The organism is Nocardia sp. NPDC058058 (genome assembly GCF_042885355.1).
Classification (GTDB): Bacteria; Actinomycetota; Actinomycetes; order Mycobacteriales; family Mycobacteriaceae; genus Nocardia.
This window is the reverse complement of record NZ_JBHVSA010000004.1, coordinates 1-115343: the sequence shown is the minus strand read 5'-3', so window position 1 is coordinate 115343 and position 115343 is coordinate 1. Positions and strand designations below refer to the sequence as shown.

Sequence of the window (115343 nt, the reverse complement as noted above, 5' to 3'; positions counted from 1 at the left end):
AACTCGGCGAATTCGCCGCCGTCGACCATGCGGGTGATGACATCGCGGACGTCGTAGGGCGTCCGGAGATCTACGGGGACGATGTCGTACAGCTCGTCCTGCGGTGCGATGGCGTCGACGGTGGGCCGAACCTCCCACGGCGTGGCGGTTTTCGGGCCGAGCGTGGCGATGATGTTGCGCACGATGCGCAGTGCGTCCTGATCGCTCTCGGCCAGATGATCGGTGACACCGGAAGTGCGCGAATGCAATTCGCCGCCGCCCAGCTCCTCGGCGGTGACCACCTCGCCGGTGGCGGCCTTCACCAGCGGCGGGCCGCCCAGGAAGATGGTGCCCTGATTGCGCACGATGACGGTCTCATCGCTCATGGCCGGGACGTACGCGCCGCCCGCGGTGCAGGAGCCCATGACCGCGGAGATCTGCGCGATCCCCTTGGCGCTCATATTCGCCTGGTTGTAGAAGATGCGGCCGAAATGCTCGCGATCCGGGAAGACCTCGTCCTGCTTGGGCAGGAACGCGCCACCGGAGTCGACCAGGTAGATGCACGGCAGATTGTTCTGCAACGCCACCTCCTGCGCCCGCAGATGCTTCTTGACCGTCATCGGGTAGTAGGTGCCGCCCTTTACCGTCGCGTCATTGGCGATGATCACGCATTCGCGACCCGAGACCCGGCCGATGCCGCCGATCACGCCCGCGCCCGGACATTCGTCGCCGTACAGCCCGGTGGCCGCCAGCGGAGACAGCTCCAGGAATGGCGAGCCGGGATCGAGCAGCTGATCCACCCGCTGTCGCGGTAGCAGTTTGCCGCGGGCCAGATGCCGCTCGCGGGCCTTGTCCGGTCCGCCCAGCGCGCTCACGGCCAAGCGCTCGCGCAGCTCTTCGACCAGCGCGTGATGCGCGGCCCGGTTCCCGGAGCGCACCTCCCCAGCCACCGTCATGACGTCATCCCTAAGGCTCGGTTAATCACCAATAACTCAAAAATAAGATAATCTTCACTAACTGAGTTGTCCAGAACCGCAGGAGGGAGCCACGGTGAACAGCACGGAAACCGTGCCCCCGGGACCGGCGCAGGCAGACGCGTCGACCCAGGCCGTGGCCGCCGCGGCGGTGCCGCTCACCCGGCGCGAACAGTTGAAGGCGCAGCGGCGCGAGCAATTGCTGGATGCCGGCGCACGACTGATCGCGGACCGCGGCTTCCTCGGTATGCGGCTGGACGATCTCGGCGCGGCGGCGGGCATCAGCGGCCCGGCGGTGTACCGCCACTTCCCCAATAAGGAAGCGCTGCTGGTGGAATTGCTGGTCGGCATCAGCCAGCGCCTGCTGGACGGCGGCCGCGCGGTGGCGACAGCCGCCACCTCCCCCGCCGAAGCACTGGACGCCCTCATCGACTTCCACCTCGACTTCGCCCTCGGCGAGCCCGAACTCATTCGCATCCAGGACCGCGACCTGGAGAACCTGCCCGAAGCCGCCCGACGCCAGGTTCGCCGCACCCAGCGCCAGTACGTCGAGGTCTGGGTCGCGGTCCTGCGCGAACTACACCCCGCCCTCCCCGAGGCCACGGCCCGCATGCAGGCGCACGCCACCTTCGGCCTGATCAACTCCACCCCGCACAGCGCTCCGGCGGTGACCGCGACTCGGGCTCGACCGGTCCTGCGCCGAATGGCACTGGCGGCACTGCTGGGCTAATCCGGTTGTGCCGCTTCGGGTCTGCGGGAAATCTCGGGAATCATGTTCACACGCCGCGGAGTTCGCGCTCGGCGGTGCGCAGCACCATGAGGAAGCCGCCCTTGATGGCGGGGAGGAAGAGGGCGGTGGCTAGGCCCGCGCAGACCGGGGTGGCTATCTCGAAGGTGGAGAACCAGCGGACTCGGGTGCCGCGGGCTACCTCTTCGAAGGCGATGAAGCCTTCCTGATGTCGTAGTGGGGGAACGGATTTCAGGAGTCGGTAGCGCATGATGCGGTGGGGTTCGTACTCGACGATTTCCTCGGTGAGGCGGATCAGCGGGGTGACGATGAGTCGGACTGCGCCGGCGCCGTGGCCGTTGGTGTCGCCGGGGCGGACCAGGGTTACCCGCCGGACCATGGGTACGCGCTGATAGTTGGTCGCATCGGTGAGCCAGTCGAAGACATCCGGGAGTGGAGCCCGGATCGTGCGCTGAACATCGACCGTGCGCATGCCGGCTCCATCCTGATCTCGCCCTAACCTCTGCGCAGCCTACGAGATGGGCCGCCGATCGTAGAACGAAACGCGTGCGAAACGCCGAATCGGATGAGCGCCTTGTGCTTTCGCCTGCAAGGACAGCCCTCCCGAACCCGGCAGGGCGGCAAAAGACCTGGTGACTACCATTACGGGCATGAATGTCGAGGAGCAGCGTGTGATCCGCCGCCGCCCGAAGAACCGGCGCGCCCAGATCGCCGCCACCTCGGCGGCCGCCTTCGGCTCACTCGGCTATCACGGGGTGAGCATGGAGGATATCGCCGCGCGGCTCGGAATCTCCTCGGCCGCACTGTATCGGCACTACCCGAGCAAGTACGCACTGTTCCGCGAGGAGTTGCTGCGACTGGGTCAGCTCACCGTCGACGCGACCACACCGCCGCAGGACAGCGCGGGCCTCGACCCGCAGGCACGCCTGTCCAGCGTGTTGGATCGGATCCTCGCCGAGACCATCGCCAATCGCGCCACCGTCACCCTGTTGCGCTGGGAGCAGCGGTACCTGGACGACACCGATCGGCAGACACTCTCGGATCAGTTCACCGCGGCTCTGAAGGTGCTGCGCGATCTCATCGGCGCGGTACGCCCGGAGCTGGACGAGCAGGATCGCGCCGTGCGGGCGGTGGCCATCTTCAGCGTGGTCAGCAGCATCGGCGACCATCACGCGGCGCTGCCGGTGAAAGCGCTGACCGCGCTGCTGCATTCGGCCTGCGACGCGCTCATCGCCGCCGAACTACCGCCGCCCGGCACCGATGCCAACCCGCCGCGGGCCACCGAGATCCCGCAGTCGTTCAAGCACGAACTGCTGTTGAAGAAGGCCGTCGAGCTCTTCCACCAGCGCGGATATCCCAATGTGAGCGTGGAGGACATCGCTTCCGCGGCCGATCTGTCCGCGGCCTCGGCGGTGTACCGGTACTACCGGAGCAAGGGTGATCTGCTGGCGGCGGCCTTCCGGCGCGCGGCCGATCGGGTGTCCGGGGCGATCGGCCCGGCGGTGTCGTCCTCGGCGACTCCGGCCGAGGCGCTGGGCAAACTCGTCGACCTCTATGTCGCGGGCTCGTTCGCCGAACGCGAGCTCACCTATGTGTATTACGCGGAATTCAGCCACGTCTCACCCGATGAGCGCACGATGCTGCGCAATGTGCAGCGGCTGATCGTGGCCGAATGGGTGCGGCTGCTGGTGGCGGTGCGCCCGGAACTCTCCGAGGGCGAGGCCAGAATCCTGGTGCACGCCGGGTTCGGATTGGTGGTCGATATGGGCCGGGTGTTCGGGGACGATCCGCGAATCTGCCCGCAGGAAAGGGTGATCCGATTGATGGAGGTCACCCTCTTCGGTGCGGCGCGGGCGTAGCCACGCCGCACCGGCGGGGTTCTACGCTGGGGTGAAGACGGACATGGGGGTGAACGGCGCGTAGTCGACCACGTGACCGGCCTCCCACTCCCACAACGAGATCGGATCCACGGCGACTCCGCTCTGCAGGATGAGGCGCCAACCGGCTTCCTCACGCTGCCAGATATCACCGTCGCGGTCCCAGTAGAGACCGACGGTCTGCGGCTCGACCGTAATGCTCCGGCTCATCGTGTTCCTCTCCGTGACCCCTGGCTGCTCAGTGGATTCCGTAACCGTCATCATTGGAAATCCCTTCGTTGCGCCCTATCGAAAAGTATTCGCTCCCACACTTCCGGGCCTGTTACGCGACGACTATGCCTTGCCTTCCGCACAAATATATTTGCCAAACATTCGCGAATGCAGGAAGTGAAGGGGGTGAGTCGAATTCGCGGCGGAATAACGCACAACTTTTCACAGCCGCTATCGACCCGGAATCACTGATCGACGTGCGGAATCGCGTTGAATCCGATCGGCCGCGATGTGCACAGCACGCAATAATGTGTCCGAATTATCCGGTTAGCCACCGCGACTCGCGCTCGAATCGGTCGACACACCGAGCGAACACCTACCGGAGGATGAGCCCGGGAAGCAGCGGGAAACCGCGCCGCTATTAGATACCAATCGGTTGCAAATGGCATGGATCGCGGGCCGAGCGGACCCCGGGAGCGCGAACTCCACAAAAGCGGGCGGCCCAACGCATTCGATGTCACCGGCCCCGCTATCGGATGCGCCGATATCACCGCACTGTATCGATCGACGGGAGCGGGACTACCGAAGCGAGGTAGCTGAGATACTCGGAATGCCTGGACGCCGCGATGTACCGGTCCGGCAGGGAGTGGTGGAACGGTACATCGCGGCGCTTATTCAGGTGGAATGTGGGGTCGCCAGGGCGTTGCGCGCTGGCGGCCTCACGACCTTTCCGGTCGCTACTGCGGCGGAAGGGTGTAGGAGGAGCCGGTGCCGAGCATCTTGGCCAGGGTGGCGAAGAGGTCGTTAACCATGCTGCCAGTGAACATTTGGGCTCCTAGACGACCGGGGTGGTCACCGGCGGGGTGGGCTGGGTGACCGAGGTGGACGAACCCGAGCCGACCAGGTGGGCGAAGGCCATGAGCAGGTCGGTGAAGCCGCTGCCACTGAGCATCTTCTGAATCCTTTCGAAAAGTGTTGGGAGAGCTACTGATCAGTGCGGGGTGTAGCTGGCGGTCGAGCCACCGCTCAGGAACTTGAGCAGGGTGGTCAGGATGCCGCCGATGTCGACGCCGCCGGTGGGATCGGTAGCAGGAGGAGTGGTCATGTGCTTCCTTTCTTCGTTCGCGGACAGACCCCCGAAGACTGTTCGCCTGGATCACCAGTGAATGCGCCGGGACCGCCGCACGGGGCGCGCTCGCGCCCCGAGTCCTTACTGCGGAGTTGTTGGGCCGCAGAGATTTTCGAACCGATTCAGTCGACCTCGGTGGCCATGGCGTCGGCCAGGGACTTGGGGCGCATATCGGTCCAGTGGGTTTCGACGTAGTCGAGGCAGGTACGACGTTGCGCCGGTCCGTGCGCGATGGTCCAGCCACCGGGGATGGCGGCGAAGATCGGCCACAGCGAATGCTGCGCCTCCTCGTTCACCAGTACGTAGAACTGCGCGTCGTCGTCATCGAAGGGATTGCTCATCGCGAAGTGCCTTTCTCACAAGGGATTCGAAGAGTGGTTCAGCACCCGGGCGATATCGGCCAGCGCCGCGGGTTCGGTCATGCGCCAGTGCGTGGCCTGCACCGCATGGGTGTGCAGCACGCCGTCGATGGCATCGGTCCAGGTGGACACGCCTTCCGTGCAGCTCGGATCATCAAGGGCGGCAGCGAAGTACCGCAGTTCACCCTTGAAGCGCTCGGGCCGGTACGCGCCGATGAGCGCGAGCGAGTCGACACCGGTGCGCACCATCCGGGTCAGCCGGTCCGTGCCCAGGGATGCGAACGGTTCGGGAAGTCCGGCCAGCTTCTGGGCCAGCTCCTCCGGATCCATATCACCGTCGCCCAGTTCGACCTGTCCGGCGAACAGACCGCCGAGCACCTCGGCGACCGGAATGCGTACCGGCCCGGTGGCTTCGGTGTCCCCGCCGAGCCAGCTGTCCAGAATGGCCAGCGTCGGCACCTCCTGTCCCAGCGCCTGGAGCTGCACCGCGACCGAATGCGCCAGCACACCGCCGAGCGACCAGCCGAGCAGGTGGTAGGGGCCCTCGGGCTGTACGGCGCGAATCTCCCGCACGTACCGCGCCGCCCATTCGTCGATGGAGGCCGGCAGCGGCACATCCGTGGCCAGGGTGGGCGATTGCAGACCGTAGATGGGCCGGTCCTCGTCCAGGTGTGCGGCCAGTCCGGCGAACGACCAGGAGATGCCGCCGACCGGGTGGATGCAGAACAGCGGTTCGCCGGATCCGCCGGTGCGCAGCGGCAGCAGCACCTGGAAGGCACTCTCGCCCAGACCGCCGGTGGCCCTTTCCAATTCGGCGACCAGGGCCGCCGGGGTGGAAGCGGAGAACAACCAGGTCACCGGAACACGCTCACCGACAGCGGCACTGAGCCGAGCCGCCAGTTGCACGGCAACCAGCGAGGTTCCGCCGAGCTCGAAGAAGTTGTCATCCAGGCCGATTCGCTCGGACTTCAGCACCTCGGCGAAGGCCGCGCAGACCTTGATCTCCAGCTCGGTTTCGGGCGACCGGAATTCGCGGCCGGTGAAGACCGGCTCCGGCAGTGCCCGGCGTTCCAGCTTGCCATTGGCGTTGAGCGGATATGCCTCGAGCACGATGACCTGGGCCGGAACCATGTAGGCGGGCAGGGCCTCCGCCGCCGTGGACCGCAGTCCGACGGGATCGATGACCGCGCCGGGCACCGGCACCGCGTACGCCACGAGCTGATCGCCCAGCGCCGTCGGCACCACCAGCACCACCACCTGACTCACCGCCGGATGCGCCAGCAGCGCCATCTCGATCTCGCCGAGCTCGATGCGCTGACCGCGGAACTTCACCTGGAAGTCGGTGCGGCCGATGTACTCCAGTGCTCCGGCGGCGTTCCAGCGCACCAGATCGCCGGTGCGGTACATGCGCGCGCCGACACCGAACGGGTTGGCCACGAACCGATCCGAGGTCAGATCCGGTCGGCGCTCATAACCGCGTGCCAACTGGTCGCCGGCCAGGTAGAGCTCGCCGGGCACCCCGGCGGGCACCGGACGCAGCCGCGCGTCCAGGACGTAGACCTGGGTGTTCCACTGCGGTAGGCCGATCGGAACCGAGCGGGTCTCGCCGCCGGTCGCCTTCCAGTAGGTGGTCGAGATCGCGGCCTCGGTCGGGCCGTACAGGTTGTGCACCTGCACCCCGGCGCCCAGCGCCAGTGTCGAGGTCACCGTCTCCGGCGGCAATGCCTCACCGATGACGAACACATCGCGCAGGGTCGTCAGCGAACCCGCCGGGGTGTGCGCGGCGAAGACCGTGAGCATGGAGGGCACGAAGTCCACCATCGTGACACGCTGGGCCGCGATGACATCCGCGATGTAGGCGGTGTCCAGGTGCCCGCCGGGCGCGGCGATGACCAGCGTCGCCCCGACCCGCATGGTCATGAAGATGCTCCACAGCGAGACGTCGAAGGTGGTCGCGGTCTTGAACAGATACGCGTCCGCCGGCGTCATCGGATATTCGGCGAGCATCCACTCGATCTGGTTGTGGATGGCCCAGTGCCCGGTGGCGACGCCCTTGGGCCTGCCGGTGGAACCCGAGGTGAAGATGATGTAGGCCAGGTTCTCATCGGTGATGGGGCGCAGCAGTTCCTCCGGCCGTACCGGTGCGGCCGAGAACCGGTCCAGCTCGAGCTCGTCCAGGTTCAGTACCGGAACGCCCGCGGGCGCGCACACCGCGTCGGCGGTGTTGGTGAGCAGGCAGACCGGCTGGGCGGTGTCGAAGATATTCGCGATGCGGTCGGCGGGATGGTCCGGATCCAGCGGTACGTACACCCCACCCGCCGACAGCACGGCGTAGAGCCCGACCACCAGATCCAGCGAGCGCCGAATCGCGACCGCCACAACGGATTCCGTGCCGACACCCTGGGCGATGAGCAACCGGGCCAGTCGATTGACCCGCTCGTCGAATTCGCGATAGGTGAGCTCGATGCCCTCGTAGACCACCGCGATCGCGTCCGGATGCGCGGCCACCGTCCGGCGGTAACCGGCGAGCAGCGGCTCGTCGACGATCTCATGTCGGGTTTCGTTACGGCCCAGCAGGATTCGATCCAGCTCGGCGCGCTCGAGAATATCGATATCACCGACCGGGCGGGTCGGATCCGCCACGATGGCGGCCAGCAGGCGACCGAGTCGCTCGGTGAACCCGACCGCGGTGCTCGCGTCGAACAGATCACCGGCGTATACGAGATTGCCCGCGATACCGGCGGGCGTGCCGTCCTGCTCGTACCCGTCGGACAGAATCCAGTGCAGATCCAGTGCCGCCATCACATTGTCGAAATCGACCTCGGAGACGGTCAGCCCCGGCAGATCGAGCCGGGTGCGCGCCAGATTCTGGAACGACAGGCCGACCTGGAAGAGCGGATTGCGCGAGGTCGATCGCACCGGGTTGAGGACCTCGACCAGACGCTCGAAGGGCACGTCGGCATGCGCGAACGCCTGGATATCGATCTCGCGCTGGCGGGTCAGCAGTTCGGTGAACGCGGCCGCGGCGTCCACCTCGGTGCGGAACACCAGCGTATTGCCGAACATGCCGACCAGATCGTCGAGCGCGGCCTCGCCGCGACCCGCGATCGGGGTGCCGATGGCGATATCGCCGGTGCCGGACAACCGGGCCAGCAGCAGTGCGATGGCGGTGTGCACCACCATGAACAGCGTCGCGCCCTGTGCGCGGGCGAGTTCGACCAGCGCACGGTGGGTTTCGGCGTCGATGAGCACCGGCGTCTTGCCGCCCTCGAGGGACTGCGATGCCGGACGCGGCCGATCGAACGGCAGATCCAGCTGATCGGGCAGTCCCGCCAGCGCCGACTTCCAATAGCCGACCTGGGTGGCGAACAGCGATTCCGGATCGCTTTCGTCGCCGAGCACCTCGCGCTGCCAGATGGCGTAATCGGCGTACTGCACGGGCAGCGCCGTCCAGCCCGGCTGGACACCGCGTGACCGGGCGGCGTAGGCGGTCATGAGATCCCGGGTCAGCGGGCCGACCGAGGAACCGTCGCCGGAGATGTGGTGCACGACCATGGCGAGCACGTAATCGTTTCCGGCGCCGTCGATATCGAGCAGCAGCACCCGGACCGGCACCTGCACGGTGACGTCGAAGGTGATACGGGCCAATTCGTCGAGCACGGCCTCGAGTTCGGCGCCGGGGACGACGCGCAGTTCGAGCTCCGGGGTCGCCTGCGCGGGGGCCAGGATCACCTGGGCGGGGCGCGCGGCGTCCGACTCCCCCGTCATCGGGTAGACGGTGCGCAGAATCTCGTGCCGGGCAATCAGATCCGCGATGGCGGTCCGCAGCGCGGGCACATCCAGCGCACCGGACAGCCGGACCGCGATGGGCACGTTGAAGGCGGCGGATTCGGTGTCGAACTGGTTCAGGAACCACATGCGCTGCTGGGCCGGGGAAAGCGGAATCGCCGCCGGGCGCGACCGGGCCACCAGGGCCCGGCGGTCACCCGCACCCGACTGCCGCGCGACATTCGCGGCCAGTTCGGCGACGGTGGACGCCTCGAAGAGCGCGCGCACCGGAATGCGGCTGTCCAGCGCCGCGCCGATCCGGGCGACGATCTGCGTTGCCAGCAGCGAGTTTCCGCCGAGGGCGAAGAAATCGTCATCCGCGCCGACGCGTTCGACGCCCAGCACATCGGTGAACACGCCCGCCACGATCTCCTCGATCGGCGTGGACGGTGCACGGAATGCCGTGGTCTCGAACTCGGGCTCGGGCAACGCCTTTCGATCCAGCTTGCCGTTGATGTTCAACGGCAGCGCGTCCAGCACCACGAACGCCGAGGGCACCATGTACGACGGCAGGGTCGCCGACAATGCCGACTTCACCTGAGCCACATCGACATTCGCGTCGGAGGAAACAAGGTAGGCGACCAGGCGGTCACCGGTGCGCTGATCCGACTTGGCCAGCACCGCGACCTGCGCGATCTCCGGCATCGTCAGCAGCGCAGCCTCGATCTCACCGAGCTCGATGCGGAAACCACGGATCTTCACCTGGAAGTCGGTACGACCCCGGTAGTCCAACTCGCCCTTGGCATTCCAGGCCACCAGGTCACCGGTGCGGTACATGCGCTCGCCCGCGCTGAACGGGTTGGCCACGAAGCGATCCGAGGTCAGATCCGCGCGGCCGAAGTAGCCGCGCGCCAGCTGCGCACCCGCCAGGTACAGCTCACCGGAGACCCCGACCGGCACCGGGCGCAGCCGTGCGTCCAGCACGTACACCCGGCTGTTCCATTCGGGCGCGCCGATGGACACCGCGGTCTGATCCGCATCGGTGACCCGGTGATTGGTGATCGAGACCGCCGCTTCGGTCGGGCCGTACAGGTTGAACAGCTCGGTGCGCGGACGCTCGGCCAGCACGCGCTGGGCCAGTGCGCCCGGCAGCGCCTCACCAATCGCCAGGATGCGCCACAGCGAATCCGGCAGACCATCCGCCAGCAGCGCGTCCAACATGGACGGCACCACATGCAGCGTGGTCACCCATTCACGAGCCATGAGCTCGTTCAGGTACGCCGGATCCTTATGCCCGTCCGCCTGGGCGATGACCAGGCGGCCACCGCACGCGACCGCGGACCAGAACTCCCACACCGAGAGATCGAAGGTCGCGGCGGTCTTGAGCAGCACCGCATCGGCCGGATCCAGACCGAATTCGGTGACCTTCCAGAGCAACTGGTTCACGACCGCCGCATGCGGCAGCGCCACACCCTTCGGGCGACCGGTCGAACCGGAGGTGAAAATAACGTACGCGGTGTTCGCGGCCGTCAACTCCCGCACCCGCTCGGCCTCGGTGATCGGCTGCTCCGAGTACCCGGACAGATCCAGCTCATCGATCCGCACCACCGATGCGGATTCATGTTCGAAACCGTCCCGTGTCGTGGTCAGAACCACTGCCGGAGCGGCAGTTTCGAGGATGTAACCGGTGCGATCGGCCGGCTGATCCGGATCGATCGGCACATACGCCGCACCGGACTTGGCCACCGCGTACATCGCCACGACCAGATCGGTGGAACGCCGAATGGCGAGCGCCACACGGTCTTCCGCACCGATGCCACGCGCGATGAGCTCACGCGCCAGCCGGTTCACCCGGGCATCGAGTTCGCCGTAGGTCAGCTCCTCGCGCCCGGTGGGCGTATCGGCGACGAGCGCGATCTCCTTCGGATCGCTCGCGACGCTGCGGTCCAGCAGGGTGGCCAGGGTCGCCTCGGTGTCGACCGCCTGCGCGGTGTCGTTCCAGGACTCCAGCATCAGGGCGCGTTCCTCGGGCGCCAGCAGTTCCAGCGCGCCGACCGGGAGCTCCGGGGTGGCGACCACCGCGGCCAGCAGCCGTTCGAAGCGCCGGGCGAATCCGGCGACCGTATCCGCGTCGAACAGCGCGGTCGCGTAGGTGAGCGAGACCGCGAGTCCGGCGGGCGCACCGTCCGCGTCATAGCGGTCGACGACCACCAGGTGCAGGTCGAACTGGGAGATGGCGGTCTCGAAATCGACCGCGCCGACCCGCAATCCGTCCAGTTCGAAGGTGGCGGTCTCGGTGTTGTTGAACGAGAAGCCGACCTGGAACAGCGGATGCCGGGCGGTGGAGCGCACCGGATTGAGCACCTCGACCAGGCGCTCGAACGGCACGTCGGCGTGCGAGAAGGCCGCCAGATCGCGGGCGCGGACCCGGTTCAGCAGGGTGCCGAACCCGCTCGCGGGATCGATCTCGGCGCGCAGCACCAGGGTGTTGACGAACATGCCGACCAGATCGTCGAGCGCGTCCTCACCGCGACCCGCGACCGGTGTGCCGACCGCGATATCGGCACTCCCGGACAACCGGGACAGCAGCAGCGCGAAGGCCGCGTGCACCACCATGAACAGCGTCGAGCCCTGGGCGCGGCCCAGTTCGGCGAGCCGGGCGTGCAGCCCGGCGTCGATGCCGAAATTGATCTCGTCGCCGACGGTGGAAGCCACCGCCGGACGCGGTCGATCGCCGGGCAACTCCAACTGATCCGGCAGCCCGGCCAGGGCCTCGGTCCAGAACCGCAGCTGCTGTGCCAGCAGCGATTGGGCATCGTCTTCGGAGCCGAGCCGATCCCGTTGCCAGAGCGCGTAATCCGCGTACTGCACCGGCAGTGGCTCCCACGCGGGCGCGGCGCCCGCGTGCCGGGCGGCGTAGGCGGCCATGACATCGCGGGCCAGCGGGGCCATGGAGGCGCCGTCGGCGGCGATATGGTGCAGCACCACGACCAGCACGTGCTCATCCACGGCATCCGAGGGCAGGTAGAGCCGGGCGCGCAGCGGTACCGCGGCGGTGACATCGAAGCCCTCGGAAACGAATTCGCTGACGACGGTGAGCAATTCGCTCGCCGCCACCGGAATCGGGCTGAGCCGCGGCCCGCGCGCCTCGGCGGCGGACAGGATCACCTGCACCGGACCGGATTCGGTGAGCGGGTACAGCGTGCGCAGCACCTCGTGCCGGGCCACCACATCGGCGAACGCGGCGTCGAGGGCGGCGATGTCCAGCTCACCGGTGAGCCGGATGGCGAGCGGCATATTGTAGGCCGCCGATTCACCGTCGAACCGGTTCAGGAACCACATGCGCCGCTGTGCCAGCGAAAGCGGCACCGGGCCCTGCTCGCGGCGCGACACGAGCTCCGGACCGGTCGCGACGATTTCGCCGGAGGTGCTGATGACAGCGGCCAATCCGGCCACGGTCGGATGCTCGAACACGGTGCGCATGGCCACCGCGACACCCAGGCGGGCGGACAGCCGGGCCGAAAGCTTCACCGCGCTCAGCGAATTGCCGCCGAGAGCGAAGAAATCGTCATCCAGTCCGACCGGATCGGCGGCGCCGAGCAGTTCGGCCATGACGGTCGCGATGGCTCGTTCGGCGACCGTGACCGGTGCGCGGAACTCCGCGGTGCGGAATACCGGTTCCGGCAGTGCCTTTCGATCCAGTTTGGCCGTCGGGGTGAGCGGAATGGCGTCGATCACCATGATGGCCGCAGGCACCATGTAGGCGATGAGCGAGCGGCCCGCGAAGGCGCGCAACGCTTCGGCGTCCACGGTGCGGCCCGGTGCGGGCACCACGTAGGACACCAGCGAGATATCGCCGGAACGACCGGTGTGGCCGATGGTGACCGCGAAATCGACGCTCTCATGGGTGGTGAGCACGGTGTCGATCTCGCCGAGTTCGATGCGCAGACCGCGCACCTTGACCTGATCGTCGGAGCGGCCCAGGTATTCGAGCACCGGGTAGCTGATGCCGCCGACCGAGCGCCGGACCCAGCGCACCAGATCACCGGTGCGGTACAGCCGCCCGCCGGGCTCGCCGAACGGATCGGCGATGAAGCGGTCCGCGGTGATATCGGCGCGGCCGTGATAGCCGCGCGCCAATCCCGGTCCGCGCAGATACATTTCGCCGACCGCGCCGTCCGGCACCGGGCTCAGCCGGGCATCCAGCACCACCGCGCCGAGACCGTGCGCGAGTCCGCCCAGCACCACACCGTCGCCCGGCCGCAGCGGCGAGCTCATATGCGTGGTGATGGTGACCTCGGTCGGCCCGTACGAGTTGTACAGATCGCGGCCGCCGCCCCAGCGTTCCACCAGTTCCGGACCGAAGCTCTCGCCGCCGACCGACAGGTGCCGCAGGCCCCGCAGCCGGTCCGGATCGAGGGTTTGCAGCACCGACGGGGTGATGAGCGCGTGGGTCACCCGCTCCCGATGGATGAGTTCGCTCATCTCCTCGCCGCCGAAGACGTCGGCGGGCGAGATGACCAGTGCCGCACCGACCGGCAGGGCCATCAGCAGTTCCATCAGCGAGGCGTCGAAGCTGGGCGAGGCCCGGTGCAGGACGCGGGCCGATGCGGAGGTCGGCGCGTGCTCCTGATGAATCGCCGCGACGCCCGGCAGACCGGCGTGGCTGACCACCACGCCCTTCGGGCGGCCGGTGGAACCGGAGGTGTACATCATCCAGGCGGCGTTGCCGATGCGCACCGGGCGCACCGGTTCGGTGTCCGCGATGGGCTTCGCGTCGAAGGCGAGCAGATCGCGGGACAGCGATTCGCCGTCGAGCACGATCCAGGTCGCCTGCGCCGGAAGCTGTTCCAGGTGCGCGGTGAGCGTCAGCCCGAGGGTGGCACCGGAATCGGCCAGCATGTAGGCGATGCGCTCGGCCGGATAGGTGGGGTCGACCGGCAGGAAGGCCGCGCCGGTCTTGGCGACCGCCCACAGCGCCACCACGGAATCGATGGAGCGGGGCACCGCGACGGCGACGAAATCCTCCGCGCCGACGCCGAAGCCGATGAGCAACCGGGCCAGCCGCGAGGAGCGCTCGTCCAGCTGTCCGTAGCTGAGCGTCTCACCGCTCGAAATCAGCGCCGTCGCTTCGGGATTCAGCTCGACCGCGGCCCGCATGAGCTCGGCGAGGGTGCGCGGCGGCAGCGCCCGCGGGCCGCGCCGGGCCAGCAGTTCGGCGCGCTCCACCGGAGCCAGCAGTTCGATCTCGCCGATGGTCACCGCCGGATCGGTGGTGACCGCGCCGAGCACCCGGCCGAAGCGGCGCAGCAGATCCGCCGCGGTCGCCTCGTCGTACAGGTCGGTGGCGTAGGTGACCTCGACGATCAGATGGCCGTCGTCATCGAGTTCATCGCCGATGGAGAAGGTGAGATCGAATTTGGCGACGGTGTCGTCGAATTCGACGTTCTCCAGCACCAGTCCGGGCACGCCGTGCGTATCGCCGTCCAGGTTCAGGTAGTTCAGTGTCACCGTGAACAGCGGATGCCGGGACCGGTTGGTTTCGATGCCGAGCTCGTTCACCACGCGCTCGAACGGCACCGTGGCATTGGCGAAGGCGGCCAGGTCCACGGTCCGGCTCTCGGCCAGCAGATCGGCGAAGGGGCGGTCCAGGGCCGGGCGGGTGCGCAGCGCCAGGGTGTTGACGAACATGCCGACCAGGTCGTCCAGGGCGGCCTCGCCGCGCCCGGCGACCGGGGTGCCGATCGCGATGTCCTCGGTGCCCGAGAGCCGAGCCAGCAGTACGGCCAGCGCGGCGTGATACACCATGAACGGAGTCGCGTTGTGCCGCTTGGCAACCGCGCGCACACGTTCGCCCACATCGCCGCCGATGCGACCGCGCACCACCGCACCCGCATAGGAGGAGACCGCCGGACGCGGCCGGTCGGTGCGCAGCGGGAGCTCGTCCGGCAGTCCGGTGAGCTGTTCGCGCCAGTACGAGAGTTCCGGTGCGGCTACCGTTTCCAGCACGCCGTGCTGCCACAGGGCGTAATCGGCGTACTGCACGGCCAGCGGTTCCCACCGCGGTGCGGACCCGGAGGTGCGCGCCAGATACGCCAGGATCACATCGCGCAGCAGCGGATCCATGGACGCGCCGTCACCGGCGATGTGGTGCAGCACCGCGACCAGCACGGTGCTGTGCTCGGATTCGCGCAGCAGCACCGCGCGCATCGGCAGTTCGGTGGTGATATCGAAACCGGTGGAACCGAATTCGTAGATGCGCGGCAGCACCGAACCCCGGACGAGTTCGACCGGCAACTCGATGGCGGTGCCCGCGGGCAGGATCACCTGGTGACCCTCGCCCTCGGCGTCCATCGGGTAGATGGTGCGCAGCACCTCGTGCCGGGTCATCACATCGGTGAGGGCGGCGCGCAATGCCGGAATGTCGAGATCGCCCATCAGCCGGATGGCGGCCGGGATGTTGTACGCGGCCGATTCCGGATCGAGGCGGTTCAGCAGCCAGATACGAGTCTGCGCCAGTGACAACGGGATTCGATCCGGACGCGGTGCCGCGGTCAGCGGCGGCAGGGTGCGGCCGCCGCCGGTGACCCGGGTGGCCAGTTCGGCAACGGTCGGGGCCTCGAAGATCTCACGCACGCCGATCTCGCAGCCGAAGGCCGCGTTGACGCGCGCCACCAGCCGCATGGCCAGCAGCGAGTTACCGCCCCGGTCGAAGAAATCGTCATCGGCGCCGATCGGATCACCGCCGAGCAGGTCGTGCAGCAGTCCGGCCAGCATCGACTCCGAGCCTTCCCGCGGTGCGCGGAAAGCGGTTGCCGCGGCGGTGAATTCGACCGGCGGCAGGGCCTTGCGGTCCAGTTTGCCGACGCTGGTGCGCGGCATATCGTCGAGCACCACCAGGTGCGCGGGCACCATATACGCGGGCAACTGCTCGCGGATGTGCGCCAGCACCGCGTCGGCGGAAAGACCCGGACCGGAGACGTAGCCGACCAGGGCATCGGTGCCGGCGGAGTCCTTGGCGAGCAGCACAGCGGCATTGGCGACACCGGCGGCCGTCAGCAGGGCCGCCTCGATCTCGCCGAGCTCGATGCGCTGACCGCGCAGCTTCACCTGGAAGTCGTTGCGGCCCAGGTAGACCAGATCACCGGAGCGGTTCCAGCGCACCAGATCGCCGGTGCGATACATGCGCGCACCGGGCACGCCGAACGGATCGGCGATGAAGCGTTCCGCGCTGAGCGCACCGCGGCCCTGGTAGCCGCGGGCCAGCTGATCACCGGCGAGGTACAGCTCGCCGATGACGCCGGTCGGCACCGGGCGCAACCGGGCGTCCAGCACATAGGCGCGGGTGTTCCAGTTGGGGCGGCCGATGGCGACCTCGTAATCCGGATCCGCGTCGGTGAATTCGTGGTAGATGGTCGAGACGGCGGCCTCGGTGGGTCCGTAGGCGTTGTGCACCGCACCGCCGACGTGCTCGCGCAGCGCGGCGAGCAGTTCGGCGGGCAGCGCCTCACCACCGGTGTGCAGATGCCGGAACGAACCCAGCGCGGACCCCTGACCCTCGGCGACCAGGGCGGCCAGCACGGACGGCACATGCTCGGCGATGGTGATGCCGTGCTCGCGCATCTTCCCGGCCAGATAGTCCAGGTCCAGGTGCCCGCCGGGCTTCAGCAGCACCAGCGGCGCACCCACCAGCGCGGGCAGGAAGCACTCCCACACCGAGACGTCGAAGGACAGCGGCGCGCGCTGCATGATGCGATCGGCGGCGGTGACGCCGTAGCGGTGTTCGAGCCAGTACAGCTGGTTGACGATGGCGTGGTGGCTGGTGGCCACACCCTTGGGCAGGCCGGTCGAGCCGGAGGTGAACAGCACGTACGCCAGGTTGTCCGGGCGCAGCGGCACGATCCGCTCGGCATCGGTGACGGGGGTGTCCGGGTAGTCGCTCAGATCCAGATCCGCGACGGCCACGGTGCGCACGCCGTCCAGCGCGGGCGGGAGCAGCTCGTCGACCGCCAGCACCAGGGTGGTTTCGGCGGTGCCGAGAATGTGCGCGAGGCGATCCGCCGGATGCGCCGGATCCACCGGCAGATAGGCCGCACCCGCCGCGACCACGGCGTACAGCGCGATGACCATATCGAATCCACGCTGCGCGGTGACGCCGACGATATCGTCCGGGCCGACGCCCTGGCCGATCAGCCAGCGCGCCAGGCGATTCGCGCGGACGGCCAGTTCGCCGTAGCTCAGGGTTTCATCCTCGAGCACCACTGCCGTCACCGCCGGATCGACGGCGGCGCGCCGGTCCAGCAGATCGGCGAGGGTTTCGCGCGGGATCATCCGCGCGGTGGCGTTGCGATCCGACAGCACCACGCCGCGCTCGGCCACCGACATGAGTTCCACATCGGCGGCGGTGGTGCGCGGATCGGCGAGCAGGGCGCGCAGCACCCGCTCGTAGCGGACCAGGAATTCACCGATGATGTTCTCGTCGAACAGATCTCGGGCGTAGTGCACATGCACGTCGAGTCCGGCGGGCACACCGTCGGCGAAATGCTCGTGCAGGGTCCAGTCCATATCGAACTGGATGGGCGGCACCCCGGCATCGAGTCCGGTGATGGACAGCCGCTGCAACCGGAACTCCGGCTCGGCGTGGTTCTGCAGCGTGAACGCGACCTGATAGATCGGCGAATGCGCCTGGGAGCGTGCCGGATTCAGCGCGTCGACGAGTGCTTCGAAGGGCAGCGCGGCGTGATCGAACGCCGCCAGATCGGTATCGCGCACCTGCGCCAGCACCTCACCCAGGGCAGCGCCGGGGCGAATCTCGGTGCGCAGCACCAGGGTGTTGACGAACATGCCGACCAGATCGTCCAGCTCCTGCTGGCCGCGACCCGCGACGGGGGTGCCGATGACGATATCGGCGCTTCCGGACAGCCGGGCCAGCAGCACGGCCAATGCGGTGTGCAGCACCATGAACGGGGTCACCCGGTGCTCCGCCGCGAATTCCACGATATCGGAATGCAATTCGGCGTCCAGGGTGCCGAGCAGCGCCGCGCCACGAGTGCTCGCCACGGCCGGGCGGGGACGGTCGGTGGGCAGTGTGAGCAGCTCGGGCGCGCCCGCCAGGCGGCGCCTCCAGTAGCGCAACTGCCGGGCCAGCACCGAGTGTTCATCGGTGACCGCTCCGAGCGCGGCGCGCTGCCAGAGCGCGTAATCCGCGTACTGCACCTGCGGCACAGCGAGATTCGGGACGGTATTGGCGCAGCGGGCCACGTACGCCTTGGCCAGATCCCGGGCCAGCGGTGCGAAGGACCAGCCGTCGGCGGCGATATGGTGCACCACGAACAGCAGGATGTGCGTCTGCGGGTGTTCATCGGCGAGCTCGAGCAGCCGCACCCGGATCGGCACCTCGACGGTGACGTCGAAAACGGTGGCGGACACCGATTCCACCAGTGCGGGGAGTTCGGCCGCGGCGATGGTCTCCGGTTCCAGCTCCACCAGATGCGTTCCGGCGGGCAGGATCAGCTGTGCGGCCTCGCCGTCGCGCTCGGGGTACAGGGTGCGCAGCGTCTCGTGCCGGTTGATCACATCGGCGATGGCGGCCTGTAGCGCGGGCACGTTCAGCGCACCGGTCAACCGCAGGGCGAAGGGGATGTTGTAGCCGCCGCCCTGTGCGTCGAAGCGGTTCAGGAACCACATCCGCTGCTGTGCGATGGACAGCGGGATGCGGCCCTCGCGCGGCTGCGAAACCAGCGGGGGCAGTGGCAGATTCGCGTCCGCCTCATTCGCGAGCGCGGTCACCCGGGCGGCGAGTTCGCGCACGGTGGCGGCATCGAAGACGGTGCGCACCGGCACCGGCGCGGTCATGGCCTTGGACAGGCGCGCCGCCAGCTGGGTGGCGATCAGCGAATTGCCGCCGAGGGCGAAGAAGTCATCGCCCGCGCCGACTCGTTCCGCACCGAGCAGATCGGCGAAGATCGCCGCGACCAGCGCCTCGACCTCGCCGTCCGGGGCCTCGAACGCGGCCGCGGTGATCTCGGGAGCGGGTAGGGCGTTGCGGTCCAGCTTGCCGTTGGCATTGAGCGGGAAGGACTCCAGCACCACCAGGGCCGACGGCACCATGTACGACGGCAGCGCCGCGGACAGGTGGGTGCGCAGGGCCGCCACGTCGACCGACCCGGCGGACGGGATCACATAGCCGACGAGCAGATCGCCGGTGCGCGTGTCCGAACGCAGCACCACCACCGCCTGGGCGACGGAGTCGTGCGCGGTGAGCGCCGCCTCGATCTCACCCAGTTCGATGCGCAGGCCGCGCAACTTGACCTGGAAGTCGGTGCGGCCCAGGTATTCCAGCTCACCGTCGGCCGTCCAGACCACCAGGTCACCGGTGCGATACATGCGCTCGCCGGGGGTGAACGGGTTGGCGACGAAGCGGTCCGCGGACAGATCCGGACGGCCCAGGTAGCCGCGGGCCAGCTGCTCGCCCGCGAGGTAGAGCTCACCCGCGATACCGGCGCCCACCGGGTGCAGGCGCGAATCCAGTACGTACACCCGGGTGTTCCACACCGGGCCGCCGATCGGCACGGTGACGGTGTCGGCGTCGGTCACCTCGTGATAGGTGACGTCGACGGCGGCTTCGGTGGGACCGTACAGATTGTGCAGCGCCGCACCGGTCAGCGCGCGCAGTCGCTGTGCGGTCGGGGCGGGCAGGGCTTCACCGGAGGCGAAAACCGTACGCAGCGAGGCACATTCGGCCACACCCGGCTCGGCGACGAACACCGAGAGCATGGACGGTACGAAATGCGCCGTGGTAACGCCCTCCTCGGCGATGATCCGGGTCAGGTAGGCGGGATCGCGATGACCCTCCGGCTTGGCCAGCGCCAGGCGGGCGCCGGTCAGCAACGGCCAGAAGAACTCCCAGACCGAGACGTCGAAGGTGGCCGGGGTCTTCTGCAGCACGACGTCATCGGCGGCCAGCCGGTACTCGGACTGCATCCACACCAGGCGGTTCACGATCGCCGAATGCGGCACCGCGACGCCCTTGGGGCGACCGGTCGAACCCGAGGTGAAGATGACATAGGCGATGTTGTCCGCGCGCAGCGGGCGGCGGCGCTCGGCATCGGCGATCGGATCGGCCGGGTAGCCGGACAGGTCCAGCAGGTCGATGCGCACCTGCGCGGTGTCGATGGACAGATCCGCACCCGAGGTCAGTACGGCGACGGGGTCGGCGGTGGCGAGAATGTATTCGATGCGCTCGGCGGGCTGATCCGGATCCAGCGGCACGTACGCGCCACCGGCGGTGAGCACGGCGTACATGCCGACGACCAGATCCAGCGAGCGGCGCATGCCCAGGGCGACAAAGGAATCGGGTCCGACACCGTGCGCGATGAGGTGCCGGGCCAGCCGGTTCACCCGTTCGGCGAATTCGCCGTAGGACAGACCTGTCCCGTCGAAGCTCACCGCGGTGCGCGGTTCCGAGCGCGCGGCCTGCGCCTCGAACAGCGAGACCAGGGTGGGGGCGACGCCCTCCAGCCACAGGTCGGCATCGGTGTCGTTCCAGCGGTGTAGCACCCGCGACCGCTCCGCGGCGTCCAACAGTTCCACATCGCCGATGCGAGCGGAGGGTTCGGCCGCGACCGCCGCCAGCATGAGCAGCAGGCGGCGTCCGAACGAATCCGCGTACTCGGCGTCGAAAAGGTCGGTGGCGTAGACGAGTTCGGCGCGCATCGTCTCCGAATCGGCGCCACCGCCGAGTGCGAGCTGGAGATCGAACTTCGCACCCTGCTGATCCATGCGGTATTCGGTGACGGCCAGACCCGGCAGTTCCAGGGCGGTGCCGCCCTGGTTCTGGAAGGACAGCATGACCTGGAACAGCGGATGGCGAGCCTGGGAGCGAGCCGGGTCGAGCGCCTCGACCAGGCGCTCGAACGGCACATCGGTATTCGCGAAGGCTTGCAGATCGCGCTCGCGCACCGACTTCAGCAGTTCGGTGAAGGTCGAGCCGGTGTCGACCCGGGCCCGCAGCACCAGGGTGTTGACGAACATGCCGACCAGCGCGTCCAGCGCCTGCTCACCGCGGCCGGCGACCGGAATGCCGACGGCGATGTCGTCGCTGCCGCTGAGCCGGGCCAGCAGTGCCGCGAAAGCGCTGTGCACCACCATGAACGGTGTGCTCCCGTGCGATCGCGCGACGCGATGCAGTGCGGTCACCAGATCCGCGGGCACCTCGAAGCGGTGCGTACCGGCCTGTCCCGAAGCCACCGGCGGGCGCGGGCGGGTGGAGAGCCGCAGCTCGTCCGGCAGCGCGGCGAGCGCATCGCTCCAGTAGTCGAGCTGACGCGCGAGGACGGACTCCGGATCGGCTTCCGATCCCAGTGCCGCACGCTGCCACAGCGCGAAGTCCGCGTACTGCACCGGCAGCGGATTCCACTGCGGCGCTTGCCCTTCGATTCGTGCCGCATAGGCGGCCATGACATCGCGGGCCAGCGGGCCGAGCGACCAGCCATCGCCCGAGATGTGATGCAGGACCACCACGAGCACGTGTTCGGCACCCGAGGGCAGGGTGAAAAGCGCTGCGCGCACCGGGATCTCGGATGTCACATCGAACGGCGTGCCGACGAGTCCGGCAATGCGCTGGGCCAGTTCGTCCTCGGTCACCGGGATCGGGGTGAGATCTCCGATCGACTGCCCGGGCGGCAGCACGACCTGAACACCGCTACCGCCTTCGGTGGCAGGGTAGACGGTCCGCAGCACCTCGTGCCGGTCGATCACATCGCCGACGGCCAGCCGCAGCGCCTCGGTGTCCAGCGCACCGAAACCCGAAGCGTCCGAACGCAACCGCACGGCCAGCGGAATATTGTCCACCGCCGATTCGGGATCGAATCGGTTCAGGAACCACATGCGCTGCTGCGCCAGCGAGAGCGGCAGCTCGGCCGGGCGCTCCCCCGCCACCAGCGGTGGGCGGTTGCTGCCCGCGCCCGCACGGGATTCCAGCAGCGCAGCCAGCGCGACGACGGTGGACGCCTCGAACAGATCGCGCACCGACAGCTCGGCGGTAACTGCGGCCGACAATCGGGCGGTCACCTGGGTGGCGAGCAGCGAATTGCCGCCGAGCCCGAAGAAATCGTCATCGAGACCGACCGAGCCCAGCGCGGGCTCGACGCCGAGCACCTCGGCGAAGGTGCCCGCCACGATCTCCTGGACAGGAGTCGCGGGCGCGCGGAACGCCTTGGCCTCGAACACCGGCGCGGGCAGCTGCCTGCGGTCCAGTTTGCCGGAGGCGTTGAGCGGCATGGCATCCAGCACCACGTACGCGGCCGGAACCATGTACCCGGGCAGCACATCCGCCAGCGCGGCACGCACCTGCTCCACTCGCACGCGATCGGCGGTGGCCGCCGAAACCGGCATAGCGTCAACGACGCCCGCACGAGTGGAGCTCACCTCGGTCGAGGCCGGTACGGCGGAATCCACGGGGACCAGGTAGGCGACGAGCTGGTCACCGAGGCGATCATCGGAGCGAACCACGACCACGGCCTGGGCGATGGAATCCTGTGCGGTGAGCGCGGATTCGATCTCACCCAGCTCGATGCGCAGACCACGCAGCTTCACCTGGAAATCGGTGCGACCGAGGTACTCGATCTCGCCTTCGGCATTCCACTTCACCAGATCGCCGGTGCGGTACATGCGCTCGGAGGTACCGAAGGGATTGGCCACGAACCGATCCGCGGACAGATCCGGGCGACCCAGGTACCCGCGGGCCAGCTGATCACCCGCGAGGTACAGCTCACCCGCGACACCGGGGGCCACCGGGTGCAGCCGTGCGTCCAGCACGTACAGCCGGGTGTTCCACACCGGGCGGCCGATCGGCACGGACAGGGTGTCGGTGTCGGCGATCTCGTGGAAGGTGACGTCGACGGCGGCTTCGGTGGGGCCGTACAGGTTGTGCAACCGGGCACCGGTCACCTCGCGCAAACGCTGCGCGGTCGAGGCGGGCAGTGCCTCACCGGAGGCGAATACCTGACGCAGCGCGGTACGTTCGGCCGTCGTCGGCTCGGCGACGAAGAGCGCGAGCATGGACGGCACGAAATGCGCCGTGGTGATGCCCTCTTCGGCGATCACCCGGGCGAGGTAGGCCGGATCGCGGTGGCCATCGGGCTTGGCGACGACCAGACGGGCGCCGGTCTGCAGGGGCCAGAAGAACTCCCACACCGACACGTCGAATGTCGCCGGAGTCTTCTGCAGCACAGCGTCATTCGCATCGATCGGATACTCCGACTGCATCCACAGCAGGCGGTTCACGATGGCACGATGCTCCACCGCGACACCCTTGGGGCGACCGGTCGAACCGGAGGTGAAAATGACGTAGGCGGGGTGCGACGGCAGCAGCGCGGTGCGGCGTTCCGCATCGACGATCGGCGTGCTCGGGTATCCGGTGAGATCGAGGGCGTCGACCGCCAGGACCGGGGTGAAGCGGCCGGCCCGGAAGTCATCGCGGCCGGTGGTCAGGATGACGACCGGGCGCGCCGTGTCCAGCACGTATTCGATGCGGTCGGCGGGCTGATCCGGATCGAGCGGGACGTAGGCCGCGCCGGACTCCAGCACCGCGTACATCGCGATGACGAGGTCCAGTGAGCGCCGAATGGCAAGGGCGACGGTGGTTTCCGGGCCGACGCCCTGGGCGATGAGATGGCGGGCCAGGCGGTGTACCCGGGTGGCGAGTTCGGCGTAGGACAGAGTTGTCCCGTCGAAGCTGAGCGCGGGTGCGTCCGCACTGGTCAGGGCCTGCGCCTCGAACAGCGAAACCAGGGTCGCCGCGGTGTTCTCGGGCAGCGCGAGCCGGAGTTCGACGGTGCTGGAGTTCCATTCGGAGAGCACCAGATCACGCTCGGCGGTGCGCAGCAGCTCGATATCGCCGATCGGCTCGCCGGTCTCGGCGATCGCGGCGTGCAGCACGCACAGCAGGCGGTCCGCCATGGCCGCGATCGTGTCGGCATCGAAAAGATCCGTGGCATAGGTGAATTCGGCGGCGAGGCCGTCGACACCGGGCACCTCGGAGAAGTTGAGCTGCAGGTCGACCTTGGCCGAGGCCACCTCCACCGGCAGCCCGGTGACGTCCAGACCGGGCACCTCGAAGGTGGTGCTGCCGGTGTTCTGGAACGACAGCATCACCTGGAACAGCGGGTGCCGGGCCTGCGACCGGGCCGGATCGAGCAGCTCCACGAGCCGCTCGAAGGGCAGTTCGGCGTGCTCGAACGCGGTCAGGTCGACGTCTTTGATCCGGGCCAGCAGCTCGGGGAAGGTGGTGGCGGAATCGACGGCGGTGCGCAGCACCAGGGTGTTGACGAACATGCCGACCGCGTCGTCCAGCACCGCCTCACCACGCCCCGCGACCGGGGTGCCGATGGCGAGGTCGTCCTGTCCGGACAGCCGCGCGAGCAGGGTGGCGAAGGCGGCGTGCACCACCATGAAGAGGCTGGCCCCGTGCCTGCGGGCCAGGCCGTTCAGCGCGTCCAGCAGTTCGGCGTCGATCGAGAAGCCGTGCACGTCACCGCGATACGAGGCGACGGCCGGGCGGGGGCGATCGACGGGCAGTTCCAGCTGATCCGGCAGGCCGGCCAGGGCGCCGGACCAGTACGTGGCCTGCTGGGCGATGATCGAATCCGGATCGTCCTCGGAGCCGAGCACCGTGCGCTGCCAGAGCGCGTAGTCGGCGTATTGCACCGGCAGCGGATTCCACTGCGGCGCAAGGCCTTCGGTGCGCGCGGTGTAGGCGGCCATGATGTCGCGGGCGAGCGGATGCACGGACCAGCCGTCACCGGCGATGTGGTGCACCACCAGCGCCATGACGTGCGTCGGCGTTTCGGCGTCGATCACCTGGAACAGCCGGGCGCGCAACGGAACTTCCACCGTCACGTCGAATCCGGCGAGCACCAGCTCACGGACGCGGGCGGGCAGTTCGGCCGCGGTGACCGATTCCGGTCCGAGGTCGGGCAGCCCCCGTCCGGCGGGCAGGATCACCTGCACGCCGTGCCCGGTCGCGGTCTCGGGGTAGATGGTGCGCAGCACCTCGTGCCGGTCCACCACATCGGCGACCGCGGTCAGCAGCGCGTCGACATCGAGTGCGCCGGTGAGCCGCACCGCGAGCGGAATATTGTCGACGACCGATTCGGTGTCGAAGCGGTTCAGGAACCACATGCGGCGCTGCGCCAGTGACAGCGGGATCTCGTCCGGGCGCGGACCCGCGACCAGCGCGGGCCGTGCACCCGCACCGGCGTGATCGCCGACATCGGCGGCCAGCGCGGTGACCGTGCTGTGCTCGAAGAGCGCGCGCAAGGGCACCCGGGTGTCCAGGGCCGCGCCGAGCCGAGCCACCAGGCGGGTGGCGATGAGCGAATTGCCGCCCAGTTCGAAGAAGTCGTCCCCGGCCCCGACCGGGGTTTCCAGCCCGAGCACCTCGCCGAAGATGCGGGCGACGATGCGCTCGGCCCGGGTCGCGGGAGCCTGGAAGGCGCGGGAGGTGAGCACGGGCGCGGGCAGCGCGCGGCGGTCGAGCTTGCCGGAAGCATTGAGCGGCAGCACGTCCAGCACCACGAAGGCGGCGGGCACCATATAGCCGGGCAGCCGCCGATCGAGGGCGATCTTCAGCAGATCGATCTCGACGCGGGCATCGGCCTCGGGTACCAGATAGGCGACCAGGCGGTCACCGGTGTTGTGGTCGGAACGCACCACGACCACCGCCTGTGCGATGGAATCCTGTGCGGTCAAGGCGGATTCGATCTCGCCGAGTTCGATGCGCAGACCGCGCAACTTCACCTGGAAATCGGTGCGGCCCAGGTATTCCAGCTCACCTTCGGGGGTCCACTTCACCAGGTCGCCGGTGCGGTACATGCGCTCGGACGCGCCGAACGGGTTGGCCACGAAGCGATCCGAGGTCAGATCGGGGCGAGCGGCGTACGCGGTGGCGAGCTGCGCCCCGGCGAGGTACAGCTCACCGGGAACACCGACGGGAACGGGATGCAAGCGCGCGTCCAAGACGAACAGACGGGTGTTGAACACCGGCGCGCCGATCGGCACCGACACCGCGTCGGCGTCGGTGACCTCGTGATGGGTGACGTCGACGGCGGCCTCGGTGGGGCCGTACAGATTGTGCAGCGCCGCACCGGTCAGTGCGCGCAGCTGCTGCGCGGTCGGCGCGGGCAACGCCTCACCGGAGGCGAAAACCATACGCAGCGAATCGCATTCGGCGGCGGTGGGCTCGGCGACGAACACCGCCAGCATGGACGGCACGAAATGCGCGACGGTGACACCCTGGGCGGCGATGATTTCGGCCAGATACGCCGGATCGCGATGCCCGTCCGGCCTGGCCACGATTAGTCGCGCACCGATCTGCATGGGCCAGAAGAACTCCCACACCGAGACATCGAATGTCGCGGGGGTCTTCTGCAGGACCACATCGGCGGCGGTCAAGCCGTACCGTGCCTGCATCCAGACCAGGCGGTTGACGATGGCGGCGTGCGAGACCGCGACACCCTTGGGGCGCCCGGTGGAACCGGAGGTGAAGATGATGTACGCGGTATTCGACGGCCGCGGCGAGGTGACCCGCTCGGCATCGGTCAGCGGGGCAGCGGAATAGCCGGACAGGTCGAGGTTATCGATGCGAACCTGCTGTGCCGCAACCTCTTCCAGGTCATAGCCGGAGGTCAGCACGCACACCGGGCGCGCGGTCTCGACGATGTAGCGGGTGCGCTCGGCCGGGTGATCCGGATCGAGTGGGACGTAGGCGCCGCCTGCGGTGATGACGGCGTACATGCCGATCACCAGGTCCAGGGAGCGGCGCATGCCGAGGGCCACTGATGATTCCGCGCCGACGCCCTGGGCCACCAGGTAGCGGGCCAGCCGGTGCACGCGGGCGGCGAACTCGGCGTAGGACAGGACTGTCCCCTCGAATTCGAGTGCGGGGGCGTCGGGGCTGGTCAGGGCGCGGGCCTCGAAGAGGGAGACGAGGGTCGCGGTGCTGTCGACGGGGGTGGCGGTGTCGTTCCAGCCGTGTAGAACCAACTCCCGCTCGGCGGTGTCGAGCAGGTCGATATCGCCGACGCGGACGCTCGGGTCGGCCGCCACCGCCGCCAGGACGCGGGTGAGGCGGGTGGTCAGGGCGGCCGCGGTGGCCGGGTCGAAGAGTTCGGTGGCGTAGCGGAGGCTGCCGGTGAGGGCGTCACCGGGGACGGTCGAACGCTCGTTGATGACGAGCTGGAGGTCGAACTTGGCGACCGCGTCGGGGAGTTCGACGGGGGTGACGGTCAGGCCCGGAAGCGTCAGATCCGTTGTCGTGCCGCGATCTTCGCCGAAGCTCAGCATGACCTGGAAGAGCGGATGCGCGCCGGTGGAGCGGTCCACCACCAGATCGTCGACCAGGCGCTCGAACGGCAGGTCGGCATTGGCGAAGGCGGCCAGATCGGTATCGCGGGCGCGGGTCAGCAGTTCGGTGAACGGCGCGGCGAGGTCGACCTCGGTGCGCAGCACCAGGGTGTTGACGAACATGCCGATGAGCGCGTCCAATTCGCGCTCGCCACGGCCGCCGACGGGCGTGCCGATGGCGATATCGGTGCTGCCCGCCAGGCGGGCCAGGGTGGCGGCGAAGGCGGCGTGCAGCACCATGAACAGGGTGGCCTGCCGGGTGGCGGCGAGGTCGCGCAGCGCGGCGAGGACGTCCGGGCCGAGCTCGAAATCGACCGCGCCACCGGTGTTCCGCGGCTGGGCGGGACGCGGGCGGTCGGTGGGCAGGGCCAGCTGGGCGGGCAATCCGGCGAGGGTGTCGCGCCAGAATTCCAGCTGCTGATGGGCCAGATCGCCCGGGGTGGCGTCCGAACCGAGCAGCGCGCGCTGCCACAGGCTGTAATCGGCGTACTGGACCGCCAGGGGTGCCCAGCCGGGGGCCTGTCCGGCCAGGCGGGCGGTGTACGCGCGCACCACATCACCGAGCAGGGGCGTCATGGACAGGGCATCGCCCGCGATGTGGTGCAGCACGATGACCAGCACGTACTCATCGGAGTCGAAGGGCGCGTCCGCGCCGCGATCCACCACGAGCAGGGCGATGCGCGAGGGGAGTTCGCGGACCACGTCGAACGGGGCCTCGGCGATGGCGGTGACCGCGACGACGATCTCCGATTCGAGCACCGGCACCGGGTTCAGGGTGAGACCGACGTCGGCGGGATCGAGGGTCTTCTGGTACGGACCGAACTCGGTGTCCGGGTAGTAGGTGCGCAGTGCGTCGTGCCGGGCCAGCAGGTCCAGCATGGCCTGCTCCAGCGCGGTCACATCGAGCCGGCCGGACAGGCGCAGCACGATCGGCAGGTTATAGCTGCTGGGGTGTTCCTGTTCGCTCTCCAGGCGATTGAGGAACCACAGGCGCTGCTGCGCGGAGGAGAGTGGCACGCGGTCCACGCGCGGCTGCGGGACGAGTGCGGGACGCCGTGCGGCACCGGCCAATTCGCCTACGGCGGCGGCGAAACCCGCCACGGTGCCCGCGTCGAACAGGGTGCGCACCGGAATGCGCACGCCCAGTTCGGCTCCGGCGCGGGCGGTGACCTGGGTGGCGTACAGCGAACTGCCGCCGAGGGCGAAGAAATCGTCGTCCAGGCCGATCCGGTCCAGACCCAGCACCTCGCCGAAGACGCGGGCGACCAGGCGCTGCGCGGCATCGACGGGGGCGCGGAAACGCTTGGCGGCCAAGGTCGGCACGGGCAGCGCGCCGCGATCCAGCTTGCCGCTGGTGCCGAGCGGGAACTCGGTGAGCTCCACGATGACGGTGGGCACCATGTAGGCGGGCAGCTGTGCGGTGAGGCCGGCGCGCAGCGTGTCGGTGTCGAGTTCGGTTCCGGCCGTGCGGATCACGTATCCGGCGAGGTAGTCGCCGGTATCGCCCGCGATCACCCGGACCGCTGCCTGCGCGACCTCGGGGGCGGTCAGCAGCGCGGTCTCGATCTCGGCGAGCTCGATGCGCTGGCCGCGGAACTTGACCTGGAAATCGATGCGGCCCAGATAGACCAGCTCACCGTCCTGAGTCCACTTCACCAGGTCGCCGGTGCGGTACATGCGCTCGCCGCCGGACCCGAAGGGGTTGGCGACGAAGCGATCCGAGGTGAGGTCGACGCGGCGGTGGTAGCCGCGCGCCAGCTGCACACCGGCCAGGTAGAGCTCACCGGGAACGCCGATGGGGGCGGGGCGCAGGCGCGAATCCAGGGCGTAGACCTGGGTGTTCCACTCCGGCTCGCCCATGGGGACCGCCTGCGGCTCATCGCCCACCGCGCGGTAGGTGACGGTGACCGCGGCCTCGGTGGGGCCGTACAGATTGTGCAGTTCGGCGTCGCAGACCGCGCGGAACGCGGTGACGGTCTCCGCCGGGAAGGCCTCACCGGCGACGAAAACCGCACGCAGGGAATCGAGTTCGCCCGATTCGGCATGGGTGGCGAAGACCGACAGCATGGACGGCACGAAGTCGGTGAGCGTGACGCCGTGCGCGGCGACGGTCTCGGCGAGGTAGCGGGCATCGCGATGCCCGTCCGGCGCGGCCAGCACCATGGTGGCCCCGGCGCGCAGCGGCAGGAAGTAGCCCCACAGCGAGACGTCGAAGGTGGAGACGGTCTTCTGCAGGTAGACGTCCTTGCGGCCGATACCGTATTCGGCCTGCATCCAGGCCATCTGGTTGGCGATGGCACGGTGGCTCACCGCGACGCCCTTGGGCTTGCCGGTGGAGCCGGAGGTGAACAGCACGTAGGCCGGGTGCTCGGGATGCAGCACCGCGCGGCGCTGCCGATCGGAGATCTTGGCGGCGGAGTACTCGGTGAGATCGAGCTCGTCCACCCGGTGCAGCGGGACGTCGATATGCGCGGGCAGCGCGAAACCGTCACCCGCGGTGGTCAATACGAGCTGCGGCTCGGCGGTGTCGAGAATGTGGCCGATTCGCTCGATCGGATGCGAGGGGTCGACGGGGACGTACGCGCCACCGGCGCGCAGCACCGCGTACATGGCGACGATGAGTTCCACCGAACGGCCCATGGCCAGCACGACCAGGGATTCGGGACCGACTCCGGCCTCGATGAGCAGGCGGGCCAGTCGATTGGCGCGCTCGTCGAGTTCGGCATAGGTCAGCTCGGTCGCGCCGAACACCAGGGCGCGCGCCGCGGGGGTGCGCTGCGCCTGGGCGTCGAAACCGGCGTGCAGGAACAGATCCGGGACCTTGTGGCCGGTGGCGTTCCAGGAATCCACGACGTAGTCGAGCTCACCGGCGTCGAGAAGTTCGATATCGCCGACCGCGCGCTCGGGCGCGGCGGTGGCGGCGGTGAGCAGGCGGATGAATTTGGCGGCGAACTCCGCGACGGTCGGCTCGTCGAACAGTTCTGTGGCGTAATTGAATTCGGCGCGATAGCCGTCGCCGTCCTCGGCAACGGTGAGCTGGAGATCGAATTTGGCGAAACCGGCGTCGAATTCGACGGTCTCGGTGTCCAGACCCGGGAGTTCGGGGGTGGCCACGCCCAGGTTCTGGAAGACCAGCGCCACCTGGAACAGCGGGTGGCGATTGCGGGCGCGGGCCGGATTGAGCACCTCGACCAGGCGCTCGAACGGCACATCGCGGTGCGCGAACGCGCGCAGATCCCGTTCCCGGGCAACCGAAATCAGGTCCGCGAAGGATCGGTCGCCGCGCACCTCGGTGCGCAGCACCAGCGTGTTGACGAACATGCCGACCAGATCGTCGAGGGCGCGTTCGCCGCGACCCGCGACGGCGGTGCCGATGGCGATATCGGTGGTGTTCGACAGACGCGCCAGCAGGGCGGCCAGCGCGGCGTGCATGACCATGAACGGGGTGGCCCGGGCCTGGGCGGCGAGGGTGTCGACGGCGGTGCGCAATTCGGCGTCGAGCGCGAACCCGACGCTCGCACCGCGATATCCGGAGACCGCCGGGCGCGGACGATCGGCGGGCAGATCCAATTGCGCGGGCAGCTCCGCGAGTTCCCGGGTCCAGAACGAGAGCTGGCGCGCGGCAAGCGATTCCGGATCGGCGTCATCGCCGAGCAGGCGCTGCTGCCACAGGGCGTAATCCGCGTACTGGATCTCGAGGGGAGCCCGGTCCGGCCGCTCCCCCGCACGGCGCGCGGTGTACGCCTCGACCAGATCGCGCACCAGCGGGGACATCGAGACGCCGTCGGCGGCGATATGGTGCACCACCAGCACCAGGGTGTGATCGGTGGCGTCGACGCGCAGCAGGCGCAGGCGCAGCGGAACCTGTGCCGCCACATCGAATCCGCGCTTCGCCTCGGCCTCGATGGCGGCGCGCAGGGCGGCGTCGGTGGTGTCGGCCGGGGTCAGCTCGGCGGCGATGGGGTGCCCGGGCGCGGTCGAGCCGAGCGGCGCCGCGTGCACCAGTTGGATCGGACCGGCGGGAGTCTGCGGGTAGGAGGTGCGCAGCACCTCGTGCCGGACGATCAGATCGGTGACCGCACCGGTCAGCGCGGCGGTGTCCAGTTCACCGCGCAGGCGCAGCGCGACGATCACATTGTCGACCGCCGCCGCGTCGAAACCGTCGGCGGGCGTGGCGGATTCGTCGTGCGCGAGACGATTCAGGAACCACATGCGCTGCTGGGCGGGTGAGAGCGGGACCAGGGCGGGCCGCTCCACCGCCGCCAGCACCGGGCGATCGGCGTCGAATTCGGCCGGGCCGATCAGTTCGGCGTCCGAATCCAGCTGTGCGGCCGGATCATCCGACAGCAGCGCCAGCGCGGCCACGGTCGGGCGCTCGAAGAAATCCCGCACGTCCAGGGTGATGCGCAACGCCTCCCCCACCCGGGCGATGGCCCGGGTGGCGATCAGCGAATTGCCGCCCAGGGCGAAGAAGTCGTCATCCGCGCCGATTCGGTCGGTACCGAGCAGATCCGCGAAAATGGCCGCCACCGCCAGTTCGGCGGTGGTCTCCGGCGCCCGGAATTCGACCGCGGCATCGGTGAATTCGGGCTCCGGCAGCGCGCGCCGATCCAGCTTGCCGTTCGGGTTGAGCGGGAATTCCGACAGCGCCATGAGTACGGCCGGAACCATGTACTCGGGCAGCCGATCCCGCGCGGCCGCCAGCACCGCGGCGGTGTCCAGCTCATCGGCGGTGGGCACCACGTAGCCGATCAGATGGTCGCCGGTGGCGGTGTGGTGCAGCAGCACCGCGGCCTGCGCCACCTGCTGATGGCTCAGCAGGGCGGCCTCGACCTCGCCGAGTTCGATACGCAGACCGCGCAGCTTCACCTGGAAATCGGTGCGGCCCAGGTATTCCAGCTCGTTCGGGCCACCGTCCACGGCGGGCTGCCAGCGCACCAGGTCACCGGTGCGGTACATGCGATCACCGGGCGCGCCTTCGGGATTGGCGACGAAGCGCTCGGCGGTCAGGCCGGTGCGCGCGACGTAGCCGCGGGCCAGCTGCACACCGGCCAGGTAGAGCTCACCGACCACGCCGGTCGGGACCGGGCGCAGATTCTCGTCCAGCACCAGCAGATCGGTGTCATCGGCGGCCGCGCCGATCGGCACCTGCACGGTGTCGGCGGCGGTCACCTCGTGCGCGGTCACGTCGACCGCGGCCTCGGTGGGGCCGTACAGATTGTGCAGCGTCGCACCGCTGACATCGCGGAATCCGGCCGCGGTGGCGGCGGGCAGCGCCTCACCGGAGGCGAAAACCGCACGCAGCGAATCGGATACGCCCTCGTGTGCGGCCTCGGCCACGAACACCGACAGCATGGACGGCACGAAATGCGCGACGGAGATGCCGTAGTCGGCGATGGTGCGCAGCAGATAGGCCGGATCGCGATGACCGTCCGGCTCCGCGATCACCAGGCGCGCACCGATCTGCAAGGGCCAGAAGAACTCCCACACCGAGACGTCGAAGGTGAAGGGGGTCTTCTGCAGCACCGCGTCATCGCCGTGCAGCCGGTACATGCGCTGCCGCCAGCGCAGGTTCGCCACGATGGCGCGATGCGAGACCGCGACGCCCTTGGGGCGGCCGGTGGAACCGGAGGTGAAGATGACGTAGGCGATATTGTCCGCCATCGCCTGCGGCACATCGGGATCCGCGATCGGGGACCGCGCCGTGTTCGCGGCGGTGCGCTCGGAATTCGGTGCGGTGCGCTCGAACTCGTCGATGCGCAACACCGGGACGGCGGTCTCGAAATCCGGTTCATCGGCCGTGGTGGTCAGCACCACGGCGGGATTCGCGACCGACAGCACGTACGACAGGCGCTCGGCCGGATGATCCGGGTCCAGCGGCACATATGCGCCACCGGCCTTGATGATCGCGTACATGCCGACCAGCAGTTCGAACGAACGCCGCACGGCCAGGCCGACCAACACATCCGGACCGACACCCGAGGCGATCAGGCGCCGCGCCAAAGTATCGGCGCGAGCGTCGAATTCGGCGTAGGTCAGGCTTTCGCCGCCGAATTGCAGCGCCACCGCGTCGGGCGTGCGGCGCACCTGCTCCTCGAACAGCGTCGCCAGGGTTTCGACCGGGGCCAGATGCGGGGTGAGCACGGCGGCCGCGGCCTCGATGGCGTCATCGAGCAGGTCGTCCAGGACGGCGGTGAGCGCGCCCTCCTCCCCCTCCATGAGCGCCGGCAATTGACCCGAGATGACGACCTGCACCAGGGCCTCGGGTTCCAGTGCGCCGCCCATGGCCTCGGCCAGCGCACCCAGTTCGGCCGCGAGCGGGCCGTAGGCGACGGTGAGCTCCCCGTGCCGGACCGCGATGCGGTCCGGGTCCAGGGCTGCCACCGTTTCGATCAGATTCGGCAGGTCCGCGGCGCCGTAGGCGCTGCGCAGCGCCGCATGGTTACCGAACCGGTTGAGGGCGACCGACTCCACACGAGACATCAGAGGTCTCCTTCTGACTGAACCAGCGCCTGCGCCGCGCCCGAAAGCGTGTGCAGGACTTGGGACAGGCCACCCGCACCGAGGGCGGCCAGGATGCCGGGCACCAAACCGGCGAGCGCGATATTCACCAGGGCCTCCGGCTTCGCCGCGGCGCCCATGGCCCGGGCGACGGCGGCGATCTTGGTGGCCAGATCGCGGTAGGTGACGCTGTGCGCGCCGTGCGTGACGGCGACAGCGTCGGGAGCGAGCTCGGCGGCGGCTGCGATGAGCGCCGGGAGTTCGGCCGCGGGCACCTCGGCGGGTGCCCGCTCCGCCCCGGCCGTCGCACGCGACGGCACCGGGGTGGACGCCGGACCGGAGTTGCCGCTGCGAGGCCGCTCCGATTCGGTACGAATATCGATGGCGCGCACCGTGATCGCCGGATTGTCGGCGATCGCGGTGAGCACGCCCAGCAGCCGCTCCGCCAGCAGGCGAATGGTGGCGGCGTCGAAAATATCGGTCGCGTAGGCGAATTGCATGCGCAATCCGGTGACGCGACCGCGCGGATCGTACTGCTCCAGCGCGGTGAGCTGGAGGTCGAACTTGGCCTCGGCCAGGCGCGGTTCCAGCACCTCGACATCCAGGCCCGGCAGGGCGACCGTGCCGGTGTTCATGTTCTGGTAGGTGAACATGACCTGGAACAGCGGGGTGTAGGCGGTGGAACGGGCGCGGCCGGACGCGGCCAGCACCGCCTCCACCACCCGCTCGAACGGGGCGTCGGCCTGGGCCAGGGCGGCCAGATCGCGGTCCCGGACCTGGCGCAGCAGATCGGTGAACGGCGCTCGGGTGTCCACCTCGGCGCGCAGCACCACGGTATTGACGAACATGCCGATCAGGTCGTCCAGGGCGCGTTCACCGCGACCGGCGACCGGGGTGCCGACGGCGATATCGCTCAGGCCCGACAGCTTCGACAGCAGTACCGCGAAAGCACCGTGCAGTACGCCGAACAGGGTGGCGTTGTGCTCGCGGGCCAGCGTGGACAGGCGGTCGATGAGTTCGGCGGCGATCTCGAAATCAACCGTGTCGCCACGCATTTCGCGGCGAGCCGGGCGCGGGCGATCGGTGGGCAGCGGGAGCTGCTCCGGCAGACCGGCCAATTCGGTGCGCCAGAAATCCAGCTGGGCATTGAGCAGGCTGTGCTCGTCGAGCTCGGCGCCGAGCACGGTGCGCTGCCAGTCGCTGTAATCGCCGTACTGAATGGCCAGCGGCGTCCAGGCCGGAGCCGTGCCGTCGAGGCGACTCGTGTACGCCGACACCAGGTCTCGCGCCATCGGTGCGACCGAGTAGCCGTCGGTGCTGATGTGGTGCATGACCACGACCAGCACATGATCGGTCGGCGATACCGACAGCAGCGCGATGCGCACCGGCGGCGCGATCGTGACATCGAAACCGGCGGAGACGATTTCGGCGATTCGATCGTCGATACCGTTGGCGGATACCGGAACCGGGGTCAGATCGAAGTGCACGTCATCCACCGCGAGCACCTGCTGCACCTCGCCGCTGTCCAGCTTGGGGTAGCGGGTGCGCAGCAATTCGTGCCGCCGCACCAGATCCCGCAGGGCCGCGGCCAGGGCCGCCCGGTCCAGGGTGCCGGTCAGCCGAATCGCGGCGGGCACGTTGTACGCGCCCGACTCCGGGTAGAGCTGGTTCACCACCCACATGCGCTGCTGTGCCAGCGACAGCGGGGCGGGTCCGGTAGCGGTCCGGCGGACCAGGGCGGGCCGGGTGTCCGACGGATCGATCGCGGCCAGCCGCTCGGCCAGCGCCAGCACGGTCGGGGCCTCGAACACCGCCGCCACCGGCACCCGCACACCCAGATCCGCGCCCAGGCGGGCCGCGAGCCGGGTCGCCATGAGCGAATTACCGCCCAGGGCGAAGAAATCGGCGTCGAGGCCGACTGCGGCACCGGACTCCGGGGTCGCGGCTACCTCGGCGGCAGCCGCATCGGTCGCGGCGAGGCCGATGACCTCGGTGAACGCGGCCGCCACCAGGCTCTCGATCCGCGACACCGGGGCGCGGTACGCGGCGGCGGTGAAGGCCGGCTCGGGCAGGCGCGCCCGGTCGACCTTGCCATTGGCATTGAGCGGCAACGCGTTCAGCACCACCAGGGCCGCGGGGACCATGTAGTGCGGCAGCTCGGCCGCGAGTCCGGCGCGCAACCCGGCCGCCACCTCGTCGTAGCGGGCCGGGTCGGCACCCGGCACGGCCGCATAGGCGACCAGCCTGGCTCCATTGCCACTGTCATCGCGGGCCACCGCCACGGCGGCGGTCACCCCGTCCTGTCGACGCAGCGCCGTTTCGACCTCACCGAGTTCGATGCGGAAGCCGCCGATCTTCACCTGGAAATCGGCGCGATCGACGTATTCCAGTGCGCCATCGGCACGGTGGCGCACGATATCGCCGGTGCGGTACAGGCGGCCCGCGCCGAACGGGTTGGCCACGAAGCGATCCGCGGTCAGGCCGGGACGGCCGTGATAGCCGCGCGCCAGCTGCGCACCGGACAGGTACAGCTCGCCCGGCACCCCGATCAGCACCGGCTGCAACCGCGAATCCAGCACGTACGCACCGCTGTTCCAGGCCGGAACACCGATCGGGACGACCTGGCCCGGCTGCTCCGACACCTCGAACGCGGTGATGGACACCGCGGCCTCGGTCGGGCCGTACAGGTTGAACAGGCGCGCCGAACCCGAGGCGTGCAGCCGCAGGAACTCGGCGGCGGTGGCGGTGGGCAGGGCCTCGCCGATGGCCAGCACCGTGCGCACCGAGGCCGGGAGGGGGCCGGTGGTGAGCAGCATGCCGAGCAGCGACGGGACCGGGTGCAGGACGGTGACGGCGTGGGCGTCCAGCAATTCGCGCAGGCGATCCGGATCGCGCTCGTCACCGGGGGCGGTGACGACCAGGCTGCCGCCGCTGGTGAGCGGTGACCAGAACTCCCACACCGAGAGATCGAAGGTGGCGGGCGTCTTGAGCAGTGCGCGATCCCGCGCACCCAGGGCGAAGGTGTCACCCAGCCAACGCAATTGGTTGGCGATGGCGGCGTGCGGGAGGGATACGCCCTTGGGCTTGCCGGTGGAGCCGGAGGTGAAGATCAGGTAGGCGGGGTTGTGCGCGCGCAGCGGACGCACCCGCTCACCGTCCACGATCGGCGCGGCCGAGTACGCGGTGGTGTCGAGGCGGTCCACCTCGTGCACCGGAACCACGGTCTCGAACGGGATGCCATCGGCGACCGTGGTGAGAACCGCTGCGGGAGCGGCGGTCTCGACGATGTACGCGATGCGATCGGCCGGGTGGTCCGGATCGATCGGCACGTACGCCGCACCGGACTTGACCACCGCGTACATGGCGATCACCAGCTCGACCGAGCGGCGCATGGCCAGTACCACCGTCTGCTCCGGACCGACGCCGTCGGCGATCAGGCGGCGGGCCAGCCGGTTCACCCGGGCGTCGAATTCGGCGTAGTCCAGGGCGGTTTCGCCGTCGGCGCTCAGCAGCGCGGCCGCGTTCGGTGTAGCCGCCACCTGGGCGTCGACCAGATCCACCAGGGTGACCGGAGCGACCGCGTTCGCGGTGGCATTCCACTCCGTGAGCACCCGTTCGCGCAGGTTCGCGCCGAGCAGATCGATCGAGCCGACAATGCTGTCCGGTTCGGCCGCAACGGTTTCCAGCACTCGCCGCAGGGCGGCGGCGAAGCGGAGCGCGGTGGCCTCGGTGAACAGATCGGTGGCATAGCCCAGGGTCAGTTCGACACCGGCGGGCACACCGGCGTCACCGTAGTGATCGACCGCGAACAGGTGCAGGTCGAACTGGGCGATCTCATTGTCGAAATCGACCTCCGAGACCGTCAGACCGGGCAGCTCCAAGGCCGCGCGCTCATGGTTCTGGAAGGAGAAGCCCACCTGGAACAGCGGATGCCGGGCGGTGGAGCGCTGCGGGTTGAGCACCTCCACCAGACGCTCGAACGGGACGTCGGCATTGCCGAAGGCGGCGATATCGGCGGTGCGCACCCGGCCCAGCAGGGCCGAGAACGGTTCCGCCGCATCGATTTCGGTGCGCAGCACCAGCGTGTTCACGAACATGCCGATGATGTCGTCCAGGGCGGCCTCGCCACGCCCGGCGATCGGGGTGCCGACGGTGATGTCGGCGGTGCCGGACAAGCGGGCCAGCAGCGCCGAGAACGCCGCGTGCACCACCATGAACAGGGTCGCGCCGTGGCGGCGGCCCACCTGGGTCAACTCGGCGTGCAACTGCGCGTCGACGCCGAACGCAATGCGCTGACCGCGCAGGCTCTGCCGCGCCGGGCGCGGGAAGTCTGCGGGCAGGTCCAGCTGATCCGGCAGCCCGGCGAGGGTTTCGCGCCAGAAGGTGAGCTGCTGTGCCGCAATCGATTCCGCGTCGCTCTCGGCACCGAGCAGGGCGCGCTGCCACAGGGCGTAATCGGCGTACTGCGCCGCCAGCGGTGACCACGCCGGCGCGGCACCGGCCAGGTGCGCGTCGTAGGCGTGCATGAGATCGCGCACGAACGGCACCAGCGAGGAACCATCGGCCGAAATATGGTGCAGCGCACCGGCGAACACGTATTCGGCGGCCGGTGCATCGGTGATCCGGAACAGCGCGAAGCGGACCGGGACAGCGGTGGTGACATCGAATTCCGCGCCGGTGAGCTCCAGCATGCGCTGCGGCAGTTCGGCTTCGGTGCACTCGATGACATCCAGCGGCTGAGCGGCCTGTTCGGCGGACAGTACGACCTGTACCGGTCCGGCGGCGGTCTCCGGATAGACGGTGCGCAATGTCTCGTGCCGCGCGACGAGTTCGGCCACGGCGGCGCGCATGACGGCGATATCCAGATCACCGCGCAGGCGCAGTGCCAGCGGAATCGTGTACGCGGTCGAGCTGCCGTCGAAGCGGTTCAGGAACCACATGCGCTGCTGCGCGGGCGACAGCGGCAGGTTCTCGGGCCGCTCCCCCGCCACCAGCGCGGGCCGCGAAAGCCCCTGCGGCGCAACCTCTACCCGGGCCGCCAGGGTGCCGACGGCCGATGCCTCGAACATGGCCCGCACACCCACGGTGGTGCCCAGCGCCTGCCCGATCCGCGCGACCGCCTTCGCGGCCAGCAGCGAACTGCCGCCCAGCTCGAAGAAGTCGTCGTCCACGCCGACGCGCTCACTGCCGAGCAGATCGGCGAACACACCCGCCACGATCTCCTCGACCGGAGTGGACGGAGCCCGGAACACCTTGGCCTCGAACACCGGCGCGGGCAGCGCCTTGCGATCCAGCTTGCCGGAGGCATTGAGCGGGAACGCGTCCAGCACCACGAACGCGGCCGGGACCATGTAGCCGGGCAGTGCCGCCGCGAGTGCGGAGCGGATCTGATCCAGCTGTACGCGATCGGCGGCGGCCGCCGAAACCTGTGCGCTGTCAACGGCACCCGCGCCACGAGTGTTCGCGGCGGTGTCCGCGATGCCTGTGCCCGCGGTCGCGGCGCTTTCCGGGGCGTTCGCGATATTCGCGACGGGGGCGGCGGAGATCGCGGGGACCAGATAGGCGACCAACTGGTCACCGAGACGGTCATCGGAGCGGACCACGACCACGGCCTGGGCGATGGAATCCTGTGCGGTGAGCGCGGATTCGATCTCACCCAGCTCGATGCGCAGGCCGCGCAGCTTCACCTGGAAATCGGTGCGGCCGAGGTATTCGATCTCGCCCTCGGCGTTCCACTTCACCAGGTCACCGGTGCGGTACATGCGCTCGGAAGCACCGAAGGGGTTGGCCACGAAGCGATCCGCGGACAGATCCGGGCGACCCAGGTAGCCACGGGCGAGCTGATCACCCGCGAGGTACAGCTCACCCGCGACACCCGGTGCGACCGGGTTCAGGCGGGCGTCGAGCACGTAGGTGCGGGTGTTCCACACCGGGCGGCCGATCGGCACCGACAGCGTGTCGGCGTCGACAACCTCGTGGTACGTGACGTCGACGGCGGCCTCGGTGGGGCCGTACAGGTTGTGCAGGCGCGCACCGGTCAGCTCGCGCAACTGCTGCGCGATGGTGACTGGCAGGGCTTCACCGGACGCGAACACCTGACGCAGGCGAACCCCTTCGTCATCCCGGCGTGCTTGTGGCCGGGATCCACCCTCCGCTGTGGATCCCGGCCAAGAACGCGCCGGGATGACGGGGGCAGTCTCGCCCAGCGCCGCCACGAACAGGGCCAGCATCGAAGGCACGAAATGCGCTGTGGTGATGCCCTCTTCGGCGATCACCCGGGCGAGGTAGGCCGGATCGCGGTGGCCGTCGGGCTTGGCGACGACCAGGCGCGCGCCGGTCTGCAAGGGCCAGAAAAACTCCCACACCGACACATCGAACGTGGCCGGAGTCTTCTGCAGCACAGCGTCATTCGCGTCGATCGGGTACTCGTGCTGCATCCACAGCAGACGGTTCACGATCGCACCGTGCTCCACCGCCACACCCTTGGGGCGACCGGTCGAACCGGAGGTGAAGATGACGTACGCGGTATGCGACGGGCTGATCGCCTGTCCGCGTTCGGCATCGGTGATCGGCGCGGCCGAGTACTCCGCGAGATCCAGGGTGTCGATCTCCAGCAGCAGGGCACCGCTGGCGGTGGCGACGGCATCGCGACCGGTGGTCAGGATGGCGGCCGGGCGAGCCGTATCCAGCACGTAGTCGATGCGGTCGGCGGGCTGATCCGGATCCAGCGGAACGTAGGCCGCACCGGCCTCGAGCACCGCGTACATGGCGATCACCAGGTCGACCGAGCGGCGAATCGCCAGGGCGACAGTCGCTTCCGCGCCGATGCCCTGGGCGATCAGGTGCCGGGCCAGGCGGTGCACCCGGGCGGCGAACTCCGCGTAAGACAGTTCCACGCGAGCCGGTGCCTGCTCGGGCATCGCCTCGAAGACGATGGCTCGCGCATCGGGGGTGGCCGCGGCCTGCGCCTCGAACAGCGATACGAGGTTGGCCTCGGCCCGCCCGGCCATGAGACCCGTTGCGTCTCCGGCGAATTCACCCGGGCTCACGGCGGCGTTGGCCCGAGCCTCGGTCAACGCGGGAGCGCCGGACCGATTGCCGGGCAGCACGGTGGTGATGTCGCGGGTGGTGGCGTTCCAGTCGGTGAGGACGCGGCGGCGTTCGTCGGCGCGGAGCAGGTCGATATCGCCGACGGCGATCATGCGGTCGGAGGCGACCGTGGCCAGCACCTGTTCGAAGCGGCGGGCCAGCAGGGCAATGCTGTCGGCGTCGAAAAGATCGGTGGCGTAGGTGATCTCGACGGCCATGCCGCCGGTGCGCCCTTCGGCGGCGAAGGTTTCGGTCACCGTGAACTGCAGGTCGAACTTGGCGATGCCCGCCTCGATCTGCGCGGGGTGCACGCGCAGACCGGGCAGTTCCAGGGTGGGCAGCGGGAAGTTCTGGAAGGTCAGCGCCACCTGGAAGAGCGGGTGCCGGTTCTGGGCGCGGGCGGGGGCCAGTGCCTCCACGACGCGTTCGAACGGGACATCGGTGTGCGACAGGGCCGCGATATCACCGGCGCGGACCTGACCGAGCAGGGTGTCGAATCCGGTGCGCGGATCGATCTCGGTGCGCAGCACCAGGGTGTTGACGAACATGCCGATCAGGCCGTCCAGCGCCTGTTCGCCGCGTCCGGCGACCGGGGTGCCGATGGCGATATCGGTCGCACCGGAGAGCCGGGACAGCAGCACCGCCAGCGCCGCGTGCACGGTGCTGAACATGGTGGTGTCCAGCTTCAGCGCCAGCGCGGCGAGATCACCGTGCAGGCCGGCGTCCACCGTGAAGTGGTGCGCGCCGCCGCGCTGGGTCGACACCGCCGGGCGCGGGCGATCGGCGGGCAGGTCGAGCTGTTCGGGCAGTCCGGCCAGCCGGGTGCGCCAGTAGTTCAGCTGGCGCGCGGCCTCGGACTCCGGATCGGTGTCCGCGCCGAGCACCTCGGCCTGCCACAGCGTGTAATCCGCGTACTGCACGGGCAGCGGCTGCCAGGCCGGGAGCTGACCGGTGTGGCGCGCGGTGTACGCCGCCATCAGATCCCGGGCCAGCGGGCCGAGCGAGAAACCGTCGGCGCTGATGTGGTGCAGCACCAGTGCCAGTACGTGTTCGGTGTCCGACAGCCGGAAAAGCTCGGCACGCACCGGGGTTTCGACGGTCAGGTCGAAGGCGTGGGTGGCGGCGGCGACCAGGCGGGCATCCAGTTCGGATTCCGCGAGCTGCTCCGCGACCACGGCCGGAACACTCTGTGCCGCAGGCAGAATCACCTGCTCCGGACCGTCCACACCATCGGGGTAGACGGTGCGCAGGATCTCGTGGCGCTCCACCAGATCGGCGAGCGCACCCGCCAGCGCGACCGCGTCGAGCTGTCCGGAGAACCGGATCACCAGCGGGATATTGTCCGATGCCGCACCGGGTCCGGCGGTCTCCTCGGCCGCCCAGTACCGGTTCAGGAACCACATGCGCTGCTGCGCCAGGGCCAGCGGCAACCGCGCCGGGCGCATGCGCGGCAGCAGCGGCGTGCGCGCACCCGCACCGGAGAGCTCGTGCGCGTACTCGGCCAGCGCTGCCACACTGCGGGTTTCGAACAGCGCGCGCACCGGGATCTCACAATCCAGCGCGGCGCCGATGCGGGCGACCGCACGCGCCGCCAGCAGCGAACTGCCGCCGAGCGCGAAGAAATCATCATCCACACCGGCCCGCTCGAGGCCGAGCAGTTCGGCGAACACACCGGCCACCGCGATCTCGGCGGGCGTGCCGGGCTCCCGGTACGCCGCACCCTCGAAAGTCGGGGCTGGCAGCGCGGCGCGATCCAGTTTTCCATTGACCGTCAGCGGAATTCGATCGATCACCACGATGGCGGAAGGCACCATATGCTCGGGCAAACGACGGGCGATCGCCTGCCGGAGCACGGCGGTGTCCACGGTCCGCTCGGCCACCACGTAGCCGACCAGGCGGTCCTCGGCGACGATATCGTCGTGCCGGACCACCACAGCCGCCTCGCGCACACCGCGCTCATCGAGCAGCGCGGCCTCGATCTCACCGAGTTCCACGCGGAATCCACGCAGGTTGACCTGCTGATCGGCGCGACCCAGGTATTCCAGCTCCCCGGTCGCGGTCCAGCGGGCCAGGTCGCCGGTGCGGTAGGCGGCGGTACCGGCGGGGCCGAACGGGTCCGCGACGAAGCGTCCCGCCGACAGCGCCGGGCGCGACAGATAGCCACGCGCGAGCTGCCCGCCGGAGACGTAGACCTCACCGGGCACACCCGGCGCAACCGGGCGCAGCCGCGAATCCAGTACGCGCACAACCAGGCCCGGCAGCGCACCGCCGATCACACTGGCCGAACCGGTGTCCGGGGTGATGGGGCGGTACGACACGTGCACCGTGGTCTCGGTGATGCCGTACATGTTCACCAGTGCCGGAGCCTGCGGATGCCGAGCGAACCAGTCGCGCAGCCGCTGCGGCTCCAGGGCCTCGCCGCCGAAGATCACCACGCGCAGCGCGAGATCATCGGCCTGCCGCTCCTGATCGGCGGCGATGAGCTGATAGAACGCCGACGGGGTCTGGTTGAGCACCGTAACCCGCTCGGCGGCAAGCAGTTCCCGGAACTGCTGCGGCGAACGCGAGGTGAAGTAGTCGACCACCACCACACTGCCGCCGGACAGCAGCGGACCCCACAGCTCCCACACCGAGAAGTCGAAGGCGTAGGAGTGGAACATGGTCCACACATCGGACGGGCCGAACGCGAAATGCCGGTGCGTATTGTCCAGCAGCCGAACCACATTGACGTGCGGGATGAGCACGCCCTTGGGGCGGCCGGTGGAACCGGAGGTGTAGATGACGTAGGCGGTGTTCGCCGGATTCAGCGCGGCACGGCGATCGGCGTCGGTGACCGGGGCGTCCGAATAGCCGGACAGATCAGCCGAATCCAGATCCAGCACCGGACCGCCGAACCAGCCCGCGGGCAGATTCGCGGCCGCGCTGGTGAGCGCGCACACCGGACGGGCGTCATCGAGCACGTACTCGATGCGGTCGGCCGGGTAGTTCGGATCGATGGGCAGGTAACCACCACCGGACTTGAGCACCGCGAGCAGCGCGACGACCAGTTCGGCGTTACGCGGAAGCGCAACGGCCACCAGCGATTCCGGACCGACACCGGCGGCGATGAGACGACGGGCCAGCCGGTTCGCGCGGGCATCGAGCTGGGCGTAGGTGAGGGTGGTGTCGCCCGAGCGGATGGCCGTGGCGAACGGATCGATCAGCGCGACGGCGGCGAAACGATCCGCCAGCGTTGCGGTTTCGGCGATATCCGCGCCGGTGGCGGACCACTCGTGCAGCACCAGCTCGCGCTCATCGGCGTCCAGGACCTCGATATCGCCGACCGGCAGCAGCTCGTCATTCGCGACCGCGGTGACCACGCGCTCGAAACGGCGAGCCAACGCCGCGATGCCCTCGGCATCGAAAATATCGGTGGCGTAGGTGAATACGGCGGCCAGGCCACCGTCGGCCTGCTCACCGACGGAGAGTTGCAGATCGAATTTCGCGGTGTGGGTGTCGATATCGAGCCGCGACACCTCCAGGCCCTCCAGTTCGAGGGCCGTGCCCGCGATGTTCTGGAAGTCCAGCACCACCTGGAACAGCGGGTGCAGACCCTGGGTACGCACCGGGTTCAGCGCCTCGACCAGCCGCTCGAACGGGACATCGGCGTGCGCGAAGGCGCGCAGATCGGCATCGCGGACGGCGGTCACCAACTCCGCGAACGAGTTTCGCGGCGCGACCTCGGTACGCAGGGCCAGGGTGTTGACGAACATGCCGACCAGGCCGTCCAGCGCCTGCTCACCGCGACCGGCGACCGGGGTGCCGATGGCGATATCCGACTGTCCGGACACCTTGGCCAGCAACGTGGCGAGCGCGGCGTGCACCACCATGAACAGCGAGGCGTTCGAACGCTCCGCGATCTCCCGCAGCCGCTCGTGCACTCCGGCATCGAGGGTGAACTCGTACCGCGCGCCATGCCCCGAGGCGCTGGCCGGACGCGGCCGAGCCAACGGCAGCGACAGCTCCGGAGCCAGTCCGGAGAGCTCCGCGCGCCAGAACGAGATCTGCTGCGCCAGCAGCGACTCCGGCACATCGGCATCCCCGAGCAGCTCCCGCTGCCACAGCGCGTAATCCGCGTACTGCACCGGCAGCGGAGCCCACAGCGGCACATCGCCGCGGCGGCGCGCGGCGTACGCGGCCATCAGATCGAAGGTCAGCGGCGCGACCGACAGACCGTCGGCGGCGATGTGATGCACCGCGAACACCAGCGTGTGCTCGGCCGCGGAGGTACGAAGCAGATTGAGGCGCAACGGAACCCGGGTGTCGACGGCGAACGGGGTGAGGGCCAGTTCGCGGATGCGGGCATCCAGATCGGCGGCGGCGACATCCTCGGTACGCAGGCCGACGGCCGCTTCGGCGAGTGCGAGCACCCGCTGGCGGCCGATGCCGTCGGTGGCGGGGTAGATGGTGCGCAGGGTTTCGTGGCGCTCGATGACATCGTGCAATGCCGCCGCGAGCGCCTCGCGGTCGAGGTCGCCGGACAGGCGAATCGCGGCGACCAGGTTGTCGGCCACCGAGGCGGTGTCGAAGCGGTTCAGGAACCACATGCGCTGCTGCGCGTAGGACAGCGGCACCGTGTCCGGGCGCTCGCCCGCGAGCAACGGCGGGCGACCGCCGGTACCCGCGAGATCGGCCAGGGCGGCGGCCAATTCGGCGACCGTGCGGGCGTCGAAGATGAGCCGCACCGGAACGCGGGCGTCCAGCGCCGCGCCGAGGCGGGCGGTCAGGCGGGTGGCGATGAGCGAATTGCCGCCCAGGTCGAAGAAGTCGTCGTCCGCGCCGATGGCGGCGCTGCCGCCGAGCACCTCGGTGAACGCGGCGGCCACCAGGCGCTCGGCCCAGGTGCCGAGCGCGCGGAATTCACGGGCCGCGAATTCCGGTGCGGGCAGCGCCCTGTGGTTGAGCTTGCCGTTCGGGGTCATCGGCAGTTCGGCGATGACCGTGTAGGCGGCGGGCACCATATGCGGGGCCAGGCGACCGGCCAGGCTCGCCCGCACCGTTTCGGTGCGCACGCCCGCGGCGGCGTCGGCGGGCACCAGGTAGGCGGCGAGCTGATCACCGCGCACCGGGTCGGTGTGCACCACCACGACGGCCTGGCGCACCTGCTCGTGCGCGGCCAGTGCGGATTCGATCTCACCGAGTTCGATGCGGTAACCCCGCACCTTCACCTGGGAGTCGTTGCGGCCCACGTAGACAACGGAACCGTCGACGGCCCAGCGCACCAGATCGCCGGTGCGGTACATGCGTTCGCCCGGCGCCCACGGGCAGGCCACGAAACGATTCGCGGTCAGCTCCGGACGGCCGTGGTAGCCGCGCGCCAATTGCGTTCCAGCCACATACAATTCGCCGATCGCGCCGACCGGAACGGGCGCCAGCGCGGCATCGAGCACCCATTCGCGCACACCGCGGATGGGGCGGCCCACGTGCACGGGCTCACCCGCGCGCAGCGGCTTGGACATATTCACGATGACCGTGGTCTCGGTCGGGCCGTAGGCGTCGACGATGGTCCGCCCGGCCTCGACCCAGCGGCGCACCAGTTCGGCCGGTACGGCCTCACCGCCGACCGCGACCGACTGCACATCGGGCAGATCCGCCGGATCCAGCGAGGCGGCGGCGGACGGCGTCATGGCCAGGTGCGTGACCCGTTGCACCCGAGCGAAATCCGCGAGCTCCTGGCCGACGGTCGCACCGGCCGGCGCGATCACCAGGGTGGCCCCGGAATTGACTGCCAGCAACAGTTCGGCAACCGAGATATCGAAGGACGGCGAGGCCACGCTCAGCACGCGCGCGCCCGGATGACCGAAGTAGTGCACGGTCTGCTCCGCCGCCAGGCTCACCAGCGCCTCGTGCGTGACCAGCACGCCCTTGGGCAGACCGGTGGAACCGGAGGTGTAGATGGCGTACGCGATGTGCTGCGAGTGCAGCGGGCGCGGCCGATCGGCGTCGGTGATCTGCTCGGCCGAGTATCCGGCGCAGGCCCGCTCGAATTCGGGATCGTCCAGCAGCAGCCAGGGCAGCGGCCCGGGCAGCGCGGCCCGGGACGCGGCCGTGGTCAAGCCGAGTACCGCGCGGGAATCGGTCACCATGTGGGTGATGCGGTCCACCGGGTAGGCGGGATCCACCGGCAGCCAGCCCGCACCCGATTTGGTGACGGCCCAGACGGCGGTGACCTGCTCGATGGAACGCGGCACGCCGATCGCGACCAGATCGTCCGGGCCGATGCCGCGCGCGATCAGCAGGCGCGCCAAACGCGAAGAGGCGGCGTCGAGTTCGGCGTAGGTGACCGAGCGGCGCTCATCGCACAGCGCGATATCGTCCGGATCGGCCTCGGCGACCTCGGCCAGCACATCGGGCAGCAAACCGGTCGCGACGACCGGGCCACCGGAACGGGTGGTGAGGTTGGCGTATTCGCGCGGGGACAGCAGCGGTAGATCGGCGACGAGGGTCGCGGGGGCGGCGGTGACGGACTCGAGCAGGCGCAGGAAGCGCGCGGCGAGTACGGAGACGGAGGCGGAATCGAAGAGGTCCGTGGCGAAAGCGAACTCCGCCTGGATCCCCGCCGGTGCCGGACCTTCCCCGGGACCGGCACCGGCGAAGCTTTCGGTGACCGCGATCGATAGGTCGAACTTGGCCACTCCGGTGTCCAGCGTACCCGGCATGGCAAGCAATCCGGGCAGTTCGATGTCGATATTCCCGGTACCGGTGAAAGACAGCGTCACCTGGAAGACCGGATGGCGGGCTTGTGAGCGGGCCGGATTCAGGGTCTCGACCAGCTGCTCGAACGGCACATCGGCGTGCGCGAAGGCGGCCAGATCGGATTCCCGTACGGCGCCTAGCAATTCGGCGAAGGTGCTGCGCGTGTCGATGTGCGTGCGCAGCGGGAGGGTGCCAACGAACATACCGATCAGTTCGTCGAGATCGCGTTCACCGCGGCCGCCGACCGGGGTTCCGATGACGATGTCATCACCCCCGGACAACCGCGCGAGCAGCACCGCGAGCACCGCGTGCATGAGCATGAAGGCTGAAACCCCATGTTCCTGAGCGGTTTCCAGCAATTTAGCGTGCAGACCGGCCGGTATTTCCAATTGGAGCGTGCCGCCGCGGCCGCTCGCCACCGCCGGGCGCGGACGGTCCGAGGGCAGATCCAACTGCTCCGGCGCACCCGCGAGGGTGCGCGTCCAGAACTCCAGCTGCTGCGCCAGCAGGGAATTGGGATCGGCCGCGTCGCCGAGCCGTTCCCGCTGCCACAGTGCGTAATCCGCGTACTGGAGCGGCAGCGGGGCCCAGCCGGGCGCGTGACCCGCCAGCCGGGCGGTGTACGCGGCCACCAGATCCCGCGCCAGCACGGGCAGCGACAGACCGTCCGCCGCGATGTGGTGCAGCACGACGGCGAGCGCGAAATCCGCTTCGCCACTGTCCTGTTCGTCCCGAATGTCGAAAAGTCGGGTGCGGAACGGGATCTCGGTCTCGAGATCGAAACCGCGCGCGGCGAACTCGAGCAGCTCGGCCTCGAGGTCGGCGGCGGCGATCTCCTCCACCACGGCGATCAGATCGGTGCCCGCGATCAGACCCGTCGCGGTGCCGTCGAACTCGGTGACCACATCGGCCGGCAACTGATCGGCGAGCGTCTCCAGCGCCCCGCGCGGGGACAGCGAGGCCGCCGGAATCACGCGCTGGCACGGACCCTGCGGGGTCTGCGGGAACACGGTGCGCAGCACCTCGTGCCGGCCCACCAGATCCGCGATCGCGGCCCGCATGGCGTCCGCGTCCAGCTCACCGCGCAGGCGCAGCACGAACGGCATGTTGTAGTCGGCGCTGCCGGTGGCGAACCGGTTCATGAACCAGATGCGCTGCTGGGCGGGCGAGAGCGGAAGCACCTCGGGGCGCTCGCGCACCGCGAGTTCCGGTACCTTCGTGCCGAATTCGGCATCGTCATCGAGGAACTGCCGCTCCACCAGCTCGGCCAGCGTCGCCACCGTCGGCGCGCCGAAGAGCTCGCGCACCCCGATCCGACAGCCCAGATCACCGCTGATGCGCGCCGCCACCCGGGTGGCGATCAGGCTGTTGCCACCCAGGGCGAAGAAGTCGTCGTCCAGACCCAGGCCATCGCGCTCGAGCACCTCGCCGAAGACCCGCGCGACCGCCTGCTCCACCACCGACACCGGGGCGCGGTAGACGGTGACGGTCGGCTCCGGCGCGGGCAGCGCCCGGCGGTCCAGCTTGCCGGAAGCGTTGAGCGGCAACGCGTTCAACACCACGTACGCCGACGGCACCATATAGGAGGGCAGCGCCTCGGCGGCCCCGGCGCGCAGGGCCGTCACATCCGGTGCCTGTCCGGCGGCCGGAACCAGGTAGGCGACCAGCTGTTCGTCGCGGACCACCACGACCGCCTGGCGCACGGAATCCAGTGCGGCGAGCACGGTTTCGATCTCGCCGAGCTCGATGCGCAGACCGCGCAGCTTCACCTGGAAATCGGTGCGCTCCAGGTAGACCAGTTCGCCCTGGGGCGTCCAGCGCACCAGATCGCCGGTGCGGTACATCAATTCACCCGCGTCGCCGTGACCGTCGCGCCCGGTGAAGGGATCGGCGACGAAGCGCTCCGCGGTCAACCCCGGCCGTGCCACGTAGCCCCGGGCGAGCTGAACCCCCGACAGATACAGCTCACCCGGGGTCCCCACGGGGACCGGCCGCAGACGTGAATCGAGCACGTACAGCCGGGTATTGGATACGGGCGCGCCGATCGGCACCACCTCGGTATCCAAGTCGGTGACCGCGTGGAAGGTGACGTCGACCGCCGCCTCCGTCGGTCCGTAGAGGTTGTGCAGTGCCGCGCCGGTGAGCGCGCGCAGGCGCTGCGCGGTGGCGGCGGGCAGCGCCTCACCGGAGGCGAACACCAGACGCAACCGCATATCCCGCGCGGACGCCGCGACCAGCTCGCCCAGGAAGACCGCGAGCATGGCGGGCACGAAGTGCGCGACCGTGACCCGTTCGCGGACAATGGTTTCCGCCAGATAGCCGGGATCGCGATGCCCGTCCGGGGTCGCCACGATCAGCGTCGCGCCGATCTGCAACGGCCAGAAGAACTCCCACACCGAGACATCGAAGGTGGCCGGAGTCTTCTGCAGCACAATGTCTTCGGCGGTGAGGCCGTACTCGGACTGCATCCAGGCCAGCCGGTTCACGATGCCGCGATGAGTGACCGCCACACCCTTGGGAAGACCCGTCGAGCCCGAGGTGAAGATGACGTACGCGGTATTGGAAGGACGCAGCGGCGCAAGCAGTTCCGCCGCCTCGATCGGCTTCGCGGAGTATCCGTCCAGCGCGAGCTCGTCCAGATTCAGCACGGGCACGCCGAAGTCGGCGGCGGGCCGGTCGGCCGAGCCGGTCAACAGCACGGCCGGACGCGCGGTCGCCACGATATGCGCGGTGCGATCGGCCGGATGATCCGGATCCAGCGGCACATAGGCCGCGCCCGCGGCCTGCACCGCGTACAGCGCCGTCACCAATTCGGCCGAACGGCGCAGATGCAGCGCCACCATGGTCTCCGGGCCGACGCCCAGCGAAATGAGGTGCCGGGCAAGACGATTCACCTGTGCGGCGAGTTCGGCGTAGGTCAGTTCGACGGCCGGTTCCCCGGCGTACCGCAGCGCCACCGCGTCCGGGGTGCGCGCGGCCTGCGCCGCGAACATCGACACCAGCGTCGCGTCGTCCGCCACCGCCGGTTCCGCCGCGGCGAAGTCCCGCCCGGTGTCATTCCAAATCCGCAGGCTCACTTCGCGTTCCAGCTCGGTGATGACCGGAACCTCGGCCAGCGGGGCCGCCGGATCCAGTTCCAGCAGCCGCTCCAGGAAACCGGTGAAGCGTGCGTGATGCCGGGCCAGATCGTCACTGCCGTACAGATTCGGATTGGCCTCCAGCTCCAGATGCAGCTGATCGGTGTCGGCGTAGTAGACCTGCAAGCTCAGGTCCTCGACCGGACCGGTGGTGAGCACGTGATAGCGCGCCGTCGCGGCGCCGAGCGGCAGCGCCATATCGAAGAGCATGAAATTGGCCAGCGGGCCGAACAGTGCGCGCCGGGTCTGCTGCCCGTCGCGATCGGCGTCCCGGCGAATGTCCTCGTGCCGATACCGCTGATGCCGCACCGCGTTCGACAATTCCTGCCGGGCTCCGGCCAGCACCGCGCCCCAGCTGTCCTGATCGCCGACGGCCAGGCGCAGCGGCACGATATTGGAGAGCATGCCCGCCGAACGCCGGGTGTAGTCATCGGTGCGCGCGGTCACCGGCAGGCTGACCACCACTTCGCGCTGATCGGTGAGCCGGGCCAGATACGCGCCGAAGGCCGCCAGCAGCACCACCACCGGCTTCGAATCCCGTTCGCGGGCAACCTGGTTCACCCGATCGAGCACCCGCTGCGGCAACTGCCTGCCGAACCGCAGATTGGCGGCGGCGGGCGGGGCGGTGCGGCGATCCAGGGTGGTGGCCTCGAGGCCCAGCACCCGATCGGCCCAGTACTCGCGGTCCCCGGCGAACTGTGCGCTGGCGCGATAGCGCTGCTCGGACTCGACCAGCACCGGGATATCGCCCGGATCGATGGTCGAGGGTTCGCCGCCGGTCATCAGCGCGTTGTAGCGATCGGCCACGCGCAGCGTGATGTTCAGCGCGCCGAAGCCGTCCAGCAGGATGTGGTGGCAGCGCAGATAGAAGAAGTATCGATGGTCCGCGACCTGCAGCACCGCACCGTTGAACAGCCGGTCGCGCAGCAGATCCGCGGGCGCGGAGAAATCGGCGTGCATCCATTCGCGGGCGGCGGCGATCGGATCGGCCGCATCGCGCATATCCAGGTACGGGACCGGAACCGGCAGCGTGGGATCCACGATCTGCTTGGGCTGGCCGTCGACCTCGATCAATCGGGTGACCAGCGCCTGATACTCGCGCATGGTGTGGCCGGTGGCCTCGGCGATGGCGGCCGGATCGAGTTCGCCCTGCACGTCCACGTACTGCGCGACATTGATCGGCACATCCGGATCGAGCAGCTGGGCGTACCAGAGTCCGAGCTGACCCGGGGTGAGTTCGAAGGCCTCCGGCGCGGGGCCGTTGCCCACCGCCCGATCGCTGCCCGGTCCGAAACCACCCAACTCCGTACCCTGCACCAGAGCCTCCTCGATTTGCCCGAATTGCTTTGTGGCCGAACGCTTTCGGGCATCGCGAAATAGACCTGTGCGCGCCGGTGGGAAACCGGCCGCCAGGTCGCGGAAAACCGCACTGCCCTGGGTGATTCGACGAATGCGCGGCGTCGGGGATGACGCTTTCGCGCGTGATTCCTACTGGTTCTCGCTCCGGCCGGGTGCCCGTTGTTCTCGGCCGGGATGCGGGTGCCTCCGGGTCATCCGCATCGGTTTGTCGTGCTGTCGATCTCCTCCAACTTCACCGCGCCCACTCGATCTTGGTGAGCGATGCCCTGTCGCCTGCATCACATGGATGCCGTCCATGCATTGCGAAGACTAGGGGCAAAGTGAATAAAACGGAACTTTTTCCCGAAAAAAAGTTGGACGAGCGTCTAGTTGGTTCCGGAGATTACGCGGAGACCGCAGAGAATGTGGGTGCAACCACATGGCGAGGCCAACGTGTGACCGAGCGCACTTTCGGTTGCGAAGACTATGAGTCGAAACGTTGCATCTGCGTTGCATCGGCGCCCATGCGCCGATCGAGCACGCGGATCTTCGCCTCGATCTGTGAATACAGTGGCGAATCACGGTCCACGGTCGATCGATACACCGCCCACGCGGCCGCATCGTCCCGGCCTTCCGCACCCGCGGTCCACTTGCTCAGGACGGCCGCTTCACCGGAACGCAACACGGCGGTCCGCAGGCGTACTCGCAATTCATCGCGAATGTCTATAACTCCCGGCGCATTCGAACGCGGCAGCGCCGGACCCGCATAGAGCCGCACGGCCGCATCGACATCACCGGAATCCAGCGCGGCCCGCAAAGCCTCCACATCCGTGGCGATCGGAACGCGCAAACGGTAAGGGCGCGAACCGAACACATTCGGACCCACCACCGAGCGCAATCGCGACATGGCGGCGCGAATCGTGGCGTTGTCCAGATCCGCGTCATCGAGCAGCAGCGCCAGATGATCCGCCGACAAACCCTCGGGATGTTCGGCGAGCAGCAGCAGGATCTCGGCATGGCGCTGCGACAACGGAACTCGCTCACCCGCCACCGTCAACTGCGGCTGACCCAGGCCGAGCACCTCGAGACCGAGCCGCTCCGGCATCGGGGCATCCGCGCCCGCGCGGCGATCATGACCCGAACGCACCGCCGCCAGCAGCAGATCCATCTCCGCCGCCGTCGCCGCCGCCTTCACCAGCGCCAGAATCTCCGGGCGCGCGACCCGCACGCCACCCGCGATCATCAGCACACCCACCAGGCGGCCGTCCGGATCGTGCACGGGCGCGGCCGCACCGGTGATCTGATGCATGCGATGCAGGAAATGCTCCGGACCGTGAATCCACGCGGCGCGACCGGTACGCACCACCAGCCCAACGGCATTGGTGCCCACCCGGCGCTCACTCAGATCATTGCCCTCGCGCAAACCGGCATCGGCGGCCGCCTGCACACGATCGGGATTACCGTGCACCGACAGCACCCGGCCGAATTGATCGGCGATAACGACGATCAGACCGGTACTGGTCGCGTCGCGCAGCAGCAGCTTGTCCACCAGGGGCATGACCGCCGCGATCGGGTGCGCGTCGCGATAACGTTCGAGATCAGCGCCGCGCAGTCCGCGGCCGTCGTTGTCGTCCATGGGATCGACGCCGCCGCGCACACTGCGCAGCCACGACTCGAGCACCATCGGTCGCAACAAACCAGGCAGCTGACCCAATTGTTCGCCGCCCACACTGAGATATCCGTGGGCTTGCGCGGCATAGGCCTCGAGCGCACCCAACTGAGTGCCCGGTTCGGCACCGTGCTGCGGACTGCTCCCACCTGCGAGATTGCTGACCATTTGCCTTTCTTTCCGTACCCGAAGAGTACCGACCGGCTACCGCACACAACTACGAGACCGATCGTTTGTCCCGCAGGTCACACCGGAAACCGAACCACGCAGAATGTGAGCCCCGTCTAATTGCGGATCCGCCACGGGACTGCGTCATACGGTGTAAGCACGGGGTTGTGGAGGATATCGACCTGACCGCACTGGACCTGTTCACGGCCGGGTTTCCACACGCGCTCTTCGACCGGCTCCGGGAAAACGCCCCGGTCCACTGGCATTCGCCCACCCCGCACACCCCCGGCGGCGAAGGATTCTGGGTACTGAGCCGATACGCCGATATCGTCGGCGCGGCCGGAGATTCCGCGACCTATTCCTCACAGGGCGGCGGAAACCGTTCCGGCGGCGGCACACTCATCGAAGACCTGCCCACCGACTGGGCCGCCGGAGTTTTGCTCAACATGATGGACGACCCCCGGCACGCACGCGTACGGCGCCTACTGACACCCGGTGTCGCGCCGCGCACACTGCGGCTCATCGAGAACGAACTGCGCGAACGGGCATTGGCCATCGTCGCGGCGGCGGTCGCCAAGGGCGAGTGCGACTTTCTCATCGACCTCGCCGCCGAACTTCCGCTCCAGGCGGTCGCGCACTTGCTGGGGGTGCCGCAGGAAGACCGGCATCAACTGTTCGGCTGGGCCAATGTGGCGCTGGATTACCGAGATCGCGAACTCGGCGAAGTCACCGCGCGCACCCGGCAGGCGGTCGCCGAGACGCGGGCCTACGGAACACGATTGCTGGCGGCCAAGAAACGCGATCCCGCCGACGATCTGCTGTCGGTCGCCGCCACCGCCACCATCGACGGCGCACCGCTCTCGGATATGGAGCAGGCCATGCTGTTCAGCCTGCTCATGGCCGCCGGCAGCGAAACCACCCGCAACTCCGTCGCATTGGGCATGGCGGCGCTCATCGAACGACCCGAACTCTGGCGCGCGCTTCGGGACGATCGTTCGTTGCTGGACGGGGCCATCGAGGAAATACTGCGCTGGGCCTCCTCCACCCCGTACAACCGGCGCACCGCCACCCGCGACCACGAACTGCACGGTCAGCTCATCCGGGCCGGGGACAAGGTCACGCTCTGGTGGGCCTCGGCCAACCGCGACGCGGCGGTCTTCCCCGATCCGCACCGCTTCGACATCACCCGAAAACCCAATCCGCACCTGGCATTCGGGCGCGGCGGCCACTTCTGCCTCGGCTCGGCCCTGGCCCGGATGGAGATGCGCGTGGTGTTCACCGCGCTGCTCGATCAGGTCGAGAAGGTCGAACTCACCGGGGCGATCGAATACACGCGCAGCAACAAGCACACGGGTGTGCGGCATATGCCGGTGCGGTTGACCGCGCGCGAGTGAGTCACGAACGGCCGGTGCGGGGCGTGGATCCCGGCCGCAAGCGCGCCGGGATGACGGGGCGAAATCAGTTGGGGGGCAGGGTGGGTCGCAGGGCGGCGAGGTCGCGGAGTTTGGCCGCGCCCCACCAGAGGCCGGTGCCGTAGGCCACGTCCTCCAGGCGTTTGCAGGCCACGTAGCGGGTCGGGTCCAGGCTGCCGGTCTCGCGGTGGATGAACCAGTCGGCCAGGCCGTCGGCCACCGCGATCGTCACCGCGAGGTGGCGGATGCGGCGCGAGCACAGCATGCCCAGCAGGGTCACCGGCCAATAGTGGCGGCACAGGGAAGAGGCCAAACGCCAAAGGCCGCCGGAGAATCCGCGCGCCATATATATGGCGGACACGCGGGTCGGGTTGTCGAGTTCGGCGAATACCCGGCGTAGTCGGAAGAGCGTGGCGACCAGGGTGAGCACACCGCCGACCGCACCCCAGCGGGTCAGGGTGCCGAAGAGCAGGGCGGCCACGGCCGTCCAGATCGGGATGGACAGCGGTGCGGCCATACCCGCGTGCCGCTGACCCAGGGGCGCTACGCCGGTGCCATGGGTTACTTTGTGCGCGAACCACTTTCGCAGCGAGACCGGGTTGCTGTGCGCCACCCGGGCCGCCGGTTCGTAGCGCAGCCGCCAGCCCGCGCGATCCAGCCGCCAGCACAGGTCGATATCGCCGCCCGCCGCCATGGACTCGTCGAAACCACCCTCGGCCAGTAACGCCAAGCGGCGCACCAGCAGTGCGGTGCTCGGCACGTACGGCACCGGGCCGTGCGCCTGCACCGCCGATTCCCGGCGGCCGCGATGCAGTGAACCGCGGGTGTGCTCGTAGCGGGCCAGCAGCGTGGAATCCGGATCCATGGCCAGGATGCGCGGGGCCACCAGCGCCACCTTCGGATCGCTGAAATGGCCGAGCATGACCTCCAGCCAGCCGGTGCGCGGCACCACGTCCGGATCCAGGAAGGCCACGAATTCGGTCGCGGCACAGCGCAATCCGAAATTGCGGGCGGCGGCCGCGCCATGGCGTCTATCGCGGCGCAGCACCGTCACCCGGCAGCGATTGGCCCGCGCCAGCGGAATACGAACCGGTTGGTCCGATCCGTCGTCGACCACGATCACCGCATAACCGCGCAATGCGGACAGCAACCGAGTCAGACCATCCGGATCATTGTGCACCGGAACGATAACCGTGACGTCCTCCAGCGAAGGCAGCAATCGCGGCCGCGGATTAGCCACACCGGAATCGAGCAGACGTCTGGCAACCTTCGCAGACGTCGGATCCTTCACTTCGAGGTACCCGTCACCGATCATGGCCGCAGCCTCCGGCGCAAGGCGGAGCAATCGGTTCGGCGTGCCGCCGACCAGGAACCGTCCACCGGAGTAAGTGCGCACCCGCGGATCGATTCGCACCCCGAAACCATCGGGAAGGCGATCATGGCGCATTCCTGAAATGCTAGGTCAGCACACCGTCGGCAATCATGATTGGCGCGCCGCTCACTATCACCGATAGTCCATAAGTCCGTGCGGATCACAGCGGCGGAACCGATCGAACACCCGGCGCTCTACACTGCGGGGGCGGAAAAACCGGCAGGTGAACAGGCAGGAACGGAAATCCGGTGGCATGGGAGTAGGACGTATGCAGACCAGCGGGGGCGGGAGTAACACTCTCTCCGAAGCAGAGATCGTCGAAGCCGCATTGCGGGTGGTTCGTCAGGACGGCGTGGAAAAACTCTCCATGCGCCGGCTCTCCCGCGAACTCGGCGTCTCCCCGATGGCTCCCTATTACTACGTCGCCGACAAGCGCGAGCTACTCGATCTCGTCGCCACCGCCGCCCTCACCGGAGTACGCAAGCAGCCACCCGAATTCGGGCCCTGGCAAATGCGATTGCGCGACCTCATCGATCAGATCGACGAAAAACTGCGCAGGCACCCGGGACTCGGCGATGTGCTCATCGAGCAGATGCTCGGCAAACAGCTCGACCTCATCGCCGCGGTGATGGAGATCCTGTTCGACGCCGGATTCAACGAACGCAATGTGCTCGCCGCCTATGCGACCATCCACACCTATCTGTTCGGGCGCAGCAAGGTGAATCCGCGCGATCGCGGGGCACTGCAGGATCGCGCGCTGCCCGAAGCGGTGGAAAGAGCCATGAAACACCTGGGCGACCTGCGCGGAAAGTATTCCTACGACTTCTCGATGGATGTGCTGGTCGCCGGTCTCGAAGCTCAGCTTGTCCGGCAGCGAGACAGCACCGTATAGTTAAACTAGAACACGTTCTAGTTTGGGCACACTGGGCCGGAATCCCATACCGCGCCGGGTTCGAGAGGACACTATGACCACCGTCGACGTACCGCACAGCTCACGATCGGTTGTGCTGCGGGTCTCCGCGGTCATCAACGAGACAGCCGACGCCGTATCGCTGGTATTCGACGTCCCCGAGGATATGCGCGAACGCTTCGCGTACCAGCCGGGCCAATTCCTGACCCTGCGCATTCCCAGCGACCTCACCGGGTCCGTCGCGCGCTGCTACTCGCTCGCCAGCTCACCGCACACCGACGACAAGCCCAAGGTGACCGTCAAGCGCACCGTCGACGGCTACGCCTCGAACTGGGTGTGCGACAACCTCGTCGCGGGCAGTGAGATCGAAGTACTGCCGCCCTCCGGCGTTTTCACACCAAAGAACCTGGACGAGGATCTGCTGCTGTTCGCGGCGGGCTCCGGCATCACACCGGTCATGTCGATCCTGAAGTCCGGGCTCTCGCGCGGCAACGGGCGCATCGTGGTCGTGTACGCCAACCGGGACCACGAATCGGTCATCTTCGCCGCCGAGCTCCGCGAACTCGCGGACAAGCATCCGCAGCGGCTCGTGGTCATCCACTGGCTGGAGCACCTACAGGGCCTGCCGACCGCCGACGCGCTCGCCACCCTCGTCGCGCCCTACTCCGGGTACGAGGCGTTCATGTGCGGGCCCAAGCCCTTCATGGATCGCGTACACGACGCGCTCGCGCAGAACGAGATGCCGCGCAACCGGACTCACGCCGAGGTCTTCAACTCGCTGTCCGGCGACCCGTTCGCCGATGTCGCGCCCACCGAGATCAGCGATGAGGAAGCCGCCGACGCGGCGACCGTCGAGGTCGAACTCGACGGCCAGACACACGAACTCACCTGGCCGCGCAGCCAGACGCTGGTGGACATCATGCTCTCCAAGGGCTTGGACGTGCCCTACTCCTGCCTCGAAGGCGAATGCGGTTCGTGCGCCTGCACCGTGGTCGAGGGCTCGGTCGAGATGGAGAACGCGGAGATCCTGGATCCCGAGGACATCGCCAACGGCTACATCCTCGGCTGCCAGGCACGGCCGACCACCGATCGGCTCAAGATCCAGTTCTAGCCTCGGACAAAAGAATTCGGCCGTCGCATCAGCGTGATGCGACGGCCGATTCTCGTCAGTACGCCGAGAAGACGTTGGCGATGGTGCCGTAGCGGTGGGCCGCGTAGTTGCAGGCGGCGGTGATGTTGGCGATCGGGTCGTAGATGTCCCAGGAGGTGCCTTCGACGTGGTACGCCTGGAAGGTGGGGTCGATCACCTGGAGCAGGCCCTTGGAAGGGATGCCCGCGGCCGCGTTGGAGTCGTAGAGGTTGATGGCGCGCGGGTTGCCGCCGGACTCGCGGATGATGTTGCGGAAGATGCTGTCGTAATCGCCCGGGATGTTGTTCTTGCCCATGACGTAGAGCGCGTTCTTGATCCAGCCGTCCAGATCATCGGTGAAGGTCGGAGGCAGCAGCTCGGTGTACGGCGCGGGCAGCGTCTGGGTGAACTGGCGGATCTGATCCTGCTGCGGCGCGGGCAGCGTGCGAGCGAACTGCTGCGCCTGCTCGACGGGCTGCTGCAGCTCCGCCGGGACGCCGGGGACATCGGCATGCGCCTGGACGGGCACGACCGCGAGCGCGGCGAGTACGGCTAGGGGAAACAGTTTTCGCATTCTGATGACCTGCTGACTTATGTGGTGAACACCGCCGCCGGAGGCGTCTCGGATCGCGGAGGATTCCGCATGAAGGTCGAGTACGTCCGGCTATAACCGGACGCGCGGTCTGTTCTTGGTAAGTCACAGAATGATTGCGCTAGGTTAACGTAAACTTAACTGAAGATGAACAGATAGATCGGCGGGCAGGCGCGACTGCTACGCGTTCCACCGATTCCCCCGCTCAGCGCAGGGATCGGTAGTGCACCCGCTGCTCAGAAGTCAGGTGTTCTGTGGCGTAGCTCAAAGCTGTCCGGCCCATAGCCGGTGCGTGTGCGTCGAGAAATCCGGTGAGAATCGCGCGATCCACCCGCTTACCGATTTCGCGCAGCATCCAACCCACCGCCTTCTGAATCAGATCGCGTTTGTCATCCAGGAACCGCTCGCACAGTTCCAGCGTCGTACCGGTATCCCCCGCCTTGATGAACGCGAAAGTCGTCAGCAAAGCCACCCGCCGCTCCCAGAGCGAATCAGCGGCTGCCAACTCGAACAGCACATCGCGCGGCCGCTCCAGCAACCACGGGCCGAGCACGAACTCCGCAGACGCGTCCACCAGATCCCAGTTGTTCACCCGGCCCCGGCGCACCGCCGCCAAATACAGCTCCGTGATGCGCTGCTGCGCCGCCACATCGGAACCCCGTTTACGCGTGGCCCGCGCCATCTCCCCATTCAGAATGATCAGACCCGCCAGCCGATGCTCGTGCACCGCGCTGTCGAGCAATAGATCGATCTCCGAAAGCGGCATCCCCGCGAACGGTTTCACCACCGCCCGCGTCTTGGGCACCCGCACCCCGATGAACACATCCCCCGCGCCGTACTCACCCGGCCCGGTTTTGAAGAAGCGCTGTAGATGCACAGCGTCCCCGGCATCGGCGACCTTCGACAATTCCCCCTGTACCGCCGCCGCGGTCAATTCGCCAGTCACCCCACCATGATCGGGTAGGGCACCGACACCAACGCCGCTCCACGCCGGAGCGGTAAATCGTCAACCGGCATCATCTGGTCCCTGCTCCGCGAATTCGAGGAGCGCACCGGACGATGCGCGATATCAAGCGGTTTCAGCCGCGGCCTGTAACAGCACCTCGCCGAATCGGCGCATATGATCCGGACCGCCGTACCAGGCCGCCACCAGATCCACCGCGGCCGTACGGGTGCGGCGCGCCGCCTCGGCCAATTCCGCGACCGAACTCGCACCGGACTCCGCGGCCTGGGCCGCGACCTCCAGGTCATGGCTGGCCACCAGCAGGCCCATGATGTGATGCAGATCGATATTGGGGGCGTCCTCGGCGCGGAACTGCCGGGCGCGCTCGCCATCGGCGTTCGGAACCGGCTGCGGCAGTTCGGGTTCCGGCGCCGCCCGGCGGCCCGACGCGGCGTTCGACCGATCCGCGCGACGCGAGATCCCGTTCGTCTCCGGCGCGGCGTGACCGGCGGGCGAATTCACCTCCGGGGCGGCACGCCGGGCGGGCGCTTCCACCTCGATCGAATGCTGGGCTGCGAGTTCGGGTTCCGGGGCGGCGCGCCGGGACGGGAGATCGGGCTCCGGAGCGGTGCGCCGGGGGGCGGGCTCGGGCTCCGGAATCGCACGCCAGGACGCGAGCTCCGGCTCGGGCGTCGCGCGCCAGGAGGCGAGCTCCGGCTCCGGAATCGCACGCCGCGATACGGGTTCGGGATCCGCGAGGGCCTGCGGGGCGGAATCGGATTCGGCGGCCGCCCGGCGCACCGCCGCCTCGAGCTCGGCCGCGCGGCGCAGCGACGCCTCCAAATCCTGTGCGGCGCGGCGCGAGGATTCCAGATCCTGGGACGCGCGACGCGAATCCGCCTCGGTGATCGCGTGCCCATTGGCGGCCGGGGGGAAATCCGCGGTGAAGTTGGGCGCGGCATCGAAATCCTGCACCGAGCGACGCGCGGGCGTATCCACCTCCGGCGTCGACAGACGCGGTGTCGAGGAGAAATCCTGTACCGAACGCCGCTGCGGCGGATCCGATTCGGCGGTGCGGCGGGTCATCGGCGACGACCACTGCACCGGCTGTTCGGGCTGGTCCAGGGCGGTACGGCCGAGCGTGGCGTGGGAGCCGGTATCGACGCCGGTCAGCGCCGGAGAGCCGTAACCGTTCGAATCGGCGCCATTCGGATTGGTGAGGCGGTAGTTCTCCTGACGCGAGTTCCGCGAAGAACTCGAGCCGTTGGTGAAATCGGCATCCATGGGCGACATTCTTACCGCTCCACCGGGGCCCATGCGAGTCGGGCCGCGGCGAAAGCGATTCACGAGCAACAGTATTGGGGGATTGACGGTATATCAGCAGTTCGACGGCGCGGGCTCACCCCGCAACCGCGCATCCAACCAGGCCAGCGCCGACGGCACCCCGAACACCGCGGCGGACAGGTGCTCGGGCGAGGCGTTCACATCCATTTGCAACCGCACCCCCGCCGCACAATAGCGTCGATCGGTATTGACTATGGCATCCACCGGAATCAGCGGATCACTCGGCGAATGCCATTCGAACACCGGCATATTCGGCACCCCGTCGAACAGCTCCAGACTGTTCTCCCGCAACACGTCCTGAACACCCGGATCATCGATCATCGAAGTGCTGGCGGCGAATTCGCGAGCGCTGTGACCGGCGCCGACCGCCATGATCTCATTGGTGCAGCCATTGGCCATGGCATCGCGCGCGGCCAGGCCCTGGCGGTTCATCTGGGTGCTGACGGGCAGCCGATCCGGATACTCGCGCTCCAAACCGATCGCCGCCGCCATCGCCAAACCGAAGGCCGGATGCGGTTGCCAGCCGAGCGAAGTCACCATCTTCACCATATTCATGGGCACACCACCGGTGGCCGCGCCCGCGATGCGCAAACCGGGCGCATACGACGCGGCCAGGGCCGCCGCCCACGCCGTCGCCATCCCGCCGCCCGAATAACCGGCCATCGCCACCGGACTGCTCGCCACCGCCAGTTCCGGCAGGCGCTGCGCCGCGCGAATACCGTCCAGGGTGATCTGACCACCCAATTTGGCTGCGCCATAGGCGAAATTCGGGCCCAGATGATCGGGCAGCGCCACCGACCAGCCGCGCCGCAGCGCCACATTCAAGGCGACCGATTCCTTGACGAACAGATTCGGGTCCGAGGTGTACAGCACCTTCGAGACCGCGCACTGACTACCCAGGCCATTGATGATGTGCTGATACGACAGCAGCGGACCGTCCGGGCGATGCTCGCGCGGGGTCAGCACCGTGGTGATCGCCGCGATCGGCGCGCCCCGCGAATTCGTGGAACGAAATTTGATCAGCGTGACGGTGGTCTCCGGAAAGAACGGCAGCGGCGGCATGGTTCGGGAATCCAGCACATCACCCGGTTCGTGTCCCGCCAGATCGGCGGGCTGCGCGTAGAAGGGGTCCGGATCGGGCCGCGGGTACACGGGATCCGCCGTGGCGGCCGGAGCGGCGGCGATCACCACGCCTACCGTGACCGCTCCCGCGAGCCTTAGTGTGCGTAGCAACCATCTAGCCCGCATCCGCGCCTCCACCATGATTCCGCTGTTGGCGGGATATTTCCCACCTACAACGAGTGTCGTAGTGAAACGTTTCAGACGGTGCAGCGACACACCAGCAAATCAACTAACCCAGCTGCGCCATACCGGCCGCGACCACCTGCGCCACATTGAAGATCTCATCCGAGGTCGGCAACGGCAGACCGTCCAGCGCATGCAATCGATCGGTGCTCGCGATCGCGAACATGGCCGAGACGAAGGCCGCCGCGCAGGCCCGCAGGGTGTTGGGCTGCACCGGATCCGGCGCACTCGCCTGCAACACCCGAGCGGTGATATCGAGCATCTGATCACGCATGCGCCGCAACTGTTTCCGCACATCCGGGTGCGTATCGGCTTCGCGCCACATGATCACCCGCAACACCCCGGAGCGGGTATCCCGAAGATTCAGCGCCGCATCCAGATTCACCAGGCTCTTCACCGGATCGCCCGGGGCGACCAATGATTCGATGTCATCGATCGGCTGCGCCGGGACCCGCTCCGCCATCAACGCCGACAGAATGGCGTCCTTGGCGGGGAAATAATAGAAGACCAAACCCTTGGGAACCCCGGCCGCCGCGGCTATCGCGGCGGTCGGGGTCGCATCGAATCCCTGTGCCGCGAAAAGCTTTTCCGCGGCATCGAGAATGAGCTGACGAGCGTCGCCGTCCAGCTTCCTGGTCCGGCGGCGCCCCGCTCCCGGTCGACGCATCTGCATCAGTGGCTGGCGCCCAGGTGCAGACGGCCCGTCACCGCGGGCATGGCCGACAGTGCCATCACGACGCTCAACGCGCCGACGACCCACGCGGTCCACGAGGCCCCGCTGTAGGAATCGAAGCTCATCACCCAGGGGGAGATGAACAGCAGTGCGCCCAGTACCAGCAGCGCGTAGTCGGCGATGCCGCCGAGCAGATCGCCGATCAGGCCCAGACCGGTGAGGGCGATCAGCACGCCCAGCACGACCAGGGACCACAGGGCCTTGTCGTTGTGGCCGACCCACAGGGGCGACAGGGCGGCGACGGCGCCGAGGATAACGGTCACCGCGTGGGAGCGGCTCTCGGTGAACATGGGGTGCCTCCTAAAGGCTGAGGATATGTCCTACTTTCCGGTTTAGTCCTGATTGACCGCCCGATCAATAAAGTCCCGGCTACGATTCAGCACCTGATCGGATGTGACCCGTGACACAGCGTCAAGCCCCCTCCGGAACCGATATGGTGAGCACCATGTCGCAATCGGTAGAACACGTTCTAATTGTCGGGGCCGGGCTGGCCGGACTGCGAACCGCCGAAGAGCTGCGACGCGCAGGTTACGAAGGGGAACTGACCCTGCTCGGCGACGAGCCGCACGCACCCTACGACCGGCCCCCGCTGTCCAAACAGTTCATCCGCGGCGAAATCGACGACACCGCTCTGCGACCCGCCGAATTCTTCTCCGAAAACCGCATCGACCTGCGCCTCGGAGTCACCGCCACCGGCGTGGACACCGCCGCCCGGCAGGTGCGCCTCGGCAACGGCGACACCATCGGCTACGACCGGCTCGTCATCGCCACCGGACTGCGGCCCCGGCGCATTCCCAGCTTCCCGGACGCCACCGGCGTACACGTGCTGCGCACCCATGACGACGCCAGCGGGATGCGCGAACAGCTCGCCACCGCACGGCACGCGGTCGTCGTCGGCGCGGGATTCATCGGCTGCGAACTCACCGCCAGCTTCCGCGCGCGCGGGGTCGACGTGACGCTGGTGGAACCGCAGGCCACTCCCCTGGCCGCCGCGCTCGGCACCGAGATCGGCGAACTCGTGGCGCGCATGCATCGCGAAGAAGGCGTCGATGTGCGCTGCGGCATCGGCGTCGAAGCCCTGCTGATCACCGATTCCGCTGCCTCCCAAGATGATTCGCGTCCCGCGGTGACCGGCGTGCGACTCGGCGACGGCAGCGTCGTCGACGCCGACCTGGTCGTGATCGGCGTCGGCTCGGTACCCGTCACCGAATGGCTGGCCGACTCCGGCCTCCCACTCGCCGCACCCGCCGACGGCGGCGGCGTGCTCACCGACGAGAACGGATACACCGGCATCGACGGCGTCTGGGCGGTCGGCGATGTCGCGGCCTGGCGCGGCGCGCACGAAGCCGGGCGCAACCGGCGCGTCGAACACTGGACCAACGCGGGCGAACAGGCGCAACTGCTCGCCGCCGCGCTGCTCGGCACCGAACCGCCCGCCGCCGTGCGGGTTCCGTACGTGTGGAGCGATCAGTACGACGTCAAGATCCAGGTGCTCGGCACCCCCGCCCTCGCCGATGAGGTACAGATCGTCGAGGACAAGGGGCGCAAGTTCCTGGCCCATATGTTCCGCGACGGCACGCTCGTGGCCGTCGTGGGCGCGGGCATGACCGGCAAGGTCATGAAAATGCGCGGACAGCTCGCCGCCGCGCGCCAAACCCCGGTCGGCTGAGCCATCGTCAGTGCTGTTGAGCCCGGGCGCGCAGCTTGGCCGCGCGCTCGCTCGGGTCGTAATCCGGGCCCACGCCCTCGATCAACAAAAGGTCACCGTCGATGTGATCGGTCCGCAAATGCAAGATCTCTTGATATGCGGGCGAGGCGTACCAGGCCCGCGCGCGCTCCATGCTCGGGAACTTCAGCAGCACCATGCTGCCCGGCCACTCCCCCTCCACCACCTCCACCGGCTCACCGTGAATGACGAACCGGCCGCCGAACGGATCCAGGGTGGCCTGAATCCGTTCCAGATACTCCAGAATCTCCGGATGCGGACGCCGAACCCGCAAATGCGCGAACCCATACGCGGACATGGGGCACTCCTTCGCTCGAACCTGCCGCCACTGGACGACGACCACCTCGAACGCTAGAACCGCCCCGCGCCGAACCCAATTACCTCCCAGGTAAAGCCGCAATCCGGACCCGCGGTTCGCGAGCGCCGACAGGCTTTCACTACCGTGGCAGATGTGATCGTCGCGCTCATCGATTCCGGACTCGGGATGCTGCCCACTGGGGCGTGGTTGCGCAAGCTGCGGCCCGATATCGATCTACTGCTGCAAATGGACCCCGACGGCGCGCCCTGGGGACCCAAACCCGAGCCGTGGGTGATCGACCGCGTGCTCGAGACCGCCCGCGCATCCTTGCGTGAAGGCGCGGAAGTCATTGTGGTGCCCTGCAATACGGCCAGCGTGACCGCGCTGGAACCGCTGCGTGCCGAGGTCGGGCCCGGCATACCGGTGATCGGCACCGTCCCGGCCATCAAACCCGCCGCCGCGGCCTGCCGGAAGGTCGCCGTCTGGGCGACCGCCGCCACCACCGCCAGCGCCTACCAGGCCGACCTCATCGCCCGCTTCGCCGGCGAAGCCGAGGTCACCGGGGTCGCCTGCCACGGACTGGCCGACGCCATCGACCGCGGCGATCTGCCCGCCGTCACCGCGGCCATCACCAGCGCCGCCGCCCGCACCCCCGCCGATACCGAGGGCATCGTGCTGGGCTGCACGCACTATCCCCTGGTCATCGACGCCATCCTGGCCGCGCTGCCGCCGGGCATCCGGGTCTTCGACAGCGCCGAAGCCGTTGCCGCCCAAACCCTGCGGCGCATGGACGCGCTCGGCCGCCCCACCGCCGGCACCGCCGTCACCCGGGTGCTCACCAGCAACCGGCCCGGCGCCATGCCCGCCGCCGCCGCGGCCTTCGACTCCGGCCGCCTGCTCGGCGCGACACCGCATCCGCTCGGCTCGGTGCCCACCGCCTGAGGTTTGGCCGGCGCGGGGCCGGGCAGACCCCAATATGAGCACAGCGGAGGAAGAACAGGCCCGGCCCGTCGTTCCAGAACCGGAAGTAAGCGACGAACACCGGCGGCGAGCGGCGCAGATCGCCGAAAGCTACAACGAGGATCGGCCGACGACCATTCTGCCCGGCAGCGGCGGCACCGTCTCCGGGACAGCGGTGAACGACTGGGTCGACGAAAACGGCGACCCCATCTACGGACGGGACGAACCCGGTCCGCCGGACTCCGACTGACCCGGTACGGTGGCGATCACCATATTCGCGGCCGGGTCCGCGCGGGCGATGAGTGTGCCGTCCGGAGACCAGAAACCGCTGCCACCGGTGGTCGAATTCCCTTCGAATTCACCGGTGTAGGCGGAAAGCACTGTCCAACAGTCATTTTCGACGGCCCGGTCACGCAGGTGCCCATCTCGGCGAGATTCCTTACCGGACAGGTAGAGCGCGCCCGCCAGGTAGATCTCCGCGCCCGCGGCCACCGCGCCACCGGCGTGTTCGGGGTAATTGAGATCCGCGCAGATGGCCAATCCGAGCCGATGTCCATCCACCTCGAATGTCGTGAAAGTCGTTCCGGGGACGAATATTTCAGCTTCCACGCCGTGCAGGTGATGCTTCGCGTAGGTGGCGGCGAGCTCGCCATGGTCATCGAAAACCAAGGCGGACAAGGCATATCCGTCATCGACCGGAAGTATCGCACCGACAACCGCGTACACGCCGTATCGCGCGCACGCGGCGCGCAACGGTTCCAGGCGCGAATCATCCTCGCGCACAGCGAGTTCCGAAAGCCTCGGGGCGATCGACTCCAGCTCGTAGCCGACCAGCGACAGCTCGGTGAACAACACCACCCGCGCGCCCGCCGCCGCGGCCTCGGCCAGCACCGCCACGTGCGCGGCGACGTTCTCATCGATATCGACGGGCACACAGGCGAGCTGGGCGGCGGCGAGAGTCAGCGGTGAGCGCACCGGGAAAGTCTTTCAGACAGCGAAAAGGGCCGCTCCCCAAGGGGAACGGCCCTTCTCAGCGATTCAGCGGACTAAATCACTTGACGATCTTGGTGACGCGACCGGCACCGACGGTGCGGCCACCCTCACGGATCGCGAAACGCAGGCCCTCGTCCATGGCGACCGGCTGGATGAGCTTGACGCTCATCTCGGTGTTGTCGCCGGGCATGACCATCTCGGTGCCCTCGGGGAGGGTAACGACGCCGGTCACGTCCGTGGTACGGAAGTAGAACTGCGGGCGGTAGTTGTTGAAGAACGGGGTGTGGCGGCCGCCCTCGTCCTTCGACAGGATGTACGCCTGGCCCTCGAACTCCGTGTGCGGAGTGGTGGTGCCCGGCTTCACGACGACCTGGCCGCGCTCGACATCTTCACGCTTGATGCCACGAACCAGCAGGCCGACGTTGTCGCCCGCCTGGCCGTTGTCGAGCAGCTTGCGGAACATCTCGATGCCGGTGATGGTGGTCTTCGTGGTCTTCTCGCGGATGCCGACGATCTCGACTTCCTCGTTCACGTTCACGATGCCACGCTCGATACGACCGGTGACGACGGTGCCACGACCGGTGATCGTGAAGACGTCCTCGATCGGCATCAGGAAGGGCTTGTCGGTCTCACGGACCGGGTCCGGGATCGACTCGTCGACGGCGTTCATCAGTTCGATGATCGACTCGGCCCACTTCGGGTCGCCCTCGAGCGCCTTCAGACCGGAGACGCGCACGACCGGCGCATCCTCGTCGAATTCCTGAGCGGCCAGCAGTTCGCGGACCTCCATCTCGACGAGCTCGAGGATTTCCTCGTCGTCGACCATGTCCGACTTGTTCAGCGCGACCAGGATGTAGGGCACGCCGACCTGACGGGCGAGCAGCACGTGCTCGCGGGTCTGCGGCATCGGGCCGTCGGTGGCGGCCACGACCAGGATCGCGCCGTCCATCTGCGCGGCACCGGTGATCATGTTCTTGATGTAGTCGGCGTGGCCGGGGGCGTCTACGTGGGCGTAGTGACGCTTCTCGGTCTGGTACTCGACGTGGGAGATGTTGATCGTGATACCACGAGCCTTCTCCTCCGGCGCCTTGTCGATCTGGTCGAACGCGAACGCCGCGTTCAGGTCCGGGTACTTGTCAGCCAGCACCTTGGTGATCGCCGCGGTCAGCGTGGTCTTGCCGTGGTCGACGTGACCAATGGTGCCGATGTTGACGTGGGGCTTCGTCCGCTCGAACTTCGCCTTCGCCACTGTGGTCCTCCTGGACTAGTTAGTGCGTGCTTTTTTGCAGCAGTGCAGGTTTGAATAACTGGGGGTCGATCAGGAAACCGGAGGCTATTCGCCGGTCGCCTTGGCGATGATCTCCTTCGACACATTGGCCGGAACCTCTGCGTACGAATTGAACACCATGGAGAAGTTGGCCCGGCCCTGGGTCTTGGACCGCAGGTCACCGATGTAGCCGAACATCTCCGAAAGCGGAACCAGCGCCTTGACGACACGGGCACCACTGCGCTCCTCCATGGCCTGGATCTGGCCACGGCGAGAGTTCAGGTCGCCGATCACTTCGCCCATGTAATCCTCGGGCGTGATGACCTCGACCGCCATCAGCGGCTCGAGGATCACCGGACCGGCCTTGCGGGCCGCTTCCTTGAGGGCCGCGGAACCGGCGATCTTGAACGCCATTTCCGAGGAGTCGACCTCGTGGTAGGCGCCGTCGAGCAGCGCGGCACTCACGTTCACCAGCGGGAAGCCCGCCAGCACGCCGTACTGCATGGCGTCCTGGATGCCGGCGTCCACCGAAGGGATGTACTCGCGCGGAACGCGACCACCCGTGACCTTGTTCTGGAACTCGTAGGTCGCGCCGTCCTCGGCATCGACCAGCGGGGCCAGAGCGATGATCACGCGGGCGAACTGACCCGAGCCACCGGTCTGCTTCTTGTGGGTGTACTCGTGCTTCTCGACCGTCTTGGTGATGGTCTCGCGGTACGCGACCTGCGGCTTACCGATGTTCGCCTCGACCTTGAACTCGCGCTTCATGCGGTCCACGTAGATGTCGAGCTGGAGCTCGCCCATACCACCGATGATGGTCTGGCCGGTCTCCTGATCCAGCTTCACATTGAAGGTGGGGTCCTCTTCGGCGAACTTCTGGATCGCGCCGCCGAGCTTCTCCTGATCGGCCTTGGTCTTCGGCTCGATCGCGACCTGGATAACCGGGTCCGGGAAGGTCATGGACTCCAGCACGATCTGGTTCTGCGGATCGCACAGGGTGTCACCGGTGGTGGTGTCCTTGAGGCCGATGACCGCGTAGATGTGGCCGGCGACGCCCTCGGGAACCGGGTTCTCCTTGTTGGAGTGCATCTGGAACAGCTTGCCCAGACGCTCCTTCTTGCCCTTGGTCGCATTGATGACCTGGGCGCCGGAGTCGACGCGACCCGAGTACACGCGCACGTAGGTCAGCTTGCCGAAGAACGGGTGCGTGGCGATCTTGAACGCCAGCGCCGCGAACGGCTCGTCGACGGACGGCTTGCGGGTGAGGACTTCGTCTTCCTTGCCCGGCACGTGGCCCTGCACGGACTCGACGTCCAGCGGGGTCGGCAGGTAGTCGACGACGGCGTCGAGCATGGGCTGAACGCCCTTGTTCTTGAACGCCGAACCACACAGCACCGGGTACAGCTCGGAGGCCACGGTCATCTTGCGGATGGCGCCCTTGACCTCTTCGATCGAGAGCTCTTCGCCACCGAAGAACTTCTCCAGCAGCGCCTCGTCCGACTCGGCGACGGTCTCGAGCAGCTCCTGGCGGTACTGCTCGGCGCGCTCCTTGAGGTCGGCCGGGATCTCGACGACCTCGTAGGCCTCACCGAGCTTGGTGTCGCCGCGCCACACCTTGGCATTGTTCTCGACCAGGTCGACGATGCCCTCGAAGGTATCCTCGGCGCCGATCGGGAGCTGGATCACCAGCGGGCGCGCGCCCAGGCGGTCCTTGATGGTCTGCACGGTGAAGTAGAAGTCCGCACCGAGCTTGTCCATCTTGTTGACGAAGCAGATACGCGGCACGTCGTACTTGTCGGCCTGACGCCACACCTGCTCGGACTGCGGCTCGACGCCCTCTTTACCGTCGAAGACGGCGACGGCGCCATCGAGGACGCGGAGCGAACGCTCCACCTCGACGGTGAAGTCGACGTGCCCGGGGGTGTCGATGATGTTGATCTGGTTGTTGTTCCAGTAACAGGTCGTCGCGGCCGACGTGATCGTGATGCCGCGTTCCTGCTCCTGCGCCATCCAGTCCATGGTGGCGGCGCCATCGTGAACTTCACCGATCTTGTACGTGATGCCGGTGTAGAAGAGGATGCGTTCGGTCGTGGTCGTCTTACCCGCATCGATGTGGGCCATGATGCCGATGTTGCGGACCTTGTTCAGGTCTGTGAGCACTTCCTGTGCCACGGAAATCTTCCCCGCTCGTAGCTAGTTGGGAACTTCGGGAACGACCCTGGCTTCTCCAGCGGTCATCACTGTGTCAACGCCCTGCGCGGCGCATAGGTGCCGCGCAGGGCTGCGACTCGACTCCCGGCCCATCCCCGGAAGGGGACGGGCCGGGCGTCCAATCACCAGCGGTAGTGCGCGAACGCCCGGTTGGACTCGGCCATCTTGTGGGTGTCCTCGCGACGCTTCACCGAAGCGCCCAGACCATTGCTGGCATCCAGCAGTTCGTTCGCCAGACGCTCGACCATGGTCTTCTCACGGCGTGCGCGGGAGTAGTTGACCAGCCAGCGCAGCGCCAGGGTGTTGGCGCGGCCCGGACGGACCTCGATCGGCACCTGGTAGGTGGCGCCACCGACGCGGCGGGGCTTCACCTCGAGGGCGGGCTTGACGTTGTCCAGCGCGCGCTTGAGGGTGACGACCGGATCGGTGCCGGTCTTCTCGCGCGCCTGCTCGAGGGCGCCGTAGACGATGCGCTCGGCGGTGGACTTCTTGCCGTCCAGCAGGATCTTGTTGACCAGCTGAGTGACCAGCGGGGACCCGTAGACCGGGTCGTTGATCAGCGGACGCTTGGGTGCGGGGCCCTTGCGTGGCATATCAGCTCTTCTCCTTCTTGGCGCCGTAGCGGCTGCGAGCCTGCTTGCGGTTCTTCACACCCTGGGTGTCGAGCGAGCCGCGGATGATCTTGTAGCGCACACCCGGGAGGTCCTTCACACGACCGCCGCGAACGAGCACCATCGAGTGCTCCTGCAGGTTGTGGCCTTCGCCGGGGATGTACGCCGTGACCTCGACCGCGCTGGTCAGGCGAACACGCGCGACCTTACGCAGCGCGGAGTTCGGCTTCTTCGGGGTCGTGGTGTACACGCGGGTGCACACGCCACGACGCTGCGGGCTCCCCTTCAGGGCCGCGGTCTTGGTCTTGGAGACCTTGTCGCGACGACCCTTGCGGACCAGCTGGTTGATGGTTGGCATAGACCGGCTTTCCTTATTAGTAACCAGGTGTCTGGAACTTCATGTCTTGGTCATTCGAGCTTTCCGCCCAGTTCCCACGGCATTTCCTTGCCACGAGGTCGGGCGTGTCATGCGCAGCGCGTTTCCCGGAATCCGGGCACGCTGGAACGGTCAGCCGCTCTCGCTGGCCTACGTACTGCGCACAAACCTGCCCGAATGCTTCCGGGCACAGCGGTCCACGATACCCGCACGCTTTCAAGGGGGCAAAAAGGGGTACCCACGCCGAGGCTGGTAAAGGGGCTATCGCGCGAGATTGAGAGTCAACTCCACCAGCTTGCGGGCCGCTTCGCACGGATCGCCGTGACTGGAACCGGCGCGATAGTTCACCCACCAACCGACGATCCCGGTGTCGGCGGCGGGTGCGCTGACACCGCAGGAGTCCGGGTCATTGGGGCGATGCGTCTCCAGTGAGCGACGGCCCTGCACGGTTATGTCATTGGTCACATATCCGAGCCGGTCGTTATTGGACTTCTCGTTCGCGAGCGAACCCTCCTCGTACCAACTGAGGGTCACCATGCCGCTGCCCGAGGTGCCGCCGGACAGATCCCACATGCAGACCGCGCCGTTGAAGGACGGGTTCGCGTAGGTGCCCTCGCCGACGGTTTTGGCGATGTCGTCATTGGAGACGACCTCGCATTCGCGCAGCAGCTTGTCGAAATTGGTGTTGATCTTGCCGCCGCCGGTGCTCGTGGTGCCGCCCGCGGGGAGCGCGGTGCCGGGCACGGTCTTACCGCAACCGGCGACCACGGTGGTCAGGGCCAGCACTGCGAGCAGCGCCGCGCCCCGGGTTCGCCGCATGCCCGTACTCCCCCTCATCCGAGCCGCTGCACGGTCAGTTCGGCCATCTTGTGGGTGCGGTCGCACGGATTGCCCAGATTGCCCGCACCGAAGACGCCGTAGGACATGGACCATTCGAAGAAGTCGTCATCGAGTTGCACCGCGAGATCGCAGACGCTGCCGCGCGGGTCCAGGGCCTGGAAGCCCTTCTTACCGCCGACGTCGATGGTCTGCGGATCGCGGCCGACGCTGGCCACCCACGCCTTCTCACGATCGATGGGACTGCCGCGGTAGGAGGCGAATGTGACGCTGGCCGAGGTCATTCCGGCGGCCTGCCAATTGCAGCCGACCGCGTTCTTGAAGACCGAGGACACGGTGCCCAGACCGCCGAGATCGCGCACTTCGTCGTCGGTGAGGTGACCGCATTCACCGACGAACGGACCCAGCGTGGCCACCTTCGGAGGTGGTCGCAGAGGTCCGCTCGGGGTGTCCGAATCGCCGCTTCCCCCACACGCCGACAACAGCAACGCGAGGCTCAGCCCCGTGACGATGGCCGACGTCATCCGCATGGCCTGAACTCTACTGGGTTCGGCCCCGGGCGCTCGGCTCAGAGGTTTCCGCGGGCCTCCTGCTCGCGTTCGATGGCTTGGAAGAGGGCTTTGAAATTGCCCTTGCCGAAGCCGAGGGAGCCGTGTCGTTCGATGAGTTCGAAGAAGACGGTGGGGCGGTCGGTGATGGGTTTGCAGAAGATCTGGAGCAGGTAGCCGTCCTCGTCGCGGTCGACCAGGATGCCGCGGCTCTGTAATTCCTCGACGGGTGCGCGGACGTGGCCGATGCGCGAACGGAGTTCGGCGTCTTCGTAATAGGTGTCGGGGGTGTCCAGGAATTCGACGCCCTCGCGGCGCAGGGTGTCCACGGCGGTGAGGATGTCGCCGGTGGCGAGTGCGATGTGCTGCACGCCCGGGCCGCGATAGAACTCCAGGTATTCGTCGATCTGGGAACGCTTGCGGCTCACCGCGGGTTCGTTGAGCGGGAATTTGACGCGGTGATTGCCATTGGCGACCACCTTGCTCATGAGCGCGGAGTATTCGGTGGCGATATCGTCGCCGACGAATTCGGCCATGTTCTCGAATCCCATGACGCGGCGGTAGAACTCGACCCAGGTGTCCATCTGCCCGAGTTCCACATTGCCGACCACGTGGTCGATGGCCTGGAAGACGCGTTTGGGCGCACCCGGGCGCGGCTCGAAATTCGAACGGCGCGTGACGAAACCGGGGAGGTAGGGGCCGTCGTAGCGCGAGCGGTCGATGAGGGTGTGCCGGGTTTCGCCGTAGGTGGCGATGGCGGCGGAGCGGACGGTGCCGAATTCGTCGGTGTCGTCGTGTGGTTCGACCAGGACGGTCGCGCCCTGTGCGCGGGCCCGGGCGATGCAGCGGTCCACATCGGGGACCTCGAGGGCGATATCGGTGACGCCGTCGCCGTGCCGGTCGTGGTGGGCGATCAGTGGACTGTCCGGGTCGACCGCGCCGCGCACCACGAAACGTGCTCCGCCGCTGCGTAATACGAAGGCCTTGTGATCGCGGTTTCCGGTTTCGGGGCCGGAGTAGGCCTCCAGGCGCATGCCGAAGGCGGATTCCAGGAAGTGCGCGGTCTGGGTGGCGTTGCCGACCGTCCAGACCAGGGCGTCCCAGCCGATCACCGGGAACGGGTCGGCGGCCGCGTCGTGGTCTATCAACCCGACCAGTTGGCGAAGATCATCGGACTCTGTCTCGGCGAGCCGCTGTGCAGCAACCTCGATGCTCATGTGTCCAGGTAATCGCCACGGGGGTCAGCTGGGCAATATCGGCGTGTTCGAGTAGACACCCTGGCGGATTACGCCACCATCTCGGGCCTCGTGCTGGACAATTTGAATACCTCGACACCCCGAAGCGGAGGTCCCGCCATGGCACGCACTCCGGCCAAGCTGGACGAATTGGATCTGGCCATTCTGACCGCCATGCACGAATACCAGAAGGCGGGGATTCTGGAGCTTTCCAGGCGTACCCGGGTCGCGCGCGCGACGGTGCAATCCCGCATCGCGCGCATGGAGGAGGCGGGTGTCATCGCCTCCTATGATCCCCAAATCGATGTCACCGCAGCGGGTTTCGACGTGCAGGCGTTCGTAACGCTGGAAATCGCGCAGGGCGCGCTGGAGGCGGTCGCGGCCGATCTGGAGGCCATCCCCGGCGTGCTGGAGGCGTACGCCACCACCGGATCCAGCGATGTGCTGTGCCGGATCGGGGCGGATTCGCATGCCGGATTGCAGAGCGTGCTGCTGAGCATCGATCGCAGCACGTCCATTTCGCGGTCGCACAGTGTGATCGTGCTGTCGACGGTGGTCACGCAGCGCACGCTGCCGTTGCTGCGCACGCTGGCCCCGTCCGGATCGAGTAAGGCTCCGGCGTATCGCAATTCGCACTAGCGAGGTGTGGATCCCGGCCGAAAGCATGCCGGGATGACGGGGGCGCTCAGAGCCGGGTCATGCGGGTTATCAGGCCGCAGACGTGGGCTTCGGCGGCGGTGCGGGCTTCACGGGGGTCGCCGGATTCGAGGGCCTCGAGGATGCGGCGGTGTTCGCGTAGGGCGGTGCGGCGGTTGCGGGGGTGCGTCCACAGGTCGCCGCGGTAGAGGTGGGCCTGGGCTTCCAGACGGGCGAGTTCGTCGGCGAGGGTGCGGTTTCCGGACCGGTCGCGGATGAAGGTGTGGAATTCCAGGTCGAGGGTGGCGTCGCGGGCGGGATCGGCGTTATCGCGGAGATTGGCTTCCTGCCCGGTGAGCATGGTGCTGAGTTTGCCGAGATCGAATTCGGTGACCCGGGTCGCCGCGCCCGCCGCGGCGAGACCGTCCAGCACCGCGCGCACCTCGAGGACATCGCGGATCTGGCCGTCGTCGACGACGGCGACGCGGGCCCCCGCGTGCGGGACGTTCACGGCCAGACCCTCGTAGATGAGCTGCTGTACGGCCTCGCGGACCGGGCTGCGGCTCACCCCGAGGCGGGCGGACAGGGCGAGCACGCTCAGCGGTGCGCCCGGTTCGAGTTCACCGGACAGGACGAGCTGGCGCAGCTGCCGGTGCACGGAGGGGCCGAGTAGCTCGCTGTCCGCTTCGGTCATGGCCGTCCTTTCCTGATTCGGTACGAAATTACCCTTGCGGCCGGTAGTTGGCGCGCACCCGCTCGGCGAGGAAATCGGCGGCGGTGACGGGCGGGTAGACGCCCTGCGGGCCTTGGATTACGGCGTCGCGGTCGGCCTGGGCGAAGTAGGCGATGCTGTAGCGCTCGCCCTGATATTCGTCCGCGCCGGGACTGCGCACGCGATGGAAGTTCGACGGCAGCAGGTCATCGCTCCACCGGGTGAGCATGTCACCGATATTGCAGGTGATGAGCGCCGAGGACGGGGTGATGGAGGTCCACTGCTGTTCCGCCATCTCCTTGCCGGGGCAGACCTGGAGGCCGCCCTGTCCGTCGCGCTGGAAAAGCAGTGTGAGGCAGTCGAAGTCGGTGTGCGCGCCCGCCCGCCAGCGGCCGGGGACATCGCGCAGTTCGGCCGGGACGGCGAAGTAGTGCAGTAGCCGCAGCGTGGATTGGTAGTGCTCGGAGCCGGGATCGTGTGCGGCGGTGAAGTGTTCGCGGGGCAGGCCGAGCCGGTCGGCGAAGCAGGACAGCACCCGCATGGCGACCTGCCAGCACTGGTTCTCGAAATCCAGTATGGCGGTGGTGAATCCGGCCAGTTCGGCTTCGCTGGGCCAGCGGCCGGTCATATGCGGCCGGGTGATCTGATAGGACTCCTTCTGGTCCGGGACGCCGATGGAGGGGCGCACCTGACTCAGGCTCTCCCACCCGGCGTTATCGGCTTTTACCAGGGGGTACTGGGCTTTCACCGGTTCGGGGAGTTCGAAAAACCCTGCGGTGAGCGCGAATACGGCGTCGATCTGTTCCTGCGGGATGCCGTGGCCGGCGAGTTGGAAGAAGCCGATCTCGGTGGCGGCCGTCCACAGCTGGTCGGTGATCTCGGCGCGGCGTTCCTCGAAATCGGTGAGGTCGATGACGGCGATGGCACGGGTGGCTTCGGCGCCGAGTCCGCCCATCTGCTTCTCGCGGGCGATTTCCGCGGTGTCGTTGCTCATGGGATTCCTTGTCCGGTAGTCGTTTTCGGTCAGCTGGCGGTGACGGTGGTGTCGAGGAATTCCTTGTCGACCAGGTCGCGGGCGGTGAGTCCGGCGGGGACGGTCGAGCCGCCCTTGCGCAGGATGGGCGCGAACTGGTCGATGAGGCGTTGCACCCGGGCCTCGTCGAAGCTGCCGAGCACGCCGTCGGTGTCATTGCCGATGAGGCCGTTGTCGATCAGGGTCTTGGAGCCGTAGGCGGCCTGGCCCGCGCTGTACGGGGTGAAGTTGGCGCTCTTGGCGACCACGTCGACGACGAGATCGTTGACCCGAGTCGGGTCGGCGCGGAATTGGGCTGTGGCCCTTTGGATCATGGGCACCAGCTTCTGCAGGCAGGGTCGCAGTTCGTTCAGTTTGTCCTTGCGGACGTTGACGGTGCGGGCGTAACCCTCGTACCCCGTATCGCGCAGCAGTTGGTAGGCGATCGGCTTGTTCCACGCGGGTACCTCGTGCTCGTACACGTACGGCTCGGAGTTGGCGAAACCCTGCTGGGCGATGCGGGGATCGGCGACGAAGCGGGAGGGGCCGTTGTCGAAGGAGTTGTCGATCTGGTCGGCGCGCAGCAGGCCGCGCGAGACCAGCCAGTCCGGGTAGAGCTGGCCCTGGGAAACCACCACGGGCACACCGGCTTTGCCCATATCGGCGATACCGTGCCAGTCCGGATGGGTCTTCGGATCCCACATCAGCATTTGCGGGCTGCCGCGCAGCAGGGTGGTCACCGCGACGATGGGCTGTTTGTCCGCGGCGGCGATGGCGTGCTCGGAGTGACTGAGCCCCAGCGTGATCGAGGAGTCCACGTACATCTGCGAGGGCACGGTCTGGAAGCCGATGGCCGGTCCGCCCGCGCGGATCTCCAGTTTGACGCCGGTGTCCTTACCGTCCACCACCAGTGGGCCGACAACCTTGTTGTTCTCCGAATCCACCCGATAGCCGGGTCCGAGCAACCCGAAGATGGGGCCGGAATCGGTCTCGGGTTCCCACTGCAACTGCACCACGACCGAGGCGGGACAGACGCCCGCGAGTTGTTGTTCGGCAGGTGCGGCGGGGAGTTGAACCGCGGCAGCATCGTCCTCGGAGCTGGAACAGGCTGCGGCGGTGACGATTACGGCGGCGGCGAGGGCGGTGGTGCCGAGTCGGCGCAGGGAGGTGTGCATGAGTTCTCCACAGGGTGTTGATAGAGGAGAGGAAAGGTGGGGATGATTCAGCGACCGGAGGCGTGCCAGCGGCCGACGGTGAGGCGTTGAATGGCGGTGAACAGGGCGAATACGGCGACGCCGAAGAGTGCGGCCAGCAACAGCGCGGCCAGCAGATCCTCCGATTGCAGCCGGGCGCGGTAGGTGTCGAGCAGGGTGCCGATACCGGGTTTGCCCTTGGCGAAGAACATGTCGCCGATGACCGCGCCGGTCACGGCCAATCCGGCGGCGGTGCGCAGGCTGGTCATGATGGACGGCAGGGCGGCGGGCAATTCCAGGGATATCAAGCGGCGCAGGCGATTCGCGCGGCCGAGTGTGAAGAGTTCGCGAAGATTGCCGTCGACGGATTGGATGCCGAACAGTGTCATGGCGATGATCGGGTGCACCGCGATCAGCACGCACACCATGGTGCGGGCGGTCAGGCCGTAGCCGAACCAGAGTCCGATCAGCGGGACCACGGCGAGCACCGGAATAGCTTGCAGCACAACCGCATACGGATACACCACGCGTTCGACCGCTTTCGCCTGGCTCATCAGCACGCCGACGGCGATGCCGATCAGGGCGGCGAAGAACAGGCCGGTGACCGCCACTCGCGCGGTCACCGCGAGGGCGCGCAGCATCACCTCCAATTTCGCCGGGTCCGAGAGGGATTCACGGAACACCTGATGCGGCGGCGGCAACAGGAAACGACGCTCGGGGGCCAGCAGCACCAGCGAGACGGTGTACCAGGCGGCCAGCGCCAAACCGGTGCAGACCAGCGGTACAACGGTTTTGCGCAGCAGGTGATACGGGATACGCCAGACGGGAGCCGAGCGCAGCGGGGCGGAGACGGCCAGTCCTACCATCACGAAGCCTCTTTCAGGGAATGCGAGACCCGGGCCACCAGTTCGGTGAAGGCGGGCTCGAAGCGCAGCTCACGGTCGCGCGGATACGGCAGATCGATATCGAGGATCTGGTGGATACGGCCGGGGCGGGCCGACATGACCACCACCCGGTTCGCCAGGAAGACCGCCTCGGAGACCGAATGGGTGATGAACAGGGCGGTGAAGGCGTTGTCGCGGTACAGGCGCAGCAATTCCTCCTGCATGCCCAGGCGGGTGATCTCATCGAGTGCGCCGAACGGTTCGTCCAGCAGCATGAGTTCGGGTTCCAAGGTGAGCGCGCGGGCCAGCGAGACGCGCATGCGCATACCGCCGGAGAGTTGACCGGGGAGTTTGCCCGCGAAATCGGCGAGGCCGACGGCGGCGAGGGCGCGATTGGCGCGCTCGCGCCGGGCGGTGCGGTCGATGCCGCGCAGTTCGGCGCTGAGTTCGACATTGCGCAGCACTTTGCGCCAGGGCAGCAGGGTGGCTTCCTGGAAGATGAAGCCGACCGAATCGGTCTGCACCGCAACGGTTCCCGAGGTCGGTGCTTCCAGGCCCGCAGCCAGCCGCAACAGCGTGGACTTACCGCATCCGGAAGGACCTACGACGGCGACGAATTCGCCGCGCCGGACCTCCAGGTCGATATCGGTCAATGCGACGACCGCGCCGGAACCTTTGTCCGCGAAGCGTTTACCGATGCCCGCGAACGAAATCTCCGGGGAGTCCGGGGTATTCGCCGCCGGGTTACGCGGACGGGTTGCGGCCGGGCCGGGCACCGTGTCGTACAGGACCACCGCGCTCACCTTCTCTCTCGGATCGGGTACCTCGCACTGCCGGGCGTTGCGTGCACCGTGTGCATGAGACCAGTGTTGTCGAGCTGAATTACATGCAATCGTGTGACTGTTTCCAGTTGATTAACTGTCACTGCATGTGACTGAGCATCTTCACGAGCTCTCGCTCGTCCACCCGGGTGCTGCGGCCGTCGCGGATCACGGGCTCACCGTCCACCCAGACCGTGTCGACCACACGCGGTGAACCGGTGGTGAGCAGCGTCGCGCCCGGGTCACGGACCGGCAGGCAGGCGAAATCGCGGTCGAAGCGCAGCAGGGTGAGGTCCGCGCGGTCACCCACGGCTACGCCGGAATGCGTTGCGGCAGAGCCCAGTGCGCGGGCCGCGCCCCGGGTGGCCAGGCGCATCATGTCGTGGAAACCGAGCAGATCGGCGCGCTGATGCGCGGCGCGTTGCAGGTACGCGCCCATGCGCAGCGCCAGCAGCATGTCCTGGGTGTCATTGGAGGCCGCGCCGTCCACGCCGAGGCCGATATCGATTCCGGCGGCGAGCATGTCGGGTATCGGTGCGACACCGCTGCCGAGCCGCATATTGCTCAACGGGTTGTAGGACACCGCGACTCCGCGTTCGGCGAACACCGCGCGACCGCGCTCATCGAGCTTGCAGCAGTGCACGGCGAGGGTGCGCGGGCCGAGCAGGCCGCCCGCGTCCAGGTACTCGACCGCCGAACAGGCTGCATGCAGTCGGCACATGTCCTCGTCGGTGCTGGTTTCGAGCAGATGGATGGAAATGGTCTTACCCGTGCGATCGGCGTAGTCACGCACGGCCGCCATGCCCTCCGGGGTGAGGCAGCGTGGATTCGGCACGGCCAGCGCGGTGCCGATACGCGACCCCGCCAGATCTTTGTCCAGCTCGTCGATGTGCTCGAAGACCTCCGAAAGCGGTTGCACCAGGCGCGGATCCATCCCCCACTTGCGGGTCGGGTCCGCGCGATCGGCGATGCCACGGCCGAAAACCACTCGAATGCCGAGCTCGTCCAGCGCCCGCAGCGCCGCCGCGTGCACCTGCTCCGACGGATTCGGCCACATATGCTCGACCACGGTCGTCACCCCGCTACGCAACAGTTCGAGTCCGCCCGCGAGCGCCGCGATATACGTCTGCTCCGGTGTCGCCGCCACCGTGAATTCGCCTACGCAGTGCAACCATTCGAGCAGCGGCAGCCCCTCCCCCGCCCCGCGCAGCACGGACTGTTGAAGATGGGTGTGCGTATTGACGAACCCCGGAATGAGGTAGCCGCCGCGACCGTCGACGCGGAGTGCGGGGCGGTCCGGCCCGGGAGCGAAAGCCCCGGCAGCGATCGACGCATCGGCCGTTGGGCCGATCGCGATGATCAGGCCGTCCTCGACAACGACATCCCGCCCCGAAACCCATTGTGGGCCGGACTCTGTCGCGGCATAGACGGTGACATCAGAGATGACAGTGGACAGGGCTGCGCTGGGCACCATGCGGCATTCCTCCGGGAAATGCGGCTGGTTCGCCCGCCCTGCTGGAGCGGTGCACATGCGTCCGTTTCAGCCATGAACGCCGTGAATCGAGCCTATCGAGCATGTATTGCATACCGGTTAAGCCTGGATGCCACCCACGAAACCTGAATTGCATCCAACAGAGTGCGTGCGATCCGAGACCCCTCCGTCATCCCGGCATGTTTTTGGCCGGGATCCACACAAGCAGCTGGACCACCGCCCGGTGTGGATCCCGGCCAAAAGCGCGCCGGGATGACGGGGGTGGTGGTGCGGTCAGGGTTTGAGATCTGCGCCCGGGGCGAGGATTTCGACGGAGGGGGTGCGGTCGGGTTCGACGAAGGACAGCAAGGCGTGGGCTTCGGCTTCGATGTCGGCGCGTTCGGGGCGGGTCAGGGTGCGGGTGGGGCTGATGCGCAGGCGGGCGGTGTCGCCGGTGGGGAAGGTTTTGTAGAGGGCGGAGAGGTGGCCGTCGACCAGGATGGCGGAGACCTGGGAGGCGAAGGCGCGCAAGGGCGGTGCCGCGCCGTCGGGGATGATGCGGGTGCGGTCCTGGTGCGAGAGCAGGGCGTTGTCGTACCAGCCGAGCAGGCGGACGGGGGCGGGCAGGTCCGGGTCGGCGAGTTCGGCGTCGGCGGCGTCGTAGAGGGTGCGGCCGCGGTCGTCGGTGTAGGTGCGGACGCGGTCGCCGAGTTTCGCGACGGCGGTCTTCAGGCCGGTGAGCCGGGACCAGGTCTGCATGTCCATGGTGGTCGCGGGGCCGAAGGCGCGCAGGTAGCGGAGCAGCAGTTCCTCGACCGGATAGCCGGGGTCCAGGGGTGCGCCCAGCCAGGGTTCCACGCGGGACCAGACCGGGCGGCTGCTGTCCTTCCAGCGTCCGCGCGGCGGGGTTTGCAGGACGGGGAGCTGGTACAGCCAGGTTTGCAGCACCGCACCGGGATCGCGGTCCGGGTACAGCGCCGCTGCCTGGGCGCGCATATCGGCGGCGCTCATGGGTTCGTCGCCGAGCACCTTCTCGCCGTGCGCGCGCACCTCGTCGGGGTCGAGGCCGACCATGGCCCCGTAGTTGAATCCCTTACGGAACGGCACCTTTTCGAGCTCGGGCTGGATATGCGGTGCGATGCGCAACGCGTCCGGCGGTGTGACGAGGTGAATGGTGCCGCGCATCAACGTGATTCGCACCAGTGACCGGTCGTCCAGCGCCGCCGACACCACCGTGGGATCGAAATCGACCGTGCGACTCCATAATGCGATGAACGGCGGCAGCATGTCCTGCGCCTGCAGGCCGATCAGGTGGTCGCACAGCTGCGGCGCGGTGAGCGTGGAGCGCTCCAGCAGGTGCTGGCGCGCCAGCAGTGCGCGATTCAGAACCCGGTTGGTGAGCTTCACAATTCACGCACGCTACGGGAGTCCGGTGGTCCGCGGGCGCTCAGCGCAGGGTGACGACGACTTTGCCGGTGGCGGTGCGCTTGTCGAGCGCGGAGACCGCCTCGGCGGTGTGCGCGAGGCTGTACAGCACCGGTTCGGGCGGCGCGATATCGCCGTTGGCGAGCAGCGGCGCCACCTCGGCCCACTGCTCGGTCAGGTACCCGGGATGCGACATCACCCATTCGCCCCAGGCCGCGCCGATCACCTCGACGTTCTTGAGCAGCAGGCGATTCACCTTCACGGTGGGGATATCGCCCGCGGTGAAGCCGACCACCAGCACCCGGCCCGCCGAGGCGAGGGAGCGAATGCTGTCGGTGAAGCGGTCGCCGCCGACCGGATCCAGCACGATGTCCACGCCGCGTCCGCCGGTGAGTTCCTTGACCGCGGCCAGCCAGCCGTCGGTGAGCACCACATCGGTGGCCCCGTTGGCGCGCGCGACCTCGGCCTTCTCCTCGGTGCTGACCACCGCGATCACCCGGCCCGCGCCGAGCGCTTTGGCCATGCGCAGCGTGGAGGTGCCGATACCGCCGGCCGCGCCGTGCACCAGCACGGTCTCGCCGGGTGCCAGGCGGCCGCGCTTGGTGAGGCAGAAGTGCACGGTCAGGTCGTTGAAGAGCACGCCCGCACCGGCCTCCAGCGAGACGTTGTCGGGCAGTTTGAACACCATTTCGGCGGGGGTGACCGCGAGTTCGGCGGCGGCATTGCCGAGCAGGGTCAGCGCCACCACCCGGTCACCGGCGACCACGTGCGTGCCCTCGGGCGCTTCGCGCACGATGCCGGCGACCTCGCAGCCGACGATGTACGGCAACTGCGGCTTCATCTGGTACTGCCCGCGCGTCATGAGCACGTCCGGGAAGGCGATTCCGGCGGCGTGCACCTCGATGACGACACCGCCGGGGTATGCGGCGGGCTCGGGCATATCGAGCACCTCGATGCTCTCCGGGCCTTCCAGCTTGCTCACCACGGCTGCGCGCATGCCAATACTCCGATCAATCCACCTTTGGATACTCCGCCGAACGTAACCCATGGACCTGCGGCGTGTCACCGTCGGCGTGCCGGAGATTCGTTCGGTCAGCGGTGCGAGTATTCGATCATCGTCTCGTTCGCCAGCACATTCCCGCCCTTCACGATGGTCAGGGTGGCCGCGGAGATCCGATATTGCGTGCCGTCGGCGGGATTGGTGGCGGTGAAACCGCCGCTGCCGTCCGGGACCGGATCATCGAGTTCGATGCCCGCGCCGTCACTGTTGCGATAGCCCTTGTAGTAGTAGCGGCCGACGCCGGTGCGGCAGACCAGCACCCGGGAGGCGGCGGTGCGGCCGATGGCATACGCGGGATTGTCGGCGTTGCAGCGCGGGCTGCCCGCGAAACCCTGTGCGTCCGTACCGGATACCGATCCGATGAAGGGCGACAGCGCGGGACTCGGGGTGGTGGTGACCGGGGTGGTCGGCCGCGATATCGCACCGGCGGTGGCGCTGCTCGCATTGGTGGCGGTCAGCATGGTGGACGGCGCGACGGAGGTCCCGCCTCCGCCCGCCGTGCCGCCATTGTCCTTGCCGGACAACAGCAACCAGCCCAGAATTCCGCCGAGCACCAGCACCATGCCGACCAGCGCGCCGACCACCACCGGCATACTGCTGCGCACCGGAGGCGGCAAAGGCAATGGGGCCGAGGGATGTTCGCGCGGCAGCCCGGCCGGAACGCCGTACCGGGTCGGCTGCGACGCCTGATGGTCGACCGGCCCGGACGGATGCCCGCCGTATCCGAGCGTTCCGCCCGGACCGGCGAAACCCAGCGGACCCGAACCCGGATCAGCGAAACCCCGTGGACCCGAACCCTGCCCGGACAGGCTCTGCGGACCCGAACCGTAGCCGGGGTGGCCGACGGGTCCGGACCCCGGATCGGCGGTGCGGTGCGGTTGCGATGGGTGCGCGGGGCCCGGGTACGTGGGCGGGACCACCACGGTCGCCGGGGCGGAGATGCGGGTGACCTGGTTCTCGGCGTGCAGTAGCGCGGTGCGGGCGGCGCGGGCGAGCTGTCCGGCGGTGGCGTAGCGATGCGCCGGATTCTTCGCCATCGCGGTCGCGATGACCTGGTCGAAACCGGCGGGGACACCGGCGCGGGCGCTGGGGCGCGGCGGCGGGGTCATCATGTGCGCGCGAATGGTGGCGAGATTGCTGTCGGTCTTGAAAGGTATTTCCCCGGTGAGGCTTTCGTAGAGTACGCAGCCGAGCGCGTAGATGTCCGCGCTCGCCGAGACCGCGGCGCTCTGTTCGAAACGTTCGGGGGCCATGTACGCGAACGATCCGATGGCACTGCCCATACTCGTCAGCTGCACATCGGATTCCGCGTGCGCGATCCCGAAATCCACCAGGTACGCGAACAATTCACCGGTCAGCAGAATGTTCGCGGGTTTGATATCGCGATGCACCAGCCCGATCTGATGCGCGGCGTCCAGCGCGGCGGCGATCTGCTCCGTCACGGTGACCGCGGACTGCGGCGGCAGCGGGCCCTCATCGGACAGGTAGGCCTTCAGATCCCGGCCGCGCACCAGGCGCATATCGATGAACAGCACACCGTCCACCTCGCCCCAGTCGTGCACCAGGATGACGTGCGGCTCCTGCAGGCGGGCGGCGGTATGCGATTCGCGGCGGAATCGCTCCACGTAGGTGGGCGATTTCGCCAGTTCCACATCCAGCAGTTTCAACGCGACCGTGCGATCGCGGACGGTGTCGTAGGCCTCGTAGACCTCGCCCATCCCCCCGACGCCGAGTAGGCGTCGCAATTCGTATTGTCCGAACCGAGCTCCGGCCCTGTCTCCTGCGGCCACGGGCGCAGCCTCCCCTGTCTGTATCCAGCCCCAGGAAAAAGGCTACGGCGCTCGAGCCCGGCTGTCATGACCCTGAAGGAACCGGGTCAGCGATGCGCGTATTCGATCATCTGCTCATTCGCCAGCTGGGTGCCGTCCTTGTCGATGGACAGCGCGGCCGCGGACACGTGATACCGGGTGTTGTCGGCGGTGTTGACGGCGGTGAAACCACCGGACCCGTCCGGCACCGGATCGTCGATCTCCTGCACCGCGCTATCGCTGATCCGGAAGCCCTTGTAGTAGTAGCGGCCCGCGCTCGTGCGGCAGATCAGCACCCGGGACGCGGCGGTGCGGCCGATGGCGTACGCCGGATCGTAGGCGTTGCAGCTCGGCCCGGCGGTGAAACCCTGTGCGTCCGTGGCGGATACGGATCCGATGAAGGGCGCGAGGGTGCGGGTGACGGGGCCGGTGGTGCCGGTCGCGGCGGTCCCGCCCCCGCCACCGCTACCGTGCACCAGCAGCCAGGCGAGCACGCCACCGGTCACCAGCACCCCCACCAGCAAGGCGCCGATGAGAATCGGCCGCGAGCCGCGGTCGCGCGGCGATGCGGGCAACGGGGCGGACGGATGCTCACGCGGCATAACCGGGTGCGGCGGCACGGGACGTTGAGCTACCGGCTGCGGACGCCCATGCGGAAGTGCCTGGGAGACAGCGGATTCCGGCGGCGTGGTGATCTGCGGCCGGGTTTCGGGGAGGGGCTGCCCGCCGCCGGGGTGCGCCGGTGCGGCGAATTCGGAGAGGGCGGCGCGCGCCGCGCGGGCCAGGTCGCCGGCCGAGGCGTACCGGTCGGCCGCGTCCTTCGCCATGCCGGTGGCGACCACCCGGTCGAAACTCGGTGGCACGCCCCGGCGGTCGCTGGGGCGCGGCGGCGGGGTGAGCATATGCGCGTGCACGGTGGCCAGATTGCTGTCCCGCAGGAAAGGCGGCCGCCCGGTGAGGCTTTGGTACAGCACGCAGGCGAGCGCGTAGATATCGGTGCTCGCGGAGACCGCGGTGTGGTGTTCGAAACGTTCGGGGGCCATGTACGCGAAGGAACCGATCGCACTGTTGGCGCTGGTGAGCTGCACATCCGATGCCGCGTGCGCGATACCGAAATCCACCAGGTACGCGAAGAGCTCACCGGTGAGCAGAATGTTCGCGGGTTTGATGTCGCGGTGCACCAGACCGCTCTCGTGTGCGGCGTCCAGGGCGGCGGCGACCTGTTCGATCACCTCGACGGCCTGATGCGGCCGCAGCGGTCCGTGCGCGGTGAGATGGTCGTGCAGATCCTGGCCGCGCACCAGGCGCATATCGATGAACAGCACGCCGTCCACCTCGCCCCAGTCGTGCACGGGAATGATGTGCGGTTCCTGTAGCCGTGCGGCGGTGCGGGATTCGCGCCGGAAACGTTCCACATAGGTGGGTGATTTGGCCAACTGGGTATCGAGCAGTTTCAACGCGATCGTCCGATCGCGGACGGTGTCGTAGGCCTCGTACACCTCGCCCATACCGCCGACGCCCAATAATCGCCGCAATTCATATTGCCCGAATCGCGTTCCGGCCCTGTTCGTTGCGGCCACCCGTGTGCCCTCCCATGGTGCTGTCCTCAACAGGAAAAGGCTACGGGCCGGGCCCGCGACTGTCATTCCCGGGCGCTCGTCGGTCCCGGCTGATAGGAGTATCGGACGACTCGACGCGAGTGTGTGACGCACGCCCCGTAAAGTCATGTCACAGCAAGCACCGCACGAAACGCGGCACACCGTGCAGCGCGAGGAGCACCAGTGTCACACGATCAGCCACTAGCCCCGCTTCCCCAGGAGGGCATGGGCTTCGCCTCGGCGTGGCCCGTCCGGGCTGGCGACGTGGACCCCTACCAGCGGTTACGGTTCGACGCCGTCGCCCGCTATCTGCAAGATATCGCCTGGGAGGAAATGCATTCCGGGTTCTTCCATCGCACCGATCCGGCCTGGATCGTACGGCGCACGGTGGTGGATGTGGTCAAACCCATCCACTGGCCGGACCGGGTGGAATTGACCCGCTGGTGTTCGGCCATGTCGACCCGGTGGACGAATATGCGGGTGCGCATCACCAGCGAGAACGGCGGTCTCATCGAGACCGAGGGTTTCTGGATCAATATCAACGAGTTCACCAATATGCCGACCCGCATCAGCGATGAGGGCCTGGCCGAACTCGCCCGCACCACCAGTGAACATCGATTGCGCTGGCGGCCGTGGCTCGTCGATCACACGCCGCCGGAATCGGATACCGATCTGACGTATCCGGTGCGCGCCACCGATATCGACCAGTACAACCACGTGAACAATGCCGCGTATTGGCAGGCCGTGGAGCAGTACCTGGTGGACTATCCGAAACTGGTGGCGGGACCGCATCGCGCGGTCATCGAATACATCGCGCCGGTGCTGGCCCGTCAGCACGTGACCGTGCGCAGTCGCTACGAACCCGGTGACCGGACCGGGCATCCGGTGCTGCGACTGTGGTTCGTGGTGGGCGGCATCACCACCACGACGGTGCGGATCGGCCCGCTGCCCACGGAGTGAGGCGCGGCCGAAACCTCTGGATTGCCGGACATTCCCGGCAAAATCGCGATCACTGAATGTTTGCCTGACACACTCTCGGCAGGCCGATCGCCATCCGGTGATCGAAGACAGGAGATCGCCGGTATGAGAGTCACCCACTGCGCGCTGATCGTGGTCGCGCCCGCACTGATCGCCCTCACCGCGTGTAGCCATTCCTCGGATTCGGCGAAGAGCAGCGCGACTTCCACCGCGAAGCCGACCGCCGCGATAACCACCACCACGATCGCCGGTAAGCCCGCACCGCCACCGACCTTGCCGCCCAACCCGACCCGGCCGCCGGTGCCCACCACGCAATCGCTCTCCGATGTCGATTGCGGACCAATAACCGGAGCCAATGGCGCGAGCTCGAATGTGATCGCGTACGCCAATCAGGCCGGCCGTCCCGGCTGTACCGAGGCCATCACCGTCGCAAGCGATTACGTCAACGCCACCCGCACCGGCGATGCGGTCCAGGTCGACGGCTGGACCTGTGAACCGCAGCCGGACACCGTGATTCCGCGCATCTGCTTCAAGGACGGCTTCCTGATCGGCCTGCGCGGCGCGGCGGCCCCCAACCCACCCGTGGCCCCGACCACGCCACCACCCACCACGACCCCGGCGAAACTCGATGACGTCAACTGCGGCACCGTCACCGACGCGGGCGGCGGCACCCGCACCGTCATCGCGGTCGCCTCCCCCGCCGGGCGGGTCGGCTGCACCGAGGCCATCAATGTGGCGACCACCTACGCCCAGACCATCAGCGATACGGACGCGGCCACCATCGACGGCTGGTCCTGTAACTCCCAGCCCGATCCGGCCACTCCGTCCGCCTGCGCCAAGGACGGCCTCACCATCGCCCTGCGCGCGAACTGATCCCGACACGAATATGACTGCGGCCCATCCGATTCGGACGGGCCGCAGTCATATGATTGTGCTATGACTAGCCTTTGGCGGCCTTCAGCAGGTCTGCCAGGCTGGTGAACTTCACGCGGGGGCGGCCGGCGGCCTTGCCCGCGGTGCGCTCGGCCTGATCGATGGCCTTCCAGCCCTCGCGGCCGACCATATCGGGCTGCCGCTCGGACAGCAGGGCGTCCAGGTCGGCGCGATTCGATTGCGGGGCAGCGAGTTTGCCATTGGTGAAATCGGCGATCAGGTGATCGACGGTCTCCTGCGAATCGACCCGGTTGGAGCCGATGACGCCGCGCGGGCCGCGCTTGATCCAGCCCGAGACGTACACGCCCTGCACCGGATTGCCGTCGGCGTCCACGACCCGGCCCGCGGCATTGGGCACCACGCCCCGGGTGTCGTCGAACGGGATATCGGCGATGGGCGCGCCGCGGTAGCCGATGGAACGCAGCACCAGCGAGGCTTCCAGGTGGTTGGTGCGCTCCGAGGGGCGGGCCACGGTGCGGCCGTTCTCCTCGACGAGTTCGTTGTGCACGTACTCGACCGCCTCCACCTTGTCGTCACCGGTGATGGCGGTGGGCGAGACCAGGTAGTGGAAGACGATGCGCTTATTGCCCGGTGTGGCCGCCGCGCCCGCGTACTCCTTGGCGAGGGTGTACTTGAGCGCGAGTGAGGGTTCCACCTCGGCGTGATCCAATTCGGCCTGGCTGGCCGGATCGAGCACCAGATCGTCGGGGTCGACGATCACGTCGACGCCCTTCAGGTGCGCCAACGCCAGGAACTCCGAGGAGGTGTAGGCGGCCTGCAGCGGACCTCGGCGGCCCAGCACCACCACTTCCTTGATATTGCTGCGGCGCAGCGCGTCCAGGGCGTGATCGGCGATATCGGTCTTGGCCAGCTCGTCCGGATCGACGGTCAGCACACGCGCGACATCCAGGGCCACATTGCCGTTGCCGACGATGACGGCCCGCTCACCCGAGAGGTCGAATTCGCGGTCCGCGAAATCCGGGTGCCCGTTGTACCAGGCCACGAACTCGGTGGCGGAGTGGCTGCCGGGCAGGTCCTCACCGGGTACGTCGAGTTTGCGGTCGGTGGAGGCGCCGTGCGCGTAGAGCACGGCGTGATGATGCGCGAGCAGTTCCTCGTGCGAAACGTGCTTGCCCACCTCGACATTGAGGCGGTACTGCAGCGCGTCCCGGCGGAAGGCGGATTCGAACAGGCTCGCCACCGATTTGGTGCCCGGATGATCCGGGGCGACACCCGCGCGCACCAGGCCGTACGGGGTGGGCAGCCGATCGAACAGCTCGACCTCGACATCGGCGCGGCGCAATAGCTCCTCGGCCGCGTAGCAGGCGGCCGGACCCGCGCCGACGATCGCGACCCGCAGGGTGCCCAGATTCTTGGGCGCGCGGGTCGGCGGCACCAGCGGTTCGAAGTTCGATTCCAGGGGATGCCGCACGAAGTACGCGGCATTGATGTCCTTGAATCTCGCCAGCGACGCCAGTAGGTCGTCCTCGGAGAAGATGGCGTCGACCGGGCAGGCGTCTACGCACGCGCCGCAGTCGATGCAGGTATCGGGGTCGATGTAGAGCTGTTCGGTCGAGGCGAACTCGCGTTGCTCAGGGGTGGGACGAATGCAATCGACCGGACACTCGGGTACGCAGCTGGCGTCGTTGCAACAACGCTGCGTGATCACATAGGCCATATCTCGCAGATCCTCGAAACAGTCGCGTGGTGCTACTCCGCTCGGGGTTCGAGCAGGGCGGGTAGAACACGTTCTAATATATCGGCGCTCCGGCGCCTTGCGGCACGCAGGTGTGACACCACCATTCAGTGTGCCTCGAGTGTGAGGCGGGTCTCCTGCCGGGAGCGGGATCAGCGGTTGTGAGACCAGTCTCGGCAGGTAGAACGGCGGGGCATACCGTAGTGCGCATGGCACGGACCCTTATCTTGATGCGCCACGGCAAATCCGGCTACCCGGACGGCGTGGCGGACCATGAACGACCGCTCGCGCCGCGCGGTCTGCGGGAGGCTGGACTGGCCGGAGACTGGCTGCGCGCGACCCAGCCGCCCATCGACGCGGTGTACTGCTCCACCGCCACCCGGACCCGCGAAACGCTCGCCGCGACCGGCATCACCGCGCCCGTGACGTACGAGAAATCCATCTACGAGGCGTCGCCGCACGCGCTCATCGAATTGGCGCGGCTGGCGGACGACGCCGTGCACACGCTGCTGATGATCGGCCACTCCCCCGGAATGCCGTGGACCGCATGGGAACTGGCCGCCAACCGGGATTCGGCCGCGGCGGATCAGCTCAGCACGAAATTCCCCACCTCGGCGCTGGCCGTACTGGAATTCGACCGCCCCTGGGCGGACATCGACACCGGCACGGGCGAGCTGGTCACCTTCCACGTGCCGCGATAGCACTCCGCGACCCGAAGAGGCGGTGATCGCGGGTGCTGCCGGGAGATGCGGGCTAGCCGAGTAGTTTGCCCCGCCAGACGACCACGCCGCCCACCACGAGCAGCAGCAGGAGCGCCGGGAAGAACCCGAGCAGCCACCACACGACGCCGAATACCGCCACCACCGGCAGTGCGGCGATGGCCGCGATGACCGGCTGTTCCTTCACCGACTCCAGCGCGGAGCGCGCCCGAACCCGATCAATGTCTTTTGCCATGCCCCCAGCGTAGGCGCGTATCGGCGGCTGTTCAGCCCGGAAACGAACCTCGCACCCCGGCACGCCGGAGCAATCGCGGCCCCGGCCGAATCCGGGCAGAATGGGCTTGCTTGGAGTGCACTCCAGGTCGGTAGCGTCGATACCGGGGCCGAGTGCCCCGGCGGCGGCGAGATTCCAGGCACGGAAGGGCGGGCAGATGGGTTCGACAGCATCGTTGGAGGCGTCGGTTCAGCACGGTCCCGAGTACGAGCGGCCGCGGTATTCGATCGGTGAGGTGTCCGAGCGCAGCGGGCTCACCCGGGACACGCTGCGCTGGTACGAGCGCATCGGCCTGCTGAACTACGTCGGCCGCGATCACGCCGGGCAGCGCCGGTTCAACGATCGCGATCTGGATTGGCTCTCACTCATCGGGAAACTGCGCCGCACCGGCATGTCGGTGGCCGATATGGTGCGCTACGCCGAACTCGTGCGCGCGGGCGAGCACACCTTCCCCGAACGCCTGGACATGTTCCGCCACACCCGCGCCGAGGTGCTCGCGCAGATCGAAGAGCTGAAACAGACTGTCGCCGTGCTGGATTGCAAGATCGCCCACTACGAAGGCGTTCCGGGACCGGACTGGCGCACCGTGCTCGCGTGCACGCCGATCGCCGATCAGGAACTCGCCCGCACCACCTGAGCGCGCCCGCCGCCGGAAGGCGAAAAAATGAGCCCGTCACCGGAAAGGTGACGGGCTCAACGCATTTCGACCATTCAGCCCGCGAGGCTGATGGTGTGGCCGGTGTGGTCGATCTTGGCGCGCAGGTAACGCAGGTTGTCCGGCGTGGAATGCACGCCGGTCGGCACCGTATCGCGCAGTCGCACACCGAGTTCGGTGAGCTGGCGCGCCTTCTCCGGATTGTTGGTGAGCAGATCCAGTTCGCCGACGCCGAGCGCGCCGAGCATCTGCGCGGCGGCGGTGTAGTCGCGGGCGTCTTCGGGCAGGCCCAGGGCCGCATTGGCCTGGTAGGTGTCCAGACCGCCGTCCTGCAGGGCGTAGGCGTCGAGCTTGTTGTAGAGGCCGATATCGCGGCCCTCCTGGCGCAGGTAGAGCAGGATGCCCCCGGCCTCGCTGATCAGCTGCACGGCCTCGCGCAGTTGCGGTCCACAGTCACAGCGCGCGGATCCGAAGACGTCGCCGGTCAAACACTCCGAATGCAGTCGCACCAGCGGGGTGTCCCCCGCCTCGCCCAGGATCAGTGCCAGGTGTTCGCGTCCGTCGGCGAGACCGTCGAAGGTGACGGCCTCGGCGGTGGTGGCGTAGCCGTCGGCGAAGGTCAGCGGTATCCGTACGCGGGTGCGGACCTTCGCACCATCGCTCGCTGTGGGGCTCATGGCCGCTCCGAGATTCGTGATCGACATTCTGCGGTGTCGCAACCTCGGCGGGCCGCCGGGTATTCCGAACACGCCCTTGTTCAGAATCACAGGCCGTGATCGCCGAACCGGAGGGCGGGGTTCGGCTTCGCGGCATACGATGCCCCCACTATGCAGTCGCTCGTATCCCATGACCGTGTCTGGATAGACAAACAGACACCAGAGGTCTTCCACGCGCTCAACAGTGTGGCCGCCGCGGTGCGAACCGCCGCTGCCGCAGTCGATCTCGGCCGGGCGGTGATGGAGTTGGTGAACGTGCGCGTCTCCCAGCTCAATGGCTGCGCCTACTGCCTCGATGTGCATTTCCGGGCCGCGCGGGAAGCCGGGGTGACCACCCAGCAACTCGCCGTACTGGATGCCTGGCAACGCAGCCCGGACCTCTACTCCGACCAGGAGCGGGCCGCGCTCGTCCTGGCCGAAACCGTCACCGCACTACCGGGCGAAGCGGACATCGAACGTGAGTATGCTGCTGCGCGGCAACACCTGTCGGATGACCAGGTGTCCGTCCTCATCTGGGCCGCGACCACGATCGGCGCCTTCAACCGGGTCTCGATCATGAGCAAGCATCCGGTGCGGGTACGAAAGGAGAACTGAACAATGAGCGAACAAGCCGTGGCGGCGACCGTCGTCCGCAATGACTCGCAACACCGCTATGAAGTCTGGTACGGCAACTCGCTCGCCGGGTTCACCGAATACCGCGAACGCGATAGCGACACCATCTTCATCCACACCGAGGTCGACCCCGCGTTCGGCGGCAAGGGCCTGGGCAGTGTGCTCGCCCGCCAGGCCATCGAGGATGTGATCGCGCGCGGGCGCGTCATCGTGCCGCGCTGCCCGTTCATCAAAGCCTGGCTGGACAAGCACCCCGACTACGATGAGCACGTGGTCGGCAAGGGCATCAAACGATGAGTGACCTGGAATCGCATCCGGAGGAATCGCTGTGCGAGGCCTCCGGGCGACCCGGGCCGCGCGCGGTCTTCTTCCCCGCCCGTGAGGTGCCGCTCGGCGGTGTGCGCGGGGTGACGGTGTTCCGGTCCCTGCCGCAGCGCGATCTGCCGACGGTGGGCGCGTGGTGCTTCCTGGACAATTTCGGCTCCGGATCCGAGGCGCATCCGGACGGGCACGATATCGATCCGCATCCGCATATCGGATTGCAAACCGTCACTTGGCCTTTGAACGGGCGCATCCGGCATCGCGACAGCGTCGGGTCGGATGTGGAGATCCGGCCGGGGCAGTTGAACCTGATGACCTCCGGGCGCGGCATCTCGCATTCGGAATATCGGGTGGCCGGGCACGAATCGGGGGCGGGGCTCCAGTTGTGGATCGCGCTGCCGCGGGAAAGTGCCGGTGTGGCACCGCATTTCGAACAGCACCGGGATCTGCCGGAGTTCAAGCTGGACGGGCTGCACGGGGTCGTGTTGATCGGCTCGCTGGCCGGGCACACCTCACCCGCCACCGCCTACACCCCGATCGTCGGCGCGGATCTGAATGTCGACGCGGGCGCGGATCCGACGCTGCCGCTGAACCCCGAATTCGAGCACGCGCTGCTGGTCATCGAGGGTTCGATCACCGCGGACGGCACCGAGGTCACCCCGGGCAGTCTGTTCTACCTGGGCAGTGACCGCACCGAACTGCCGCTCACCAGCGGCGCGGGCGGGCACGCCATCCTGGTCGGCGGCGAACCCTTCGCCGACGACCTGGTCATGTGGTGGAACTTCGTGGCGCGCAGCCACGAGGAGATCGAAGACGCCCGAAATGCTTGGGAGGCACACGATCTCGCGCGCTTCCCGGATATCGCGGGCCACACCCCCGACCAGCGCATACCCGCGCCGCCGCTGCCCCCGCTGCACCTGAAACCCCGCAAACGCCGCTGCTGACCCGACCGGTTGGCACCGCAGCCACCCGCCCGTCATCCCGGCGCGCTTTTGGCCGGGATCCACACTCCCAGTGGCACAGCAGATTTCAGTGGATTCCGGCCAAGAGCATGCCGGAATGACGGGGTGGGCTGGTCAGTGGTGGGCGTTCAGGTTCTGCGTACCTATGACACGGAGTAGATCCAGCTTCTCCTGGGTGTCGGTGCCGGGCTTGGGGTAATAGACCAGCAGGCGGCGGGTGGCGCTGGGGGTGAGCAGGGGTTCGCAGACCAGTTCCAGCAGGCCGACTTCCGGATGGATCATGCGCTTGTCCTGACCGGCGCGGTCGCGGATCTCGTGCGCGTTCCAGAGTTCCTCGAATTCGGCACTGGCGGAACGCAATCGGGCCACCAGCTCGGTGATGTCGGCGTCACCGGCGCGGGCGGCGGCGGTGGCGCGCAAACCGGCAACGTGATTGCGGCCCATGGTGTCCCGATCCTCGGCCGGGAATTTCTCGCGCTCGGACGGGGAGGTGAACCACAGCCACGGGATACAGCGATCCAGGCCGCGCCGCTGCGAATAATCGCCGGAGATCAGCGTGTGCATGCGGTTCTGTACCAGGAACTCGCCGAGGTCCGAGACCACGCAGGCGGGCGTGTCATCGAGCTTGGTGAGCACATGCAGAATGCCCGGGCCCACATGGGTATCGCCGCCGCGCGCGGGCGGCTGCTGCCCCGCCAGGTGATAGAGGTGATCGCGCTCGTTATCGGTGAACCGTAGCGCCCGCGCCAGCGCCGCCAGCACCTGGATGGACGGCCGCGGCCCGCGCGCCTGCTCCAGCCGGGTGTAGTAGTCGGTCGACATGCCCGCGAGCATCGCCACCTCATCGCGCCGCAACCCCGGCGTGCGCCGCCGCGCGCCCTCGGGCAGGCCGACGGCGGCCGGTTGCAGGGCCTCTCGATGCCGCCGCAGGAAGTCGGCTAATTCGTCGCGATTCACTCCCCCACTCTCCCGCGTCCGCGCCCACCTATCCAGGTACCAACGGTCCCTGCCTCCCCCCGCACCGCCCCGAATCCCCGGATGCCGCCACACCCGCGCCCGAACACCACCGGGTCTCGGCTCGAGAATCGCCCGGTCCCGGCCGGATGACGACCGGCCCTGCCACAAGGACGCCCCGGTATCGGCCCGAGGACGACGAGTTCAGGCGAGAGGACGCGGGGTTCGGGCACAGAATGCCCGGTCCAGACTCGGGAACGCCAGGGTTCAGGCGTGGGCGGAACCAGGGATCGGCGATCCCTGGATGAGCGGTCCTCTCCCGGGACCGGGTTCCAGGGCGCAGGCTCGTGTCATGACCAAGAACCTCAGCACCGTTCAGCTCGGCACGACCGGGCCCGTCGTTTCGCGCATCGGCCTCGGGGCCATGGGGATGTCCGGGATGTACGGGGCCAGTGACGAGGCGACCTCGATCGCCACCGTGCACGCGGCCATCGACTCGGGCGCGAATCTTATTGATACCGGCGACTTCTACGGTATGGGGCATAACGAGTCGCTGATCCGGCAGGCGCTGACCGAGCGCAAGCGGGAAGACGTGCTGCTCAGCGTGAAGTACGGGGCGCTGCGCGGGCCGGGCGGGGAGTTCGGCGGGGTGGATACCCGGCCCGCCGCCACGCGTAATTTCCTGGCGTATTCACTGCAAAGGCTCGGCACCGACTACATCGATATCTACCGGCCCGCGCGGCTCGACCCGAACGTGCCGATCGAGGAGACCATCGGCGGGCTCGCGGAACTGGTGCAGGCCGGATACATTCGGCACATCGGACTGTCCGAGGTGGGCGCGGATACGCTGCGCCGGGCCGCGGCCGTGCACCCGATCGCCGATCTGCAAATCGAGTACGCGCTCATCACGCGCGGTATCGAGAAGGAAATCCTGCCCGCCGCAAGGGAACTCGGCATCGGCATCACCGCGTACGGGGTGCTCTCGCGCGGGCTGCTCAGCGATTCCCTGCGCGGCGGAGCGCAATTCGCGCCGAGCGACTTCCGCGCGCACAGCCCGCGCTTCCAGGGCGAGAACCTCACCGCCAACCTGCGGCTGGTGGAGGCGCTCGCCGAGATCGCCGCGCGGCACGAGGTGAGCGTGGCGCAGCTGGCCATCGCCTGGGTGCTCTCGCGCGGCGACGATATCGTGCCGATCATCGGCGCGCGCCGCCCCGAACGCTGGACCGAAGCCGTTGCGGCCGTGGATATCCAGCTGTCCGAGGCGGAACTGGCCGCGATCGAGGCGGCGGTTCCGGCCGACCAGGTCGCGGGCGGGCGCTACGCCGAAGCTCAGATGGCCATGCTGGACAGCGAGCGGTGATCGGCGGATAGCTGTGGATCCCGGCCACAAGCACGCCGGGATGACGAGGGTGCGCCGAGATTATTTGCGGCGGGGGCGGATGACGGCGGTGAAAGCCGCCGAGGCCACGGCCTTTCCGGTGCTGTCGGTGATGGTGACCGGCACCTCGAGTTCGATTTCGGTCCGGGACTGGATATCCGCGCGGGTCGCGGCGATCAGTTCCGGTTCGAGCACCGAGGTCGCGGTGAACGGGCCGAGTTCACCCTTGGCGCGGGCCAGATAGGTGATGCGGCCGTCCCGGGCGACGATGAAGGTCTCGCCCATCAGGTCGACGATGCCGGAGATGGACGCGCCCATGGCGGCGGTCTCGGCGAGGCCGAACAGCAGGGCCGCGTGGATATCGCCATTGTGGTTGAGGTGTTCGGGGCGCGGAGCCATGGCGACCACATTGCGGCCGCTGGCGAATTCCACCGCCTCGATACCGGTGAACTGGATGAAGCCGAGCTTCTTGAATCCGGCCATCACCAGATCGCCCATGGTGGCGCTGTCCATCGCATCTCCTACAGAAATTGAAACGTGTTCCAATTTCTATACCGGGTGCGAGGCGATGTTGTCCATGGCCCGGTCACGGCAGATTGTCCGGGGCCACCAGTCCCAGCACCTCCGCCGTCCGCGACATGGTGTGCCGCGCCAGCCGGGTATCGGCCGCCAGACTCTGCCCCAGCGAGGGGATCAGATCACGCAGGGACCCCGCCCACAATCCGCGATAGCGCGGGAAGCAACGCTCCAGCACATCCAGCAGGATCGACACCGCCGAGGACGCCTCGGACGACGCGCCCAGCACGCCCGCGATACTGCCGTCCGCCGACGACACCACCTCGGTGCCGAATTCCAGCACGCCCCGGCCGTTCGCATCGCGCTTCACCAGCTGGGCGTACTGCCCGGCCTTGATCATCGTCCAGTCCCCGGTATTCGCGGCGGGCGCGAACTCGCGCAGTACGGCCATCTTCCGGCCCCGGGTGGCGGTCATCTGGGTCAGCAGCAGCCGGATCAGCCCGGAATCACCCTTGTGCACCGAGGCCAGCGAACCCACATTGTGCGAGCGCAACGAGACCGCCGTATCCAGCATCGAACCGTGCTTCAGCAGTTTCGGATTCGCCCCGGCATAGGGTCCGAACAACAGCGCGCGTTTACCGTCGATCACGCGAGTGTCCAAGTGCGGCAGCGATATCGGCAGCGCCCCGCGCTTGGCCCGGCCATAGACCTTGGCATGATGCTGCGCGACGAGTTCGGGATTGTCGCAGCGCAGGAAACGCCCGCTCACCGGCAGCAGGCCGTAGCCCTGCACCTGCGGAAGTCCGGCATTCTGCAGCAGTTTCAGCGCCCAGCCGCCCGCGCCCGCGAATACGAATCGGGTATCCACCCAGCGGGTGAGGCGATCGTTATCGGTGAACTGGTGAATGCGCAATTGCCAGGAGCCGTCATTGTTCTTGCGCATCCCGCGCACTTCGCACCGCCGATGGATCTCCACCCCGGACGCTTCCAGATAGGCGAACATCTGCCGGGTAAGCGAACCGTAGTCGACATCGGTGCCGGTGACATCGCGGGTCGCGGCGAACGGCTCGTACAGCCCGCGGCGCTCGGTGAGCAGCGGCGACCAGCCTTCGATGGTCTTGGATTCGGCACTGAACCGCATTCCGCTGAAAAGCGGCTGGGCGGAGAGGGTTTCGAATCTGCGACGCAGGAAATCCACATCATCGGTGCCGTGCACGAGCGCCATATGCGGCACCGGACTGATGAAAGTGTCCGGCTTACCCAGTATTTCGGCCTCGACCAGCGACGCCCATAATTGCCGGCTCTGCTGGAAATGCTCATTGACGGTCACCGCCCGCGCGATATCGATACCGCCGTCCGGATTCTCGCTCGTGTACTCGAGTTCGCACAGTCCGGCATGCCCGGTTCCGGCGTTATTCCACGGGGCGGATGCCTCCGCCGCGAGTTCGGGCAATCGCTCGTACACCGCAATCGACCAGGTCGGTTCCACATGTTTGAGCAGGATGCCGAGTGTCGCGCTCATGATCCCACCGCCGACCAGCACCACATCGTAAGGACGCAGGGCCGCTTGCGTATTCATAGTCATGTCTCCGGAGAACCCCAATGGACTTGTAGAGCGTTCGGAGCACGCTAACAAGCATCGGGGTCGAGCGCCCGTCGGTCGTTTCCCACCGCGCGAACCATTGCCCGAGCTGTCATACGAGCGTATGGTCCATGTTCATACAGTCGTATGAGAGGGGTGGGATCATGCTTCGCATCATCGAATTTCTCGGACTCTGCGCACCGGTGGTCGGGGCCGGGCTGGTGCTGTACTACCGGCGGCGCATGGGGGCCGCACTGGGCTACGCCCTCGTCGCCGCGGTGCTCGCACTACTCGGCTCCGCCATCGGCATGCTCACCGAACGCGCCATGTGGTTCGGTGGCGGCGGCGCCCACGGCATCACCGAACGCATGGAATTCGGTGCGGGACTGCGCAATCTGTTCCTCGCCGGAGCCTGGCTGCTACTGCTCGTGGCCGTACGACTGCGGCGGCAGGTGCGGGCATGAGCGCGCCACTGCTGTTCGAGGTGAGCGAGATCGCGGTGCTCACCCTGGCCGCCGGTACGCTCGGGGCCGGAGTGAGCATGCTGCGGCGCTATCCGGTCGCCGGGGCCGCACTGCTGCTCGGCGCGCTGGCCTGGCTGCTCGCCGAGGGCCTGCACTGGTTGCAGATCGGCGTCATCATGCCGGGACTGGAAGGCGAGGAACATGATTCGGCGCGATTCATGGTGAGCATGATCGGCGACGCGCTGTATTTCGGCGTCGGCGGCATCGGACTGCTGCTGCTGTTCTTCGCGGCCGTGGCCGACCGGGAAACGCGCGGGGATCAACGCCGCGAACCGCTCGCGCTGGCCCAGCAGGTGGGGGCGCAGGCGTGGCGGTACTACCGGAGTGCGCGGGGCCGTGGTGGCCGCTACTAGCCGCGAAGCCGATCGGCGCGGCGATCTGCTGGAACGCCTCGCCGACGCCATCGCCGAGAACGGCATGGAGGGCGTCAGCATTCGCGATCTCGCCACCCGCGCCGGCGTGTCGATCGGCACCGTGCAGTACTACTTCGCCACCAAAAGCGATCTGCTGCAATCGGTCTGGCTGTACGTCCGGGAACATGCCGCGCGCCGCTTCACCGACTCCGGGGTCGCCGATATGGCCCCGGCGGATCAATTGCGCAAGCTGACCGAACTGCTGCTCACCCCGGCCCATGACCATCGGCTCTCCCGGGTGTGGTTCGCGCTGGCGGCGCGCGCGGCACACGATCCGCAGATCGCGGCACTGCATCGGGAACAGTGGCAGGGCACCGAAGAACTGCTGAATCGCGTACTGGCCCGGGCGAATCCGGAACGCGAGCGCGAAGCCGCCGATGCCGCGGCGGCACTGCTGGCCCTGCTCGACGGACTCTCCATCTCGGTCATCACCGAACCCGAGCGTATGCCGCCCGAGCGCGCGGCCCGCATCGGGAACGCCTGGGTGGAAGCCTGGCTGACGTAGGAACTTTCAGCGCTGGCGGGCGCGATATGCCGCCACCGCGTTGCGGTTGCCACAGGCGGTGCTGCAGTAGCGGCGGGAACGGTTGCGGGACAGGTCCAGGACAATGCCCTCGCAGGTGTCGTCGGCGCAGATCGCGAGGCGGCTGAGCTCGTTCGCGCGGATCAGGTCGATCATGGCCATGGCGGTCTCCACGGCGATGCGGACCGGCAGCGGGGCATCCGCCGCCACCGCGTGGATGTGGTAGTCGAGGTCGTCGTGGCGGACCAGCTGCGGGACGGCGCGGTGCTCGGCCAGGATGTCGTTCACCAGGTGCACGGCGGTATCGCGGTCGCTGGTGAGCAGGCGGCGCATGGGCGCGCGCTGGGCTCGGACGGCGTCCAGTTCGGCGGTGCCGCCGGTGCGGGTGCCGGTGTAGCCGTGCCGCAGGAAGAAGTCCTTCAACTGGGCGGTTTCGGTCATCGTGTCCGGGGGTTCCGCCGAATTCACCAGATCTACGGCGGCGGCGAGCGATGCCACCGTGTCATCAGCAAAAAGCATGTTGACATATTACACACATCCCGCTTAGCGTCATTAGTCATGGCGACGTTGACACATGACACCCCCGTGCGCGGCCGACTCGGCAACGGGCTGCTCCTCGCGGCGCTGTCCGCATCGTCCTTCGGACTCTCCGGGGCGCTCGCCCGCGGGCTCATCGATTCGGGCTGGAGTCCCGCCGCGGTCGTCATCGTGCGCGTGCTGATCGGCGCGGCCGTGCTCGCACCCGTCGCCGTCTACCAGCTGCACGGCAACTGGGAACTGCTGCGCCGCAACAAATCCCTGCTCATCGGCTACGGACTGCTCGCGGTCGCCGGAGCCCAGCTCTCCTACTTCAACGCCGTCGCGCACATGGACGTCGGTGTCGCACTGCTCATCGAATACACCGCGCCCATCGCCGTCATCGCCTGGCTGTGGCTGCGGCACAGCCAAAAGCCCGGCCGCGTAACGATTCTCGGCGCACTCATCGGCATCGCCGGACTCATCCTGGTGCTCGACCTGAACTCCGAGGTGCCGACCAGCTGGGTCGGCATCCTCTGGGCGCTGGGCGCAATGGTCGGCGCGGCAGGCTATTTCATCCTCTCCGGCAGTGCGGGCGACGCCGTGCCCGGCACCGTGCTCGCCACCGGCGGCCTGCTGGTCGGCGGCGCCGGCATCCTGCTGGCCGGACTCATCGGCATCGTCCCGCTGGACGCGAGCACGAAACCCGTTGCCTTCCACGGATTCACCACGTCATGGTGGCTGCCGCTGCTCGCGCTCGCCGTCATCACCGCCGCGCTCGCCTACGTCACCGGCATCGCGGCCACCCGCGCGCTCGGATCCCGGCTGGCCTCCTTCGCGGCCCTGTCCGAAGTGCTGGCCGCGATCATCTTCGCCTGGGCACTACTCGGCCAGACCCCGCACCTCATCCAATTGCTCGGCGGCGTACTGATTCTGGCCGGTGTCGTGGTCGTGCGACTCGGCGAACCCGCCGAGATCGCCGACGAACCGACCCTCAGCGAACCGCGCTGAAGAAGACACGGACGTCAGGAAGCATTTAGGACCGATTGGGTCCTAGTTTCGCGGCATCATGGGAACCATGAACGACACACCTGCCCGACTGCTGCGCCTGCTGTCCCTGTTGCAGACACCGCGTGAATGGCCGGGCAGCGAACTCGCCACCCGGCTCGGGGTCACCGATCGCACGGTCCGGCGCGATATCGACCGGCTGCGCGACCTCGGCTACCCGGTGGAGGCCACGCTCGGGGTCGCCGGCGGCTACCGGCTGGCGGCGGGCGCGGCACTGCCCCCGCTGCTGCTCGACGACGAGGAAGCCGTGGCCATCGCGGTCGGCCTGCGCGCGGCCGCCGGACAGGCCGTGGCCGGCATCGAGGAGGCCTCGGTGCGCGCCCTCGCCAAACTGGAACAGGTACTGCCGCAGAAACTTCGGCGGCGCGTGCGCGTGATCGGGGCCGCCACCACCACCTTCGGCGGCGATGGCCCGGTCGCGGATCCGGAGGTGCTCGCCACCCTGGCCGCCACCGTCACCAATCGCGAGCGGGTCCGCTTCACCTACCGCGATGCCGCCGGAACCGAGACCCGGCGCAATATCGAACCCAATGGCCTCGCCACCGCACATCGGCGCTGGTACCTGGTCGGATTCGATATGGATCGCGAGGCCTGGCGCAGTTTCCGAATAGACCGCGTCGAGAAGCCGCAGCCGACCGGCGCACGATTCACACCCCGCGAATTGCCCGCCGTGGATGCCGCGGCCTATGTGATGGGTGACCGAACCGATTGGGGCACACCGCCTTATCGGGTCGATATCACCATCCACGCCCCGGCGTATCGGATCAGCGGGCGACTCGGCGAGACTCCCGGTGCGCTCGACGCCTCGCAGGATCGAAGCTGCCGACTTCGGGAGGAACGCGATGACGACCCGGAATGGCTTGCCACGCGGCTGATTTCGCTGAACATACCGTTCGAGGTGCGCGATTCCCCCGAACTCGAGGCGCGGCTGCGCGCGGCGGCCGACCGGATAGCGCGGGCGGTGTCGAATTCGACCGGGAAATCGGAATAGCGCTGCGGATAGCCGAATTCGGAGCGAACTTCGCGTATCCGGCGGTGTGGGGAACGGCGCATATGCGACGAAAGGGTTTCGCTTATCGACCGCCCCCGGTACCTTCGTCAGCAAATCTCGGGCTCCGCGCAGCCCGCAATCGCTAGGGGCACCACCATGGCTATAACCAAGACCATTGCGCCAGTGCTACTCAGCCTCACCGCTGCGGTCGCACTGTCCGCCGCCGGACTACCGGCCACCGCGACCGCCGAACCCGCACCAGCGCAACCACTCCAGATCAACGGCACCGACCACGGCGTCGGCTATCAGGTCGCGCTCACCGACGACAAGCGCGCCACCGTCAGCACCCTGCAGGCCGGACGCTTCCTGGCGACCTGGGACGGCGAAGCCGTCATCGCCACCGACGACGGCGGCCGCGTACTCGCCACCATCCCCCTGAAATACGACATCGCCGGTAAGAACCTGGAATTCACCCCGGTCATCGGCGCGGACCACCGGAGCCTGACCCTCACCCCCGTCGCCGAATCCCCCACCCCGCTGCGGAATATCGACGCCCAACAGCGTTTCTTCGAGGTGGTACAGGCCAATATGCCGACGGTCCTGCAGGGTGCGGCCATCGGGGCGGCCATCGGCTTCCTGCTGGGCTTCCCCGCCGGTCTCTTCGTCTTCGACATCATCACCGCCCCCATCGGCGCGGTGGTCGGCGGCCTCGTCGGCGCGGCCATCGGCCTCCAGCAGGGCGGCGGGCAGCAGGCGGTGGACGCCGCCCTCGACTACGCCAACTCCATCGTCCCGGGTGCGTCCCAGACCTTCGGCCCGGCCTTCGAGGCCCTCCCCGCACCGCAACAGGGCAACTGACCCCGCTACTCCAGGAACCTCGCGCCCACGACCGCCATACTGTTATCGGTGTAATACCAGTCGCCGTTCATCGGCATCGACAGCTGGAATTGCACGGTATGACCGGTCGCGGGCCCGGAGGTGATGGCCCACAGCGTATTCGGCAATCCGGTCGCCGTGCTGACACTCCCATCCGACCACGTGAACGTCGCCGCGGTCGTGACACCGAAAGTGTTCCAAGGCAATTCGCCACTGAACCGCCCCGATACGATCCCGGGCAGCAGCGGACTCGAGCACTCCCACAGCTCCGCCGTGCGCCGCACGCTCTGCCCCGCGCTCCCGGTTCCCGGCACCCGATTCGAGGTGAGCACAGTGCCCTTCGAACAGCCGCCGAGCCCGTCCCCCGGGGCCGCGGCAGCCGTCCCGGCTACCGATGCGGACAGCAGCGCGGCACCGAGCAGCACCGCGTGAACACGCCGAAACGCTCGCACGCCAACCCCTCTCGCTGCGGAATCTCCAAGTCCAGGCAATCAGCAGCGTACTCGCCGCGATCCCCCGCGTGATCGAAAAGCACGAGGTGAGAGGCCCGGAAATACAAAAGGCCCCCGCTCCGAAACGGAGCGGGGGCCGAATGCTGTTGTCCAGCTAAGACTTAGCGGTAATCGCTGAAGCCGTAGTCGTCCAGCGGAACCGCGGCACCGGTGGTGGTGCCGAAGCCGTCCGGGCTGTAGTAGGTGTCGTCGTAGGACGGCACCGCGTACGCGGCCTGGCGAGCTTCCTCGGTGGGCTGCACCTGGATGTTGCGGTAGCGGTTGATACCGGTACCGGCCGGGATCAACTTACCGATGATCACGTTCTCCTTCAGGCCGATCAGCTTGTCGGAGCGGCAGTTGATCGCCGCGTCCGTCAAGACACGAGTCGTCTCCTGGAAGGAGGCCGCCGACAGCCACGAATCGGTGGCCAGCGACGCCTTGGTGATACCCATCAGCACCGGACGGCCGGAAGCCGGCTCGGCACCCTCGGACACCACGCGGCGGTTCGAGTTCTCGAACTCGGCGCGCTCGACGAGCGAACCGGGCAGGAACTCGGTCGCACCCGAATCGATGATGGTCACGCGACGCAGCATCTGGCGAACGATGACCTCGATGTGCTTGTCGTGGATCGACACACCCTGCGAGCGGTAGACCTCCTGGACCTCGTGGACCAGGTGGATCTGCACCTGACGGGGGCCCATCACGCGCAGCACCTCGTGCGGATCCGCGGAGCCCTCCAGCAGCTGCTGGCCGACCTCCACATGATCGCCGTCGGCGAGCAGACGCTCGGAACCGTCGTCATGCTTGAACACGCGCAGACGCTGACGCTTCGAGAGCTTGTCGTACAAGACCTCTTCCGAACCGTCGTCCGGAATGATCGTGATCTTGTAGAAGCGATCGTCGTCCTCGAGCCGCACGCGACCCGAGACCTCCGCGATGGGCGCCTTGCCCTTGGGCACACGAGCTTCGAAGAGCTCCTGCACTCGGGGCAGACCACCCGTGATGTCGTCACCCGCGACACCACCCTGGTGGAAGGTACGCATGGTCAGCTGGGTACCCGGCTCACCGATGGACTGGGCCGCGACGATACCGACGGCCTCGCCGATATCGACGAGCTTGCCGGTGGCCATCGAACGGCCGTAGCAGGTCGCACACACGCCGGTGCCGGTGGTGCAGGTCAGCACGGAGCGGACCTTCACCTCGGTGATACCGGCGTCGAGCAGCGTCTCGAGGGCCGGGTCGCCGAGATCGTGACCCTTCTCGATGATGACGTTGCCCTTGGCGTCGAGCGCGTCGGTGGCCAGCGTACGAGCGAAGGTGCTGGTCTCGACGTGCGCGTCACGGATGAGCGAGCCGTCGGCCTGCCGCTCCGCGATCGGCACCACGATGCCGCGTTCGGTGCCACAGTCGGTCTCGCGCACGATGACGTCCTGCGACACGTCCACCAGACGACGGGTCAGGTAACCCGAGTCGGCGGTACGAAGCGCGGTGTCGGCCAGACCCTTTCGCGCACCGTGGGTGTTGATGAAGTACTCCAGAACCGTCAGACCCTCACGGAAGGAGGACTTGATCGGCTGCGGGATGAACTCACCCTTCGGGTTCGTCACCAGGCCCTTCATACCCGCGAGGGTACGAGTCTGGGTGAAGTTACCCGTGGCGCCCGAGTCGACGATCGTGATGATCGGGTTATCGGACGGGTAGTGCGCGCGCAGCGCCTTACCGACCTCTTCGGTGGCTTCCTGCCAGATCTTGACCAGGGCGTTGTTGCGCTCCTGGTGGTCCAAAGCACCACGCTGGTACTTCTTCTCGATCTGATCGGCCTGCGCGTCGTAACGCGCCATGATCTCCGCCTTCTCCGGCGGAACGAGCACGTCCGACATGGAGACGGTGACACCGGAACGAGTCGCCCAGTAGAAGCCCGCGTCCTTCAGCTTGTCGACGGTCTGCGCCACGACAATCATCGGGTAACGCTCGGCGAGATCGTTGATGATCGCCGCCTGACGCTTCTTCGGCATCGGCTCGTCGATGTACGCGTAATCCGCGGGGAGCAGCTCGTTGAAGACCACGCGACCCAGGGTCGTCTTCGCGGTCCACGCGTCGCCACGCTGCCAGCCGTTCGGGAACAGCTCGGCCTCGATCTCCTTCGGCGGACGCTGCGTGGTCAGGCGGACCTTGATCAGCGAACGCACGGTGAGCTCACCACGGTCGACGGCCATCTGCGCCTCAGCCGGCGAGGAGTACACGCCGAACTCGGCGGAATCCTTTGCGGCCGAACGGTACTCGCCCTTCGCGCCCTCTTCGAGGCGAGTCAGGTAGTACAGACCGGTCACCATGTCCAGTCGCGGCATGGCGAGCGGACGACCCGAGGCGGGCGACAGGATGTTGTTCGAGGACAGCATCAGGATGCGAGCCTCGGCCTGCGCCTCCGCGGACAGCGGCAGGTGCACGGCCATCTGGTCACCGTCGAAGTCGGCGTTGAACGCCTCACACACGAGCGGGTGCAGCTGGATGGCCTTACCTTCGACCAGCAGCGGCTCGAAGGCCTGGATACCCAGGCGGTGCAGGGTGGGCGCACGGTTCAGCAGCACCGGGTGCTCGGAGATGACCTCTTCCAGGACATCCCACACCTGAGCGCGCTGACGCTCGACCATCCGCTTGGCGGACTTGATGTTCTGCGCGTGATTGAGATCCACCAGACGCTTCATGACGAACGGCTTGAACAGCTCGAGCGCCATCAGCTTCGGCAGACCACACTGGTGCAGCTTGAGCTGCGGACCGACCACGATGACCGAACGGCCGGAGTAGTCGACACGCTTACCGAGCAGGTTCTGACGGAAACGACCCTGCTTGCCCTTGAGCAGATCGCTCAGGGACTTCAGCGGGCGGTTACCCGGACCGGTGACCGGACGGCCACGACGGCCGTTGTCGAACAGCGCGTCAACGGACTCCTGAAGCATGCGCTTCTCGTTGTTGACGATGATCTCCGGCGCACCCAGATCGATCAGTCGCTTCAACCGGTTGTTGCGGTTGATGACGCGACGGTACAGATCGTTCAGGTCGGAGGTCGCGAAGCGGCCACCATCGAGCTGCACCATCGGGCGCAGCTCCGGCGGGATCACCGGAACGGCGTCCAGGACCATGCCCATCGGCGAATTGCCGTTGGTCTGGAACGCGGCGACGACCTTCAGACGCTTCAACGCGCGAAGCTTCTTCTGGCCCTTGCCGGTACGGATGATCTCGCGCAGGTTCTCGGCCTCGGCCGGGATGTCGAAGTTCTCCATCAGCTTCTGGATGGCTTCCGCACCCATGGCGCCGGTGAAGTACTCGCCGTAGCGGTCCTGCAGCTCGCGGTAGATGACCTCGTCGATGATCAGCTGCTTCACCGAAAGCTTGGTGAAGGTGGTCCAGATCTCGTCGAGACGGTCCAGCTCACGCTGGGCGCGGTCGCGCAGCTGACGCATTTCGCGCTCGCCGCCGTCCTTCACCTTGCGGCGCACGTCGGACTTGGCGCCCTCGGCCTCGAGCTCGGCGATATCCGCCTCGAGCTTCTGGGCGCGGGCCTCGAGATCGGCGTCGCGCTGGTCGGCGACGTTCTTCTTCTCGACCTCCATCTCGGCTTCGAGGGTGGAGAGTTCGTTGTGCCGCAGTTCGTCGTCGACGCCCACGATCACGTAGGCGGCGAAGTAGATGATCTTTTCCAGATCCTTCGGCGCCAGGTCGAGCAGGTAGCCCAGACGCGACGGGACACCCTTGAAGTACCAGATGTGCGTAACCGGCGCGGCCAGTTCGATATGGCCCATCCGCTCACGGCGCACCTTGGCGCGAGTCACCTCGACACCACAGCGCTCGCAGATGATGCCCTTGAAGCGGACGCGCTTGTACTTACCGCAGTAGCACTCCCAGTCCCGGGTGGGACCGAAGATCTTCTCGCAGAAGAGGCCATCCTTCTCGGGCTTCAGCGTGCGGTAATTGATGGTCTCCGGCTTCTTCACCTCGCCGAACGACCACTGGCGAATGTCTTCAGCGGAAGCCAGGCCGATCCGGAGTTCATCGAAGAAGTTGACGTCTAGCACGTAACTTCCTTTCCCCTGTTCGGGTTGAGTATGAGCAAAAGTCGCTAAATCCGTTGCCTGGGAGCGCTTTTCGCAATGCGCTCAGAGCGCTCCCAGACCGATCGCTCTTACTGCGCCAGGTCGTCGACCGTCGCAGCCTCGTTGCGGGACAGGTTGATGCCCAGGTTCGCCGCGGCGCGCTCCAGGTCCTCATCATCGCCATCGCGCATTTCGATCGCGGCGCCGTCCGAGGACAGCACCTCGACGTTCAGGCACAGCGACTGCAGTTCCTTGAGCAGAACCTTGAACGACTCCGGAATACCCGGCTCCGGGATGTTCTCGCCCTTGACGATCGCCTCGTAAACCTTCACGCGGCCAACGACATCGTCGGACTTGATGGTGAGCAGTTCCTGCAGGGTGTAGGCGGCGCCGTACGCCTGCATCGCCCAGCACTCCATTTCACCGAAGCGCTGACCACCGAACTGGGCCTTACCACCGAGGGGCTGCTGCGTGATCATCGAGTACGGACCCGTCGAACGCGCGTGGATCTTGTCATCCACCAGGTGGTGCAGCTTCAGGATGTACATGTAGCCGACCGAGACCGGGTACGGGAACGGCTCGCCGGAGCGGCCGTCCAGCAGCACCGCCTTGCCGTTGTCGTCGATCATCTTCTCGCCGTCGCGGTTCGGCAGCGTCGAGGCCAGCAGACCCGTCAGCTCCTCCTCGCGCGCACCGTCGAATACCGGTGTGGCGATATTGGTGTCGGCTTCCTGACCCAGCATCTCCTCGGGCAGGCGCTTGGCCCACTCCGGCTCACCCTCGACCTGCCAGCCGGTCTTGGCGATGTAACCCAGATGGGTTTCCAGCACCTGACCGATGTTCATACGACGCGGCACACCGTGCGTGTTCAGGATGATGTCGACCGGGGTTCCGTCCGGCAGGAAGGGCATATCCTCCTGCGGCAGGATCTTGCCGATGACACCCTTGTTGCCGTGGCGACCGGCGAGCTTGTCGCCGTCCTGGATCTTGCGCTTCTGTGCAACGTAGACGCGGACCAGTTCATTCACGCCGGGGGGCAGATCGTCGTCATCGTCACGCGAGAACACGCGGACGCCGATGACCTTGCCGGACTCACCGTGCGGCACCTTGAGCGAGGTATCGCGAACTTCGCGAGCCTTCTCACCGAAGATGGCGCGCAGCAGGCGCTCTTCCGGGGTCAGCTCGGTTTCACCCTTGGGGGTGACCTTGCCGACCAGGATGTCGCCGTCACGAACCTCGGCGCCGATGCGGACGATGCCGCGCTCGTCGAGATCCGCGAGGACCTCGTCGGAGACGTTCGGGATATCCCGGGTGATCTCCTCCGCGCCCAGCTTGGTGTCGCGAGCGTCGATTTCGTGCTCCTCGATGTGAATCGAGGTGAGCACGTCATCCTCCACGAGGCGCTGCGACAGGATGATCGCGTCCTCGTAGTTGTGGCCTTCCCACGGCATGATCGCCACGAGCAGGTTCTTGCCGAGCGCCATCTCACCGTTCTCGGTGCACGGACCATCGGCGAGCACATGCCCGGCTTCCACGCGGGTGCCCTCGTCCACGATCGGACGCTGGTTGGCGCAGGTGCCCTGGTTGGAGCGCTCGAACTTGCGCATGCGGTACGAGCGGCGGGTGCCGTCGTCATGCATGACGGTGATGAAGTCGGCCGAAACCTCTTCCACCACACCGGCCTTCTGGTTCACGACCACGTCACCGGCATCGACGGCGGCGCGCAGCTCCATACCGGTGCCGACCAGCGGCGACTCGGAACGGATCAGCGGCACGGCCTGACGCTGCATGTTCGCGCCCATCAGGGCACGGTTGGCGTCGTCGTGCTCGAGGAACGGAATCATGGCGGTCGCGACCGACACCATCTGGCGCGGCGAGACATCCATGTAGTCGACTTCTTGCGCGCCGACGTATTCCATTTCCTCGTTGCCGTGGCGGGCGAGGACGCGCGCCTCGAGGAAGTTGCCGTCCGCGTCGACCGGCGAGTTCGCCTGGGCGCGGATGTGGCGGTCTTCCTCGTCCGCGGTGAGGTACTTGACCTCATCGGTGACGCGGCCGTTCTCGACCTTGCGGTACGGGGTCTCGATGAAACCGAACGGGTTGACCCGCGCGTACACCGACAGCGAACCGATCAGGCCGATGTTCGGGCCTTCCGGGGTCTCGATCGGGCACATGCGGCCGTAGTGCGACGGGTGGACGTCACGGACTTCCAGGCCGGCGCGCTCACGGGACAGACCACCCGGGCCCAGCGCCGACAGACGACGCTTGTGGGTCAGACCCGAGAGCGGGTTGTTCTGGTCCATGAACTGCGACAGCTGGGAGGTTCCGAAGAACTCCTTGATCGCGGCCACCACGGGACGGATGTTGATCAGGGTCTGCGGCGTGATCGCCTCGACGTCCTGAGTCGTCATACGCTCGCGGACGACGCGTTCCATACGGGACAGGCCGACGCGGATCTGGTTCTGGATCAGCTCGCCGACGGTACGCAGACGACGGTTGCCGAAGTGGTCGATGTCATCGACGCCGACCGGAACCTCGGAGCCGCCGGGGGCGGTCATCAGGCGATCGCCCTGGTGCAGACGGACCAGGTATTCGATCGTCGCGACGATGTCTTCCTTGGTCAGCGTCGAACCGGTGACCGGCTGGTCCAGGTTCAGGCCGAGCTTCTTGTTGATCTTGTAGCGACCGACGCGCGCCAGGTCGTAGCGCTTCTCCTTGAAGAACAGGTTCTCCAGCAGGGTCTGCGCGGACTCCTTGGTCGGCGGCTCGCCCGGACGCAGCTTGCGGTAGATATCCAGCAGCGCCTCGTCCTGGCCCGGAGTGCTGTCCTTCTCCAGGGTGGACATCATGATCTCGGAGAAGCCGAAGCGCTCCACGATCTCTTCGGCGGTCAGGCCGAGCGCCTTCAGCAGCACGGTGACCGGCTGGCGACGCTTGCGGTCGATACGCACACCGACGGTGTCGCGCTTGTCGACGTCGAATTCCAGCCACGCGCCACGCGAGGGGATGACGCGCACGGAGTGCAGCGTCTTCTCGGTGGACTTGTCGATGGAATCGTCGAAGTACACGCCCGGCGAACGCACCAGCTGCGAGACGACAACACGCTCGGTGCCGTTGATGATGAACGTGCCCTTGTCGGTCATCATCGGGAAATCACCCATGAAGACCGTCTGAGACTTGATCTCACCGGTGTTGTTGTTGATGAACTCCGCGGTCACGAAGAGCGGCGCCGCGTAGGTCATGTCCTTGTCCTTGCACTCCTCGATGGAGGCCTTGACCTCTTCGAAGCGCGGGTCGGAGAAGGACAGCGACATGGAACCGGAGAAGTCCTCGATCGGAGAGAGCTCCTCGAGCACCTCCTCGAGCCCGCCGAAGGGGTTGACGTCGCCTCGGGCGACTGCCTTTTCCCGCCAAGTCGGTGCACCGACCAGCCAGGCGAACGAATCGGTTTGTAGATCGAGAAGACCCGGAACCTCGAGGGGCTCACGAATCTTCGCGAAAGACACCCGCTTCGGGGCTCCGGGAATACCGGCCTTGGTCTGGGTGGAGACTGCCAAGATGCGTCCTTCCAGCACCTCACGCGCGTCGCGTGGTGGTCCGCGACCGTCGCTTGTCTGCTACGAATTCCGCTGGTGACGACCCAACCGAAACCGAGGCAGCAAACAGCGGAAGTAACACCGGAAGGTGGAACTTTCGTCGATGCGATCAAGGTATGGACAGGAGGCAGCCAGCGCAACGTCCAAAACTACACCCAAACCTACGGGGGTGTCAAAGTACCACCCGTGGCGAGCCCCGGAGGGCTAACGCGCCGAAGCGTGTCGCGGTGGTGACCACACCGCATCCCTGCGGTATGAAGACCACGTCGCGGCCGGATCGAACACCGCTACCGCGATGAGATCGGTGCCGCATAGAGGCGGTGCCAAACCTTCTGCCGACCGGGCTCGGTGTCCGCTGGCTGCGTTCCTCGAGCTCCTCGCCGGCGTCTTGTCCCCTGTGACAGCCGCCGCTGTTGTGAATAGCGTGACGGGTCGGACGAAACTCGTCAAGTGGCGCGAGAAGTTGACAAACCGCGAGATCCCCTGCCCCAGTACAAGATCACCCGGCTACGTCGCGCAATGCGCCCGGAAACGGCGCGACGGCCCCCGGAAATCGGGGGCCGTCGCCGGGTATGTCATGTCCGGTCACCGGATACCACCGCCCACCGGCGGATTCACCGAATGCGGCGGGGTCAGCGGTCGGCTATCTCCGCGGCGAGCCATTTATCGCCGACCTTCTGCATGCGCAGCACGATCGGGCCCGCGGCCAGGGGCTGCGGCTTGCCGTCCTTGATGGCGGCGATATTCAGGTTGACCAGCAGTTCCGCGTGGTCGCCGGTGAGAAGGGTCACGCCGATCGGGTCGGCGGTGGCCTTGGTATCGGTCTGGGTCTGCTTGATGGCGTCGATACCGGTGTCCAGGAGCTTGTCCTTGTCGAACTCCTCGAGCATCTTGCCGGTCATGACCGCGCGGGCGGTATCGCGGAACTTGTCGATGTCCTTGGCGTTGTAGCCGTAGATCGTGGTGAGGGCATTGCGCGCGGCGGCCTTCACCTCGTCGGTCGAGGAGTTGTCGACGTAGGCCCGGTTGCCGTCGTCCACACCCGGTTTCAGGGCCCCCACGATGGCCAGGGCGGCCAGCAGGACCGCCGCGGTGCCGCAGATGATCGCGAGCCGCCAGTTGCGCCAGAAATCGCCCGGACGGGCCGGTGGGCGCTTCGCGGACGCGGACTGGGTCTTCGAGAGGCTGGGGCCACGCTGGGACGCGACGGAGCGTCCGGTGGCGCGGGTGCCGCCACCCGGCGTGGACGATGCCGCGCCACGGGTGGAACCCGTTGTGCCGCGCGATGATTCGGTCTTCTGGACGTCGGCGGCGGTGGTGCGGTTGCCGCTGCCGCGCTGGGCGGCGGGGCGGCGCTTGGAGCTGACGCGATTGACGGGGCGTCGATTGGCCATGATCGCGGTCTCCTAGTTGCCCGGCTGCGGGGCCGGGGTGGTCGGGTCGGCCGGGGCCTGCTGGGCGGGGGCGCTGCCGCCGATCGATACCGGATCGGCCACCGCCTCGACCTGATCGGCCTTCCAGACCCCGTCCTTCAGCACGACGTCCACCGACCAGGTGTAGCGCAGGCGGCCGGTGGGCTTACCCGCCCCGGATTCGGTGACCTCCAGCACGACCAGCGCACCGGCCTGATCCCGTTCGGAATTGAGCTCGGTGAGCGCGCCGCCGACCACCTTGGAGGTGGTGTTCACATTGGAATCGGTGGCGGTCTTCTTGATCTGGGCCTCGTTCTTGGTGGAGGCGTCCAGCAGATCGCCGGTCATCGACGAGCGGGCCAGTGCCAGCGAGCCGTCGATATCGGTGAGGTTCATGGAGGTGATGTTGATGGCGGCCTGCTGTGCGGCCGCCAGGGCGGCGTCGCGGGCATCGGCGCGCGGCTTGTCCCGCAGCAGTCCGCCGACGATCCAGGTGCCGCCGAACCAGGCCGCGGCGACGGCCGCGACGGCCAGCAGCGCGATGGACGCGAGGGTGACGACCCGACGCGGGGTACTCGTCTCGGCCGCAGCCGAATTCGCTACCGGCGCGTCGGATTTCTTTGCCGCGGAAGCGTTTTCGCCCTTGTCCCGAGCCTTGTCACTCGATACCGCGGCATCCGGGTCGGCCTTGTCGAGGGCGACGGTGGCGTCGGCGGCAGCCGAGTCGACGGGTGCGTCCGTCGGCGCCGAGCCAGCTGGGGAGTCGGTCTCCAGGGTCGGGTCGGCCGGGGTTCCGGTCGGGTCGCCGGGGCGTTCCTCCTGGTTGCTGTCCTTTTGCTGGCTCACGCCGCCACCATACTTTCCTCTCCGCGCCGAACCACGTCGGCTATGCGCATTTCCACGCCTGAGGCGTGGGGCCGCGGGGGGGGTGGGGCCCCCCCCGGGCGGGGGGGCGGGCGCGCCGCGGGGCCGCCGGCGCCGCCCCTGGCCCCCCCGGGGGGGCGCCGAGGAGGGGGGGGCGGTGGGGTGGGGCCC

General features: G+C 67.8%; 68 protein-coding genes (1 of these 68 running past the window's edge). 23 read left to right on the top strand and 45 right to left on the bottom strand.

What is annotated here, in order from left to right; genetic code table 11:
• On the bottom strand, positions 1-935 hold the 5' portion of the coding sequence (locus tag ACFVUS_RS31750; protein WP_387774957.1) for a carboxyl transferase domain-containing protein. 652 nt of this gene lie to the left of the window's left edge; only the first 935 of its 1587 coding nucleotides appear in the window; it begins with the start codon at positions 933-935; the stop codon falls past the left edge of the window.
• Between the two features lie 154 nt (positions 936-1089).
• Between ACFVUS_RS31750 and ACFVUS_RS31745 the strand changes: the two genes are divergently transcribed.
• Entirely contained in the window at positions 1090-1683 is a 594-nt protein-coding gene (locus tag ACFVUS_RS31745; protein ID WP_387778389.1) for a TetR/AcrR family transcriptional regulator, read from the top strand.
• 46 nt (positions 1684-1729) lie between these two features.
• Here the strand turns inward: ACFVUS_RS31745 and ACFVUS_RS31740 are convergent, their stop codons facing one another.
• Positions 1730-2173 (bottom strand): SRPBCC family protein, encoded by a 444-nt coding sequence (locus ACFVUS_RS31740; RefSeq protein WP_387774954.1) that lies wholly within the window; start codon positions 2171-2173, stop codon positions 1730-1732.
• 178 nt (positions 2174-2351) lie between these two features.
• Here ACFVUS_RS31740 and ACFVUS_RS31735 point away from each other — a divergent pair, with 178 nt between their 5' ends.
• Positions 2352-3560 carry a TetR/AcrR family transcriptional regulator gene (locus tag ACFVUS_RS31735; RefSeq protein ID WP_387774951.1) on the top strand — a complete coding sequence of 403 codons (1209 nt, stop codon included), beginning with the start codon at positions 2352-2354 and terminating at the stop codon, positions 3558-3560.
• A gap of 21 nt (positions 3561-3581) precedes the next feature.
• On the opposite strand, the gene ACFVUS_RS31730 is transcribed toward ACFVUS_RS31735, so the two are convergent.
• The 5 genes from ACFVUS_RS31730 to ACFVUS_RS31710 all read right to left on the bottom strand — a co-directional run bounded on the left by ACFVUS_RS31730 (position 3582) and on the right by ACFVUS_RS31710 (position 54086).
• Positions 3582-3788, bottom strand: coding sequence for a hypothetical protein (locus tag ACFVUS_RS31730; protein WP_387774948.1), 207 nt, complete (start codon positions 3786-3788; stop codon positions 3582-3584).
• A 1251-nt stretch (positions 3789-5039) separates the two neighbouring features.
• Positions 5040-5258: an MbtH family protein gene (locus ACFVUS_RS31725; protein ID WP_375964537.1), complete on the bottom strand. Its 219-nt coding sequence runs from the start codon at positions 5256-5258 to the stop codon at positions 5040-5042.
• Between the two features lie 15 nt (positions 5259-5273).
• Complete coding sequence (locus tag ACFVUS_RS31720; RefSeq protein ID WP_387774944.1) at positions 5274-33932, bottom strand: non-ribosomal peptide synthase/polyketide synthase; 28659 nt, start codon at positions 33930-33932, stop codon at positions 5274-5276.
• The gene (locus tag ACFVUS_RS31715) at positions 33932-52228 is read right to left on the bottom strand and encodes a non-ribosomal peptide synthase/polyketide synthase (protein WP_387774941.1); all 18297 of its coding nucleotides are present in this window, start codon (positions 52226-52228) and stop codon (positions 33932-33934) included. Before ACFVUS_RS31715 ends, ACFVUS_RS31720 begins: the two co-directional genes overlap by 1 nt.
• A gap of 505 nt (positions 52229-52733) precedes the next feature.
• Complete coding sequence (locus ACFVUS_RS31710; protein ID WP_364642629.1) at positions 52734-54086, bottom strand: GAF domain-containing protein; 1353 nt, start codon at positions 54084-54086, stop codon at positions 52734-52736.
• A gap of 167 nt (positions 54087-54253) precedes the next feature.
• Here ACFVUS_RS31710 and ACFVUS_RS31705 point away from each other — a divergent pair, with 167 nt between their 5' ends.
• Positions 54254-55480 (top strand): cytochrome P450, encoded by a 1227-nt coding sequence (locus ACFVUS_RS31705; protein ID WP_387774937.1) that lies wholly within the window; start codon positions 54254-54256, stop codon positions 55478-55480.
• 64 nt (positions 55481-55544) lie between these two features.
• Here ACFVUS_RS31705 and mftF read toward each other — a convergent pair whose 3' ends face one another.
• On the bottom strand, positions 55545-56945 hold the full coding sequence (mftF, locus tag ACFVUS_RS31700) for a mycofactocin biosynthesis glycosyltransferase MftF (RefSeq protein ID WP_387774934.1): 1401 nt from the start codon (positions 56943-56945) through the stop codon (positions 55545-55547).
• Between the two features lie 193 nt (positions 56946-57138).
• Here mftF and mftR2 point away from each other — a divergent pair, with 193 nt between their 5' ends.
• A complete protein-coding gene (gene mftR2 / locus ACFVUS_RS31695; RefSeq protein ID WP_375964527.1) occupies positions 57139-57762 on the top strand; it encodes a mycofactocin system transcriptional regulator MftR2 in 624 nt (207 codons plus the stop codon).
• Between the two features lie 73 nt (positions 57763-57835).
• The gene (locus ACFVUS_RS31690; RefSeq protein WP_387774931.1) at positions 57836-58891 is read left to right on the top strand and encodes a 2Fe-2S iron-sulfur cluster-binding protein; all 1056 of its coding nucleotides are present in this window, start codon (positions 57836-57838) and stop codon (positions 58889-58891) included.
• A gap of 55 nt (positions 58892-58946) precedes the next feature.
• Here ACFVUS_RS31690 and ACFVUS_RS31685 read toward each other — a convergent pair whose 3' ends face one another.
• From ACFVUS_RS31685 to ACFVUS_RS31660, 6 genes are all read right to left on the bottom strand, one after another.
• On the bottom strand, positions 58947-59483 hold the full coding sequence (locus tag ACFVUS_RS31685; RefSeq protein ID WP_387774928.1) for a transglycosylase SLT domain-containing protein: 537 nt from the start codon (positions 59481-59483) through the stop codon (positions 58947-58949).
• Positions 59484-59706: 223 nt separating this feature from the next.
• Positions 59707-60447, bottom strand: a complete 741-nt coding sequence (locus ACFVUS_RS31680) for a DNA alkylation repair protein (protein ID WP_387774925.1) — start codon at positions 60445-60447, stop codon at positions 59707-59709.
• A 123-nt stretch (positions 60448-60570) separates the two neighbouring features.
• A complete protein-coding gene (locus ACFVUS_RS31675) occupies positions 60571-61728 on the bottom strand; it encodes a hypothetical protein (protein ID WP_387774922.1) in 1158 nt (385 codons plus the stop codon).
• Positions 61729-61821: 93 nt separating this feature from the next.
• A complete protein-coding gene (locus ACFVUS_RS31670; RefSeq protein WP_387774920.1) occupies positions 61822-63036 on the bottom strand; it encodes a lipase family protein in 1215 nt (404 codons plus the stop codon).
• Between the two features lie 103 nt (positions 63037-63139).
• Positions 63140-63760 (bottom strand): TetR/AcrR family transcriptional regulator, encoded by a 621-nt coding sequence (locus ACFVUS_RS31665; RefSeq protein ID WP_387774918.1) that lies wholly within the window; start codon positions 63758-63760, stop codon positions 63140-63142.
• 5 nt (positions 63761-63765) lie between these two features.
• The gene (locus tag ACFVUS_RS31660) at positions 63766-64116 is read right to left on the bottom strand and encodes an SPW repeat protein (RefSeq protein WP_375964512.1); all 351 of its coding nucleotides are present in this window, start codon (positions 64114-64116) and stop codon (positions 63766-63768) included.
• Between the two features lie 155 nt (positions 64117-64271).
• Here ACFVUS_RS31660 and ACFVUS_RS31655 point away from each other — a divergent pair, with 155 nt between their 5' ends.
• Positions 64272-65495, top strand: coding sequence for an NAD(P)/FAD-dependent oxidoreductase (locus tag ACFVUS_RS31655; RefSeq protein WP_387774916.1), 1224 nt, complete (start codon positions 64272-64274; stop codon positions 65493-65495).
• Between the two features lie 7 nt (positions 65496-65502).
• On the opposite strand, the gene ACFVUS_RS31650 is transcribed toward ACFVUS_RS31655, so the two are convergent.
• Positions 65503-65850 carry a DUF1330 domain-containing protein gene (locus ACFVUS_RS31650; protein ID WP_387774914.1) on the bottom strand — a complete coding sequence of 116 codons (348 nt, stop codon included), beginning with the start codon at positions 65848-65850 and terminating at the stop codon, positions 65503-65505.
• A gap of 153 nt (positions 65851-66003) precedes the next feature.
• Here ACFVUS_RS31650 and ACFVUS_RS31645 point away from each other — a divergent pair, with 153 nt between their 5' ends.
• Positions 66004-66792 (top strand): glutamate racemase, encoded by a 789-nt coding sequence (locus ACFVUS_RS31645; RefSeq protein WP_387774912.1) that lies wholly within the window; start codon positions 66004-66006, stop codon positions 66790-66792.
• A gap of 34 nt (positions 66793-66826) precedes the next feature.
• Complete coding sequence (locus ACFVUS_RS31640; protein ID WP_387774910.1) at positions 66827-67060, top strand: hypothetical protein; 234 nt, start codon at positions 66827-66829, stop codon at positions 67058-67060.
• Here the strand turns inward: ACFVUS_RS31640 and ACFVUS_RS31635 are convergent.
• The 8 genes from ACFVUS_RS31635 to hppD form a co-directional block, all read right to left on the bottom strand.
• Positions 67021-67785 (bottom strand): carbon-nitrogen hydrolase family protein, encoded by a 765-nt coding sequence (locus ACFVUS_RS31635; RefSeq protein ID WP_387774908.1) that lies wholly within the window; start codon positions 67783-67785, stop codon positions 67021-67023. The genes ACFVUS_RS31640 and ACFVUS_RS31635 overlap by 40 nt on opposite strands.
• Positions 67786-67861: 76 nt before the next feature.
• The gene (tuf, locus tag ACFVUS_RS31630) at positions 67862-69052 is read right to left on the bottom strand and encodes an elongation factor Tu (RefSeq protein ID WP_387774906.1); all 1191 of its coding nucleotides are present in this window, start codon (positions 69050-69052) and stop codon (positions 67862-67864) included.
• An 84-nt stretch (positions 69053-69136) separates the two neighbouring features.
• The gene (fusA, locus tag ACFVUS_RS31625) at positions 69137-71242 is read right to left on the bottom strand and encodes an elongation factor G (RefSeq protein WP_387774903.1); all 2106 of its coding nucleotides are present in this window, start codon (positions 71240-71242) and stop codon (positions 69137-69139) included.
• Positions 71243-71403: 161 nt separating this feature from the next.
• The gene (gene rpsG / locus ACFVUS_RS31620) at positions 71404-71874 is read right to left on the bottom strand and encodes a 30S ribosomal protein S7 (RefSeq protein ID WP_364642683.1); all 471 of its coding nucleotides are present in this window, start codon (positions 71872-71874) and stop codon (positions 71404-71406) included.
• A gap of 1 nt (position 71875) precedes the next feature.
• On the bottom strand, positions 71876-72250 hold the full coding sequence (rpsL, locus tag ACFVUS_RS31615; RefSeq protein ID WP_019049359.1) for a 30S ribosomal protein S12: 375 nt from the start codon (positions 72248-72250) through the stop codon (positions 71876-71878).
• A gap of 279 nt (positions 72251-72529) precedes the next feature.
• The gene (locus ACFVUS_RS31610; protein WP_387774899.1) at positions 72530-73087 is read right to left on the bottom strand and encodes a DUF3558 domain-containing protein; all 558 of its coding nucleotides are present in this window, start codon (positions 73085-73087) and stop codon (positions 72530-72532) included.
• A 14-nt stretch (positions 73088-73101) separates the two neighbouring features.
• Entirely contained in the window at positions 73102-73635 is a 534-nt protein-coding gene (locus ACFVUS_RS31605) for a DUF3558 domain-containing protein (protein ID WP_387774896.1), read from the bottom strand.
• A 38-nt stretch (positions 73636-73673) separates the two neighbouring features.
• Positions 73674-74870, bottom strand: a complete 1197-nt coding sequence (hppD, locus tag ACFVUS_RS31600; RefSeq protein ID WP_387774893.1) for a 4-hydroxyphenylpyruvate dioxygenase — start codon at positions 74868-74870, stop codon at positions 73674-73676.
• A 138-nt stretch (positions 74871-75008) separates the two neighbouring features.
• Here hppD and ACFVUS_RS31595 point away from each other — a divergent pair, with 138 nt between their 5' ends.
• Entirely contained in the window at positions 75009-75527 is a 519-nt protein-coding gene (locus ACFVUS_RS31595) for an Lrp/AsnC ligand binding domain-containing protein (protein WP_364642696.1), read from the top strand.
• 46 nt (positions 75528-75573) lie between these two features.
• Here ACFVUS_RS31595 and ACFVUS_RS31590 read toward each other — a convergent pair whose 3' ends face one another.
• The 10 genes from ACFVUS_RS31590 to ACFVUS_RS31545 all read right to left on the bottom strand — a co-directional run bounded on the left by ACFVUS_RS31590 (position 75574) and on the right by ACFVUS_RS31545 (position 87520).
• Positions 75574-76218: a GntR family transcriptional regulator gene (locus ACFVUS_RS31590; protein WP_387774888.1), complete on the bottom strand. Its 645-nt coding sequence runs from the start codon at positions 76216-76218 to the stop codon at positions 75574-75576.
• 28 nt (positions 76219-76246) lie between these two features.
• Positions 76247-77230 carry an isopenicillin N synthase family dioxygenase gene (locus ACFVUS_RS31585; protein ID WP_387774885.1) on the bottom strand — a complete coding sequence of 328 codons (984 nt, stop codon included), beginning with the start codon at positions 77228-77230 and terminating at the stop codon, positions 76247-76249.
• Between the two features lie 29 nt (positions 77231-77259).
• Positions 77260-78423, bottom strand: coding sequence for a nitrate ABC transporter substrate-binding protein (locus tag ACFVUS_RS31580; protein ID WP_387774882.1), 1164 nt, complete (start codon positions 78421-78423; stop codon positions 77260-77262).
• Between the two features lie 47 nt (positions 78424-78470).
• Positions 78471-79307, bottom strand: a complete 837-nt coding sequence (locus tag ACFVUS_RS31575) for an ABC transporter permease (protein WP_387778386.1) — start codon at positions 79305-79307, stop codon at positions 78471-78473.
• On the bottom strand, positions 79307-80038 hold the full coding sequence (locus ACFVUS_RS31570; protein WP_387778383.1) for an ABC transporter ATP-binding protein: 732 nt from the start codon (positions 80036-80038) through the stop codon (positions 79307-79309). The genes ACFVUS_RS31575 and ACFVUS_RS31570 overlap by 1 nt, the downstream gene beginning before the upstream one ends.
• Positions 80039-80246: 208 nt before the next feature.
• Positions 80247-81620, bottom strand: coding sequence for an amidohydrolase family protein (locus tag ACFVUS_RS31565; protein WP_387774879.1), 1374 nt, complete (start codon positions 81618-81620; stop codon positions 80247-80249).
• Positions 81621-81911: 291 nt separating this feature from the next.
• The gene (locus ACFVUS_RS31560; RefSeq protein WP_387774876.1) at positions 81912-83024 is read right to left on the bottom strand and encodes a winged helix DNA-binding domain-containing protein; all 1113 of its coding nucleotides are present in this window, start codon (positions 83022-83024) and stop codon (positions 81912-81914) included.
• 40 nt (positions 83025-83064) lie between these two features.
• On the bottom strand, positions 83065-84039 hold the full coding sequence (locus ACFVUS_RS31555) for an NADPH:quinone oxidoreductase family protein (RefSeq protein ID WP_387774873.1): 975 nt from the start codon (positions 84037-84039) through the stop codon (positions 83065-83067).
• A 95-nt stretch (positions 84040-84134) separates the two neighbouring features.
• Positions 84135-85892, bottom strand: coding sequence for a protein kinase (locus ACFVUS_RS31550; RefSeq protein WP_387774870.1), 1758 nt, complete (start codon positions 85890-85892; stop codon positions 84135-84137).
• A gap of 86 nt (positions 85893-85978) precedes the next feature.
• The gene (locus tag ACFVUS_RS31545) at positions 85979-87520 is read right to left on the bottom strand and encodes a protein kinase (RefSeq protein ID WP_387774867.1); all 1542 of its coding nucleotides are present in this window, start codon (positions 87518-87520) and stop codon (positions 85979-85981) included.
• A 171-nt stretch (positions 87521-87691) separates the two neighbouring features.
• Here ACFVUS_RS31545 and ACFVUS_RS31540 point away from each other — a divergent pair, with 171 nt between their 5' ends.
• Together ACFVUS_RS31540 and ACFVUS_RS31535 are read left to right on the top strand one after the other, a co-directional pair.
• Entirely contained in the window at positions 87692-88468 is a 777-nt protein-coding gene (locus ACFVUS_RS31540; protein ID WP_387774864.1) for an acyl-[acyl-carrier-protein] thioesterase, read from the top strand.
• 123 nt (positions 88469-88591) lie between these two features.
• On the top strand, positions 88592-89359 hold the full coding sequence (locus ACFVUS_RS31535) for a hypothetical protein (protein WP_387774861.1): 768 nt from the start codon (positions 88592-88594) through the stop codon (positions 89357-89359).
• Positions 89360-89426: 67 nt separating this feature from the next.
• On the opposite strand, the gene ACFVUS_RS31530 is transcribed toward ACFVUS_RS31535, so the two are convergent.
• The gene (locus tag ACFVUS_RS31530; RefSeq protein WP_387774858.1) at positions 89427-91097 is read right to left on the bottom strand and encodes an FAD-dependent oxidoreductase; all 1671 of its coding nucleotides are present in this window, start codon (positions 91095-91097) and stop codon (positions 89427-89429) included.
• A 227-nt stretch (positions 91098-91324) separates the two neighbouring features.
• Between ACFVUS_RS31530 and ACFVUS_RS31525 the strand changes: the two genes are divergently transcribed.
• Entirely contained in the window at positions 91325-91816 is a 492-nt protein-coding gene (locus ACFVUS_RS31525; RefSeq protein WP_387774855.1) for a SixA phosphatase family protein, read from the top strand.
• A 52-nt stretch (positions 91817-91868) separates the two neighbouring features.
• Here ACFVUS_RS31525 and ACFVUS_RS31520 read toward each other — a convergent pair whose 3' ends face one another.
• On the bottom strand, positions 91869-92069 hold the full coding sequence (locus ACFVUS_RS31520) for a hypothetical protein (RefSeq protein ID WP_387774852.1): 201 nt from the start codon (positions 92067-92069) through the stop codon (positions 91869-91871).
• A gap of 196 nt (positions 92070-92265) precedes the next feature.
• Between ACFVUS_RS31520 and ACFVUS_RS31515 the strand changes: the two genes are divergently transcribed.
• Positions 92266-92745 carry a MerR family transcriptional regulator gene (locus ACFVUS_RS31515; protein ID WP_387774849.1) on the top strand — a complete coding sequence of 160 codons (480 nt, stop codon included), beginning with the start codon at positions 92266-92268 and terminating at the stop codon, positions 92743-92745.
• A 74-nt stretch (positions 92746-92819) separates the two neighbouring features.
• On the opposite strand, the gene ribA is transcribed toward ACFVUS_RS31515, so the two are convergent.
• Positions 92820-93440 (bottom strand): GTP cyclohydrolase II, encoded by a 621-nt coding sequence (gene ribA, locus ACFVUS_RS31510; RefSeq protein WP_387774846.1) that lies wholly within the window; start codon positions 93438-93440, stop codon positions 92820-92822.
• 150 nt (positions 93441-93590) lie between these two features.
• On the opposite strand from ribA, the gene ACFVUS_RS31505 reads away from it, so the two are divergent.
• From ACFVUS_RS31505 to ACFVUS_RS31495, 3 genes are read left to right on the top strand one after another with little or no spacing between them, the layout of a single operon-like run.
• The gene (locus ACFVUS_RS31505) at positions 93591-94073 is read left to right on the top strand and encodes a carboxymuconolactone decarboxylase family protein (protein ID WP_387774843.1); all 483 of its coding nucleotides are present in this window, start codon (positions 93591-93593) and stop codon (positions 94071-94073) included.
• Between the two features lie 3 nt (positions 94074-94076).
• Positions 94077-94388 (top strand): GNAT family N-acetyltransferase, encoded by a 312-nt coding sequence (locus ACFVUS_RS31500; protein ID WP_387774840.1) that lies wholly within the window; start codon positions 94077-94079, stop codon positions 94386-94388.
• Positions 94385-95356 carry a pirin family protein gene (locus tag ACFVUS_RS31495; protein WP_387774837.1) on the top strand — a complete coding sequence of 324 codons (972 nt, stop codon included), beginning with the start codon at positions 94385-94387 and terminating at the stop codon, positions 95354-95356. The genes ACFVUS_RS31500 and ACFVUS_RS31495 overlap by 4 nt, the downstream gene beginning before the upstream one ends.
• Positions 95357-95488: 132 nt before the next feature.
• On the opposite strand, the gene ACFVUS_RS31490 is transcribed toward ACFVUS_RS31495, so the two are convergent.
• Positions 95489-96331: a helix-turn-helix transcriptional regulator gene (locus ACFVUS_RS31490; protein WP_387774834.1), complete on the bottom strand. Its 843-nt coding sequence runs from the start codon at positions 96329-96331 to the stop codon at positions 95489-95491.
• A gap of 349 nt (positions 96332-96680) precedes the next feature.
• Here ACFVUS_RS31490 and ACFVUS_RS31485 point away from each other — a divergent pair, with 349 nt between their 5' ends.
• A complete protein-coding gene (locus tag ACFVUS_RS31485) occupies positions 96681-97688 on the top strand; it encodes an aldo/keto reductase (RefSeq protein WP_387774831.1) in 1008 nt (335 codons plus the stop codon).
• Between the two features lie 60 nt (positions 97689-97748).
• Here the strand turns inward: ACFVUS_RS31485 and ACFVUS_RS31480 are convergent, their stop codons facing one another.
• Entirely contained in the window at positions 97749-98219 is a 471-nt protein-coding gene (locus ACFVUS_RS31480; RefSeq protein WP_387774828.1) for a PaaI family thioesterase, read from the bottom strand.
• Positions 98220-98292: 73 nt separating this feature from the next.
• Positions 98293-99801, bottom strand: a complete 1509-nt coding sequence (gene mqo / locus ACFVUS_RS31475; RefSeq protein ID WP_387774825.1) for a malate dehydrogenase (quinone) — start codon at positions 99799-99801, stop codon at positions 98293-98295.
• 167 nt (positions 99802-99968) lie between these two features.
• Between mqo and ACFVUS_RS31470 the strand changes: the two genes are divergently transcribed.
• Genes ACFVUS_RS31470 through ACFVUS_RS31460 form a run of 3 tightly spaced genes read left to right on the top strand, consistent with a single transcriptional unit; the run spans position 99969 to position 101246 of the window.
• Entirely contained in the window at positions 99969-100268 is a 300-nt protein-coding gene (locus tag ACFVUS_RS31470) for a hypothetical protein (RefSeq protein WP_387774822.1), read from the top strand.
• Positions 100265-100681 carry a hypothetical protein gene (locus ACFVUS_RS31465; RefSeq protein ID WP_387774820.1) on the top strand — a complete coding sequence of 139 codons (417 nt, stop codon included), beginning with the start codon at positions 100265-100267 and terminating at the stop codon, positions 100679-100681. Before ACFVUS_RS31470 ends, ACFVUS_RS31465 begins: the two co-directional genes overlap by 4 nt.
• Complete coding sequence (locus ACFVUS_RS31460; protein ID WP_387774818.1) at positions 100668-101246, top strand: TetR/AcrR family transcriptional regulator; 579 nt, start codon at positions 100668-100670, stop codon at positions 101244-101246. Before ACFVUS_RS31465 ends, ACFVUS_RS31460 begins: the two co-directional genes overlap by 14 nt.
• Positions 101247-101252: 6 nt before the next feature.
• On the opposite strand, the gene ACFVUS_RS31455 is transcribed toward ACFVUS_RS31460, so the two are convergent.
• Positions 101253-101783 carry a CGNR zinc finger domain-containing protein gene (locus ACFVUS_RS31455; RefSeq protein ID WP_387774815.1) on the bottom strand — a complete coding sequence of 177 codons (531 nt, stop codon included), beginning with the start codon at positions 101781-101783 and terminating at the stop codon, positions 101253-101255.
• A 39-nt stretch (positions 101784-101822) separates the two neighbouring features.
• On the opposite strand from ACFVUS_RS31455, the gene ACFVUS_RS31450 reads away from it, so the two are divergent.
• From ACFVUS_RS31450 to ACFVUS_RS31440, 3 genes are all read left to right on the top strand, one after another.
• Positions 101823-102791 carry a DMT family transporter gene (locus ACFVUS_RS31450; protein ID WP_387774812.1) on the top strand — a complete coding sequence of 323 codons (969 nt, stop codon included), beginning with the start codon at positions 101823-101825 and terminating at the stop codon, positions 102789-102791.
• A 67-nt stretch (positions 102792-102858) separates the two neighbouring features.
• Positions 102859-103839 carry a helix-turn-helix transcriptional regulator gene (locus tag ACFVUS_RS31445; protein ID WP_387774809.1) on the top strand — a complete coding sequence of 327 codons (981 nt, stop codon included), beginning with the start codon at positions 102859-102861 and terminating at the stop codon, positions 103837-103839.
• A 156-nt stretch (positions 103840-103995) separates the two neighbouring features.
• Positions 103996-104697, top strand: coding sequence for a hypothetical protein (locus tag ACFVUS_RS31440; RefSeq protein ID WP_387774806.1), 702 nt, complete (start codon positions 103996-103998; stop codon positions 104695-104697).
• A 5-nt stretch (positions 104698-104702) separates the two neighbouring features.
• Here the strand turns inward: ACFVUS_RS31440 and ACFVUS_RS31435 are convergent, their stop codons facing one another.
• The 5 genes from ACFVUS_RS31435 to ACFVUS_RS31415 all read right to left on the bottom strand — a co-directional run bounded on the left by ACFVUS_RS31435 (position 104703) and on the right by ACFVUS_RS31415 (position 115154).
• Positions 104703-105167 (bottom strand): hypothetical protein, encoded by a 465-nt coding sequence (locus tag ACFVUS_RS31435; RefSeq protein ID WP_387774803.1) that lies wholly within the window; start codon positions 105165-105167, stop codon positions 104703-104705.
• Between the two features lie 161 nt (positions 105168-105328).
• On the bottom strand, positions 105329-109282 hold the full coding sequence (locus ACFVUS_RS31430; RefSeq protein ID WP_387774800.1) for a DNA-directed RNA polymerase subunit beta': 3954 nt from the start codon (positions 109280-109282) through the stop codon (positions 105329-105331).
• Between the two features lie 107 nt (positions 109283-109389).
• Positions 109390-112875 carry a DNA-directed RNA polymerase subunit beta gene (locus ACFVUS_RS31425; RefSeq protein ID WP_387774797.1) on the bottom strand — a complete coding sequence of 1162 codons (3486 nt, stop codon included), beginning with the start codon at positions 112873-112875 and terminating at the stop codon, positions 109390-109392.
• A gap of 653 nt (positions 112876-113528) precedes the next feature.
• Positions 113529-114290, bottom strand: coding sequence for a hypothetical protein (locus ACFVUS_RS31420; protein WP_387774794.1), 762 nt, complete (start codon positions 114288-114290; stop codon positions 113529-113531).
• Between the two features lie 12 nt (positions 114291-114302).
• Positions 114303-115154, bottom strand: coding sequence for a hypothetical protein (locus ACFVUS_RS31415; protein ID WP_387774791.1), 852 nt, complete (start codon positions 115152-115154; stop codon positions 114303-114305).
• Between the last annotated feature and the right edge of the window lie 189 nt (positions 115155-115343).

Coding starts and splice junctions, on each gene's coding strand:
- ACFVUS_RS31740 (WP_387774954.1), bottom strand. CDS start 2,173: ATGCGCACGGTCGATGTTCAGCGCACGATCCGGGCTCCACTCCCGGAT.
- ACFVUS_RS31735 (WP_387774951.1), top strand. CDS start 2,352: ATGAATGTCGAGGAGCAGCGTGTGATCCGCCGCCGCCCGAAGAACCGG.
- ACFVUS_RS31730 (WP_387774948.1), bottom strand. CDS start 3,788: ATGAGCCGGAGCATTACGGTCGAGCCGCAGACCGTCGGTCTCTACTGG.
- ACFVUS_RS31725 (WP_375964537.1), bottom strand. CDS start 5,258: ATGAGCAATCCCTTCGATGACGACGACGCGCAGTTCTACGTACTGGTG.
- ACFVUS_RS31720 (WP_387774944.1), bottom strand. CDS start 33,932: ATGTCTCGTGTGGAGTCGGTCGCCCTCAACCGGTTCGGTAACCATGCG.
- ACFVUS_RS31710 (WP_364642629.1), bottom strand. CDS start 54,086: ATGGTCAGCAATCTCGCAGGTGGGAGCAGTCCGCAGCACGGTGCCGAA.
- mftF (WP_387774934.1), bottom strand. CDS start 56,945: ATGCGCCATGATCGCCTTCCCGATGGTTTCGGGGTGCGAATCGATCCG.
- mftR2 (WP_375964527.1), top strand. CDS start 57,139: ATGCAGACCAGCGGGGGCGGGAGTAACACTCTCTCCGAAGCAGAGATC.
- ACFVUS_RS31690 (WP_387774931.1), top strand. CDS start 57,836: ATGACCACCGTCGACGTACCGCACAGCTCACGATCGGTTGTGCTGCGG.
- ACFVUS_RS31685 (WP_387774928.1), bottom strand. CDS start 59,483: ATGCGAAAACTGTTTCCCCTAGCCGTACTCGCCGCGCTCGCGGTCGTG.
- ACFVUS_RS31675 (WP_387774922.1), bottom strand. CDS start 61,728: ATGGATGCCGATTTCACCAACGGCTCGAGTTCTTCGCGGAACTCGCGT.
- ACFVUS_RS31670 (WP_387774920.1), bottom strand. CDS start 63,036: ATGCGGGCTAGATGGTTGCTACGCACACTAAGGCTCGCGGGAGCGGTC.
- ACFVUS_RS31665 (WP_387774918.1), bottom strand. CDS start 63,760: ATGCGTCGACCGGGAGCGGGGCGCCGCCGGACCAGGAAGCTGGACGGC.
- ACFVUS_RS31660 (WP_375964512.1), bottom strand. CDS start 64,116: ATGTTCACCGAGAGCCGCTCCCACGCGGTGACCGTTATCCTCGGCGCC.
- ACFVUS_RS31655 (WP_387774916.1), top strand. CDS start 64,272: ATGTCGCAATCGGTAGAACACGTTCTAATTGTCGGGGCCGGGCTGGCC.
- ACFVUS_RS31650 (WP_387774914.1), bottom strand. CDS start 65,850: ATGTCCGCGTATGGGTTCGCGCATTTGCGGGTTCGGCGTCCGCATCCG.
- ACFVUS_RS31640 (WP_387774910.1), top strand. CDS start 66,827: ATGAGCACAGCGGAGGAAGAACAGGCCCGGCCCGTCGTTCCAGAACCG.
- rpsG (WP_364642683.1), bottom strand. CDS start 71,874: ATGCCACGCAAGGGCCCCGCACCCAAGCGTCCGCTGATCAACGACCCG.
- rpsL (WP_019049359.1), bottom strand. CDS start 72,250: ATGCCAACCATCAACCAGCTGGTCCGCAAGGGTCGTCGCGACAAGGTC.
- ACFVUS_RS31610 (WP_387774899.1), bottom strand. CDS start 73,087: ATGCGGCGAACCCGGGGCGCGGCGCTGCTCGCAGTGCTGGCCCTGACC.
- ACFVUS_RS31605 (WP_387774896.1), bottom strand. CDS start 73,635: ATGCGGATGACGTCGGCCATCGTCACGGGGCTGAGCCTCGCGTTGCTG.
- hppD (WP_387774893.1), bottom strand. CDS start 74,870: ATGAGCATCGAGGTTGCTGCACAGCGGCTCGCCGAGACAGAGTCCGAT.
- ACFVUS_RS31595 (WP_364642696.1), top strand. CDS start 75,009: ATGGCACGCACTCCGGCCAAGCTGGACGAATTGGATCTGGCCATTCTG.
- ACFVUS_RS31590 (WP_387774888.1), bottom strand. CDS start 76,218: ATGACCGAAGCGGACAGCGAGCTACTCGGCCCCTCCGTGCACCGGCAG.
- ACFVUS_RS31585 (WP_387774885.1), bottom strand. CDS start 77,230: ATGAGCAACGACACCGCGGAAATCGCCCGCGAGAAGCAGATGGGCGGA.
- ACFVUS_RS31580 (WP_387774882.1), bottom strand. CDS start 78,423: ATGCACACCTCCCTGCGCCGACTCGGCACCACCGCCCTCGCCGCCGCC.
- ACFVUS_RS31575 (WP_387778386.1), bottom strand. CDS start 79,307: ATGGTAGGACTGGCCGTCTCCGCCCCGCTGCGCTCGGCTCCCGTCTGG.
- ACFVUS_RS31565 (WP_387774879.1), bottom strand. CDS start 81,620: ATGGTGCCCAGCGCAGCCCTGTCCACTGTCATCTCTGATGTCACCGTC.
- ACFVUS_RS31555 (WP_387774873.1), bottom strand. CDS start 84,039: ATGCGCGCAGCCGTGGTGAGCAAGCTGGAAGGCCCGGAGAGCATCGAG.
- ACFVUS_RS31535 (WP_387774861.1), top strand. CDS start 88,592: ATGAGAGTCACCCACTGCGCGCTGATCGTGGTCGCGCCCGCACTGATC.
- ACFVUS_RS31530 (WP_387774858.1), bottom strand. CDS start 91,097: ATGGCCTATGTGATCACGCAGCGTTGTTGCAACGACGCCAGCTGCGTA.
- ACFVUS_RS31525 (WP_387774855.1), top strand. CDS start 91,325: ATGGCACGGACCCTTATCTTGATGCGCCACGGCAAATCCGGCTACCCG.
- ACFVUS_RS31520 (WP_387774852.1), bottom strand. CDS start 92,069: ATGGCAAAAGACATTGATCGGGTTCGGGCGCGCTCCGCGCTGGAGTCG.
- ACFVUS_RS31515 (WP_387774849.1), top strand. CDS start 92,266: ATGGGTTCGACAGCATCGTTGGAGGCGTCGGTTCAGCACGGTCCCGAG.
- ribA (WP_387774846.1), bottom strand. CDS start 93,440: ATGAGCCCCACAGCGAGCGATGGTGCGAAGGTCCGCACCCGCGTACGG.
- ACFVUS_RS31505 (WP_387774843.1), top strand. CDS start 93,591: ATGCAGTCGCTCGTATCCCATGACCGTGTCTGGATAGACAAACAGACA.
- ACFVUS_RS31500 (WP_387774840.1), top strand. CDS start 94,077: ATGAGCGAACAAGCCGTGGCGGCGACCGTCGTCCGCAATGACTCGCAA.
- ACFVUS_RS31495 (WP_387774837.1), top strand. CDS start 94,385: ATGAGTGACCTGGAATCGCATCCGGAGGAATCGCTGTGCGAGGCCTCC.
- ACFVUS_RS31485 (WP_387774831.1), top strand. CDS start 96,681: ATGACCAAGAACCTCAGCACCGTTCAGCTCGGCACGACCGGGCCCGTC.
- ACFVUS_RS31480 (WP_387774828.1), bottom strand. CDS start 98,219: ATGGACAGCGCCACCATGGGCGATCTGGTGATGGCCGGATTCAAGAAG.
- mqo (WP_387774825.1), bottom strand. CDS start 99,801: ATGAATACGCAAGCGGCCCTGCGTCCTTACGATGTGGTGCTGGTCGGC.
- ACFVUS_RS31470 (WP_387774822.1), top strand. CDS start 99,969: ATGCTTCGCATCATCGAATTTCTCGGACTCTGCGCACCGGTGGTCGGG.
- ACFVUS_RS31465 (WP_387774820.1), top strand. CDS start 100,265: ATGAGCGCGCCACTGCTGTTCGAGGTGAGCGAGATCGCGGTGCTCACC.
- ACFVUS_RS31455 (WP_387774815.1), bottom strand. CDS start 101,783: ATGCTTTTTGCTGATGACACGGTGGCATCGCTCGCCGCCGCCGTAGAT.
- ACFVUS_RS31450 (WP_387774812.1), top strand. CDS start 101,823: ATGGCGACGTTGACACATGACACCCCCGTGCGCGGCCGACTCGGCAAC.
- ACFVUS_RS31445 (WP_387774809.1), top strand. CDS start 102,859: ATGAACGACACACCTGCCCGACTGCTGCGCCTGCTGTCCCTGTTGCAG.
- ACFVUS_RS31440 (WP_387774806.1), top strand. CDS start 103,996: ATGGCTATAACCAAGACCATTGCGCCAGTGCTACTCAGCCTCACCGCT.
- ACFVUS_RS31420 (WP_387774794.1), bottom strand. CDS start 114,290: ATGGCCAATCGACGCCCCGTCAATCGCGTCAGCTCCAAGCGCCGCCCC.